Source organism: Vibrio albus, assembly GCF_003144035.1.
GTDB classification, from domain to species: domain Bacteria; phylum Pseudomonadota; class Gammaproteobacteria; order Enterobacterales; family Vibrionaceae; genus Vibrio; species Vibrio albus.
Genome location: NZ_QFWT01000002.1, coordinates 461,371 through 560,383, shown reverse-complemented (window position 1 = coordinate 560,383; position 99,013 = coordinate 461,371). Strand labels below are relative to the sequence as shown.

General features: G+C 46.8%; 88 protein-coding genes, 5 tRNA genes, 2 rRNA genes, 2 other RNA genes and 1 pseudogene (1 of these 98 cut by a window edge). 76 read left to right on the top strand and 22 right to left on the bottom strand.

Annotated features, from left to right (window positions below; translation table 11 throughout):
• The 9 genes from DI392_RS06190 to sspB form a co-directional block, all read left to right on the top strand.
• A 23S ribosomal RNA gene (locus tag DI392_RS06190) occupies positions 1 to 99 on the top strand; the annotation flags it as partial.
• Between the two features lie 112 nt (positions 100 to 211).
• Positions 212 to 327 (top strand): 5S ribosomal RNA (gene rrf, locus DI392_RS06185).
• 491 nt (positions 328 to 818) lie between these two features.
• A tRNA-Phe gene (locus DI392_RS06180) sits at positions 819 to 894 on the top strand.
• Positions 895 to 948: 54 nt separating this feature from the next.
• Positions 949 to 1,024 (top strand) — tRNA-Thr (locus DI392_RS06175).
• 20 nt (positions 1,025 to 1,044) lie between these two features.
• Positions 1,045 to 1,120: transfer RNA gene (locus DI392_RS06170), tRNA-Asn, on the top strand.
• A 41-nt stretch (positions 1,121 to 1,161) separates the two neighbouring features.
• Positions 1,162 to 1,237, top strand: a tRNA-Thr gene (locus DI392_RS06165).
• Between the two features lie 32 nt (positions 1,238 to 1,269).
• Positions 1,270 to 1,345, top strand: a tRNA-Asn gene (locus DI392_RS06160).
• A gap of 214 nt (positions 1,346 to 1,559) precedes the next feature.
• Positions 1,560 to 2,195, top strand: a complete 636-nt coding sequence (sspA, locus tag DI392_RS06155) for a stringent starvation protein SspA (protein WP_109319014.1) — start codon at positions 1,560 to 1,562, stop codon at positions 2,193 to 2,195.
• Positions 2,195 to 2,683, top strand: a complete 489-nt coding sequence (gene sspB, locus DI392_RS06150) for a ClpXP protease specificity-enhancing factor (protein ID WP_109319013.1) — start codon at positions 2,195 to 2,197, stop codon at positions 2,681 to 2,683. The genes sspA and sspB overlap by 1 nt, the downstream gene beginning before the upstream one ends.
• An 86-nt stretch (positions 2,684 to 2,769) precedes the next feature.
• Here sspB and DI392_RS06145 read toward each other — a convergent pair whose 3' ends face one another.
• Genes DI392_RS06145 through DI392_RS06130 form a run of 4 tightly spaced genes read right to left on the bottom strand, consistent with a single transcriptional unit; the run spans position 2,770 to position 6,339 of the window.
• Positions 2,770 to 3,522 (bottom strand): BON domain-containing protein, encoded by a 753-nt coding sequence (locus tag DI392_RS06145; protein WP_109319012.1) that lies wholly within the window; start codon positions 3,520 to 3,522, stop codon positions 2,770 to 2,772.
• A gap of 6 nt (positions 3,523 to 3,528) precedes the next feature.
• Complete coding sequence (locus DI392_RS06140; protein WP_109319011.1) at positions 3,529 to 4,119, bottom strand: phosphoheptose isomerase; 591 nt, start codon at positions 4,117 to 4,119, stop codon at positions 3,529 to 3,531.
• Positions 4,120 to 4,121: 2 nt separating this feature from the next.
• The gene (locus DI392_RS06135) at positions 4,122 to 4,487 is read right to left on the bottom strand and encodes a YraN family protein (protein WP_109319010.1); all 366 of its coding nucleotides are present in this window, start codon (positions 4,485 to 4,487) and stop codon (positions 4,122 to 4,124) included.
• On the bottom strand, positions 4,471 to 6,339 hold the full coding sequence (locus tag DI392_RS06130) for a penicillin-binding protein activator (RefSeq protein ID WP_109319009.1): 1,869 nt from the start codon (positions 6,337 to 6,339) through the stop codon (positions 4,471 to 4,473). Before DI392_RS06130 ends, DI392_RS06135 begins: the two co-directional genes overlap by 17 nt.
• Positions 6,340 to 6,402: 63 nt before the next feature.
• On the opposite strand from DI392_RS06130, the gene rsmI reads away from it, so the two are divergent.
• The 25 genes and pseudogenes from rsmI (at position 6,403) to lpxC (ending at position 34,074) form a co-directional block, all read left to right on the top strand.
• Positions 6,403 to 7,266: a 16S rRNA (cytidine(1402)-2'-O)-methyltransferase gene (gene rsmI, locus DI392_RS06125; protein WP_109319008.1), complete on the top strand. Its 864-nt coding sequence runs from the start codon at positions 6,403 to 6,405 to the stop codon at positions 7,264 to 7,266.
• 48 nt (positions 7,267 to 7,314) lie between these two features.
• Positions 7,315 to 7,721: RNase P RNA component class A (rnpB, locus tag DI392_RS06120), an RNA gene on the top strand.
• A gap of 67 nt (positions 7,722 to 7,788) precedes the next feature.
• Positions 7,789 to 7,920, top strand: a pseudogene (locus DI392_RS20000) (DUF6538 domain-containing protein); the annotation flags it as partial.
• A gap of 42 nt (positions 7,921 to 7,962) precedes the next feature.
• On the top strand, positions 7,963 to 9,186 hold the full coding sequence (locus DI392_RS06115) for a tyrosine-type recombinase/integrase (RefSeq protein ID WP_219930880.1): 1,224 nt from the start codon (positions 7,963 to 7,965) through the stop codon (positions 9,184 to 9,186).
• Between the two features lie 103 nt (positions 9,187 to 9,289).
• Positions 9,290 to 10,156 (top strand): HNH endonuclease, encoded by an 867-nt coding sequence (locus tag DI392_RS06110; RefSeq protein WP_109319006.1) that lies wholly within the window; start codon positions 9,290 to 9,292, stop codon positions 10,154 to 10,156.
• 368 nt (positions 10,157 to 10,524) lie between these two features.
• The gene (locus DI392_RS06105; protein WP_109319005.1) at positions 10,525 to 11,361 is read left to right on the top strand and encodes a recombinase family protein; all 837 of its coding nucleotides are present in this window, start codon (positions 10,525 to 10,527) and stop codon (positions 11,359 to 11,361) included.
• A gap of 462 nt (positions 11,362 to 11,823) precedes the next feature.
• A complete protein-coding gene (locus tag DI392_RS06100) occupies positions 11,824 to 12,810 on the top strand; it encodes a recombinase family protein (RefSeq protein WP_245883956.1) in 987 nt (328 codons plus the stop codon).
• A 595-nt stretch (positions 12,811 to 13,405) separates the two neighbouring features.
• Complete coding sequence (locus DI392_RS06095) at positions 13,406 to 14,185, top strand: helix-turn-helix domain-containing protein (protein WP_109319004.1); 780 nt, start codon at positions 13,406 to 13,408, stop codon at positions 14,183 to 14,185.
• A gap of 441 nt (positions 14,186 to 14,626) precedes the next feature.
• Positions 14,627 to 15,004: an RNase H family protein gene (locus DI392_RS06085; RefSeq protein ID WP_245883954.1), complete on the top strand. Its 378-nt coding sequence runs from the start codon at positions 14,627 to 14,629 to the stop codon at positions 15,002 to 15,004.
• Complete coding sequence (locus tag DI392_RS19730) at positions 14,965 to 15,084, top strand: RNase H family protein (RefSeq protein WP_425445682.1); 120 nt, start codon at positions 14,965 to 14,967, stop codon at positions 15,082 to 15,084. Before DI392_RS06085 ends, DI392_RS19730 begins: the two co-directional genes overlap by 40 nt.
• A gap of 722 nt (positions 15,085 to 15,806) precedes the next feature.
• The gene (gene sbmA, locus DI392_RS06080) at positions 15,807 to 17,084 is read left to right on the top strand and encodes a peptide antibiotic transporter SbmA (RefSeq protein ID WP_109319002.1); all 1,278 of its coding nucleotides are present in this window, start codon (positions 15,807 to 15,809) and stop codon (positions 17,082 to 17,084) included.
• Between the two features lie 297 nt (positions 17,085 to 17,381).
• Positions 17,382 to 18,329: a 16S rRNA (cytosine(1402)-N(4))-methyltransferase RsmH gene (rsmH, locus tag DI392_RS06075; protein WP_109319001.1), complete on the top strand. Its 948-nt coding sequence runs from the start codon at positions 17,382 to 17,384 to the stop codon at positions 18,327 to 18,329.
• 53 nt (positions 18,330 to 18,382) lie between these two features.
• On the top strand, positions 18,383 to 18,700 hold the full coding sequence (gene ftsL, locus DI392_RS06070) for a cell division protein FtsL (RefSeq protein WP_109319000.1): 318 nt from the start codon (positions 18,383 to 18,385) through the stop codon (positions 18,698 to 18,700).
• On the top strand, positions 18,697 to 20,436 hold the full coding sequence (locus DI392_RS06065) for a penicillin-binding transpeptidase domain-containing protein (protein WP_109318999.1): 1,740 nt from the start codon (positions 18,697 to 18,699) through the stop codon (positions 20,434 to 20,436). Before ftsL ends, DI392_RS06065 begins: the two co-directional genes overlap by 4 nt.
• 20 nt (positions 20,437 to 20,456) lie before the next feature.
• On the top strand, positions 20,457 to 21,941 hold the full coding sequence (gene murE / locus DI392_RS06060; protein WP_109318998.1) for a UDP-N-acetylmuramoyl-L-alanyl-D-glutamate--2,6-diaminopimelate ligase: 1,485 nt from the start codon (positions 20,457 to 20,459) through the stop codon (positions 21,939 to 21,941).
• Positions 21,938 to 23,299 carry a UDP-N-acetylmuramoyl-tripeptide--D-alanyl-D-alanine ligase gene (gene murF, locus DI392_RS06055; protein ID WP_109318997.1) on the top strand — a complete coding sequence of 454 codons (1,362 nt, stop codon included), beginning with the start codon at positions 21,938 to 21,940 and terminating at the stop codon, positions 23,297 to 23,299. The genes murE and murF overlap by 4 nt, the downstream gene beginning before the upstream one ends.
• The gene (gene mraY, locus DI392_RS06050) at positions 23,296 to 24,378 is read left to right on the top strand and encodes a phospho-N-acetylmuramoyl-pentapeptide-transferase (protein ID WP_109318996.1); all 1,083 of its coding nucleotides are present in this window, start codon (positions 23,296 to 23,298) and stop codon (positions 24,376 to 24,378) included. The genes murF and mraY overlap by 4 nt, the downstream gene beginning before the upstream one ends.
• A gap of 1 nt (position 24,379) precedes the next feature.
• Positions 24,380 to 25,696 (top strand): UDP-N-acetylmuramoyl-L-alanine--D-glutamate ligase, encoded by a 1,317-nt coding sequence (gene murD, locus DI392_RS06045; protein WP_109318995.1) that lies wholly within the window; start codon positions 24,380 to 24,382, stop codon positions 25,694 to 25,696.
• 51 nt (positions 25,697 to 25,747) lie between these two features.
• Positions 25,748 to 26,944: a cell division protein FtsW gene (ftsW, locus tag DI392_RS06040; protein WP_109319043.1), complete on the top strand. Its 1,197-nt coding sequence runs from the start codon at positions 25,748 to 25,750 to the stop codon at positions 26,942 to 26,944.
• The gene (gene murG / locus DI392_RS06035; RefSeq protein WP_109319042.1) at positions 26,931 to 27,992 is read left to right on the top strand and encodes an undecaprenyldiphospho-muramoylpentapeptide beta-N-acetylglucosaminyltransferase; all 1,062 of its coding nucleotides are present in this window, start codon (positions 26,931 to 26,933) and stop codon (positions 27,990 to 27,992) included. The genes ftsW and murG overlap by 14 nt, the downstream gene beginning before the upstream one ends.
• Positions 27,993 to 28,042: 50 nt before the next feature.
• Entirely contained in the window at positions 28,043 to 29,521 is a 1,479-nt protein-coding gene (gene murC / locus DI392_RS06030; protein ID WP_109318994.1) for a UDP-N-acetylmuramate--L-alanine ligase, read from the top strand.
• A gap of 290 nt (positions 29,522 to 29,811) precedes the next feature.
• Complete coding sequence (locus tag DI392_RS06025; RefSeq protein ID WP_109319041.1) at positions 29,812 to 30,555, top strand: cell division protein FtsQ/DivIB; 744 nt, start codon at positions 29,812 to 29,814, stop codon at positions 30,553 to 30,555.
• Positions 30,548 to 31,816 (top strand): cell division protein FtsA, encoded by a 1,269-nt coding sequence (gene ftsA / locus DI392_RS06020; RefSeq protein WP_109318993.1) that lies wholly within the window; start codon positions 30,548 to 30,550, stop codon positions 31,814 to 31,816. The genes DI392_RS06025 and ftsA overlap by 8 nt, the downstream gene beginning before the upstream one ends.
• Positions 31,817 to 31,847: 31 nt before the next feature.
• On the top strand, positions 31,848 to 33,059 hold the full coding sequence (gene ftsZ / locus DI392_RS06015; RefSeq protein WP_109318992.1) for a cell division protein FtsZ: 1,212 nt from the start codon (positions 31,848 to 31,850) through the stop codon (positions 33,057 to 33,059).
• 97 nt (positions 33,060 to 33,156) lie between these two features.
• Positions 33,157 to 34,074 (top strand): UDP-3-O-acyl-N-acetylglucosamine deacetylase, encoded by a 918-nt coding sequence (gene lpxC / locus DI392_RS06010; RefSeq protein WP_109318991.1) that lies wholly within the window; start codon positions 33,157 to 33,159, stop codon positions 34,072 to 34,074.
• 373 nt (positions 34,075 to 34,447) lie between these two features.
• Here lpxC and metK read toward each other — a convergent pair whose 3' ends face one another.
• A complete protein-coding gene (gene metK / locus DI392_RS06005) occupies positions 34,448 to 35,599 on the bottom strand; it encodes a methionine adenosyltransferase (protein ID WP_109318990.1) in 1,152 nt (383 codons plus the stop codon).
• 367 nt (positions 35,600 to 35,966) lie between these two features.
• Here metK and tkt point away from each other — a divergent pair, with 367 nt between their 5' ends.
• From tkt to DI392_RS05985, 4 genes are all read left to right on the top strand, one after another.
• The gene (tkt, locus tag DI392_RS06000; protein ID WP_109318989.1) at positions 35,967 to 37,961 is read left to right on the top strand and encodes a transketolase; all 1,995 of its coding nucleotides are present in this window, start codon (positions 35,967 to 35,969) and stop codon (positions 37,959 to 37,961) included.
• A 327-nt stretch (positions 37,962 to 38,288) separates the two neighbouring features.
• Entirely contained in the window at positions 38,289 to 39,728 is a 1,440-nt protein-coding gene (locus DI392_RS05995; protein WP_181388366.1) for an LTA synthase family protein, read from the top strand.
• Positions 39,729 to 39,731: 3 nt separating this feature from the next.
• Complete coding sequence (locus DI392_RS05990; protein ID WP_109318987.1) at positions 39,732 to 41,450, top strand: glycosyltransferase family protein; 1,719 nt, start codon at positions 39,732 to 39,734, stop codon at positions 41,448 to 41,450.
• A 31-nt stretch (positions 41,451 to 41,481) separates the two neighbouring features.
• Positions 41,482 to 42,561: a glycosyltransferase family 2 protein gene (locus DI392_RS05985; protein WP_109318986.1), complete on the top strand. Its 1,080-nt coding sequence runs from the start codon at positions 41,482 to 41,484 to the stop codon at positions 42,559 to 42,561.
• 146 nt (positions 42,562 to 42,707) lie between these two features.
• On the opposite strand, the gene DI392_RS05980 is transcribed toward DI392_RS05985, so the two are convergent.
• The 5 genes from DI392_RS05980 to DI392_RS05960 all read right to left on the bottom strand — a co-directional run bounded on the left by DI392_RS05980 (position 42,708) and on the right by DI392_RS05960 (position 48,678).
• Complete coding sequence (locus DI392_RS05980) at positions 42,708 to 43,778, bottom strand: polysaccharide pyruvyl transferase family protein (protein WP_109318985.1); 1,071 nt, start codon at positions 43,776 to 43,778, stop codon at positions 42,708 to 42,710.
• Positions 43,775 to 44,425, bottom strand: coding sequence for a lysylphosphatidylglycerol synthase domain-containing protein (locus DI392_RS05975; protein WP_181388365.1), 651 nt, complete (start codon positions 44,423 to 44,425; stop codon positions 43,775 to 43,777). The genes DI392_RS05980 and DI392_RS05975 overlap by 4 nt, the downstream gene beginning before the upstream one ends.
• Before the next feature lie 324 nt (positions 44,426 to 44,749).
• Complete coding sequence (locus tag DI392_RS05970) at positions 44,750 to 45,847, bottom strand: UDP-N-acetylglucosamine 2-epimerase (protein WP_109318983.1); 1,098 nt, start codon at positions 45,845 to 45,847, stop codon at positions 44,750 to 44,752.
• A gap of 87 nt (positions 45,848 to 45,934) precedes the next feature.
• Positions 45,935 to 46,888 carry a glycosyltransferase family 2 protein gene (locus tag DI392_RS05965; RefSeq protein WP_109319040.1) on the bottom strand — a complete coding sequence of 318 codons (954 nt, stop codon included), beginning with the start codon at positions 46,886 to 46,888 and terminating at the stop codon, positions 45,935 to 45,937.
• On the bottom strand, positions 46,888 to 48,678 hold the full coding sequence (locus tag DI392_RS05960) for a hypothetical protein (protein WP_109318982.1): 1,791 nt from the start codon (positions 48,676 to 48,678) through the stop codon (positions 46,888 to 46,890). The genes DI392_RS05965 and DI392_RS05960 overlap by 1 nt, the downstream gene beginning before the upstream one ends.
• A gap of 163 nt (positions 48,679 to 48,841) precedes the next feature.
• On the opposite strand from DI392_RS05960, the gene epd reads away from it, so the two are divergent.
• The 4 genes from epd to mscS all read left to right on the top strand — a co-directional run bounded on the left by epd (position 48,842) and on the right by mscS (position 53,426).
• Positions 48,842 to 49,873, top strand: coding sequence for an erythrose-4-phosphate dehydrogenase (gene epd / locus DI392_RS05955; protein WP_109318981.1), 1,032 nt, complete (start codon positions 48,842 to 48,844; stop codon positions 49,871 to 49,873).
• Between the two features lie 156 nt (positions 49,874 to 50,029).
• Entirely contained in the window at positions 50,030 to 51,193 is a 1,164-nt protein-coding gene (locus DI392_RS05950) for a phosphoglycerate kinase (protein WP_109318980.1), read from the top strand.
• A gap of 141 nt (positions 51,194 to 51,334) precedes the next feature.
• Positions 51,335 to 52,411, top strand: a complete 1,077-nt coding sequence (gene fbaA, locus DI392_RS05945; protein ID WP_109318979.1) for a class II fructose-bisphosphate aldolase — start codon at positions 51,335 to 51,337, stop codon at positions 52,409 to 52,411.
• Between the two features lie 148 nt (positions 52,412 to 52,559).
• Positions 52,560 to 53,426: a small-conductance mechanosensitive channel MscS gene (mscS, locus tag DI392_RS05940; protein WP_109318978.1), complete on the top strand. Its 867-nt coding sequence runs from the start codon at positions 52,560 to 52,562 to the stop codon at positions 53,424 to 53,426.
• 58 nt (positions 53,427 to 53,484) lie between these two features.
• Here mscS and DI392_RS05935 read toward each other — a convergent pair whose 3' ends face one another.
• Positions 53,485 to 54,102, bottom strand: a complete 618-nt coding sequence (locus tag DI392_RS05935) for a LysE/ArgO family amino acid transporter (RefSeq protein WP_109318977.1) — start codon at positions 54,100 to 54,102, stop codon at positions 53,485 to 53,487.
• A gap of 113 nt (positions 54,103 to 54,215) precedes the next feature.
• Here DI392_RS05935 and DI392_RS05930 point away from each other — a divergent pair, with 113 nt between their 5' ends.
• Both DI392_RS05930 and DI392_RS05925 read left to right on the top strand, forming a co-directional pair.
• Positions 54,216 to 55,112 carry a LysR family transcriptional regulator ArgP gene (locus DI392_RS05930; RefSeq protein WP_109318976.1) on the top strand — a complete coding sequence of 299 codons (897 nt, stop codon included), beginning with the start codon at positions 54,216 to 54,218 and terminating at the stop codon, positions 55,110 to 55,112.
• Between the two features lie 95 nt (positions 55,113 to 55,207).
• Positions 55,208 to 55,903, top strand: a complete 696-nt coding sequence (locus DI392_RS05925; protein ID WP_109318975.1) for an oxidative stress defense protein — start codon at positions 55,208 to 55,210, stop codon at positions 55,901 to 55,903.
• Between the two features lie 73 nt (positions 55,904 to 55,976).
• Here DI392_RS05925 and serA read toward each other — a convergent pair whose 3' ends face one another.
• The 5 genes from serA to zapA all read right to left on the bottom strand — a co-directional run bounded on the left by serA (position 55,977) and on the right by zapA (position 59,551).
• Positions 55,977 to 57,218, bottom strand: coding sequence for a phosphoglycerate dehydrogenase (gene serA, locus DI392_RS05920; protein ID WP_109318974.1), 1,242 nt, complete (start codon positions 57,216 to 57,218; stop codon positions 55,977 to 55,979).
• 390 nt (positions 57,219 to 57,608) lie between these two features.
• A complete protein-coding gene (gene rpiA, locus DI392_RS05915; RefSeq protein ID WP_109318973.1) occupies positions 57,609 to 58,265 on the bottom strand; it encodes a ribose-5-phosphate isomerase RpiA in 657 nt (218 codons plus the stop codon).
• Between the two features lie 140 nt (positions 58,266 to 58,405).
• Positions 58,406 to 59,020 carry a 5-formyltetrahydrofolate cyclo-ligase gene (locus tag DI392_RS05910; RefSeq protein ID WP_109318972.1) on the bottom strand — a complete coding sequence of 205 codons (615 nt, stop codon included), beginning with the start codon at positions 59,018 to 59,020 and terminating at the stop codon, positions 58,406 to 58,408.
• Between the two features lie 3 nt (positions 59,021 to 59,023).
• A non-coding RNA gene (gene ssrS, locus DI392_RS05905) (6S RNA) lies at positions 59,024 to 59,207 on the bottom strand.
• 41 nt (positions 59,208 to 59,248) lie between these two features.
• Complete coding sequence (zapA, locus tag DI392_RS05900) at positions 59,249 to 59,551, bottom strand: cell division protein ZapA (protein WP_109318971.1); 303 nt, start codon at positions 59,549 to 59,551, stop codon at positions 59,249 to 59,251.
• A 211-nt stretch (positions 59,552 to 59,762) separates the two neighbouring features.
• Here zapA and DI392_RS05895 point away from each other — a divergent pair, with 211 nt between their 5' ends.
• Genes DI392_RS05895 through DI392_RS05885 form a run of 3 tightly spaced genes read left to right on the top strand, consistent with a single transcriptional unit; the run spans position 59,763 to position 62,823 of the window.
• Positions 59,763 to 60,335: a YecA/YgfB family protein gene (locus DI392_RS05895; RefSeq protein ID WP_109318970.1), complete on the top strand. Its 573-nt coding sequence runs from the start codon at positions 59,763 to 59,765 to the stop codon at positions 60,333 to 60,335.
• A gap of 56 nt (positions 60,336 to 60,391) precedes the next feature.
• Positions 60,392 to 61,603 (top strand): 2-octaprenyl-6-methoxyphenyl hydroxylase, encoded by a 1,212-nt coding sequence (gene ubiH, locus DI392_RS05890; protein WP_109318969.1) that lies wholly within the window; start codon positions 60,392 to 60,394, stop codon positions 61,601 to 61,603.
• A complete protein-coding gene (locus tag DI392_RS05885; RefSeq protein ID WP_109318968.1) occupies positions 61,600 to 62,823 on the top strand; it encodes an FAD-dependent 2-octaprenylphenol hydroxylase in 1,224 nt (407 codons plus the stop codon). The genes ubiH and DI392_RS05885 overlap by 4 nt, the downstream gene beginning before the upstream one ends.
• Positions 62,824 to 62,898: 75 nt before the next feature.
• Here DI392_RS05885 and DI392_RS05880 read toward each other — a convergent pair whose 3' ends face one another.
• The 3 genes from DI392_RS05880 to ygfZ form a co-directional block, all read right to left on the bottom strand.
• Positions 62,899 to 63,105, bottom strand: coding sequence for a DUF1107 domain-containing protein (locus DI392_RS05880; protein WP_109318967.1), 207 nt, complete (start codon positions 63,103 to 63,105; stop codon positions 62,899 to 62,901).
• Positions 63,106 to 63,654: 549 nt separating this feature from the next.
• Positions 63,655 to 64,119 carry an aminoacyl-tRNA deacylase gene (locus DI392_RS05875; protein WP_425445680.1) on the bottom strand — a complete coding sequence of 155 codons (465 nt, stop codon included), beginning with the start codon at positions 64,117 to 64,119 and terminating at the stop codon, positions 63,655 to 63,657.
• The gene (gene ygfZ / locus DI392_RS05870) at positions 64,100 to 65,083 is read right to left on the bottom strand and encodes a tRNA-modifying protein YgfZ (RefSeq protein WP_109318965.1); all 984 of its coding nucleotides are present in this window, start codon (positions 65,081 to 65,083) and stop codon (positions 64,100 to 64,102) included. Before ygfZ ends, DI392_RS05875 begins: the two co-directional genes overlap by 20 nt.
• 179 nt (positions 65,084 to 65,262) lie before the next feature.
• Between ygfZ and DI392_RS05865 the strand changes: the two genes are divergently transcribed.
• Both DI392_RS05865 and DI392_RS05860 read left to right on the top strand, forming a co-directional pair.
• Positions 65,263 to 65,523, top strand: a complete 261-nt coding sequence (locus tag DI392_RS05865; protein WP_109319039.1) for an FAD assembly factor SdhE — start codon at positions 65,263 to 65,265, stop codon at positions 65,521 to 65,523.
• Complete coding sequence (locus tag DI392_RS05860; RefSeq protein ID WP_342749702.1) at positions 65,492 to 65,905, top strand: protein YgfX; 414 nt, start codon at positions 65,492 to 65,494, stop codon at positions 65,903 to 65,905. Before DI392_RS05865 ends, DI392_RS05860 begins: the two co-directional genes overlap by 32 nt.
• A gap of 73 nt (positions 65,906 to 65,978) precedes the next feature.
• Here DI392_RS05860 and nadB read toward each other — a convergent pair whose 3' ends face one another.
• On the bottom strand, positions 65,979 to 67,595 hold the full coding sequence (gene nadB, locus DI392_RS05855; protein ID WP_109318963.1) for an L-aspartate oxidase: 1,617 nt from the start codon (positions 67,593 to 67,595) through the stop codon (positions 65,979 to 65,981).
• Positions 67,596 to 67,969: 374 nt separating this feature from the next.
• On the opposite strand from nadB, the gene rpoE reads away from it, so the two are divergent.
• The 11 genes from rpoE to acpS all read left to right on the top strand — a co-directional run bounded on the left by rpoE (position 67,970) and on the right by acpS (position 77,635).
• A complete protein-coding gene (rpoE, locus tag DI392_RS05850; protein ID WP_109318962.1) occupies positions 67,970 to 68,548 on the top strand; it encodes an RNA polymerase sigma factor RpoE in 579 nt (192 codons plus the stop codon).
• A gap of 59 nt (positions 68,549 to 68,607) precedes the next feature.
• Entirely contained in the window at positions 68,608 to 69,222 is a 615-nt protein-coding gene (locus tag DI392_RS05845) for an RseA family anti-sigma factor (RefSeq protein ID WP_109318961.1), read from the top strand.
• Positions 69,219 to 70,235, top strand: coding sequence for a sigma-E factor regulatory protein RseB (gene rseB, locus DI392_RS05840; protein ID WP_109318960.1), 1,017 nt, complete (start codon positions 69,219 to 69,221; stop codon positions 70,233 to 70,235). Before DI392_RS05845 ends, rseB begins: the two co-directional genes overlap by 4 nt.
• Positions 70,232 to 70,702 carry a SoxR reducing system RseC family protein gene (locus DI392_RS05835; protein ID WP_109318959.1) on the top strand — a complete coding sequence of 157 codons (471 nt, stop codon included), beginning with the start codon at positions 70,232 to 70,234 and terminating at the stop codon, positions 70,700 to 70,702. The genes rseB and DI392_RS05835 overlap by 4 nt, the downstream gene beginning before the upstream one ends.
• A gap of 78 nt (positions 70,703 to 70,780) precedes the next feature.
• Positions 70,781 to 72,574, top strand: coding sequence for a translation elongation factor 4 (gene lepA, locus DI392_RS05830; RefSeq protein ID WP_109318958.1), 1,794 nt, complete (start codon positions 70,781 to 70,783; stop codon positions 72,572 to 72,574).
• Between the two features lie 314 nt (positions 72,575 to 72,888).
• Positions 72,889 to 73,788, top strand: coding sequence for a signal peptidase I (gene lepB / locus DI392_RS05820; RefSeq protein WP_109318956.1), 900 nt, complete (start codon positions 72,889 to 72,891; stop codon positions 73,786 to 73,788).
• Positions 73,789 to 73,798: 10 nt separating this feature from the next.
• On the top strand, positions 73,799 to 74,476 hold the full coding sequence (gene rnc / locus DI392_RS05815) for a ribonuclease III (protein ID WP_109318955.1): 678 nt from the start codon (positions 73,799 to 73,801) through the stop codon (positions 74,474 to 74,476).
• Positions 74,469 to 75,443 carry a GTPase Era gene (era, locus tag DI392_RS05810; protein ID WP_109318954.1) on the top strand — a complete coding sequence of 325 codons (975 nt, stop codon included), beginning with the start codon at positions 74,469 to 74,471 and terminating at the stop codon, positions 75,441 to 75,443. Before rnc ends, era begins: the two co-directional genes overlap by 8 nt.
• Before the next feature lie 345 nt (positions 75,444 to 75,788).
• Positions 75,789 to 76,520, top strand: a complete 732-nt coding sequence (gene recO / locus DI392_RS05805; protein WP_109318953.1) for a DNA repair protein RecO — start codon at positions 75,789 to 75,791, stop codon at positions 76,518 to 76,520.
• Positions 76,517 to 77,248: a pyridoxine 5'-phosphate synthase gene (gene pdxJ, locus DI392_RS05800; RefSeq protein WP_109318952.1), complete on the top strand. Its 732-nt coding sequence runs from the start codon at positions 76,517 to 76,519 to the stop codon at positions 77,246 to 77,248. The genes recO and pdxJ overlap by 4 nt, the downstream gene beginning before the upstream one ends.
• A 6-nt stretch (positions 77,249 to 77,254) precedes the next feature.
• A complete protein-coding gene (acpS, locus tag DI392_RS05795; RefSeq protein ID WP_109318951.1) occupies positions 77,255 to 77,635 on the top strand; it encodes a holo-ACP synthase in 381 nt (126 codons plus the stop codon).
• Positions 77,636 to 77,778: 143 nt separating this feature from the next.
• Here the strand turns inward: acpS and barA are convergent, their stop codons facing one another.
• Entirely contained in the window at positions 77,779 to 80,553 is a 2,775-nt protein-coding gene (barA, locus tag DI392_RS05790; protein WP_109318950.1) for a two-component sensor histidine kinase BarA, read from the bottom strand.
• A gap of 142 nt (positions 80,554 to 80,695) precedes the next feature.
• Between barA and rlmD the strand changes: the two genes are divergently transcribed.
• The 13 genes from rlmD to rpoS all read left to right on the top strand — a co-directional run bounded on the left by rlmD (position 80,696) and on the right by rpoS (position 94,818).
• Positions 80,696 to 82,012 (top strand): 23S rRNA (uracil(1939)-C(5))-methyltransferase RlmD, encoded by a 1,317-nt coding sequence (gene rlmD / locus DI392_RS05785; protein WP_109318949.1) that lies wholly within the window; start codon positions 80,696 to 80,698, stop codon positions 82,010 to 82,012.
• Positions 82,013 to 82,113: 101 nt separating this feature from the next.
• The gene (relA, locus tag DI392_RS05780) at positions 82,114 to 84,336 is read left to right on the top strand and encodes a GTP diphosphokinase (protein ID WP_109318948.1); all 2,223 of its coding nucleotides are present in this window, start codon (positions 82,114 to 82,116) and stop codon (positions 84,334 to 84,336) included.
• A gap of 3 nt (positions 84,337 to 84,339) precedes the next feature.
• On the top strand, positions 84,340 to 85,161 hold the full coding sequence (gene mazG, locus DI392_RS05775) for a nucleoside triphosphate pyrophosphohydrolase (protein WP_109318947.1): 822 nt from the start codon (positions 84,340 to 84,342) through the stop codon (positions 85,159 to 85,161).
• 176 nt (positions 85,162 to 85,337) lie between these two features.
• Positions 85,338 to 86,978, top strand: a complete 1,641-nt coding sequence (locus DI392_RS05770; protein WP_109318946.1) for a CTP synthase — start codon at positions 85,338 to 85,340, stop codon at positions 86,976 to 86,978.
• Between the two features lie 92 nt (positions 86,979 to 87,070).
• The gene (gene eno, locus DI392_RS05765) at positions 87,071 to 88,372 is read left to right on the top strand and encodes a phosphopyruvate hydratase (RefSeq protein WP_109318945.1); all 1,302 of its coding nucleotides are present in this window, start codon (positions 87,071 to 87,073) and stop codon (positions 88,370 to 88,372) included.
• A 458-nt stretch (positions 88,373 to 88,830) separates the two neighbouring features.
• On the top strand, positions 88,831 to 89,112 hold the full coding sequence (gene ftsB / locus DI392_RS05760; protein WP_109318944.1) for a cell division protein FtsB: 282 nt from the start codon (positions 88,831 to 88,833) through the stop codon (positions 89,110 to 89,112).
• A 13-nt stretch (positions 89,113 to 89,125) separates the two neighbouring features.
• A complete protein-coding gene (gene ispD / locus DI392_RS05755; RefSeq protein ID WP_109319038.1) occupies positions 89,126 to 89,848 on the top strand; it encodes a 2-C-methyl-D-erythritol 4-phosphate cytidylyltransferase in 723 nt (240 codons plus the stop codon).
• Positions 89,848 to 90,324 (top strand): 2-C-methyl-D-erythritol 2,4-cyclodiphosphate synthase, encoded by a 477-nt coding sequence (ispF, locus tag DI392_RS05750; protein ID WP_109318943.1) that lies wholly within the window; start codon positions 89,848 to 89,850, stop codon positions 90,322 to 90,324. Before ispD ends, ispF begins: the two co-directional genes overlap by 1 nt.
• Positions 90,325 to 90,329: 5 nt before the next feature.
• Positions 90,330 to 91,382: a tRNA pseudouridine(13) synthase TruD gene (gene truD / locus DI392_RS05745; protein WP_109318942.1), complete on the top strand. Its 1,053-nt coding sequence runs from the start codon at positions 90,330 to 90,332 to the stop codon at positions 91,380 to 91,382.
• A 28-nt stretch (positions 91,383 to 91,410) separates the two neighbouring features.
• Complete coding sequence (gene surE, locus DI392_RS05740; protein WP_109318941.1) at positions 91,411 to 92,154, top strand: 5'/3'-nucleotidase SurE; 744 nt, start codon at positions 91,411 to 91,413, stop codon at positions 92,152 to 92,154.
• 2 nt (positions 92,155 to 92,156) lie between these two features.
• Positions 92,157 to 92,783, top strand: a complete 627-nt coding sequence (locus DI392_RS05735) for a protein-L-isoaspartate(D-aspartate) O-methyltransferase (protein WP_109318940.1) — start codon at positions 92,157 to 92,159, stop codon at positions 92,781 to 92,783.
• A gap of 29 nt (positions 92,784 to 92,812) precedes the next feature.
• The gene (locus DI392_RS05730) at positions 92,813 to 93,763 is read left to right on the top strand and encodes a peptidoglycan DD-metalloendopeptidase family protein (RefSeq protein ID WP_425445679.1); all 951 of its coding nucleotides are present in this window, start codon (positions 92,813 to 92,815) and stop codon (positions 93,761 to 93,763) included.
• A gap of 74 nt (positions 93,764 to 93,837) precedes the next feature.
• Entirely contained in the window at positions 93,838 to 94,818 is a 981-nt protein-coding gene (rpoS, locus tag DI392_RS05725) for an RNA polymerase sigma factor RpoS (RefSeq protein WP_109318939.1), read from the top strand.
• Here the strand turns inward: rpoS and ampD are convergent, their stop codons facing one another.
• Positions 94,819 to 95,367, bottom strand: coding sequence for a 1,6-anhydro-N-acetylmuramyl-L-alanine amidase AmpD (gene ampD, locus DI392_RS05720; RefSeq protein WP_109318938.1), 549 nt, complete (start codon positions 95,365 to 95,367; stop codon positions 94,819 to 94,821). It abuts the gene before it with no gap.
• Between the two features lie 227 nt (positions 95,368 to 95,594).
• Here ampD and nadC point away from each other — a divergent pair, with 227 nt between their 5' ends.
• The 3 genes from nadC to aceE form a co-directional block, all read left to right on the top strand.
• Positions 95,595 to 96,482 carry a carboxylating nicotinate-nucleotide diphosphorylase gene (gene nadC, locus DI392_RS05715; RefSeq protein ID WP_109318937.1) on the top strand — a complete coding sequence of 296 codons (888 nt, stop codon included), beginning with the start codon at positions 95,595 to 95,597 and terminating at the stop codon, positions 96,480 to 96,482.
• A gap of 392 nt (positions 96,483 to 96,874) precedes the next feature.
• The gene (gene pdhR / locus DI392_RS05710; RefSeq protein WP_109318936.1) at positions 96,875 to 97,645 is read left to right on the top strand and encodes a pyruvate dehydrogenase complex transcriptional repressor PdhR; all 771 of its coding nucleotides are present in this window, start codon (positions 96,875 to 96,877) and stop codon (positions 97,643 to 97,645) included.
• 72 nt (positions 97,646 to 97,717) lie between these two features.
• On the top strand, positions 97,718 to 99,013 hold the beginning of the coding sequence (gene aceE / locus DI392_RS05705; protein ID WP_109318935.1) for a pyruvate dehydrogenase (acetyl-transferring), homodimeric type. The gene runs 1,377 nt beyond the window's last position; only the first 1,296 of its 2,673 coding nucleotides appear in the window; the start codon lies at positions 97,718 to 97,720; its stop codon lies beyond the right edge, outside the window.

The following is a 99,013-nucleotide window of genomic DNA, read 5'->3' as shown; positions in this document are numbered from 1 at the left end:
CTAAAGGGTTGTCGTAGACTACGACGTTGATAGGCAGGGTGTGTAAGCGTTGTGAGGCGTTGAGCTAACCTGTACTAATTGCCCGTGAGGCTTAACCATACAACACCCAAGGGGTTTTGATGGACTCAAAGCAAGAACAGAATTGAATGTGTGAATGAGACTTAAAAACAGCTTTCCAGATTATTCTCTAGAAATAGAGATAAAGAATTTGCTTGGCGACCATAGCGTTGTGGACCCACCTGATTCCATGCCGAACTCAGAAGTGAAACGCAATAGCGCCGATGGTAGTGTGGGGTTTCCCCATGTGAGAGTAGGACATCGCCAGGCTTTAAATTTAGATCAAGCCCCAGCAGAAATGCTGGGGCTTTTTCGTTTTTAGCGTTCATAGTATTAAATGATATCAAACAAAAAAGCTCTCTGTTCTGAATAAATGTGCTTCCACAAGCCTCCCAAGACGTCCCCTGTTCGTATTCATTCTTTAAGTACACTCGTTCTCTCTATTATTTAAATCACCTGGTATGGATCACCTGGAGTCGTGATTTTTCCTGCTTGGTGCTATCGTTCATTAGGCAGGTTATTAGGGGGGGGGCTGTGCTTTGGTGGCTTAAAACGTGTTTATAGAGGCCGTAGAGGCTGATTGATCGTATTATAAGGGGATTTACGGCCTTATTGTTGGGGTGCTTATATACGCTATAGCTTGTGTTTATTTGGGCTAATAGGATAAAAAGCCCATTTGAGTATAGAAAAGCAACAAACGCACGATTTTTTGCAATTTTCTATTGACCCAAAAGCAGAAAAAACGTTTAATACACCTCGTTGCCCGGATAGCTCAGTCGGTAGAGCAGAGGATTGAAAATCCTCGTGTCGGTGGTTCGATTCCGCCTCCGGGCACCATATTTAAACTTATTGAAATACGAATGTTTAATAAGTTAAATGAAAATATAGTGCGCCGACTTAGCTCAGTAGGTAGAGCAACTGACTTGTAATCAGTAGGTCACCAGTTCGATTCCGGTAGTCGGCACCATTTTTCATTAAAGAGTTTATTCCCCCTTAGTTCAGTTGGTAGAACGGCGGACTGTTAATCCGTATGTCGCAGGTTCGAGTCCCGCAGGGGGAGCCACTTTCCCATCGAATGTTTGTTAGCATTTAATTGGAAACGGAGCCGACTTAGCTCAGTAGGTAGAGCAACTGACTTGTAATCAGTAGGTCACCAGTTCGATTCCGGTAGTCGGCACCATTTACTAAATTTATTTAGTAAACACATTCTATTCCCCCTTAGTTCAGTTGGTAGAACGGCGGACTGTTAATCCGTATGTCGCAGGTTCGAGTCCCGCAGGGGGAGCCACTTTCCGAAAGCCCGGTGATTAATCACCGGGCTTTTTCCTTTCTAAAGATCTTCATAATGCACTGAATGTTCTTATTTTGTGATGTTTTTGGCAACACGCAGATGTAAAGATTATTAGCGCGATAGACACGAAATATGCTATTATTCAACGCTAATCTGTCTATGGTGATAATTTTCACTGGTTTTTTAATTGGTAAGTGTACTGGAGGACTCAATGGCTGTAGCTGCCAATAAACGTTCTGTGATGACTTTATTCTCAAGCGCATCCGATATGTATAGTCATCAGGTTCGTATTGTTCTGGCCGAAAAAGGGGTAAGTGTTGAAGTCGAGTTAGTGGATGAAGCTAATTTGCCAACCGAGCTGATCGAGCTTAACCCATATAAATCAGTACCGACTCTGATTGACCGTGAACTTGCACTGTATGATTCTAAGATCATCATGGAGTATCTTGATGAGCGTTTCCCTCATCCGCCGCTGATGCCTGTGTACCCTGTTGCTCGTGGTAGCAGCCGTTTGATGATGTATCGCATCGAAACCAACTGGTATTCACTGGCCAGAAAGATCATGGCTGGTAATGGAGAAGAAGCTGAGTCTGCCCGTCAGAAGCTACGCAATGACCTCCTGACCCTTGCGCCAATCTTTGCAGAATATGAGTACTTCATGAGTGAAGAATTCAGCCTGATTGATTGCTACCTGGCCCCGCTTCTTTGGCGTTTGCCTGAAATGGGTATTGAGCTGACAGGACCTGGATCAAAAGAAATCAAAGTTTATATGAATCGAGTGTTTGAAAGGGATTCATTCCTGGCTTCTCTGACCGAAGTTGAACGTGAGATGCGTCTGGCTCGCTAATGGATATTGAGAAGATGACTCCTCGCCGCCCTTATATGCTGCGGGCATTTTATGAGTGGCTGGTTGATAATGAATTGACTCCTCATCTTGTCGTTGATGCCACAATGCAAGGTGTTCGTGTCCCGACGGAATTTGTTCAGGATGGACAGATCATTTTGAATCTGGCTCCCAGAGCGGTCGGTAATCTGGAAATGGGCAATGAAGCGGTTACCTTTAATGCCCGTTTTGGTGGTAGACCACATTCGGTTATTGTGCCTCTGTACGCTGTTCAGGCTATCTATGCGCGAGAAAATGGCGCTGGTACTATGTTCGAGCCTGAAGATGCTTATATGGACGAGTATAACGACGAGGCTGAAATTTCAGAGTTTGATGATGAATCTGGTGATTTTCTGAATGAACCGGATGAACACCTTCAACAGAGTGTTTCTTCAGAAGATGAAGCACCAAGACCGAAGAAAGGTAAGCCGACGCTTCGAGTCGTAAAGTAGTTAATTCTATGCAGTCTCAATAATAAAAAAGCAGCGATGATTCGCTGCTTTTTTCATTTTACCTATTTAGCTGTAGCAATAGATAACTAGCTTTCATCCTTTTCCTGATAACTACCGACCTCTACCGGCTCAATATAAGGGATAACCTCAGTTTCCTGAGCTGAATCCGAGGCGGTTGGTTTAGTCGGGTTCTGAACCTTGAGATCTGATATTGGCGCGGGTTCCTCATTCACCGGAGTGTCGCTAACAGCGTCTTCCTGTGTGGTCGTGGTGGTATAGCGGAACCCTTTAATGACCTGTTTCACCCCGGAAATATTCCGGGCGATGTTAATGGCAACATCAGCCTGTTCCCGGGTGACTAGCCCCAGCAGATAGACCTGTCCGAGTTCCGTATAGACCTTGATTTTAACCCCTTGCAGTTCCTTCTTGGTTAACAGGTTGGATTTTACTTTAGTGGTAATCCACACATCATGACTGATATCGCTCATAGTCGGCAGGTCACGAACTTGAAGTTGATTGTTGACTGACTTGACCCCGTCTATTTTAAATACCTGCTGGGTTAAAGTGCTTTTTATCGGCTGGTTCACTGCTTGTCCGATCAGAAGGACGTCTCCGCCATACGAACTGGCAGTGACTCTTGCCTGAGTATTGAAAGGGGCTTTGTTACCTAGCCCGGTGACCTCCAGCTCGATCATATTATCGTCAAGAATCTCTTTACTGCTACGACTGTCTGTAACGACATTCGCGGTCGCGGCGGCCCCGGCAATAAATGCTCCGGCACAGCCAGTCAGGTATACAGAAAAAACAGGGATAAGCAGAACGCGTATAAGCGGTTTCATGAATAACTACTCCTCGTGCGATGGGAACAGTACCTGATCAATCAGATCGCACAGACAGTGAAGGGTGACCATGTGGATCTCATGGATCCGGGCCGTTCTTTGTGATGGGATCCGGATTTCAACATCGTTTTCGCCCAGTAGCCCGGCCATCTCACCACCATCTTTGCCGGTAAGCGCAATGATAGTCATATCCCGGGTTACAGCTGCTTCCATGGCTTTGATGATATTTTTGCTGTTACCACTTGTGGACAGGGCCAGCAGTATATCGCCAGTTTGTCCCAATGCCCTTACCTGCTTGGAAAAGATTTGATCATAATCGTAGTCGTTAGCGACAGCGGTCAGCGTGGTATTATCCGCGGTAAGCGCCATAGCCGGAAGGCTGGGACGCTCTGTTTCAAAGTGATTCAGAAGACAAGAGACAAACTGCTGTGCATTGGCCGCAGAACCACCGTTACCGCAGCAGAGAATTTTATTGCCATTAAGCAAGCTACTGACCATTGCCTGGGCCGCATGGGTGATAACATCTGGCAACGAATCGGCGGCGACTATCAGTGTTTGAATACTTTCACTAAAATTTTCTTTAATGCTGTCTTGCATGGTTATTCCTGAGTTATTGCATTTTTTATCCAGTTAATATCTTCGCCTTGCTGATGGATAGCGACGACATCAAACCGAAAGTCGGTTGTATAGGGGGAGAGTCCCTTTTGACTTAGCCACAGGTAAGCGGTTTTAATCAATCGCTGTGACTTTCTGTAAGTAACAAATTCTGCGGCATGTCCGAAACTTGTTTGCTTACGATATTTGACTTCAACAAATACGATGCATTGTTTGTCTTGCATTATAAGATCAATTTCACCGCATTTGGCGGTGAAATTTTTCCCAATAAACGTTAGTCCCTGGCGCTTCAGATAACGTTTCGCCAGAGACTCATATTGGTTGCCTATCGCTCTACGGCTGAAGAGCATTAAACTCAGCCCATTTTATTTCCCGCTGAACAACACACTGATCATCAATGCTCAGAGTACCGGTTTCCCCTTTGACCCGATAATCAGGGTCCACTTTCATCTGAGGGAGTTCATTGATCAGCCGATAAGCGTCCATTCCCAGAGCCATAAGACGTTTTTCATCATTACTTTGGTTTGGCCACAAGTGGGTTAGCTGGTTGTTAAAATGAGCATTGCTTTCCGTGAGTAGTGGGATATCACTAAAGGTGACACCAGAAAGATCCTCAAACTGTCGATCACCGCCGGTGTTACTGTGCGAATTTGCAAACAGCTTAGGAGGTCTGGCATCAGGGTTAACGGCTACCTCGATGAACGGTTTGATCAACGTCAGATCAGCGCTGCTGGCATTAATATAGACCGCATCAATATCTCTGCGGCTGCGAGGCTGGCTTTCGATATTGGAGCCCAGCAGGTTTTCCATCTGAACAATGCGGGACTGACTCTCTTTCAGGCCGAATACACTATTGATATTCTGCTGCAGTTGACGGCGGTTTCCATAGTAACTGACCGCGGCCTGATTACGGCTATATTTTTTCCATTCATCCTGGAAAGCGATCGCAATTCTTTCACCGTAGCTTCCTTTTGGAGTGAGAATTAATGGATACCGGAAGCCTTGAGAAAACAGATGCCGGGCCCCCTGAGCAACTTCCTGTTCCGGGGACAAAGTCAGATAGCAGGTTTCTGAGTCAACATTGATATCATCAGGGAAGTTCAGAGCCAACATCGGGATACGGTACTCTTTTTCATTCTGAATAGCCTGTAGCTGCTCAATATTATCTTTGATCAGAGGACCGATAACAAAGTCGATATTCTTTTCATCCAGCTCCTTTCTCACGTCTGCTATTGCGTTAGCATTCGTATCTATCACGTTCAGTATGGCATCATCTTCCCGTGTCGTATCATCCATCATGGCCAGCAGGAATCCATTCCGTACCAACTCGGCTTGTTTAGCATATTTACCGGTCAGAGGCAGAAGCAGGGCTGTGTTCTTCGGCTGAACAATTTCAAGATCGAGAATGTCCTGGATATCTGCCGGAATATAAAGAGCGGCAGGATGCTGAGGGTTCTCCTGCATCCAGCTTTCCAGAGCGGTTTTGAGCTGCAGAACGTTATCACTCATTGTCTGCATATACATGGCAAGCCTTAACCAACCCGCCAGTTCGGTCTCGTCCGGCGTGGCAGAAAAGTTCGCAATTTCATACTGTGAGAGCTGAGAGAGGTTTGTCCACACCTGAGTAGCCACATTCTTCTGTTCTGACTCTGGCAGGTAAGAAGACAACTGCAGCCACTCTCGGCTGACACTGAAATAGCGTTCCAGCCTGGTTAGCATCTGAATGCGTAAATAATGGTAGTCTGTCCACTGATCATCAGGTAGTTTCCACCAGGGTTGGAAAGTCAGCTGTGCAAGCGCATCTTCCGTTTGTCCTTCGGTAAAGAGCAGCTCCGCACGGGCTAATTGCCATTCCGCTTGTTGTATCTCTGTCAGATTCTGTTTTGCCAGTCTTTTTATCAGCAGAACGGCCTGACGAGTATTGCCTTCCTTTAGATCCGCTTTAAGAGCCATGATCAGCCAGTCATTCTGCAGGCTGCTCTGAGTCGTATCGGCTTTCATTAGGTAAACTTGTGCGGATAGGGTTGGCTCAGAAGTGATATCAACCGTTTCCGGCTCTGGTGGCTTGGAAGAACAGGCTGCCAGAGTGATTGCCAGTGCGATAGGAGTCAGCAGACGTGATACACTGCTTGCTTTGCTGGCAATTCGGTTTATTTGACCAAATTGCTGATGATGTGTTCGCTTATGCTTGATTCTAGCCATGAGTTCTTAATCAACTATGTGTAAAATTGTCTCTATATTAATCGTTGAAGTGATGGTAAACAAATGACAGATAACAAAACCTTCCCGTCAGAGATCCCAACTCTCTATATTGTACCTACCCCAATCGGTAATTTAGGGGATATCACTCAACGTGCTTTGGATGTTTTATCTTCTGTTGATGTGATTGCTGCAGAAGATACCCGTCATACCGGAAAGCTGCTGTCTCACTTTAATATTCAGACAAAAACGTTCGCGCTGCATGACCATAATGAGCAACAGAAAGCTCAGATGTTAGTCGACCGCCTACTGCAGGGTCAAACCATCGCTCTGGTGTCTGACGCAGGCACTCCTCTTATCAGTGATCCAGGATACCATCTGGTCAGTCAATGTCGTCAGGCGGGTGTTAAAGTTGTTCCACTTCCGGGCGCTTGTGCGTTTGTGACTGCGTTAAGTGCATCTGGTCTGCCTTCGGATCGTTTTAGCTTTGAAGGCTTTCTGCCTGCGAAAAGCAAAGGTCGTCGAGATAAATTTACTGAAATAGAAAAAGCGGAACGTACCTGCATTTTTTATGAGTCTCCTCACCGGATCATGGACTCTCTGCAGGATATGCTGGCGGTATTGGGACCAGAGAGAGACGTTGTACTGGCCCGGGAGTTAACCAAAACCTTTGAAACCATTCAGGGGATGCCTTTGGGCGAGCTGATTGACTGGATTAACGAAGATGATAACCGTAAGAAAGGAGAAATGGTTCTGTTGATCCATGGTTATCGTGAGAGTGAAAGTGAAGCGTTTTCACCGGAAGCCATTCGTTTGTTAACGTTATTAGTGAAAGAACTGCCACTGAAAAAAGCGGCAGCTATTGTGGCTGAAATGCACAACCTGAAAAAAAATGCGCTGTATAAGTGGGGACTGGATAACCTGGAATAAAGGAATCTTTGTTGCCCCGAGGCTGATGTTCCTATACAATCCGCCACCGGAACTGACCGGGTAGTCGCTGCTTCGTTGATGTCCCTTCTTTCTTATGATTGGGGGAGACTGTCGAAGGGGAGGAAAGTCCGGGCTCCATAGAGCAGGGTGCCAGGTAACGCCTGGGGAACGAGAGTTCACGACAAGTGCAGCAGAGAGAAGACCGCCGATGGCCCGATTTCTTCGGAACGGGCACAGGTAAGGCTGAAAGGGTGCGGTAAGAGCGCACCGTGCGGCTGGTAACAGTCCGTAGCAGGGTAAACTCCACCCGGAGCAAGACCAAATAGGCCCCCACACAGCGTGGCTCGCGTTAGGGGGCGGGTAGGTTGCTTGAGCCAGTGAGCGATTGCTGGCCTAGACGAATGGCTACCACCGCGTCAGCGGTACAGAACCCGGCTTACAGGTCAGTTCCCCTTATTCTAAGTTGTTGTTTTCTAAGGTGAATGTGCTCCTTGCTTACTCCTAGACGGAGTTTGCTACACGATGCAGTACATTCAGCTTAGGAACAATACCTTTCATTTTCGATTGAAAGTCCCTCAACATCTTCATTCCCTTACATGTCGTAAAGAGCTCACATGCTCTCTCAAAACCAACTCTTATTCTGTCGCTTGTTCAATGGTGGCACCCAAACTGTCTTTGATTACCAGCCTAGGTCATATGGCTGTGTCCGACGAGGCCGAACTTGAAAGCCTCTTTGATGAGATAACTAACTTCACCGGCATAAGAGCCTGTAGAACTCTCAGAGCGCGCCGGATGCGTTCTCAGGTGCAGAACGATAACCAGAATTCACAAGCCGACACAGAGCTTTACAGCGCACTAGAAGCACTACTCTCAACGCGACTGGATGCCGATTCGGCTAACGGTATCAGGATTAACTTGTCTAACCTGTTGAGCGCAGCCAAACCGACAGAAAGCCAGCAAACGGAACCAGAACCAGCACAAGAGCCGACACTAGTTTTGACTGAAGCATGGCGGCGATATGTCAACTTTAAGGACTGGACGGATAAGGACGCCAAGAACAACCATAACTACTATCTCTTCCTGCTGGCTCACTGGGGCAATGTCGATGTTTCCACTATTAAGAAGAAGGATCTCCGTGAGGCGCTATCTCGCTTCTCTCGCATGCCGAAAGGTAACAGAAAGCCTTACAACAAGATGACTGTTGGTGAGCGCTATGTGGCTTCTGAGGCTGATTTGCCTGATAGCGAACAAGTGAGTCCGACGACGATTAAACACCTTCTCAAGCTGTTACAAAGCTTTTTCAGCTCCTTCCTGACCAATGAGCTGGATGTCTTCGATAAGTCTCCTACTGACGGCATACGCGTTGAGGCATCAGGCAACCGCTACGGTGTCTATACCGATGATGAAGTGGCTGTCATCAAAGAGTTTGCACTGAAGCAGACGGATTGCTGGAAGAAGTGGACTCTGCTGCTGGGTATCTATACCGGGGCTAGAGCTGGTGAGGTGACCAAGTTCCTCAGAGATGGCGTGAAGTTTGATAAAGAAACCGGACGACATTACTTTGAACTGAAAGAAGGTAAGACGGTGAATGCCATCCGGAAAGTACCAGTCCATAAGGAACTTGAGCGGCTTGGTGTCGGCGAGATCTCCGGGATAATCGTCAAGAACAAGGCGACTAGTCACTGGATGACCAAAACCTTAGAGGCTCTCGGTTTACCGACCGTAGACATTGAAGGAAACAAGCGGCTGTATCACAGCTTCCGGCACACATTCATTACCAAGGCGGTTTCGAAAGGCTGTCAAATGGAACAGGTACAGGAAGTTGTTGGTCACAGTAAGCGGGCTGGGATAACGAGCCGGTACATTCACAAGCTGAGGTTAGAGGACTTGCTGCCTGTTATAGATTGTATCGAGTATTAGCTGTTGGTGAATTGAATTGGGCAAAGTTCGAGAGGTGCGGCACTGTAGTTTACCTGTGTTATTGATTATAATGTGTTCAATTAATCTCATATGAGGTCAGGAGATGACTGGACGTAAGGCAATACCCCCGAAGGTAAAACAACTGTTAAGACAAGAGGTTGGTTTCGGCTGTCCTGTAAGGGGATGCGGAAATCCATACCTGGAGTATCATCACTTTGACCCACCAGTGAACATTCGGCCACACAATGACCCTGAAGGAATGATAGCGCTATGTGCTCAGCACCATAAAAAAGCAGATGGAGGAGCTTATACGGTAGAACAGTTACATGCTCTGAAAAAGGATAAAGCTAACGCAGCACATGTCAAAGGAAACTTAGACTGGCTCCGACGCGATTTACTGGCGGTAGTTGGAGGTAACTTTTATTATGAAACACCAAGAATCATAGAGGTTGATGGTATTGAAGTCGTCTCTCTTCATCGGGATGAGGATGGATACCTTCGGCTTAGCGTTAATATGCTGAGTTTGTTACCTCAAGAGCGAATCATTATTGAAAGTAATTCTTGGGAGAGGATAGGGAATCCTTTGGACTTGAGATCTCCTCCTCAAGGAAAGGAACTAGAAGTTATGTATTCGAATGGTGATTGTCTGCATCTTCGGTTCATTGAATTGGATAGTCTGGAATCAGCGATTAAACGATACTCAACAGATATCTTTAAATCTCTAAGTTTTCCAATTACTGCGGTAGAGGTTAATTTTAGCGTCGCAGGTACAAACATTAATCTGACACCAACGTCGACAACACTTGGCGGTCTTCAAATGACAGGTAGTATGATGTCTAGGTGTGGAACAGGAGTATGTTTGCGGACAGGTACCAAGTGGCTACAAAATTCCAAAGTACAGACAAAATCAGCCGATCGAGTTGTTGATGTTTCTGACAATGTTCTTCGAGTGGACTTCCGACGCTCGTAGCTTATTGTGGCTATCCCAAATTACTGAAAAAAATCTAAAAGCCCATATATCTATAAGGATTTCCAATATTACCCCCATGCCCGTACCCAAGGGGTGGGAGCATCTTCCTGCCCTGACACACGGAACAACTTAAAGCACCGACGTTAAGCCGTGCAGAAGACGGGTAGCAGCGGCCTTACTTCCGTTCTAATACAATCCCTTAGCTCAGTTCTACCGCCTCACCAGCAGGCTCAGGCTACATAACTCATAAACCACCGTTTGTCGGCTTATGAAGTGAGCTATGCGTCGCGCGACCTACAGCTAGGAGTTGAGCCTTATCGGCTGGGTCAATTAGTCTGAGGGTACTTATCGACCTTCAGGACAGACTCATGAGCCACAGAACCTACTTTTACTGCCGGGTATCGACTACAGAACAAACGACAGCTAACCAAGTTCAGGCCTTTAAAGACAAAGGTTATGACGTGAACGAGCAGTTTGTAGTTGAGGACAATGTATCTGTCTTGGTTCCGGCTTTGGCTCGAAAGGAGTTCAACTGCATGGTTGAGCACAAACTAGCTTCTGGTGATACGCTGGTGGTGTTGAAGCTTGACCGACTTGGCAGAGATAATATCGACGTTCAGAAGACAATAGATATGCTTATCGAAAAGGGTATCAACGTGCATTGTCTCGATTTACCAGTCAAGGACTTATCGACGGCTGAAGGAAAGCTGATGCTTCAGACGTCCCGTGCTTTTGCTGAGTTCGAGCATAACCGGATACGTGAATGGACAGCTGAAGGGCAGGCTAGAGTCAGAGCTAAGGGGCGGACAATCGGCAGACCAAAGAGAGTGACACCGGAGAAGGTCTGGGAGCTGTGGAAACAGAAGCATTCCATTGTCTCCGTTGCCAAGGCGCTGGACATATCCATATCTTCAGTGGAACGTCTAAAAGCGCAAGCTGAGAATCAAATAGCAAGGAAGCTTTGGGAAATGAGGAGGCTTCCATTATCAAGGGCAGAACAAGCTCACAAGCTTGGCATACCTGTCTCAGTGTATCAGCGCTTTCTTACCTTGGCTAAAAGACTATGTGCATACGAGATTATAGAACTGAAACGGGAGCAACAGCTAACAGATAAGGAGGTAGCAGAAAAGCTGAGGATGAATCCTGAATCAGTTCAGCGCCTGCAAGCACTAATGACTTTGCCAGAGCAAGCACCAGCAGGGTAATATGCCCTTTATACTGTTATTAGGGAGGCTTTCGGTTTCCCTTTCCTTCCTGTCTCCTTTTCTTAGTTACACTCTTCCGGTCAGTCTCATTCCGTAGCTACTCCAGAACGATCTGTAAGCCATTCTCAGAGCTTCTAAACCATCAGCAGCCATTCCATCGGGGTTTATCTCAGGAGATCTCTGGAGATCACTCAGGAGGTTTCCTGTAGGCGTTACCTATTCACTCTATCCGCATAATCAATCAGACGACCTATAGGGGGAAGCCCGAAAGTTATCGCTTTCACCGCTTCTCTTTCTTGCGCCTTCTCTGGCTATCTCATTGGATTTCGTGTTGTCTCGTAAAGTATACCTTTGTGAGATGTCTCGAGTTTCGTTTAATGGTGTCTCATAAAGTTTGACTTTTGATTGTTGAGATATAAGGATGGAAACCTCTAAAGATTTAATGAGACGGTGATGATTAGGATGACTACGCACGACAATACTGACAATGTAACTACCGAGTTAGCTCCATTAGCAAGGCGAGTTAAGGCTATCGCTTTATCAGATTGCTCTATAGAAGAAGGAAGGCGATTAGTTAAAGAGCTTATGCCGCCAATGGAAAGTCCTGACCATTACATGTACGGTGATGATGTTCTTGAAGCATGGAATGTTGTTGTTGGTATTGGTGTTAATAAGAAGAGTTATCAAGAAAAAAGTCGCGAAGACTTTAAAGAAGACTGTCTTAATCTATCTAAGCTCTTCCATGAGGCTGAATCAGCAATAGGTTATCGAGTGGAGGATGACAATGATGGTGATAGTTTACTTTCTGAGACATATGAGACTGTTAATACTGTGTCAGAGCCACTTAATGAGACGTTTGAGACACCATGTGCGCATACAGGTCAGCACATTGGCTACATCCGTGTATCTACTGTAGACCAGAAGACAGACCGTCAACTTGCAGGCGTTGAACTGGATAAGCGTTATGAAGAGAAGGTGTCAGCTAGCACAATCAAACGTCCTCAACTCGAAGCTGCTAAAGACTTCTGTCGTGAAGGCGATACGCTGCATATCCACAGCTTAGACCGCGTATGTCGTTCAGGTGCGGGAGATGCCGTGTCATTGGTCGAAGAGATGAATGCCAAAGGTGTCACGATAGTCTTCCATAAAGAGGGGATGACCTTCTCAAACCATTACGGGGCAATGAATGCTGCTCAAAAGGGCGTTCTGTCTATCCTTGCCAGCGTAGCAGAGATGGAACGTGGTCTTATCCGTGAGCGTCAGCTTGAAGGCATAGCTGTGGCAAAAGCAAAAGGAAAGCATATGGGACGCCCGAAAGGCTCTAAGGTCTCGAAGGCTGATGTTGTTGCCGCACTTGAGGCAGGGAAGCAGGAAGAACTGACAAAGGCGCAGGTCGCAAAGAAGCTGGGTATAGGAAGGGCGACGCTATATCGGATACTAAATCAGTAGCTCTTACGCTCTCATCATCAGGGAGGCTTTCGGTCTCCCTTTCCTTCCAGTATCCCTTTCTTAGTTACACTCTTCCGGTCAATCTCATTCCGTAGCTACTCCAGAACGATCTGTAAGCCATTCTCAAGGCTTTTAAACCACCAGCAAGCTTATCTCAGTAGGTAAGCCCGAAACCTCAAGACACCTACCGACCAGATCGGAAGCATTGTTAGGTCATTGTTAATAGAACGACCTATAAGAACAACGTAAGTTTGTTAATGAAATGGTCATTCCACACCTACTAAGAAGAAACAAGCTTAAAGCATCCAACTGTGAACGCTGGTGCTAGGTACTTTAAGCAGCTTTCAGCTCTTTCTCTTCTGCTGATTCATCTTCAAAAGCAATCACGTCTTAAAGCAAAACGACAAATTACTCAAGGTAGAGCTCAGAACAGTGTTTCCTTGAGTAGCATGCCAGCCAAACAACATCGTTTCACTCGTCGTATTACACAGAGCCGTCTTTATATAGGTGTGCAAATGGCGACATTTAATTGAATAAAAAGTAACCACGCCCGAAGGAGGTCACTATTATCAACAAGCAAAACTACTTTGATGCATTGCATGAAGCTGTCTCTCAAGATGGGGCGCTTAAAGCGAATCATGTTCTACTGCTAACCACCATCTTATCCAAGACGAACAAAGACCTTGAAGCAGTGGCGTCTTACGAGCAACTGGCAAAGTGGACAATGATTGGAGAGCGGACGTTAAAGAGTCTTGTAAAAGGACTGGTGGATGAAGGTTGGCTGACGTACCAGAAAGGTAATACAGGGTATGCCAATGTCTACCAGATCGCTCTAGCTAAGTTACGCCCTCATGCCAAGTACTATCTTCCTGAGGCTCAGAGTAAGGTCTGTAAGTACAAGTTCGGCAAGAGGGAACTAAAAGCCTTATCACTTGAGTTCAACACCAAGAATCGTCCACGATTCCTACGTGAAGACGAGGACATCTCGATACTGGAAGCTGGAACTTACTTTGTGAAACCGAACGACAGCAAAGTGTATCTGGTACGAGACGATGAAAAGCGCCGTTATGCGGTTAGCATGGATGAACTCAGTGACTTTGAACGAGCTTACGCTTCACGTATAGATAATGACTTTGAGATGCCAGTCGTTCTGACAGATGTAGAGCTAAAGGCATTAGACGAAGCGAACAACATGCGAAAACCATTCCGTCAGTGGGAGGACTTCTCTGATGAAGAGCGTGACGCATGGATGTCCAGCCCGTATCGAAACATAAAACGTAAGATAGCTCGTCAATCTCATTGTCATTACGTCTACATTAACTATCGCATATCACGCATTACCAACATCTACCGTATCACACCGATGCCCACTTAAACCGTAGTACCGAAGCTACACATCACTAACCCGTCTCTTTCCGATAGTTCTCTCGGTTACTCCGCTCACAGCAATGCTTTAAGGTTGCGTGACGGGTGGCTGTGGGTGGACTTCGGGTAGCTGAGAGACTTATCAGAAGGAAACAAACCTTATTAAACTACAACTAACTAAAAGCCTGTTCTTAGGAGCAGATCCATATCAATACACCATCTACAGGCAGAAAGGTAAACGTCTCATGCCTGAACGCTTCTTTCCCAAACTAGAGCAAGTTGCTCAGTGGCTCGTTAACAATGCCTTAAGGGGAGAACTCGGTGCAGGAGGTGATGCAGCAACAGAGGCATGTAATGACATTACTTATCTGGCAGAACAGCTCACGCACCACGTTTACACACTAGAACGGACGCTTAAAGCTTCTGCTTCGAGCATATCGAAGGAGGTGGCATGACAGAACACCACATCTACACCGACGGAGCTGCACCGAACAACGGTAACTGCATTCAAGGTGGCGTAGGCGTCGCAATCTACGACAAAGAGCATCATCTAATTGGCACTTGTAAGGATACGGTACGACTCTTCGGAGGAACCACGACTAATGTCCGTTGTGAGATGCTGGCTCTTATCGCTGGTCTCGAACGCAGTAGCGGCAACGACATCATCTACACTGACAACGACATGCTGGTTAAAGGCTACAATCAGTGGCTTGATGGCTTGATGGCTGGAAAGCTAGGGGCTGGCGGAAAAGCAAGGGAGCTGTTAAGAACGTTGACCTATGGAAGCGCATTGATGAACTCCGTGAACAGCGACCGTCAGCAAGTGTGAAGTGGGTAAAGGGGCACAGCGGCAATGTTGGCAATGAGCTGGCTGATAAGCTGGCGTCTGAAGCTGCACGAGGGCTGTAGCTAAACGCAAACGCTCTCACATACAAGGAAAGGCTGAAAGCTGGCTACGTGCTGGCTCTCGGTCTACCTTCTGCTTGTATATTAGCGATATCTAATGCTAGGTGGCTGTTACCCTGCCTTTAATCTATGGCTCATTTATAGCCGATATCATTAGCATTCGCGCCATCTGGCTGGCGTCTTCTTGTCTGTGAAGTGCGCCGTCTTTTTGCTACACCGTTTGCTACACGATTTGCTACACGCAGGTCGGGTTCGGTATGTTTAAGACACAGTGATTACCCGGAGTTAAAAGCCCGGAGCAAGACCAAATAGGCCCCCACACAGCGTGGCTCGCGTTAGGGGGCGGGTAGGTTGCTTGAGCCAGTGAGCGATTGCTGGCCTAGACGAATGGCTACCACCGCGTTAGCGGTACAGAACCCGGCTTACAGGTCAGTTCCCCTTACTCAATAAGGTGTTGATTGCTAAGTTAAATATGATTTTTGTGCTTGTTGTTACACCAACTTTGCTACACAAAACGGTACATTTGGCTTTAGGAATCAACACCTTTTCTTTTGGGGCTTAGCTTACTGTTTCTGTTTATTCCATATCTTCCGCCATATTGACTTCTGCTGTGTCGAATTTTTCGCCAGACCATCCCTTGTTATTGAACCCTTCTGAAAATATGCTGTCACTATTGCTGATACAGTATGTTGTGTTGTTATGGCTGTTTTTCAGGAGCATAAGTCGTGTTTGAGTCGTTTTTTCCAAAGCCTAAGTTATTCTTTTTCAGTTTCGCTTTCTGGTCATTGTTATGTGTCATCGGCTGGTATGCCGCTATTCAGGGGATGGGGGGAGATTTAAGTCTGGCTTCCTGGGTTGGAATAGAATACCCCGCCCAACTAGCCGCCGATGCCCCTACGGCAGCCCGAGTTCAGTTTCAGTTATCAACAGAGACAGCGGTAAATGCCTGGCTGTACCAGTATATGGCAATCTGTTATGTGTTGTTTATCGGCTGTTGGATAAAACTGGGTAAGCAGAAGTGGGCTAAATGGTCGGTGGTTGGTTCAGCTCTGATCGTCTTTATTACCTGGTTTCAGGTGGAAGTGAGTGTCATGCTGAATGAGTGGTACGGGGATTTTTATAACCTGATCCAGAAAGCGTTATCCTCCCCCAACAGTATCACGCTGGATGAGTTCTATTCCGAATTGTCTACCGTGATGGTGATCCTGATGGTTGCCATTATGGTCGCGGTCTGTAACTCCTTTTTTGTCAGTCATTACGTATTTCGCTGGCGTACCGCAATGACAGACTACTATACCTCCAAATGGGCTCAGGTCCGGCATATCGAAGGGGCTTCACAGCGTATTCAGGAAGATACTATGCGCTTTGCCTCTATTATAGAAAGCCTTGGCGTGAGTTTTCTGAACTCTATTATGACACTGATAGCGTTTCTGCCTATTTTATGGGGATTGTCCGGGCATGTGAAATCATTGCCTCTTATCGGCGAAGTGCCGCAGGCCCTGGTGTTTGTCGCTATTTTGTGGTCTATTTTTGGTACATTACTTCTGGCTATGGCCGGGGTGAAGCTTCCGGGGCTTGAGTTTAAGAATCAGAAAGTCGAAGCGGCTTACCGTAAAGAGCTCGTTTATGGTGAGGACAATGAGCATCGGGCTCAGCCGGTGACATTGTCTGAACTGTTCAGCAATGTCCGACATAATTATTTCAAACTTTACCTTCACTATGTGTATTTCAATGTCGTGCGGTATGGTTATCTTCAGTTTGGTGCTTTTGTGCCTATGATAGCGCTGGCACCGTCTATTGTGGCTGGGGCATTTACGCTTGGAGTGATGCAGCGCATTCTGAATGCCTTTAATCAGGTTGAAAGCTCTTTTCAGTATCTGGTGAACTCCTGGACGACGATTGTTGAGCTTCTGTCCATTTACAAGCGCCTGAAAGCCTTTGAAGAGGCCGCCTCCGCTGACTCTGATAACGTCGCAGTACAGGAAGCGTATCAGGAGGGATAGCATTTTGAGCCACAGGAGGTTTAGGAATTGCTGGTACTCGACCAGAAGCTTGTTGTGGTATACTTATGAGTTATTATTTTGCCCACTGCCATACTTTTGTTCACTGTAATACAACACTGTTGTTTGCGGTGACATAGCAGCAGTGGTTTTTTGTTTATTAAGCGGCAAGAGTGTGAGAACACTGCCAGTATTGACAGAGAATTTACCCGCAGGGTGAGCTGCATTCTGGTCTCTTACCGACAAATACAATAATCTAACTGATTAACTAGGCCCTTCTGGGGAAAATGAGTGCACACCATGACTGAATCTTTCCAACATATCTCTGTTCTTTTGCATGAATCAATAGAGGGGCTGGCAATCAAATCCGATGGTATTTATATCGACGGGACATTCGGCAGAGGTGGTCACAGTCGTCAGATCCTTTCTCAACTGGGAGAAGGTGGCCGCTTGTACAGTATCGACCGGGATCCGACTGCAATTGATGAGGCAGGAAAAATCGACGATCCGCGTTTCACGATTATTCATGGTCCTTTTTCCGGGATTGCTGAATACGCAGAAGAGTATGGTATCGCGGGTAAAGTCGACGGTGTGCTGCTGGATCTTGGCGTTTCTTCACCTCAGTTGGATGATGCGGAGCGAGGGTTCAGTTTTATGAAGGACGGACCTCTGGATATGCGTATGGACCCAACCTCTGGCGTGTCTGCGGCTGAGTGGCTGCAGGAGGCCGATGCAGAGGACATTAGCTGGGTGCTGAAAGAGTTTGGGGAAGAGCGTTTTGCCTGGCGTATTGCCCGTGCAATTGTTGAGCACCGTGAGGATGAAGAGAAAGAACCGCTGACGCGGACCAGTCAGCTGGCTAAGCTAATCTCGGATGTTTCTCCGTTCCGGGAGAAGAAAAAGCACCCGGCGACACGCAGTTTCCAGGCCATTCGTATTTACATTAACAGTGAGCTGGAAGAGATAGATACGGCACTGAAAGGGGCTCTGAAAATACTGGCTCGGGGTGGCCGTCTGTCGGTGATCAGCTTCCACTCTCTGGAAGACCGGATGGTCAAACGCTTTATGCGTAAAGAGAGCAAAGGACCTGAAGTGCCTCATGGTATTCCTTTAACTGAAGATCAGATAAAAGAGCTGGGTAGCGCGGCCCTGAAAACGGTAGGCAAAGCCATTAAGCCGTCAAAGCAGGAAATCGAGCTTAACAGCCGTTCCAGAAGCTCGGTTCTGCGTATTGCAGAAAAGCTGTAACCATAATCAGGTACGATGAAGCTCAACAGGTGAGTTCGGATAGTAAAAAGATCATGGCAACCCAAAAGCCCAATTTAGCTAAAATTATTCTGCTGGATTTGTTATCGGTAGGGCGCTTGCCGTTGCTGATGCTGGTTTTGATCTTTTTTACCGCGATGGCGGTCGTGTTTGTGACGCACCATACCCGGCAGGTGATTACGGTTAAGGATACGACTCTGTTGGAGCGTGAGCGTCTGGATGAAGAGTGGCGGAACTTGCTGTTAGAGGAGAATGCGTTGTCAGAGCATACCCGGGTACAGAAAATGGCCATTGCAGAGCTGGAGATGAAGCGGCCGGATCCGGATAAAGAAGTTGTGATTTCACTGAAATGATGCGTAATAAAAAAGCCGGAAAGAAAACGGCACCCCAAAAAAGCACCAATCAACGAGTGGTTGCAGAAGAAAGCAATACACTGATTCGTTGGCGTTTTTACGTCATTCTCTCCTTTGTGTTTCTTGCCTTTGCCACTCTTGTCGGACGGGTTGCCTATATTCAGGTGATTCAGCCAGATCAACTTATTCGCCAGGGCGATATGCGTTCTGTCCGGGTTAAATCACTTCCCTCTGCCCGGGGAATTATCTCTGATCGTCATGATGAGCCTCTGGCCGTAAGTGTACCGGTCCAGGCGGTATGGGCGGATCCTGTGGCCATTTTCAAACATGGTGGACTGGAAGAGAAGCAGCGTTGGTACGCATTGGCGGATGTTCTTGGCCTTGACCGCCAGGATTTGCTTAAACGCATTGAGACTAACCGTAGTCGTCGGTTTATTTATCTCCAGCGTCAGGTCAGTCCGGCTATGGCTAACTATATCAAGGCGCTGGATCTGGCTGGTATAGGCCTGAACAACGAATCTCGTCGCTATTACCCATCCGGGGAAGTCAGTGCTCATGTGATCGGTGTGACCGGAATTGACGGGCATGGGCTGGAAGGGGTGGAAAACCGCTATGACGGCTGGTTGTCAGGAGAAGCCGGAAAACGAACCATTCGGAAAGACCGCTTTGGCCGGGTTGTTGAAAACATTTCTCTGGAAGAACGTGAGCAGGGTAAACCGCTTAAACTGACGATAGACCAGCGTTTACAGGCGATTTCGTACCGTGCCATTAAGCAGGCCGTTGCTGACTACAGAGCAACGTCCGGCTCTATCGTGACGATTGATATTGATACCGGTGAAGTTCTGGCGATGGTGAATGCACCGTCTTACAACCCGAATAACCGCTCTGACCTGCAAAGCTTCCGGATGCGTAACCGAACCATTACTGATGCGATGGAGCCCGGCTCGACGATGAAGCCTTTTGTTGTGCTGGCGGCGTTGGAGAACGGGACGGCAGATGAAAATACGATCATTGATACCGGCAATGGCATTATGCAGATTGGCGGTAGCCGAGTACGGGACTCGTCACGGATAGGGAAAGCCGATCTGACCACCATTATCAAAAAATCGAGTAATATCGGGGTGGCGAAACTGGCTTTAGGCATGCCTTTGCAGGCGTTGCTGGGGATGTATAGCTCGGTTGGGTTTGGATCAACCAGCGGCATTAATCTACTGGGTGAGACTATTGGCTTGTTTCCCGACCGTCGACGCTGGTCTCCTTTTGAAATTGCCACACTGGCGTTTGGCTATGGCATTTCAGTGACGCCAGTTCAACTTGCTCATGCTTATGCTACGCTGGGAAGTTATGGGCTATTCCGCCCTCTGCGTATCATCAAAGATGATGAGAAAATGACACCGGTACAGGTTGTCGGTCAGCAAAATACGAAACGAGTGCTGGATATGATGGAGACGGTAACGCAAAAAGGCGGAACTGCGACCCGTGCAGCTGTGCCAGGTTATCGTGTTGCCGCCAAAACCGGTACATCCCGTAAAGCAACGGCTGGTGGTTATAGTGATGAATATGTCGCGCTCGTGGCCGGCGTTGCTCCGGTGAGCAACCCTAAAGTTGCGATGGTCGTTGTGGTAAACGAGCCTCAGGGGGATGACTATTATGGTGGTAAAGTTGCCGGTCCCGTATTTTCCGAGGTCATGAAGGCGACACTGCAGTTGCTGAACGTGGCACCGGATGCAAAATAAGTATAAAAATGAGGAACAAGATGGTGAACACAATTAGCCTGATGTCACTGTTGTCTCCCTGGGTTGCCCTGGAAGATGAAAGACTGAAGTCAGTTCAGGTCTGCGAGTTGGAGCTGGATAGCCGGAAAGTCAAAAAAGGGACAACGTTTGTGGCTGTTATCGGCCATGCGGTGGATGGGCGTTCATTTATAGCGAAAGCGATAGAAAATGGTGCTAATGCCGTCATTGCAGAAGCATGCACTCAACATCCTCACGCCTCATTTGAATTTCACAAAGAGGTTCCGGTGATCTATATCCGGGAACTCAACCAGAGCCTTTCTGAACTGGCCGGTAGATTATATCAGTGCAACTCTCAGTTCATCGCAGTCACCGGCACTAACGGTAAAACAACGATCACTCAGCTGATTGCTCAATGGATTAATCTGCTAGGTCAATCTGCTGCGGTTATGGGTACTACGGGGAACGGTTTTTTATCCGATCTACAGCCGGCGGCAAATACCACAGGCAGTGCCGTAGATATTCAGAAAACACTGAGTACGTTATCTCAACAGGGGGCAGAGTACACCGCGTTGGAAGTTTCTTCTCACGGGCTGGTTCAGGGGCGGGTCAAAGCGCTTGATTTTTCGGCTGGCGTATTCACTAACCTGAGTCGGGATCACCTCGACTATCATGGCACCATGGAAGAATATGCTCAGGCAAAACTCTCATTGTTTGAACAGCACCAGTGCCGACATGCCATCATTAATGCCGACGATGAGATCGGTGCTCAATGGCTACAGGGAACCACTGAAGCGGTCGCCGTTTCGTTAAGAACCCCACAAACTCATGATAAAGCCTTATGGGCGGAACAAGTGGTGTATTCGGACAGTGGGATTGCGGTTTCTCTGGATGGTTACTGGGGCAAAGGTGAGCTGAATGTACCCTTGATTGGTGCCTTTAACGCTTCTAACGTGATGCTGGCGCTGGCGACCTTACTGGCGCTTGGATTTGACAAAGAGGCATTGCTTTTCTGTGCGGATAAATTGCAGCCAGTGATTGGTCGTATGGAATTATTTCAGACACCGGGAAAAGCGAAATTAGTCGTCGATTATGCCCATACGCCGGATGCGCTGGAAAAAGCATTGTCGGCATTGCGGGTACACTGTGACGGAAAACTGTGGGTAATTTGCGGTTGTGGTGGCGACAGAGACACAGGTAAGCGTCCGATGATGGCGGCGATTGCTGAGCAATTGGCTGACCGGGTGATTATCTCGGATGATAACCCGCGTAGTGAAGATCCCACGCTGATTGTTAAAGATATGCTGAAGGGCATGCAAAAGCCGGAGTCTGCTATTGTTGAACATGACCGGTTTAATGCCGTTAGGCTGGCTGTTGAGAGTGCCGGTGAACGGGATATCATTTTGCTGGCCGGAAAGGGCCATGAGGATTATCAGGTGCTCAGAGATAAAACGGTTCACTACTCCGATCGTGAATCGTCCATGATAGTTTTAGGAATAACAGAATGATAAACACTTCACTGAGTCAGATCAGTGCTTTTCTTGATGCCAGGCTGATTGGTGCGGATAAACCGATTGACAGTGTTTCAACCGATACCAGAGTCATTGAGCCAGGGGCTTTGTTTGTTGCCCTAAAAGGTGAACGCTTTGATGCCCATAATTTTTGCCAGCAGGCAAAGGAAGAAGGGGCTGGTGCGTTACTGGTCGAAAAAGAATTAGATGTGGATTTACCCCAACTGGTGGTGACTGACAGCAGAATTGCTCTCGGGCAACTGGCGTCTTTTGTTCATCAGTCCTGTGATATCAAAACGTTGGCAATTACCGGCAGTTGCGGTAAGACCACGGTAAAAGAGATGCTGGCCACCATTCTTAGCCAGAAAGGGAAGGTTTTGTATACAGCGGGGAACTTCAATAATGATATCGGTGTGCCGCTGACATTATTGCGTTGCCAGCCAGAGCACGACTATGCAGTGATTGAGCTGGGAGCCAATCATTTAGGGGAAATTGCTTATACTGCCAATTTGGTCAAGCCTTCGGTTGCTCTGGTGAATAATGTGGCGGCGGCTCATCTGGAAGGGTTCGGCTCTCTTGACGGGGTGAAACAGGCCAAAGGTGAGATTTATCAGGGATTACCTGAAGAGGGCGTTGCCATTGTGAACCTGGATAGTCAGGGAGACGCATTGTGGCAGGATGTCTTGGATGGAAAAAAAGTGGTTACCTTCTCTATGGAGAGTCCGGAGGCTGATTACTTTGCCAGCGATATTGTATTGAACGCTTCCGGACAGGCTGATTTTTGTCTGCATACCCCGCAGGGAAGTCAGTGCATTCAACTGACCGTTATCGGTAAGCATAATGTATCGAACGCGGTTGCAGCAGCTGCGTTGGCCGCTAGTATTGGCACCTCGTTACCTGAAATAGTGTCAGGCCTGAAGAGTACCTCTGGCATTAAGGGGCGGGGAGAGGTGATTTCTCTGTCTGATTCGGTACGTCTGATTGATGACAGCTACAATGCCAGTGTTCCCGCCATGAAAGCCGCAGTTGATCTGTTGGCTTCCTATTCAGGCGTTAAATGGCTAATTTTGGGTTATATGGCCGAGTTAGGGGATGAAAGCCTTGAACTTCACCGGCAACTCGGGGAATATGCTGCCCCATTCGAATTTGATTATGTGCTCACCTATGGTGATGACACAAAAGTGATAAGTGATATCTGCCACGGACACCATTTTACTGACCATAATGCGCTGCTCGCGTTTATCGGGCAGCAACTGGCGCAGCGGGCAGGTCAAGAGCACACTTTGTTGGTAAAAGGGGCAAACAGTGCCCGTATGAGCAACATTGCCACTGCTTTGAAGGAGAAACATCAATGATTATTTGGCTCGCTGAGCTGTTACAGCCATCTTTCTCATTTTTCCGGTTGTTTGAATACCTGTCTTTTCGGGCAATCATCAGCATCCTGACCGCGTTGAGTTTATCTTTATGGATGGGACCTCGTCTGATTGAGCGTCTGCAAATGCTGCAAATCGGACAGGTTGTCCGTCATGACGGTCCTGAATCCCATTTCAGTAAACGCGGTACCCCGACCATGGGGGGCGTGATGATCCTTGGGGCAATCTTTATTACCACGCTGCTCTGGGCGGATCTGAGTAACCCGTATGTCTGGACGGTACTGGCCGTTCTGGGGGGGTATGGTGCGGTTGGCTTTGTGGATGACTACCGTAAGGTTGTGCGGAAAGATCCGGCGGGTTTGATAGCGCGCTGGAAATATTTCTGGCAGTCGGTTATCGCCCTTCTGGTGGCTTTCGGCCTGTATGCTTATGGTAAGGATACGGCGGTGACTCAGCTGGTGGTGCCTTTCTTCAAGGATGTGATGCCACAACTGGGGCTGTTTTATATCATTCTGACTTACTTTGTGATTGTGGGCACCAGTAACGCGGTTAACCTGACTGATGGCCTGGATGGCCTGGCGATTATGCCGACAGTATTGGTATCGGCGGCCTTTGCGGTTATTGCCTGGGCCACCGGCAACGTGAACTATGCAGAATACCTGAGTATTCCTTATATCCCGCTCACCAGCGAATTGGTGATTGTCTGTACGGCCATGGTCGGTGCAGGACTGGGTTTCCTTTGGTTTAACACCTATCCGGCACAGGTGTTTATGGGTGATGTGGGTTCTCTGGCACTGGGTGGTGCGCTGGGTATCATCGCTGTACTGGTGCGTCAGGAGTTTATTCTGGTGATCATGGGCGGTGTGTTTGTGATGGAAACCGTGTCGGTGATCCTGCAGGTCGGCTCTTACAAGCTGCGTGGCCAGCGCGTATTTCGCATGGCACCTATTCATCACCACTATGAGCTGAAAGGCTGGCCGGAACCACGGGTTATCGTCCGTTTCTGGATCATTTCTATTGTTCTGGTTCTGATTGGACTGGCAACCTTGAAGGTGCGTTAATATGCGGCACTGGGAAAATATACATAATGTTGTGGTGGCAGGGCTCGGTATTACCGGGCTTTCTGTCATTCATTACCTGCAAAAAACTGGCCTTCCTCTTACTCTGCGGGCGATCGATACCCGGGACAATCCGCCGGGAAAAGATAAGCTAAGTTCTGACATTGAACTGCATACCGGAAGCTGGAATACCCAGTGGCTAAGTGAAGCCGATTTGATCGTTGCTAATCCGGGGATTGCGTTGTCGACTCCTGAGATTCAGCAGGCGATAGAGAAAGGGATTCCGGTTGTCGGTGATATTGAGCTATTTGCCTGGGCGACCGAGACACCTGTGATCGCCATTACCGGCTCCAATGGTAAAAGTACCGTGACGGATCTTACCGGAGTGCTGGCCAATGCGGCGGGAGTGAAAACGGCGATTGGCGGTAATATCGGGGTTCCGGCGCTGGAACTACTGAACGATCTGGCTGATCTCTATGTGTTGGAGCTGTCCAGTTTTCAGTTGGAAACTACCTCCAGTCTGGCTCCTGTTGCCGGTGCTTTTCTGAATCTGTCGGAAGACCATATGGATCGCTACACGGGGATGGATGATTACCGTGATGCAAAGCTGCGGGTTTTCCACAACGCCAAACATGTGGTGGTAAACCGGGACGATATGGCGACTTACCCTGAACAGTCCGGCGCAAATGTCGTGAGTTTTGGTTTTGACGATCAGCAATTTGGGTTAATAGAACATCAGGGGCGCAGCTGGCTAGCGGATAATGGTAAGCCTATCATCGCGGCAGATGAATTGGCTCTGGTAGGGAAGCACAATATTGCTAATGTGCTGACGGTACTGGCGCTGCTGAAATGTGCCGGGGTGGATTACCATGCAGCCCTGGATACGCTGAAAGGCTATACCGGGCTGAGCCATCGCTGCCAGTTAGTGGCAGAAAAACATGGCGTTAAATGGGTGAATGACTCAAAAGCGACCAACGTAGCCAGCACTCTGGCTGCGCTGTCCGGGTTGGACTGTCCGGGAACACTGCATCTTTTGGTGGGTGGGGTCGGTAAAGGTGCTGATTTCTCTGAACTGGCTCCTGCTCTGGCATCACTCAACGTGAAATTATACTGTTATGGCCGGGACGGTGAGCAGTTTGTCTCTTTACACCCATCCGCAACTCTGTGGGAAGGTGTGCCGGAGATTCTTGAATCTATCGCTCCGGAATTACAACGTGGAGATATGGTGATGCTTTCTCCGGCTTGTGCCAGTTTTGATCAGTATCAGAATTTTATGGCTCGTGGTGATGCCTTTGCCGAGCTGGCGAAGCAGTACGCCTGATTCGTCAGAGCTTCATACCGTCAGCAAATGAACAGGAATGGTTAGGTGTCGATAGTTAGCCAAATCACAAACAGGTTCGCAGGCCTGAAAGGACAGGAAGCTCCCCGGGCTTTATTTGATCGCCAATTGGTCTGGATTGCATTAGGGCTGATGCTGACCGGGCTGGTAATGGTGGCCTCTGCTTCGTTTCCCGTTAGTTTGCGTCTTACCGGGCAGCCATTTTATTTTATGTTCAAACATGCGGCATTGTTAGGGTTGGCCTTGTTTGTCTCCGCATTTGTAGTACAGGTACCGCTGCACAAATGGTTGCACTACAGTACTCATCTGTTGGTACTGTCTATTGTGTTACTGTTGGTTGTTTTGCTGGCTGGTAAGTCGGTAAACGGGGCGTCACGCTGGATTCCGCTGGGCGTATTCAACCTGCAACCGGCGGAAATAGCGAAGTTTTCTCTGTTTATCTTTATGGCCGGTTATCTGGTGAGAAAACAGGAAGAAGTCCGACAGACCTTTTTTGGCGGCTTTATGAAGCCTATTATCGTTTTTGGTTGTCTTGCGACTCTGCTATTGGGACAGCCCGATTTAGGTACGGTTATCGTGATGTTGGTCACCGTGTTTGGCCTGCTGTTTGTCGCGGGAGCCAAACTCTGGCAGTTTCTGGCTCTGGTCATGGTTGGTGTGGCTGGTGTCGTTTTGCTGATCATTATAGAACCGTATCGTATGCGGCGGATGACGTCTTTTTGGGACCCATGGGAAGATCCATTCGGCAGCGGTTACCAGTTAACACAGTCTCTGATGGCATTTGGCCGGGGTGAGTGGTTTGGCCAGGGGCTGGGCAATTCAATCCAGAAACTGGAATATTTGCCGGAAGCTCATACCGATTTTGTTTTCGCCGTTGTTGCTGAAGAGCTTGGATTTGTTGGCGTCACTTTGATTTTGATGCTGATTTTTGCTTTGGTGGTTAAAGCGATTTTCATTGGAAAACGCGCATTTGAATCGGGTGAGCAGTTTGGCGGGTATCTTGGGTTTGGTATCGGTATCTGGTTTGCTTTTCAGTCCATGGTCAATGTGGGGGCGGCAGCCGGTATTGTACCTACGAAAGGTTTAACCCTTCCGCTCATCAGTTATGGTGGCTCGAGTCTGATTGTAATGACAGCAGCGGTTTCCGTGCTGTTAAGAATTGATCATGAATGCCGTCTGAAAGGTAACGGCATTCAGGTAAAAGAACAGAATGATGATGAAGAAGAATAAGCGCCTGTTAGTAATGGCCGGTGGTACCGGCGGGCATGTGTTTCCGGGGCTGGCGGTAGCAAAGCAGTTACAGGCCCAGGGCTGGGAAGTGCGTTGGCTGGGAACGGCTGACCGTATGGAAGCCGAACTGGTTCCAAAGCATGGTATCGACATCGATTTTATTAAAGTCAAAGGGCTGCGTGGACAGGGCGTGGCGAAGCTGATTAAAGCCCCCTTCCAGATTGTTCAGGCAATCCGTCAGGCTCGTCAGTATATTAAACGCTGGCAGCCAGATGTGGTGCTGGGAATGGGCGGTTATGTCAGTGGTCCCGGAGGTATCGCTGCATGGCTGTGTGGTATTCCGGTTGTGCTTCATGAGCAGAACGCCGTAGCCGGCCTGACCAATCAGTGGCTGTCTAAGATCGCCAAAAAGGTATTTCAGGCCTTCCCGGGTGCCTTTACTGATGCTGCTGTGGTAGGGAATCCGGTTCGCAAAGATGTGGTGGCGTTACCCGCACCGGAAGAGCGCCTGGCTGAACGTCAGGGCGATATTCGTATTCTGGTGATGGGCGGCAGTCAGGGAGCGCGGATTCTGAATACGACTTTACCCCAGGTCATGGCAAAGTTAGGGGAAGGCTATACTATTCGGCATCAGGCAGGAAAGAACAATAAAGCCGGTGTGGAAGCGGATTACCGTTCAGCCGGAGTCACTTCTTTTGACGTAACAGAGTTTATTGATGATGTTGCTGAGGCTTATGCCTGGGCCGATCTGTTGGTATGCCGCTCTGGGGCATTAACCGTATCTGAAGTTTCGTCCGCAGGTCTTGGTGCCGTTTTTATTCCGTTTATGCATAAGGATCGTCAGCAGGCACTGAACGCTGATCATCTGGTGGAATGCGGTGCGGCGGAAATGATTGAACAGCCGGATCTGACCGTGGAGCGACTGGCTGAAAAAATAGCCTCTATGGATCGAAATGAATTATTAACAATGGCAATGAAAGCCCGTCAGGCGGCCATGCCAGATGCAGACCAAGTCGTCGCTCAGGCTATCGCTGATCTTGTACGTTGATATATGCTTTATAACCCATTGTTTACCCAGCAAATAACGAGAAAGAATTAATGACAGTAAAACACACTCAGGATTTATCCCAAATCAGAGCCATGATACCGGAAATGCGCCGCGTAAAGTCGATTCACTTTGTTGGTATTGGTGGCGCAGGAATGAGTGGTATTGCAGAAGTCCTTCTGAATGAAGGTTATGAGATTACCGGTTCCGACCTCGCCTCTAACCCGGTGACAGAGCGCTTGAGCAGTAAAGGGGCAAAAATTTACTTCGGTCATCAGGCCAGCAATGTGGAACGCGCGAGTGTGATTGTGGTTTCGACGGCAATTAAAGCGGATAACCCGGAGCTGGCGGCGGCAAAAGAAAAACGTATCCCTGTGGTTCGCCGTGCTGAAATGTTAGCTGAACTGATGCGTTTTCGGCATGGTATTGCGGTTGCAGGAACGCACGGTAAGACGACCACCACTGCTCTGGTCACGCAAATTTATTCGGAAGCGGGACTGGATCCGACGTTTGTTAATGGGGGCTTGGTTAAAAGTGCCGGAACGAATGCCCGTCTGGGGTCCAGCCGTATTTTGATTGCGGAAGCGGATGAAAGTGATGCATCCTTCCTGCATCTTCAGCCAATGGTCAGCATTGTGACCAATATCGAAGCGGATCATATGGACACTTATGGTGGTGACTTTGAAACGCTGAAGCAGACATTTATCGATTTTCTGCATAATCTTCCATTTTATGGGCAGGCTATTGTGTGTATTGATGATCCTGTGGTACGTGAATTAATTCCGCGGATTAGCCGTCAGGTGATTACTTATGGCTTTTCAGAAGATGCCGATGTCCGGATTGAAAATTATAGTCAGGAAGGGCAGCAGGGTACATTTACCGTGGTGCGGAAAGGGCGTCAAAACCTGAATATCACACTGAATATCCCTGGCAGACATAATGCCTTGAATGCTTCTGCTGCGATTGCGGTTGCTACCGAAGATGATATTGATGATAAGGCGATTTTGAGTGCAATGCTGGGTACTCAGGGAACCGGACGTCGTTTTGAACATCTGGGAACCTTTGATACCGGTAATGGCTCAGCTATGCTGGTGGACGATTACGGTCATCATCCGAGCGAGGTGGATGTCACCATCCAGGCTGCACGCTCTGGCTGGAAGGACAAGCGATTAGTCATGATATTCCAACCGCATCGCTACAGTCGCACCCGGGATTTATACGATGATTTTGCAAACGTACTGGAAAAAGTGGATGTTCTGGTGATGTTAGATGTCTATTCCGCCGGAGAAAAGCCGATTTCTGGGGCGGATGGCCGTTCATTGTGCCGTACGATTCGCAGCCGGGGTAAAATTGATCCGATTTTTGTTCCGGATAAAGAGACGCTTCCTTCGGTGCTGGCGAACATTCTGCAAGATGGTGACCTGGTACTGACACAAGGTGCAGGTGATGTCGGTAAGGTCGCCAGACAGTTAGAATCCATGGCACTTAATATAAAAATAATGGCATCCGGTGTTGATAAAAATGACAGTTAATGGTTAAAAGTTGAGTGATACTGAGCGGTTTTCGGTTTTAGATAGAAAAATAAGCTAAATATCTATTTTTGATCCCATAGAGATCAATTATATTTGTCTAAAACTGGATCGTTTTCAGATGCTCAGTATAATTCTCAGGTTATACCTTGAATTCTACTTGTTTAATATCGCCGGAATATAAGACGATTTTTTATCACCGGATTCCTTGTTTATTGGTGGACAAGTAACCGAATAGTTAGATATATAGAGTGCAGTTGGTTATAGATAACAGTGCCGCAAACCTGAACGATATGGGACAGATAGCAAGAAAGCACATACTAGGTGTCAGCTTTTTATTGCTGGTGTTTCTAACGGTTGGTAGTGCACTTTATTCCACAATAAGCTGGATGTTTGATGAGCAGAGAATGCCCTTATCTAAGATCGTACTTCAGGGCAAACTTGAGTATGTTCAGGCGCAGGATGTGCAGCAGGCTTTAAGCCATATGGAACACATCGGTACCTTTATGTCTCAGGACATCGACGAGCTGCAGAACGTTATCACGGCTCTTCCCTGGGTTGCTCAGGCTTCGATTCGGAAACAGTGGCCAGATACGATAAAAATATATTTGACTGAACACAAAGCGGCAGCGATGTGGAACGGGTATGCGCTGCTAAATGAGAGCGGGGATATTTTTGAGCCGGATTTGGCTGCGCTGAAAGATGAAAAAGTGAAGCTATATGGACCACAAGACAGCAGTCACAAGGTACTGAATACCTGGAAAGAGATCGCTCCTCTTTTCCGTCCTCTGGGCTTAACGATTACATCGCTGGTATTGAATGAGCGTCAGGCGTGGCAAATTATTCTGGATAACGGGATTCGGTTAGAATTGGGTAAAGAGTCATTAAAAGAACGGGTAAACCGGTTTATTACACTTTATCATCAACTGGGAACAAAAACCGAACAGGTGAGTTATATAGACCTCCGGTATGATACGGGAGCCGCCGTAGGCTGGTTTCCTGAACAGGATTTAGCACAAGAGAATACAGATGACTAAGACCGCAGATGACAACATAATTGTTGGTCTTGATATAGGTACTGCAAGTGTATCAGCACTGGTCGGGGAAGTATTACCTGATGGCCAGATCAATATCATTGGCGCAGGAACAAGCCCGTCTCGCGGAATGGATAAGGGAGGCGTTAACGATCTGGAGTCAGTCGTAAAATCAGTCCAGCGTGCAGTGGATCAAGCTGAACTGATGGCTGAATGTAAGATCAGTAACGTTTATCTTTCGATCTCCGGTCGACACATTGCCAGTCGTATTGAAAAAGGAATGGGAACTATATCGGATGAGGAAGTATCTCAGGATGATATGGATCGTGCCATTCATACCGCTAAATCTATCAAGATCGGCGAAGAGCAACGAATTTTGCATGTTATCCCCCAAGAGTTTACGATTGACTATCAGGAAGGGATAAAAAATCCGCTTGGTCTGTCAGGAGTTCGCATGGAAGTCAGCGTTCACCTGATTTCCTGCCATAATGATATGGCAAGAAATATCATTAAAGCGGTTGAACGGTGCGGGCTGAAAGTTGAGCAACTGGTCTTTTCCGGTTTAGCGGCGAGTAATGCCGTAATAACCGAAGACGAAAGAGAGCTCGGGGTCTGTGTTGTTGACATTGGTGCTGGTACAATGGATGTGTCTATCTGGACCGGTGGTGCCTTAAGACATACCGAAGTATTTTCATATGCCGGTAATGCGGTAACCAGTGACATTGCTTTCGCGTTCGGAACCCCGGTGGGGGATGCAGAAGAGATTAAAGTAAAATATGGCTGTGCTCTCAGTGAGCTGGTGAGTAAAGACGATACAGTGAACGTCCCTAGTGTCGGAGGCCGTCCGTCAAGAACTCTGAAGCGTCAGGAGCTTTCCGGAGTGATTGAAGCTCGCTATGCTGAACTGATGGGATTTATCAATCAGTCCATAAATACCGTTTTAGTAAAATTGCGTGAAGATGGAATTAAACATCATCACCTTGCTGCAGGAGTAGTCCTTACTGGAGGTGCTGCTCAGATTGAAGGATTGGTTGAATGCGCTGAACGAGTGTTTGGTGTTAACCGAGTTAGAATTGGTAAGCCACTGGAAGTTAGTGGGTTAACTGATTATGTAAAAGAGCCGTATCATTCTACGGCCGTTGGCTTACTTCATTACGCAAAAGACAGTCACATTGATGACGACAGTGAATTCAAAGAGCAGAAGCCTTCTTCATTCACTGGAATTTTAAGTAAAATGCGTAACTGGATACAAAAAGAGTTTTAACCTGAGAAGCAGGAAAAAGCGGAGATAACACATGTTTGAACCGATGGTGGAAGATATGCTTGACGATGCAGTAATCAAAGTCGTTGGCGTTGGTGGCGGCGGCGGTAACGCTGTAGAACATATGGTGCGAGAATCCATCGAAGGTGTGGAATTCATCAGTGTCAATACAGATGCACAGGCTTTACGTAAGTCGAATGTGAATACCGTTATTCAGATTGGCGGTGACATTACTAAAGGCCTTGGTGCGGGTGCCAACCCACAAGTTGGACGTGATGCCGCTCTCGAAGATAAAGAAAAGATTAAAGAAGTGCTCGATGGTGCCGATATGGTATTTATCGCAGCTGGCATGGGCGGTGGTACCGGTACAGGCGCAGCCCCTGTAATTGCTGAAGTGGCTAAAGAGCTGGATATTCTGACCGTTGCCGTTGTAACAAAGCCGTTTGGTTTTGAAGGTAAAAAACGTCTGGCCTTTGCAGAACAAGGTATCGAACAGTTGTCTAATCATGTGGATTCACTGATTACGATCCCTAACGAAAAATTGCTTAAAGTGCTTGGCCGTGGTGTAACACTGCTGGAAGCATTTGCCAGTGCAAACGATGTACTGAAAAATGCGGTTCAGGGTATTGCCGAGCTAATCACTCGTCCGGGTATGATCAACGTCGACTTTGCTGACGTACGTACCGTGATGTCAGAGATGGGCCATGCCATGATGGGCAGCGGTGTTGCCAAAGGTGAAGACCGGGCAGAAGAAGCGGCAGAAACGGCAATTTCCAGCCCATTACTGGAAGATATCGATCTGGCTGGTGCTCGTGGTGTTCTTGTCAACATTACCGCTGGTCTTGATATGCGTCTGGATGAGTTTGAAACTGTCGGTAACACTGTGAAGGCATTTGCATCAGATAACGCTACGGTGGTGATTGGTACCTCCCTGGACCCTGATATGTCTGACGAAATCAGAGTAACTGTGGTCGCGACTGGCATTGGTACTGAGAAAAAACCAGAAATTACCTTAGTTTCAGGAGCAGCGGCAAAACCTAAGGCACCGGCTCAGCCTGCTGTGGCGTCAAAGGTTGAAGAAAAACCGGCGCAAACTTTGCATAAAAAACCAGAGCAGCCACAACCGTCAGCAGCGTCAAATAATGCTCAGGCATCAGGCAATGCGGGCCAGAATGTGGCAACGAAGGCTGAAAAGGAAAGCGGCTACTTGGATATACCGGCATTTTTACGTCGCCAGGCTGACTAAATTTGCTGATAACTTTGATAGTAGTCAAAGTTATGATAATATTCGCGCCCGGCCGTACAGCCGGGTGTGATTGGTAGCACAAATTTGAGGCAAGCAGATGATCAGACAACGTACTCTGAAAGAAATCGTAAAGACGACTGGGATTGGTTTACATTCCGGGCGTAAGGTTACGCTGACTCTGCGGCCGGCAGCCGCTAATACTGGTGTTATTTACCGTCGCACTGATCTAGACCCTGCTGTCGATTTCCCGGCAGATGCAAATTCCGTTCGTGACACCATGCTGTGTACCGCACTGGTTAATGATGAAGGTATCCGTATCTCTACGGTTGAGCATTTAAATGCTGCGTTGGCGGGAATGGGTATTGATAACGTTATTGTTGAAGTCGATGCACCGGAAATTCCGATTATGGACGGCAGTGCCAGTCCGTTCGTTTACCTTCTTCAGTCTGCGGGCATTCAGACATTGAATGCACCTAAGCGTTTCATTCGTATTAAAAAACCGATTCGAGTGGAAGATGGCGATAAGTGGGCTGAGCTGGTTCCGTATAACGGATTCCGTATGGACTTTGAAATTGAGTTCAATCATCCGGCGATTGATGCTGACGAACAGCATATGCTATTTGATTTCTCATCCAGCGCTTTCGTGAAGAATATTTCCCGTGCCCGTACGTTCGGCTTTATGCGTGATATTGAGTATCTTCAGTCACAGAATCTGTGTCTGGGTGGTAGCTTTGACTGTGCTATCGTTCTGGATGAATATCGCATTCTGAACGAAGAAGGTCTGCGTTTTGACAATGAATTTGTAACACACAAGGTGCTGGATGCCATTGGCGACCTGTATATGTGTGGCCACTCTATCGTGGGTGAACTTCGGGCATACAAAACAGGGCACGCATTGAATAACCAGTTATTGCGTGCAGTGCTTGCTGATCAGGAAGCGTGGGAGTGGGCGACCTTTGAAGAAGCTGCTGGTTCACCGGTTGCTTTTGCAGAGCCGAATACCGTTCTTGCCTAACTGACTGATAACAATAAGTATTTAGAGAGCCGGATCTTCGAATCCGGTTTTTTATGCCCAAGTTCCCGCGTGGGAATGCATACTTCAGCTAAGACATGCCATACAAGTCCATAGTACTCTGATTTTATCCTCTCTACTCCCTGGGCTATCGTTATTCCCTAAACCAATCGTCATTCCTGCGCAGGCAGGAATCTTGTAGATGAGACGGAATTGGTTAAGTAGATCCCTGCCTTCGCAGGGATAATGAATGATATGAATGCGAATAATGTGGCGGTGAATAATATTGGGGGCAACAAACAGGAAACTCAGCACAAACAAAAACCCTCGCAGAGCGAGGGTTTCTTATATTATCAGGAATAAACCGGCTTGTTTATTACAGTCCTGCGAAATCGCGCAGCAGCTCTGCTTTGTCCGTTTTTTCCCAAGGGAACTCTTCACGACCAAAGTGGCCGTATGCCGCCGTTTTCTTGTAGATAGGCTGAAGCAGATCCAACATTTCCTGCAGGCCGTATGGGCGCAGGTCAAAGAATTGACGCACTGCTTTAATAATAATGTCGTGAGGTACTTTTTCCGTGCCGAACGTTTCCACCATGATGGAGGTTGGCTCTGCAACACCGATCGCATAAGAAAGCTGAATTTCACAGCGATCAGCAAGCTTAGCAGCTACGATATTTTTCGCCACATAGCGAGCAGCATAAGCAGCAGAACGGTCAACCTTAGATGGATCTTTACCAGAGAATGCACCACCACCGTGACGAGCTGCACCACCGTAGGTGTCGACGATGATTTTACGTCCGGTCAGACCACAGTCGCCCATTGGACCACCAATAACAAAACGGCCGGTTGGGTTAATGAAGTATTTGGTCTCTTTCGTTAACCACTCGCCAGGCAGAACAGGCTTGATGATCTCTTCCATTACCGCTTCACGCAGAGCCGGAGTAGAGATGGAGTCACAGTGCTGAGTAGACAGAACGACGGCGTCAATGCCAACGATTTTACCCTGGTCATACTGGAAGGTAACCTGAGACTTTGCGTCGGGACGAAGCCACGGCAGAGTGCCATTTTTACGTACCTGAGATTGTCTTTGCATCAGACGGTGCGCATAAGTGATTGGTGCAGGCATCAGTACTTCGGTTTCATTGGTAGCATAACCGAACATAATGCCCTGGTCGCCGGCACCCTGTTCTTTAGGATCTGCTTTATCAACGCCCTGGTTGATGTCAGGTGATTGTTTACCAATGGTGTTCAGAACAGCACAAGAGTCAGCATCAAAGCCCATGTCTGAGTGAACATAACCAATTTCACGCACTGTTTCACGGGTAAGCTCTTCAATGTCTACCCATGCACTGGTGGTAATTTCACCACCAACCATAACCATTCCGGTTTTTACATAGGTTTCGCAGGCAACGCGCGCTTTGGTGTCTTGCTCCAGAATCGCATCAAGAACGGCATCAGAGATCTGGTCAGCAATTTTATCCGGATGTCCTTCTGATACAGATTCAGAAGTAAATAGGTGTTTAGCCATGGTAAGCAGCTCCACTATTTCAAAGTAACAAAAACGCCGGACTCACTGTAATCACCTGTGCCGGAATATCCATTGAGCACGGCTGTCGTTTTAAGGCGTCTTTATAAAGGTTCGTATAGTTTGTAGGTGTATCTACATCTAGACGGCTATTTTAGTTTGTGGCCTGTGAATTACAAGTATTTTTTATGTCTCTAACCCAGGCAAACGTTTACCTGGGTCACGGGGTAACCAGATAAAATCCTATAAATCTATTAGTAAACGTTTGCAGTCTAAATGGGCGTCTGAGAGAATACGGATTCTTTTAGAGTGTAGATTAGGGCGTGCCCTATACATCAGTAAACTTAACCTTTAAAACCGGTAACCACATATGGAACGCAAACAATTAGCCAATGCAATTCGTGCTCTTAGCATGGATGGTGTTCAACAAGCCAATTCAGGCCACCCAGGAGCACCAATGGGAATGGCAGATATCGCTGAAGTGCTTTGGCGCAGCCACATGAACCACAACCCGCAGAATCCTGAATGGGCCGACCGCGACCGCTTTATTCTGTCTAATGGCCACGGCTCTATGCTGCTTTATTCTTTGTTGCACCTGACAGGTTATGAACTGTCTATTGATGATCTGAAGAACTTCCGTCAACTGCATTCAAAAACACCGGGTCACCCTGAATACGGTTATGCACCTGGCATTGAAACCACAACTGGTCCACTGGGTCAGGGCATCACTAACGGTGTTGGTATGGCAATGGCTGAACGTGCTCTGGCCGCTCAGTTTAATAAAGAAGGCCACGATATCGTTGACCACTTTACCTATGTATTTATGGGTGATGGCTGTCTGATGGAAGGTATCTCCCACGAAGCTTGTTCTCTGGCGGGTACTCTTGGCCTGGGTAAACTGGTTGCATTCTGGGACGATAACGGTATCTCTATCGATGGTGAAGTTGAAGGTTGGTTTGCGGATGACACGCCTAAGCGCTTTGAAGCGTATGGCTGGCATGTTATTCCGGCTGTTGATGGCCACGATCCTGAAGCGATCAACGCGGCTATCGAAGCGGCAAAAGCCGAGACAGGCAAACCAACGCTGATCTGTACAAAAACGATTATCGGTTTTGGCTCTCCGAATAAAGCAGGTTCTCACGATTGTCACGGTGCCCCTCTGGGCCATGATGAAATCGCAGCTGCGCGTGAATTCCTGGGTTGGGAACACGGTCCGTTTGAAGTCCCTGCTGATATCTATTCAGAGTGGGATGCTAAAGAAGCGGGCTCTGCAAAAGAAAAAGCGTGGGACGAGAAATTTGCTGCTTATGCTGCAGAGTACCCAGAACTGGCGGCTGAATTTAAGCGCCGTGTAAACGGTGACCTGCCTGCTGAGTGGGAAGAGAAAGCGAATGCATTTATTGCCGATCTACAAGCTAACCCAGCCAGCATTGCATCACGTAAAGCGTCACAAAATACGCTGGAAGCGTTCGGTAAGCTGTTGCCTGAATTTATGGGTGGCTCTGCTGACCTGGCACCTTCTAACCTGACTATGTGGTCTGGATCTAAGTCTCTGACTCGTGAAGATTTCTCCGGTAACTACATCCACTACGGTGTTCGTGAATTCGGTATGACGGCCATCATGAACGGTATCGCTCTGCACGGTGGTTTTGTCCCTTACGGCGCGACCTTCCTGATGTTTATGGAATACGCCCGTAATGCGATGCGTATGGCTGCTCTGATGAAGGTGCAGAACATTCAGGTTTACACTCACGACTCTATCGGTCTGGGTGAAGATGGCCCGACTCACCAGCCGGTTGAGCAAATGGCATCTCTGCGTGTGACTCCAAACATGAGCACATGGCGTCCGTGTGACCAGGTTGAATCTGCCGTAGCATGGAAATACGCTATCGAGCGTAAAGATGGACCAACTTCTTTGATCTTCTCTCGTCAGAATCTGGCGCAGCAGGAACGTGATGCTGAGCAGGTAGCGAATATCGCTAAAGGTGCTTACGTGCTGAAAGATTGCGCAGGCAAGCCAGAACTTATCTTTATTGCCACTGGTTCCGAAGTGGAACTGGCAGTAGAAGCAGCAGCTAAGCTGACTGAAGAAGGCAAACAAGTACGTGTGGTATCTATGCCATCTACGGATCTGTTTGATGCTCAGGATGCGGCTTACCGTGAATCGGTACTGCCGTCTGATGTGACAGCTCGCGTTGCTATCGAAGCGGGTATCGCAGATTACTGGTACAAGTACGTTGGCTTCGGTGGTCGTATTATCGGTATGAACTCATTTGGTGAGTCTGCACCTGCAGGCGAGCTGTTTAAGTTGTTCGGCTTTACGGTTGAAAACGTGCTTGAAAAAGCAAAAGAAGTACTGGTTTAATACTCGCTCATTCTGCTTGTGATAAAACGGCCTTTCCTTGATTGGAAAGGCCGTTTTTATTTACCATTTTGATGAACTTAAGCTATATTTAAATTTAAGTTTATCAACGGAGTCGAAAGTATGATACTCGTGCTTCTATTATTAGTATACCTTGTTAAGGTCTATTTATTAGGAGCATCGTTATATATTGATGACAGTAATAGCTATTTGAACATTTTCGTTAGTGATAGTATTGTTCTATTATTTAGTTTTTTATTGTTTTTTATCTCGTGTTCATTAAATAAATTTTGGTCCCGTATAGTAAGAGTCCTTATAGTAGCTGTTTTTATGCTTTATATATTGGATTTGATCATTATATTTACGTTCAACTCACGATTATACCTTGAGGATATAGGTAAATTTATAGGAGATGTTGATCTTAAAATATTAGACTGGAAAATATACTTACTTTTCTCTATATTTATCATTTCTAGCTTTATTTTTGTTGTCAAATCGAATTTACCCTCACCCAACATAAAAATAAAAATAATAGCTATAATGAGTTTGTTGATACTGGCTTGTAGCTACAATGTGGATTCCTCTGTAAGAAGCCCTTTTTTTAAAAACTATATATTTGTCAATTTTCAATCCACATATAAGAAAGAGTACTCTCCGGAGTTTATTTCCTCTTTTGAATCAGAAGATAATGAACAATGTGTAACGGTAAAATCAATAAAACCTAAAAATATCGTTATATTCATGTTTGAATCCTGGTCTTACTATCATAGTTATTGGTTTGGTGATGATAGTAATTGGACTCCTGAGCTCGATAAATTAGCTAAGAACAATGTAGCATTTAAACAGTTTTATGCAAATGGGTTTACAACGGAGGCTGGACTGTACGCATTATTCACTGGAAGGCCTGTAATTCCATATAAGGTAAAATATGGTACAGATGGTGCATTAGGGTTAAATAAAATTTATTTTGACACTTCTTTTCCAGAGGAATTATCCAAGTTAGGTTATTATACTACATTTATTACTTCTGGTGATCTTGGTTTTTTACAGAAGAGAAAATGGTTAGAGTCATTAAAATTTAATAATATCATAGGGAATGGTGCTTTCTCACCGAAAGATAGAAAATTTTTATTTTACTCTGTTTCTGATGAAAAATTATATTCAAAAGTGTATGACATTGTTTCTAACTCAGAAAATAACTTTGTAGTTGTTGAAAATGTAAATACTCACCAACCTTATTATTACCCGGATGGTAAGGATATAAAACAGTCTGAAGAGTTTGCTTTTCGCTATGCAGATAAACAGCTTTCTGAAGTGATAAAGAAACTTATAGATGAAGATACTATGATTGTTGTGATGAGTGATCATCGAGCAATGACATCCATGACGAGGAAAGAACAATCTACTTCAGGAAGAATGTCGGTAAGTCGTGTACCTATGTTTATGATCTGGAATAACAAACAACGAATAGTAGACAGCGTATTTCAGCAGACCGATATACTTCCTGGTATTGTGAATACGGTTAAAGGTTACCAATGTCACTCTGGTTCCCGAGGCGCTATTTTGCCCTTAGACAATATGGTTGGTACAAAGTGTGTCTATCACGCGCGAGGAGATGAAAGATCAAAGGTTTCAGTTATGTGTGATGGTCAGCAGTTTGATGTGCTGTTAGATGGGGATGATACAGGAATATTAGATGAATATAAGCATATTGATGAATCCGTTAACTATATCAATTCGGTGAGGATCAACAGCGATAAAAGGAACTAGTGTATGGTAGAAATGCAGAATAATAATATTAATTATATGGTCTGTTTTTTTAAAAGACACTATTGGTTATGTTTTTTATTATTGTTTTCTATTTTTTGTAAAATATTTACTGCTGTTAGGTATGAAATAAATTGGGATGAGTTTTATTATTTGTCTTTTATATATAAATTTATAGTTGGTGATTCAATAAATAGCTTTCAAACATTCCATGTTCATTTTTTCTCTTGGTTAAGATTAGTGTCTAAAAATGAAGTAGAACAAATTGTTTTTGCTAGAATTCTTATGGTCTTACTCCAGGTTGTAACAGGTTATTTTATTTTTAAAATATGTCGATATCAATTTAGTATTTCTGCATCAGTGTTTGCGGTGTTGGCTTACTTTTCATTTTCTTATGTTATAAGGACTGGTGCAAGCTTTAGAGCTGATCCAATTGCTACATGTTGTTTGGTTATTACTTTATATTATATTTTATCAGTAAGGATGACAATTATACACTCCATCCTTTCTGGTATTATAACAGCATTTTCTTTTGCTTTTACATTAAAGTCAGCCATTTATTTACCAACATTTATTTTAATAATGGCAATTAATTTGGTTTATTCTCAAGAACGACGCATTGATTTATATCGTTACTTTTTCTATTTTTTGTCTACATCACTAGCATTTTTGTTATTTTACCTATACCACTTTACAAGTATTGGAACTACGGATTTTTTTAAAGATACAGGTTCTATGGTAAATGGTGCAGATAAGACATTCAATCATAATTTACTATTTCCAAGGAAAAGTTATTTATTGTTTTCTTTTGTTATGGATATCGGATATTGGCTTGTCTTACTATATGGAATAAAGTATTTAGTTTTATCTTTAATGAAAGAAAGAACGAATAATAAAGAATATTCATTGAAGTTTATAGCATTACTAATTCTATTGTTATCACTGGTTTTTTATAGAAACTCATACCCTTACTTTTATTCATTTATGCTTGCTCCTGTAAGTGTATTATTTGCTATGTCATGGGATGTTTTTCATTCTCAGGGAACTAATATTGAACGGAAAATATTTTCTACCGTAGTTATGCTATTCTTCTTATTAAGTGCTGCTTATAATGGGGTAATTACTCCATTTAAGCGGAGTTTAGATTATCAACATAGATTAATAGAGGTTGTTCATACCGTATTTCCATCGCCAGTTTCCTATTTGGATCGTTGCTCAATGATTTCATCTTATCCTCAGAAGGGTTTCTTTATGAGTACCTGGGGAATGGAAAATTATTTAAAAAGAAATAAAGCTGTGATTAAACATGCTGTAGAGAATAAAGAACCTGTATTTATGGTTTTGAATTCACCTTATTTAAATGTTATGAGTTCTGATGGCGGTGAAGCTAACTGGATGTTAAGGGAAGATGTTCAGGCTTTAAAAAATAACTATATTCAGCATTGGAATGAACTATATGTTGCCGGTAAGCAGATTATTTTGACAGAAAAAGATCCTAAGATGGTTTTTAAGATTAATATATCTGGAAAATATACTTTGGAGTCTGACTCTGGTGTCTTTGTTGATGGTGAGCTTATCTATCCATTAGAAACTATAAACTTATCGAAAGGCACGCACAGTATGGCGCTTTCAAATCAATCAGGTGAATTTATATTGCGATGGGGAGAATCTTTGTACAGACCTGTAGAAATAAACAGAGAAGAACCAGTGTTTACTGGGTTTTAAATTTCCAATTTAAAAATATAAGGTTGCAATTGTGAAACTTATTGTCCAAATACCTTGCTATAACGAAGAGAATAACTTAAAGGATGTCATTGATGATATACCAAAAGCTATTCCTGGCATAGATATAATAGAAATACTTGTGATTGATGATGGCTCAACAGATGAAACAGCATTATTAGCTAAACAGCTTGGAGTTAAATATATTGTAACCAATACAACTAACAAAGGATTAGCTAATGCTTTCCACTTAGGTATAGAGGAGTGCTTAAAACAGCAGGCTGATATCATTGTAAATACGGATGGCGATAACCAATATGATGGACGGGATATCGCTAAACTGGTAGAGCCGATTATAAAGGGTAGAGCAGACATCACTATCGGTGATAGAGGAGGATATAATAATAAGCATTTTTCATTTTCTAAACGGACTCTCCAAGTCTTCGGCAGTTTTACTATAGCGAAGGCCACAGGTCTTGAGGTAAAAGACGCTGTGAGTGGATTTAGAGCCATGTCCAGGAGTGCCGCTCAGCAGATAAATATAGTGTCTGAGTTCAGCTATACTATTGAAATGCTTATACAGGCAAGTGCAAAACGATTAAGTGTAGTGTCTGTTCCTGTGCGTACCAATGAGAAAACAAGGGAATCTCGTCTATTCAGAAGTATTCCTCACTTCCTTAAAATGTCGATTTCTACACTATTACGTATCTATACTATGTATCGACCTCTGAAAGTTTTCCTCACTTTGGGGTCTTTGGTTATGATTACAGGAATATGGCCTATTATACGTTTCCTCTATTTCTTTCTTAATGGCGCTGGTGAGGGGCATATTCAGTCGTTGTTACTTGGGAGTACTTTACTTATTCTTGGCTTTCTTACTGTAATTGTTGGTTTTGTAGCAGATTTGGTCAGTTTTAATCGTAAACTTATGGAAAAAATGTTGTATAGAATAGAAAAGCTGGAGGATAAAATAATGCAAAATGATCAGCGCTATTCAATGGAAGTAATCAAGGTTTTGGATAAGCATGTGGAGAATGACCTCAGACAAGACAGGCCTTTGGTAAATAGCGGTGAACAGTTGAAGCAGCGACGGACAAACATAAAAGTCGATTGAATTCTTTGACCAGCGACTCCGTACTCTAACGACTCTGTTGGTTTTGGTTGCTCCAATTTTGGGGATATCAGAACAGTTACGACTATCGTATTATCAGTAAGAAGACTCTTGCATCTGTCGTGATATCTTTTTGACTCTGTTTGACATTACCTAGACAGAAAATCACGCAACGAAACGATGTTTTCCAACGCTTTCGCATGCAATCGTTCTCTGGCAATAGCAACGTTCTGCCCTTGATTCAACACTTCTTCCAAGAGCGTCGGCAATGTTTTAAAGGCTTTAAGATCATTAGCTATGACCTTGCAACCCTGTGTCGCCTCCTTGGCCAGGGACTGTACCTTGGGTGAGTAGCCAATCAGAATGCTGGGAACTCCGCAAAGGAAAGCCAAGATTGCGGCGTGGTAACGCATGCCAATGACTACATTGGCCGAGCCAATCACCTCGGTGACATGATCCACTGTCGGTGACACAAAGCTCACGTCGGAGGACATGTGCGCAGCGATCAACTGATGGTAAGTTAAGTCTTTATCTAGGTCGAATGATACGAACCGAACCGGCAGGTCTGTCCGTCGAGCGGCCTGATCCAGCAGGGCCGCAATCTGTATAGGGTCCTTGGGATCAGACTGCCGCCGCATATGTACTGGCAACCAACCACGTTTTTGAGAAAAGGGCCGCAAAGCGACAGCTATGTAACCCTTGGGTTCATGCTGCACAATAGGCTGACTCAGTACTAGATCTGCAGTTTGGCTGGCATGCTGTATACCGATCCCGCGCAGGACCTGGAGCGATTCCTCATCGCGTACTGCGATGGGCGTACTTGGCCCGAAGGTCATGCGCACTAGCCAGCCGCTTAGACGCGAACCAATAATACCAGCCCCCAAACCGAGAGCGACAACCGGTTTGCGCAGTAGTCGGGCCAGCCATACGCGTGACAGGTGGTAGGGTAGGTTCCAAATGCTGGTCTCGTCTTGCAGCAGTCCTCCACCACCGAATATCAACACATCCGCCTGGCGAATGGCCTGCATCTGGCCCAGGAAATCGAAATGTCCCACAGCTCGTGTACCGAACGTTTCGCGGGTACCCTTCACATTGAGTGTAATAGCAGTGACATCATCCCTAGAGATACCCAGCTCATCTAACAGCCTCAACAATGCCATGAAGATTAATTCGTCACCAAGGTTGTTGGAGCCTATCCAGGCTGACACGACGGCTTTCATGAATGGTCACCTTTTTTTTCTTTGTCCAGCCAGACCAGCAAACCAGCCACTGGTAGCAGGGCAGCAAGGCCGGTAACCCGGTTCAGGGTCGCTGACAGAAAGCCCGCAGACGCGGCAATCCCCACTATGGGAGCCAATCCCGCAGACACTAACTCCCTGACCCCCAGACCCGCCGGGACGATGGAAACAGCGGAGCCCAGGACACTGGACACCACGAATGCCGAGGCTTGGAAAAACCGCACATCCAGCTCTAGTGCCTGAAAACAGAAATATATCCGTACCGCATCAACTAGTACCATTGCTAATTTGAGCGCAACAAGGCGTAGGTAATCAGTGATCCGCGCGCCGTTGTAGCGGGTCATCCAAGCACTGGCTAGCAACACGCCGGCTCCGGTTCCCCCTAATCCCCAGGCCATCATCCCGGTATCGAATTGCTGTAGCATCACGCCAGCATAAAAGAACGACATACCGCTCCAGATCAGAGCTAGTAACAGGGTGATGCCCGTGCCTTTTCGGAAGCTCACTCCCGAAGTCTTGAGTGCGAGGATACGCACCATGGTCGCCCCTGGCAGCGGCAGCATATTTGCCGCTGAACCGATGACAGTGACCTTCATCGCGCGAAAAACCGGAAAGTATACTCCGACCATGCGTGCACTGACGATAAATTCCAGGGCATTGATGAGCGCGGTCACCGGAACGCAGATAAGCATCACAACGGCGATGGCCCGCCAGTCGATCTGGGTCTGGATATTTGGGTTATCGTTCAGAGACAAATAAACCCCGACGACAAGCACTAGCATGGAAACGATAAGAATCTTTTTCTCTGATCTGGGGGAGAGTTTGTACTCCCGTATAGCCTGCAACCTGACCATAATTGACTCAGCGGGTTTCATGATCATGATGCTTCACTCCCGAGGTTATTCGCGTGAAGCAATGTCGGGGATGAATCAAGGCCTGTCCGTTACCTTGCTTCATACAAACGACATCACGTCATCGATGATGACATCTATGGGGCGGCGCTCCTGTTCATGCATGGGACGGCGGTATTTGTCAGGATTAGCGATAAACGCATCGATGGTTCGGGTATCAAAATGCGATAGTACTACGTTTTCGCCTAGTCCGTCCTGGCGTTCGGTTTCATCACGAAACAGTAGACAGGGAATACCGAGAAAAGCGGTTTCTTCCTGGTTGCTCCCTCCATCAGTTACCAGAAAGGCAGCTTTCGAGATGAGTGCATTAAAATCGATAAACCGCATGCGTGGCAGCAAGTCCAATTTTTCATTCTGTTCGAGCTGGTGGTAATGACCGGACTTCTGGAGTGCCGCACGCGTGGGCGGGTGCAGAATAAACTTGACCCGAAACTCTCGTGTGATTCGGTTCACTAGTTCCACTATACGGTTCAGCCCTTCCCTATTGGAAATGGTCTCGAAGCGGTGCAATGTCACCACAGCAAAAGGCTCTGCGTCATTTAGTTCCCTTGATGGCATTTGCTGATTCAAATGTTTTGCAAGGCGGATGGCATCGATGATGGTGTTCCCTTGTGTATGTATACAGCGCCCTTTCCCGTAAGCCTGAGCATTTCGCAACGAGGTATCGTCCTGGCAGTAGAAGACATTGATCAATCCCAACCTTGCAGTGAATACGCGCGTCAGCTCTTCCGGGAAGGGGTTCATCATGTTAAATGAGCGTAGCCCGGCTTCGACAGAGCCCACTTTGAGACCCTGTAGTTTGGCTAGTACAGCACCCAGGAACAATGGTGGCGCATCACCATGGATCAACACGATACCGTTTTTATCCCCCCGGAAGATATTCTTTTTACTCCAAAAACCGCGCCACAATACTTTCAGAGACCAGAGCACCATCTTTCCTGTGCTGACAATATCGCTACCCTCATCACACAGGACAAAATCTGGTGCTTTCAGGTCGAAATCCTGTAGCATTTCGTAAATAGTAATACGGTGCTGCGCCATGAAAATGAAGTTGTAATCGATGCCTCTGTCTTGCATCTCTCGCATGAGGGGAATCATTTTTATGAGTTGCGCACGAGTGCCAATAAAAACGTGAATCATACCATTACCAAAGCCTGGATATCCTATATTATTAAAGAGTTAACTTGATTTTAATGCTTGTCACCCTCACTGAAAAACGGGCCGCTATCAGTTTGATCTTTTCAGAGCATTACTTTCTGTTTCTAATAAAGAATAAGATTTATAATTAATTACCTTCACCTCCATTCTCCCCCGACTCACATTATCCAGTATTAATCCGGTAAACAGGCATATAATTGCAATAATTCCGATACTGCTGGCCAGAATTGCGGTGGGGAAACGCTCTACCAGTCCGGTTTCCATAAACTCAAAAATCACCGGTATGCCCAGAAGTAAAGAGAGAATCGCGAAGCTGAGTGCCGCAGAGGAAAAAAATAACAGAGGTTTAATGTCGCGGATCAGGAAAAAAATAAAACTGAGTATCTTAAACCCGTCAGAGAAGGTGTGCAGTTTACTTGCCGTTCCTTCAGGTCTTGCATGGTAATCTGTTGGTATTTCTGCTAGCGGAAGTTTATGGTGCAGGGCGTGGACGGTAAGCTCAGTTTCAATCTGAAACCCGTCACTCAGTACCGGAATGGTTTTTACAAACCGTCGGCTCATAATTCGGTATCCGGAAAAAACGTCCGTGAGCGATGCATTAAAAAATTGATTAATGAGCGTTGAAAAGGCTTTATTCCCCAGAATATGTCCGGTCGGGTAAGCCTCCTGAGCAATAGATCGAGTACCTACGACCATATCCAGCTGCTCATCTATTAATGTCTGAATGAGCATTGGGGCGGCAGTCGGATCATAAGTGGCATCTCCATCCGCCATAACATAGATATCGGCGTCAACATCCGCAAACATTCTGCGTACCACTTCCCCTTTTCCTTGTCGTTGTTCTTTTCTGACAATGGCTCCGGCCTCTTTGGCTTCATTCACAGTGTTATCGGTCGAGTTGTTGTCATAGACATAGACATCGCACTCGGGAAGCGCTTGTATAAACCCATGAATGGTATTGGCTATTGCACCTTCTTCATTGTAGCAAGGTAGCAGCACGGCTACTTTTGGGGAGTTAACCATCATTGCGTCTTCACCTTAAATAAAAGGAATCCCTGTTCATTTTTTTCCACGAGCCTCAACCAACTGGGGTATTGTCCGGCATACAGCTGATTTATAAAGGAACTCTTATCAGAATAGACGCTAAATATCTTACTGGTTGAATGAGGGCCAAACATTACGTAATCAATGTGACGTGTTTTTAATTTTTGCCGGACCAGATCCAGGTTGGTGGTAGTAAAAAGTTCAACCGTCAGTTGGTTTCCCTGGATGTTTCGATGATAAGGTGCGGAGATAACCTGATTGTCGGTTTCTGCCAGAATCGCGGCTCCATAATCGAAAGGGGCGAGTATTCTACTGGCGGTAACCTGGTGCCGGAGCAGTACTGAGATTATGTCAGCTTTATCCAGTCCGGATGCCTTAGCTAATTCGTCTCCGGAGCCTGCCGTAGTCGCACTATGGAGTAAGCTTGCCAGTAACATCAGGCAAGCCGGTATGCAAAAGATGATCGTAGCCGCTTTAAGTAAGGTTACTTTCATCTGCTCAGCCAGTCTGACGGCGAATAACGCCTGTAAGGGCATACCAACAACAAACGCGATATACACGGTCCTGATTTGCCAGAAGATAAAAGGCAAAGCTAACAGGATAAAGAGTGCATATAGGTAACGTGATACCTTGTCTGTACGAATATAGATGACGGAGAAAAAAGCGGGCAGTAGCGGGAGGATAAGGTTTCTTGACGCAAAGAAGCCATCAGACAGGATATAACTTATTGAGGAACGGGCTTCAATAACCTGAGACAACCAATATTTATCCAGTAGCGGCGGGTAGTGATAATACACTCCGAGCAAAATCTCCGGGGTTAATATAGCCACAGGCATGAGTGAAAGCACGCCCAGCACTAAGTAAGTCAGGTAACGGTTTGTTGGTAGCGTCTTACGGGCAAACAATGACAACTGACAAAACAGATAACCACAGCTGAGAGCGAAAACATAAGGGAGAGAAAGGGCGTCTACCCTGCCAGTAAAGAACTCACTCAGGGGCCGGTTAACCGGCAGCAAAATGACACAGGTTATGACGGCGCTGATACACACAAGGCGGGCGTAGTAGAGAAAGCGGACAGACTGTATGTAGCCGAGCAGAGTGATCAGCACCATAACGGCCGCAAAGAAGATAATATTTTCTAGACCGACCCAGAAAGAAAGGCCCAGTAACACTCCCTGAAGAACAGCGGCTGTGTGCTTCTTGCATTCGTAGTGCCTGAAAGGGGTGAGTGTTAAAAACCATGCGGCTAAAACCAGCTGAATATTATGATGATCAATGGAGCCGGGCATGAATTTGGCAATGACCGAAGAGGCAGCGATAAACACCACACTGATTATTGTGTATTTTCGTCCAAGAGTCCGGTAGGTAAAGGCTCCGGTCGCCAGGAGCAATAGCAGAAAGTAGAGGCAGGGGACGACAGACATGGCTACGGTTTCTGCTATTTGATCTGTCATAGCCCAACTACTGATAACAGTAACAAGGGCCAGAAGGATATCCGGCAGTCGTGACCAGTGTATTATAACCCCATCCTGAGGATTGAAGCGGGGAAGGGGCTCGAGATACCAGTTGCCCTGTTTCAGCCACTCGGTAAACTGAACGTAGCGCATAAAGTTGTCATTATCTCCCAGCTTCAGCATGTAAACCTCGGGAGCAAATTTATAGATAAGCCCCACCGAAAGCAGCAGCCATAGAAAAACAGTGATACGAACTGGTTCCTTATAGGATGCCAAAGAGACTCGGGTGACTATCTGAAAAATACCTAACGCCATGAATAACAAACACTCCTGATAGCTAAGCATGCTGAATATGCACAACCTGAGTATAGTCGATGGATTGATAAGTTAAGGTGTCAGGTCATTCTTCAGGTGAGATTGTCACGTAATTAGGATACTATTCGGCCCCGAAGATACAGTAATAAACGAGAATAAACGGATGTTAAGAGTCGCCATTAATGGATTTGGTCGTATCGGGCGGAATATACTGCGTGCCGTGTATGAAAGCGGCAAGTATGAGCATATACAGGTTGTTGCATTAAACGAACTGGCTCAGCCGGAAGCGATGGCTCACCTTCTACAATATGACACCAGTCATGGCCGGTTCGGGAAAAAAATCACCCACGATCAGGAACATCTGTTTATCCATCATGATAATGGTGAGTGTGATCCTGTCCGGGTTTTGCATTTACCGGAAATCGAATTACTTCCCTGGAAAGATCTGAATGTCGACATCGTGCTGGACTGTACCGGAGTGTATGGGTCGCAGGACGATGGGCAGAAACACATTCAGGCTGGGGCGAAAAAGGTGCTGTTTTCTCATCCTGGAGCGAATGATCTGGATAACACTATTATCTACGGTGTTAATCATGAAACGCTTGAACCAACGCATCATGTTGTTTCCAATGGTTCCTGCACAACAAACTGTATTGTCCCTGTTATTAAAATTCTGGATGAAGCGTTTGGTATCGATTCCGGCACCATTACCAGTATCCATTCCTCTATGAATGATCAGCAGGTGATTGATGCTTATCACCCGGATTTACGCCGGACCCGTTCAGCCAGCCAGTCTATTATCCCGGTCGATACAAAATTGCATAAAGGGATAGTACGAATTTTTCCGAAATTTTCTGACAGATTTGAGGCTATTTCTGTGAGAGTGCCGACAGTTAACGTCACGGCTATGGATTTAAGTGTCACAATTAACTCAAATGTGAAAGTTAATGACGTAAATCAAACCATCATAGAGGCTTCTCAGTGTACATTACGTGGCATTGTTGACTATACTGAAGCGCCTCTGGTTTCCAGTGACTTTAATCATGACCCGCATAGTGCGATTGTGGACGGGACACAAACCAGGGTGAGTAACGGTCGTCTGGTAAAAATGCTGGTCTGGTGTGACAACGAATGGGGTTTCGCCAACCGGATGCTGGATACCGCTATCGCTATGTCTGTTTGTACATCAGCATAGTGAAAAGAAAATAGAAGGGAATGCGGTTATATTCCTTGAAATAAGGGGAGAGAATCCCCATCTTCGGTGCAGTAGTACCTAAGTAGTAAAGAATTCCATGGTTTGGCATGAAGCTGAACCGTTAAAACTTTAATTATTTAATCGAGAGGACAAACCATGTCTGTAATCAAGATGACTGACCTGGATCTTGCAGGTAAACGCGTATTTATCCGTGCTGACCTAAACGTGCCAGTAAAAGATGGCAAAGTAACTTCTGATGCTCGTATCCTTGCATCTCTACCTACTATCAAGCACTGCCTGGAAGCTGGTGCAAAAGTAATGGTTACTTCTCACCTGGGTCGTCCTACTGAAGGCGAATATGCAGAAGAGTTCTCTCTACAGCCTGTCGTTAACTACCTGAACGACGCACTGGATTGCGAAGTTAAACTGGCAAAAGACTACCTTGAGGGTCTTGAGCTGAACACTGGTGAACTGGTTGTTCTTGAAAACGTTCGCTTCAACAAAGGCGAGAAGAAAAACGAAGAAGAACTGTCTAAGAAGTACGCTGCACTGTGTGACATCTTCGTAATGGATGCATTCGGTACTGCTCACCGTGCTCAGGCTTCAACTCACGGTGTTGGCATGAACGCTCCTGTTGCTTGTGCTGGTCCTCTTCTGGCTAACGAACTTGACGCTCTTGGCAAAGCAATGGACAAGCCAGCTCGTCCAATGGTTGCTATCGTTGGTGGTTCTAAAGTATCGACTAAACTGACTGTTCTTGAGTCTCTGTCTAAAATCGCTGACCAACTGGTTGTTGGTGGTGGTATCGCAAATACATTCATCGCAGCTGCTGGCCACAACGTTGGTAAATCTCTGTACGAAGCAGACCTGGTTGACACTGCTAAGAAACTAATGGATGAGTGTGCAATTCCAGTAGCGACTGATGTTGCATGTGCGAAAGCGTTTGATGAAAACGCAGAAGCTGAAATCAAAGACGTTTCTGAAGTACAAGACGACGACATGATCTTCGACCTTGGTCCAGATTCAACTGCAGCACTGGCTGAGATTCTTAAAAACGCGAAAACTATCCTTTGGAACGGCCCTGTAGGTGTATTCGAATTCAAGAACTTCGAAGCTGGTACTAAAGGTATTTCTGAAGCTATTGCTGCTTCTGAAGGTTTCTCTGTTGCAGGTGGTGGTGACACTCTGGCTGCTATCGACAAGTTCGGTATCAAAGCAGACGTTTCTTACATCTCAACTGGCGGCGGTGCTTTCCTTGAGTTTGTTGAAGGTAAAGTACTTCCAGCTGTTGCAATGCTTGAAGAGCGTGCTAAAGCGTAATTACATGATTTATAAGGCGGGATGATTTTCCCGCCTTTTTACGTTTGCTGTGGGCCGATAAATGTTGCTACAATGCCGCCCGCTGTTAGCAAACGATTGCAGATTTTTTAATTTAATACGACAGAAAATAGGACTCATTCCATGTCTAAGATCTTCGATTTCGTAAAACCAGGCGTAATCTCTGGCGACGACGTACAAAAAGTATTTGAAGTAGCTAAAGAAAATAACTTTGCTCTTCCAGCAGTTAACTGTGTTAACACTGACTCAGTAAACGGCGTTCTAGAAGCAGCAGCTAAAGTTAAAGCTCCTGTTATCATTCAGTTCTCTAACGGCGGCGCAGCGTTCTTTGCTGGTAAAGGCGTTAAACTAGAAGGTCAAGGTGCACAAATCCTTGGCGCAGTTGCTGGTGCAAAATACGTACACGCAGTTGCTGAAACTTACGGTGTACCAGTAATCCTGCACACTGACCACGCAGCTAAGAAACTTCTTCCATGGATCGACGGCCTGCTGGACGCTGGTGAAGAATTCTTCGCACAAACTGGTAAGCCTCTGTTCTCTTCTCACATGCTTGACCTTTCTGAAGAGTCTCTGGAAGAAAACGTTGAAACATGTGCTAAGTACCTAGAGCGCATGGCTAAAATGAACATGACAATCGAGATCGAACTTGGTTGTACTGGTGGTGAAGAAGACGGCGTTGACAACTCTGATATGGATCAGTCTGAGCTGTACACTTCTCCAGAAGACGTTGCATACGCTTACGAAAAACTAAACGCAGTTAGCCACCGTTTCACTATCGCGGCTTCTTTCGGTAACGTACACGGTGTTTACCAGGCTGGTAACGTTGTTCTTACTCCAACTATCCTGCGTGACTCTCAAGCTTACGTTTCTGAGAAATTCGGTATCCCAGCTAACTCTCTGAACTTCGTATTCCACGGTGGTTCAGGTTCTTCTGAAGAAGAAATCAAAGAGTCTATCGGCTACGGCGTTATCAAAATGAACATCGATACTGATACTCAGTGGGCGACTTGGGACGGCATCCGTCAGTTCGAAGCTGACAACCACGATTACCTGCAAGGTCAAATCGGTAACCCAACTGGTGAAGCAGCGCCTAACAAGAAATACTACGATCCACGCGTATGGCTACGTGCTGGTCAAGCTTCAATGGTTGCTCGCCTTGAGAAAGCATTTGCTGACCTTAACGCAGTTGACGTACTGTAATTATTACTGTCTAGACAGTTAATAATTTAAGTTGCTGAAAAGCCGCCTCAGAAATGAGGCGGCTTTTTTAATGCGATTTTTTATGGATTTACAGAACGACTATCGCTAATCTGTATACGTTTAATAATAACAATTTCGAGAGGGTAAAATGGCTAATGAAGGAACCACTCCGGTTAATCTGGATGTGAGCGGAAGTATTTCAAATGTGAGTCAGTGGCTGACTGATAATTCCGATTTACTGATTCAGTATGGCGTCAATCTGATTTCAGCAGTTCTGATCCTGTTCATTGGTAATATGGTTGTGAAAGCAATAGCCGGAAGTGTTTCCAGGCTGTTGCAGAAGCGCGAGATGGACAAAGCAGTAGTGGACTTTATTTCTGCTCTGGTTCGCTATCTGTTGTTTATCATTGTCCTGATCGCGGCTCTGGGAAGAATTGGTGTACAAACCGCTTCTGTAGTCGCTGTTATCGGTGCCGCCGGCTTGGCAGTTGGCTTGGCGCTGCAAGGTTCGCTATCCAACTTTGCAGCGGGGGTATTGATTGTTGCATTTCGTCCATTTAAATCGGGCGACTATGTAGAAATCGGTGGTGTTGCCGGTTCGGTCGATTCTATTCAGATTTTCCAGACCGTACTGACTACTCCGGATAATAAGATGGTTGTGGTACCAAACTCTGCGGTAATTGGCGGGCCTATCACCAACTATTCACGTCATACTACACGTCGTATTGATCTGGTGATTGGGGTCTCCTATAACGCAGACTTACAAAAAACCAAAGAGGTGCTTTCTTCAGTATTAATGGCTGATGAACGTATTCTTAAAGAGCCTAAGCCAACGATCGGTGTGCATACACTGGCGGACTCTTCGGTTAACTTCGTGGTTCGTCCATGGGTTAAAACGTCGGATTACTGGGGTGTCTACTTTGATATTATGCAGGGCATTAAAGAAGCTCTGGACCGGGAAGGTATCGAAATTCCATTTCCGCAAATGGATGTTCATTTGAACAAGGTCGATTAACCAATAGCTTTGAGTATAGGGCAGAGTCGAGGGTGACTCTGCCTTTTTATTTTCTGTGTCAGACCAATAATCCCTTAGCCAGAGACGTTGCAATCACAAACATCACCAGACCGACAACGATATCAATACCTTTTTTCACTTTTGGCTGTGAGAGCACAGGTGCCAGTTTGGCCGCACCAATAGACAGCGAATAAAACCAGACAAATGAGGCCATAATGGTGCCTATCACAAAGGAGATTCTGTCGCTGCCTTCAAACTGACCACCAATAGAGCCCAAAATCACAATTGTATCCAGGTAGAGGTGCGGGTTGAGCACTGTTACGGCTAACGTACCCAGAATGACGGCTCGTCTTCCCCGGGCAAGTGTTGTGGCTTGTGTTTCATTGTCCGCAGAGCGGAAGGCACTTTTTATTGACGAAAAACCGTAAAAGGAAAGAAACAGGATCCCACCCAGGGTCACGCTGGTCAGAAGCCAATCGCTCTGTGCTAATACAGCTCCCCCTCCAAACACCCCCAGAGAGATAAAAAAGATATCCAGGAAACTACAGATGGTTGCTGTGGTCAGGTGGTGGTTACGCTGAATCCCCTGATTCAGTACATAGGCATTCTGCGCACCAATAGGAATGATCATTGTGGCACCAAAACCAAAGCCCTGAAGTAATATCCATATGTTCATAGTTATACCTTAAAAGTGAATAAATAATTATCTGAGGAACAAAATAAGCCATAGAAAAAAATAAATAAAACTAATAATATTAATCAGTCATTAGTTATTCTTATGGTGAGATTATGCGTGGACTGGACTACCGCTGGCTTGAAGCTCTGGATGAAATTGTTGCTCAACGCAGCTTTGAAAAAGCGGCAGAAGTATTGTGTGTTTCTCAATCGGCTGTGTCACAGAGGATTAAACAACTGGAAAAATGGTTAGCACAGCCGGTACTGGTTCGTGAGCAGCCGCCCAGAGTGACACCCGCAGGGCAAAAGCTGCTGGGGCTATACCGGCAGGTATGTGTACTGGAGCAGGATCTCCTGCCCGAACTGAGTAACGACGGTGAGGAAAAGCCCGTATCGGTGTCCATCGCTACCAATGCTGACAGCCTGGCTACCTGGTTATTTCCGGCTATCACGCCTCTAATGAAACAGAGAAAACTGGAGATCCACCTGGTGGTTGACGATGAGCGCAGAACCATTGATAAGCTGAAAAATGGTGAAGTGGTCGGGGCTATCAGCCAGTCAGCTAAGCCTTTGCCCGGCTGTAATGCCGTATTGCTGGGAGACATGCCTTACCTGTGTGTGTCAACGCCAGAGTTTTATCAGACGTATTTTTCTGGTGGCGTGGACATTAACTCTCTTGAGAAAGCCCCGGCGATCGCGTTTGATCACCACGATTTTGTCAATGAACGCTTTGTATTTAAGAACTTCGGGCATGAAATGATCAGCGAAGTAAAACATGGTGTTGCGAGCTCGGAAGCCTGTGTCAAAGCCGCTCTGGCGGGGTTTGGTTACTGCATGATACCTGAAATTCAGATCCGTGAGGAACTGGATAATGGACAACTGATCGATATTACTCCGGGGTTATGTGTCGATCAGCAGCTGTACTGGCATCACTGGCAATTAGAAAGTGGCGTTTTGAAAGACCTGTCTTCCTCCGTCATTCATTATGCTCATGAGCATTTGCGTGCGTAAAAATTGGGTTAAAATATCAGAAAAGGACAGTCACTCCTAAATAAGCCGGGTTATTATGATAAAAGTGGATTAACACACTGACACGGGAAATAATAATGAAAACTCTACTGCGTTGTTTGGTTATCCTTCCGGCCTTGCTGGCTAGCTCTGTTTATGCCAATGATCTGGATTTTGCTCATATAGAAACGACAGGTTATGGTGAAGTCACGGCGAAGCCGGATATGGCTGAATTTAGCGTTCAGGTTGAAAAGCTTACGAAGACATCAGAACAGGCCAAACAGAGCGTCGATAAGGTGGTGTCCGCTTTTATTGAGCACCTCACAGCTGAGGGGGTGAGCAGGGAAGATATTGTCAGTGGTAACCTGAGCCTTTCTCCCCGTTATAACTACCCGAAAGACGGTGAACAAGAGCTGGTTGGCTTTCGTGCCTCCAGAAGGGTTACGGTCAGTGTGTATGAACTTGATAAACTGAATGGTATTCTGGATAGCGCACTGGGTGATGGTATCAACCGGGTCGATAATATACGGCTAAAGATTCGGGATCAGGCGAGCTACGCAGAACAGGCTCGTATGGCAGCGATTAAGGATGCCAGAGCGAAAGCCAGATCGCTGGCAAAGGGATTTGGCATGGCGCTGAATGGTATCTGGAGCATTCGATATAACAGTGTTTCCCCTCAGCCTGTTCTGATGAGAAATATGGCCGCTGAAGCGAAAATACAGGGGGCTGGCGGGTATCAGGATGCCGCTATCACCATTCGGGACCAAGTGAATGTGGTGTATCGTATCAAGTAAGCCTTAAGGATATAAAAGCCCCTGCCATTTTGGTGACAGGGGCTTTGTATTCAGTATGGCTTATATCCGCGTATTAGCCTTCTGAAGAGTGCAGAACGCGGGCACGAATGGTGCCTTCAATACTTTTTAGCTTCTCTAGTGCTTCGTTAGAGCGAGCAGATTCCACATCAATAACCACATAACCAAACTCTGCCGTTGTTTGCAGATACTGACCGGCAATGTTAATGCCATCTTCAGCAAAAATGGTGTTGATTTTGTTCAGAATACCCGGGCGGTTTTCGTGAATATGCAACAGACGAGAGGCACCTTTGTGTCCTGGCAGAGAAACTTCCGGGAAGTTCACGCTAGACAGAGTTGAGCCATTATCTGAATATTTCGCCAGTTTACCGGCCACTTCAACACCAATATTTTCCTGTGCTTCCTGAGTAGAACCACCAACGTGTGGAGTCAGGATCACGTTATCATACTTAGTCAGTGGTGATTCAAACGGGTCGGCATTGGTTTTTGGTTCGACAGGGAATACATCGACAGCCGCACCATGAATATGACCGGTTTCCAGTGCTTCACACAGAGCCGGGATATCGACCACTGTACCGCGTGCAGCGTTAATGAAGATAGAACCTGGTTTCATCATAGCAAACTGCTCGCTGCCCATCATATTCTTCGTATCAGGCGTTTCGGGTACATGCAGAGTGATTACATCACATTTGCCTAACAGCTCTTCCATAGTATGTACTTGAGTTGCATTACCAAGGGAAAGCTTGTTTTCAATATCGTAGTAGTAGACGCGCATGCCCAGGTTTTCAGCGATAATGCTCAGTTGAGTACCGATATGGCCATAACCAATAATACCCAGGCGCTTGCCACGAGCTTCGTAAGAGGCGTCAGCCGATTTTTTCCAGATACCACGGTGAGCGGCGGCACTCTTTTCTGGAACACCACGTAGTAGCAGAAGAATCTCGCCCAGAACCAGCTCTGCCACACTACGAGTGTTAGAGAACGGAGCGTTAAACACTGGAATACCGCGTTTAGCTGCTGCATTAAGATCAACCTGGTTGGTTCCGATACAGAAACAACCCACAGCAACCAGCTTATTCGCTGCTGCAAAGACTTCTTCTGTCAGGTTACTGCGGGAACGAATACCAATAAAGTGTACGTCTTTTACTGCTTCCAGCAGCTCTTCTTCAGAAAGGGAACCTTTGTGGTATTCAATGTTGGTGTAACCTGCAGCTTCCAGTACTTCAACAGAAGAAGGGTGAAGACCTTCAAGCAGTAAAAATTTAATTTTGTCTTTTTCCAGTGATACTTTGGCCATTTATTCTCGTCCTTAAAATGGGATGCAAACTGGCGCACATGGAGTATAGGAGAACTTCAGTGGTTATCTGTATTTAATGCAACAAATGCATACAGCCTGGCAAAACCTAAAAGAAGTTTTTTATGCTTTCCTGCTGAAACTAAAGCTAAAAGTGAAGAAAAGCAGGTTCCTTGTGCGTCTTCCGGAGGCCGTTTACTTTCATCAGTAGAAAGTAATGAGCGGAGCCTGCCCAATAAACTATCAAAAAAAAAGAGGTTTGGGTAAGAAAATTACAGCCATAAACGAAAAAAACGGTGCATTTAAGCACCGTCTGTAATGAAATAACAGAATAAGGTATATAAGTTATTTATATCATTTTAAAACCAGGAAGTAACAGCCTGGAAATGAGAATTATTCTTCGATGATTGCGCCTTCCGGAGTACCGGTAATCACAATGTCAGCGCCGCGGTGAGCAAACAGACCTACTGTTACTACACCAGCGATGGCATTGATTTTATCTTCCAGATCTTTTGGATTCGTGATGGACAGGCCACGTACATCCAAAATGATATTTCCGTTATCAGTGACGACATTTTCGCGGTATTCAGGATACCCGCCAAGTTTAACCAGTTCACGTGCAACATAAGAACGTGCCATAGGGATCACTTCTACCGGCAGAGGGAATTCACCCAGTATATCTACTTTTTTTGACCCATCGACAATACAAACAAACTTGTCTGAAATGGCCGCAACGATTTTCTCACGAGTCAGAGCCGCACCGCCGCCTTTAATCATATCGTGGGCTGGGTTAATTTCATCAGCACCGTCGACGTAGACATCCAGTTTATCGACATCGTTACAGTCGAATACTTCAATCCCCAGCGCTTTCAGTTTTTCTGTAGAATCAACCGAGCTTGAAACCGCACCTTTGATGTCATTCTTCTTGGTGCCCAGTGCGTCGATGAAGTGTTTTACCGTTGAGCCGGTACCGACGCCCACAATGCTGTCTGGTTTTACGTATTTCAGTGCTGCCCAACCAGCTTCTTTTTTCATCTCATCTTGAGTCATGCCCATCTCCTGAATAGCGAATAGTCGTGTATATAGTGGCCGTTCCTGAGGTGTTGGTATCAGTTCAAACGCTCAGGCACGCGAATTATATACTTAAGCCGACGGAAGTAAAATTGTAGATTGGCTGGGAGTGGCGGCAGCTATGTCCAGTGCCAGATTTTACCCGGGGTCACGACCATTGGCAGAGGCACATCCCAGTGCTCAACCGGTAGGTGCTGAACAAACTGGCAGTCGTGAGCCAGACCGACAGGAAGTGGTCCGGTTCCCGTTTGAAACCAGTTTTCCAGTGTCCGGTCGTAATAACCTCCACCCATCCCAAGACGGTGTCCTTCGCTGTCAAAGGCAACCAGTGGTGTGAAAACCATATCCAGTTCCGAAACGGGAATCACGTTGGTGACATCCAGCTTGGGTTCCTGAATATTAAAACGGTTTTCTGTCATGGCCGTCTCAGGAGTGTACCGGATAAAGAGCAGGTGACCTTTGGAAAAGGGGTGGATGACCGGAAGGTAGACATGTTTACCTTGTTGCCAGAAGTACTCAATGATGGGGTGGGTATCCAGCTCACCATCTGCTGACAGGTAGAGGGCTATATTGTGCGCAGAGTGTACGGCAGGTAATTGCTGAATATTAAACAGGGCATCTTCACAGGCAAGGGTTTGTTCCAGTGCCGTCAGAGCCTGACGCTGATTGCGGATCTGTTTACGCAGCTCAGTGCGAGCCTCTTGGTGTGTAGGAATAAATTGTGAATCTTTCATAGGGGATACCCCAGAGTGCCGTTGAGGATATTGACCCTTGAACCAGCTGGTTCAAGGCGGATCAGCAATGATAACCGTAGGCTTCTCGGTACGGGCCGAGCTTGCTCAATAGCTACCAAATACTAACCCTTAGGTATTGCTTATCGGCTCAGGGACGTAATCCTGCTGACAAACACTCCAGGGTAAATTTTTTCTTGCTGTCCTTGCTTTTCAGACTGCCTGCTTTTTCTACTCTTTAGCCAGCTTATTCAGCGCGTCTTCCAAAGAGGCGCTTAATAATTCCATGCGCTCAGACAACTGATTTTTCTGCTTCTCTATTTCAATTTTAGACTCTTGAAGCTCATAACACACGTTTAGAGCGGCAAAAGTGAGCAGCTTTTCCGGGCTAGAGACTTTAGTCCGCTCAGACAGTTCTTTCAAACGGCGATCCAGCTCTGTTGCAGCGCCTCGCAGGGCGTCTTCTTGTCCGGGCGGGCAGTTAACCTGCATTAACTTGCCTAAAATTTCAATCTCGACTGCTTGATTACTCATTGTTCAGTAAACTCTTGTCATGCAACAGGGGGCTTCTTGTACCGCCGAGAGAAAACTATAGGGAATGCGTTAAGAAGATTCAAGCGTTTCACGTGATGAATTGTTCAATCAGCTGATTATTCATCAGAGTGGGCAAGTTTTACTCTGGCATTTCCGCACGGAAGCGGAAGTGTTAGGATTAACGCCTATTCGAATTACATGAGCATCTTCCATGAGCGAAAAAACTCTTCCTGACTATGTATCAGCCGCTTCTGAATTGCAGTCATCCGGTTTGGCGGTGACCCCGGCGGAATTACAGGGCCTGCTGGCCGGCATGCTAAGCGGTGGTTTGTCTATTACCGATAAGAGCTGGCAGCCACTGATTTATGATTACACGAATGATGGTATGGGATGGCCGGTACGGGCTATTAGTGTGGCGGAGAATGTTCTCTCAGTGACGACTCAGGAGCTGGTTGGATCAGAAATGACCTTATCCTTACTGCTGCCAGCGGAAGATAGTGATATCTTTGAGCGTGCAGACGCCGTGTCTGAGTGGGTTAATCACTTTATTTCCGGGTTAGGGCTGGTGAATGTTTCTCTTCAGAAAGCCTCTGAAGATGTGAAAGAAGCGCTGGCCGATCTGGAAGAAATGGGTAAGTTAGGGATTGACGAAGATGATGATCTGGCCGAACAGGCTGATTTGCTTGAACAGGTGATTGAACATATTAAAGTGTGTGTACTCACTATCCATGCTGAGTATGGCATGAGAGCGGATAAAGAATCCCAAAAACCAACGATTCATTAACTTACCTGAGTACTGACTCAAGGGTACAAGTATTTAATTATCACCTGAGGCCGAAGATGAAGCATTATGATGTCGTGATTGCCGGAGGCGCAATGGTGGGGGCTACCCTGGCTCTGGCTTTGGACAAGCTGGGGGGGGATGATTTATCGGTTGCGGTGATAGAACCGTATCCGGTAGAAAAAAGTCACCCAGGTTTTGATGCCCGGGCAATTGCACTTTCTTACGGCAGTGTTCAGATTCTGGATTCTTTTTCTTTATGGCAAGAACTGCAGCCTTTTGTCACGCCGATCAAAAACATTCATGTATCGGATCGGGGACATGTCGGGATGGCGGAGTTCTCTGCTGCTCATCAGGGGGTAGATGCGCTTGGATATGTGGTAGAGCTGGCCGATGTCGGGCAGCTTTATCACGCCAGACTGGCTGCCTCTGGCGTTGATTTCAAGTGTCCTGACTCGGTCGTGAATATTGAGCGTACTCAGGATACCAACCTGATTACGCTTGCTTCCGGTGAAGAAATTTCATGTCGGTTGTTTGTGGTGGCAGACGGTACTCAGTCTCGCTGCTGTGAAAAACTAGGGCTCACAGCCCGAGAGTATGACTTCGGACAGGTGGCGGTGATAGCGAATATCGTGACCGAATCAGGCCATAATAACCAGGCATATGAACGTTTTACGGAATTTGGTCCTCTGGCATTGTTGCCGATGAGTGAGCAGAGGATGTCATTGGTTTGGTGCATGTCTCCCGAGCAGGCTGAAGAGCTCAGCCTGTTACCTGAAGAGGCTTTCCTTTCCCGGCTTCAGGACGGATTTGGCTGGAGGCTGGGGCGTATTCTCCAGGTGGGAGAGAGGATCACTTACCCGCTAAAACTGACTATGCGGGATAAGATAATTTCACATCGGGTATCGGTTGTGGGTAATGCCGCCCAGACTCTGCATCCCGTTGCCGGACAAGGATTTAATCTTGGAATCCGGGATGTAGCTGCTTTGGCAGAGTTATTGACTGAAGATAAACAGAGTGAAACAGGTTGTGGTGTTTCTCATGCTAAAGATGTAGGTAACTACTCATTTCTTAACCAATATCAAAAATCAAGGGTGCATGATCGCTCTGCAACAGTGGACTTAACCTATACTTTAGTCAGAGTATTTTCTAATAACCAATGTCCTTTTGTGGTAACCAGAAATCTTGGGTTAATGGCGGTAGACACCAGTACATCTCTCGCCTCACCTTTTCTATTGCGCACGATGGGATTAGTAGAAAGATCATTATGATAAAAAGTTTCGACGTTATCATCATAGGCGGCGGGATGGTTGGATTGACCCTCGCTGCAGCTTTAAAAGACTCCGATCTCAGGGTTGCTGTTATTGAAGAATCAGAGCCAGCACCTACCGTAAATGCACTGCCGGACGTCAGAGTGTCAGCGCTTAACCGGGCTAGTCAGTCTGTATTAGATAATCTTGGTGCATGGAACGGAATTCGGCAGCGGAGAGCGTCTGCTTATACCGGTATCCGTGTCTGGGAGCAGGATAGTTTTGCCAGTATAGAGTTCTCTGCGGATAACATTGGTCAGCCTGACCTCGGTTATATTGTAGAAAACAGAGTTGTGCAGCTGGCTCTGTTGGATACGCTGTCTGGCTGTGACAATGTTTCTTTGTTTATGCCTGATAGCTGTCAGTGTCTGATTGTGGGAGAAAATGAAGCCTGGATCACACTGGATAGCGGCCAGTCTCTGACATCGAAACTTGTGGTCGGTGCGGATGGCGCGAACTCATGGGTACGCCAGCAATTAGATATTCCTATGACGCACTGGGATTATGGCCACACAGCTATCGTCGCCAATATAAAAACTCAGGAACCGCATCGCCGAATTGCCAGACAGGTGTTTACTCCCTATGGGCCTCTGGCTTTTTTACCTCATACAGACCAGACCATGAATTCTATCGTTTGGTCAACAGAGACCAATAGAGCGAATAAGCTGTTGTCGATCTCTGAGCTGGAGTTTAATAAGGTTCTCAGTGCTGAGTTTGATATGAACCTGGGGTTGTGTGAAGTCATTGGAAGACGAGTCGGTTACCCGCTTAAAATGCGCTATGCCCGTGATTTTGTTCAGGAGCGGGTGGCTCTGATAGGTGATGCTGCTCATACTATTCACCCTCTGGCAGGACAAGGCGTTAATTTAGGTTTGATGGATGCCGCCAGCCTGGCTCAGGAGGTTTTGCGTTTGTGGCAAAACGGTGAAGATATAGGCTCCAGAGTGAACCTGCGTCCTTATGAACGCTGGCGAAAAGCAGAAGCCGCCAAAATGATTGCTGCAATGCAAGGCTTTAAGGATTTGTTTGAGGGGGATAACCCGGTTAAAAAACTGATGCGGGGGTTTGGAATGACGCTGGCGGATCAACTGCCGGGTGCTAAAAACGAAATGATGAAGCGAGCTTTGGGGCTGAAAGGCGACTTTCCTGATCTTGCGAAAACGTGTAGTTATAGCGACTGAGTCCCCCTATCTGTCGAAAACCAAAAAGAGCTGGTGTAAACCAGCTCTTTTAGAATAATTATTCTATCTGTATCATCAGGCATACGCGCAGCGCAGCTTCATTATTTCCTGATTGACTTCTTTTACCGTTTTGTAGTGCCGCTTTTCTGCACTGTCTGGCAATATCAACTTGCCATTATCAAACTCAAACTTTCCAATACCATAGATATAAATTCTGCCCTTAAACAACCGACTAACATGTTTCGCTATCATACCTGGCGTATAGCGCTTAAACAGTCTCATATTTTTTCCTTTTTATTTATTTTGCCCGGTGATTATAGGCTGTTTAATGTTACACAAGTGTGATCAATTTAGAATAAAACTAATTGTTGGCTTTGTTGTATTAGTTATTTGTGCTGGATGTAGCAAAAATTAAGAACAATATCTATTTTGACTCTTATTATGCTTGCCTATCAGAATAAATTTAGTTTTGTCTCTTAAGCCTTTTTGATGTTGCTGGCTATTGCTCTGATAACAAAAAAAGCCCGCAAAAATTGCGGGCGAAATAGTCACAGATGCATTACACAAAAAGTGGATATGACTATCAGAGTCTCCTTACAGACTCATCAATAGCCAGTGGATTCACTTTTGGCCCACCTAACCTATATATCTGCTAATAGAGCAGAGGGACACAATAGGGTGGGCAAAAAGGAGATTACATGATTTGAGTAGATATGAATATTTATTTATAGCGGATCAATAAGTATTCATGATTCTACATTTTATTTTGTGATATTGATCACATTTGGTGTTAATGAAGAGAGGTGGCTCGCAGTTTGTGTGGCGTTATTTCTAATTTCGTATGATGTCGGCAAAGGATGGTTGGCAGAGTTTCACAAGGTCATGTAGCTGAAGTGCGATACCTGCCATGTTACTGCCGCTGCTGATGGTTACCTCCTGCATATCCTTAAAAGTGACATCAAAAAAGATCGGCATATTGTCGGGGAGCAGTAATGGGGTCACTGTTCCTGGTTCATAACCGGTAATAGAGGGGACATCTTGTTGGGATACACAGGTCATACGACGGCACCGGAGCTGGGCCCTGACTTTTTTCGGGTCGGCCTGATAGTGGCCTGGCACACAGGCAAGAGCGTAGTTATTATCCATATCCCGCAGCAGAATGGATTTAACCATCTGCTCCGGTAAGATACCGCGCTGTCGGGCGGCATCCTCAATACTGGTCGCTGGTGTCTGGTGAGGCAACAGACGGAAAGAAACCTGTTGCCTGTTCAGGTATTCAGTTATTGGTGTCTTCATCATCAGTATGCAGATATGGCTGAGTATCTATCTTCCAGTGGTTGTCTGGCGTATCTTTCAGTCTTAATTCTGTGTTCGGTTCAAGATCCAGAGGCAGAACAATGAGCCCGATACCGTCACCATTACTGTACTGGTACTGGGTGATGAGTGGGCCAGCCGACCGCCAGTTATCACCAACACGTCTTTCCAGCAGGGGCTCTTTGCTAAGCAGAGCATCACAATGTCCGCTGACTTTAAACATACCACGTTTGTTTGCCCCACGATATTTGGCCCGGGCAACCGTTTCCTGACCGGTATAGCACCCTTTGGTAAAGCAAACCCCGTCCAGAAGGTGCAGGTTCAGCGCCTGAGGGATATGTTCATTCTGGTTAGCTATGGTAATACGGGGTACGGCTTCCTGGATATCACAGCAGTCCCAGATAGTTTCATCGGCAAAGTCGGCTTCTGTTGTCTTACTGACCAGTTCTGCGGCCTTGTCTTCACTCAGCAGCAATAACCAGCGGTTGTGACTGACTTTCACTGCTGTACCCCCAGAGATACCTCTCACGTCACCCTGTTGCTCAGACAGAGAGTTAATGAAAGCATCGGCCTGTTCACCAATCACACCGAGCGCGACATCGGTGGTATTGGCGATGCTGACCTGAGAAAAAACGGCGTATTTTTTCAGCTCAGCTAATGCGGTATCCAGCGCATCCGCGTGCTGAAACAGCGCCAGCCCTTCACCGTGATGGAACAGACGGAAGATGCTCCACATTTTGCCCTTAGGATCGCAGTGAGCTCCCAGCGTCGATTTATCGTCTGCGACGCTGACAACATCGCAGGTCAGTTGTCCCTGAAGGTAGCTTTTCGTATCGGTTCCTGTCACGGTAATCGCGGACCAGGAAGTTAAATGGGTGATGATCAGCTTAGGAAGCGGATCGGATGAAGTGATTGCCAGCGGAGAAAAAAGCGAGTTCCAAGTCATGTTGAGCTACCTGTTATTGTTTGTTCTGGTTATGGTAGTCCTCTTGTCATCATTTGTCAGCCATCACTTTTTTCATGCTTTGTGATTGGGGTATCTGCATGTTAACTAATAAAATCTCGCTGAATGCGGGTTGTTGGGGTAACTTGAACAGACTGGAATGAATGACTCAGGTTGGGAATATGTATACAGAGAAAGAAAGAGCGAGGATTAAGTGGTCATGCCGGCGGGGGATGCTGGAGCTGGATGTGGTGATTATGCCGTTCTATGAAGAGTGTTTTGATTCTCTGTCTGCAGAGGAGCAGACAGATTTTGTAGCGCTTCTGGAGTGTGATGATCCGGATTTATTTCGCTGGGTGATGCATCAGGGGGTCAGTGATGACCCCAAACTGGCTGCCATGGTAGATAAAATTGTCGCTCATAACGCCAGTAAACTCAGTTAGCCTTTATCTTCAAGCGTCCAAACTGGCCCGGGTCATGCAGTTGACGGTGGTCTGTTTGATTACTTGGTCTGTGCTGGTTTCACCTGTTCCATTGGTATGTGCTCTCTATTTGTTTGGGAGCTTTGCCTCTGCCTCGGATAATCTGATTGGCCAGGAATATACGGGGTTACTGCGTATAAGGCCGGGAAATAAGATGGTGATCGCTGACTCTCAGAATGAGAAAAAAGAACTCGATATCCGACGCGTTATCACGGTGTTCTGCCCGTTAATGATTCGTATAGAAACCAGCGATAGACGCTTGTTCCGTATCTGGAGAGACAGCTGCAATGAAGAGGATTATCGTCATTTACTGGTGGTGTTAAAGTCTCAGGACTGCGGTTAATGCAGGACGGTCGGGAACCCTAAAAATAACAGCAGCCCAATATCCGGGCTGCTGAAAACAGGGTATCAGAAGGTTATGCTCTGAAGTCATCTGGCTCCAGAATCGTCGGGCCACTGTTTTCCAGTTGATCCGGGTAATCCAGCGTATAGTGCAACCCGCGGCTTTCTTTACGTTGCATGGCACAGCGAACCATTAACTCCGCAACCTGAAGCAGGTTACGCATTTCCAGTAGATTATTGGATACCCGGAAGTTGCTGTAGTACTCATGGGTCTCCTGCTGCAGAAGCTGAATTCGTCGCATCGCACGTTCAAGACGTTTATCGGTGCGGACGATACCCATATAATCCCACATAAACAGGCGAAGCTCATGCCAGTTATGCTGGATGATTACTTCTTCGTCAGAGTTAGATACCAGGCTTTCATCCCACTGAGGGAGTGTGCCCGGCATTTCTGCCTCCGGTAGCTTTTCCAGGATATCATTGGCAGCCGACCAGCCGTATACGACACACTCAAGCAGGGAGTTTGAAGCCATACGGTTTGCACCGTGCAACCCGGTATAGGTGACTTCACCGATGGCATAAAGCTGTTTAAGATCCGTTTGCCCTTGCTGATCAATCATCACGCCACCACAAGTATAGTGGGCAGCAGGTACAATCGGGATCGGCTCTTGCGTCATATCGATGCCCAGATCCATCAGACGGGAGTAGATGGTCGGGAAATGTTTTTCGATAAAGTCCGCCGGCTTATGGCTGATATCCAGATACATACAGTCTGCACCAAGGCGCTTCATTTCAAAATCGATAGCACGGGCGACGACATCACGAGGGGCCAGTTCTCCGCGTTCATCAAAGTCCTTCATAAAGCGGGAGCCATCCGGACGTTTCAGGTAAGCGCCTTCGCCCCTTAAGGCTTCGGTCAGAAGGAAATTACGCGCTTCCGGGTGGTAAAGACAGGTTGGGTGGAACTGGTTGAACTCCAGGTTTGCAACACGACATCCTGCACGCCAGGCCATGGCGATACCGTCACCGGAAGAGACATCCGGGTTAGAAGTATACTGATAAACCTTTGATGCGCCGCCAGTAGCGAGTACCACAAATTTACTGCGGATAGTTTCTACATGTTCATTATTGCGGTTCCAGACGTAAGCACCCACGACTTTTTTTCTATTGCCGCCAATTTTGTCTTCAGTAATTAAATCAAGTGCGTTATGTCGTTCAAGGATGGTGATGTTCGGGTGGTGCTTAACATTGTCCTGCAGCGATGTCTGCATGGCCATCCCGGTAGCATCTGCGGCGTGAAGGATCCGGCGGTGGCTGTGTCCGCCTTCACGGGTCAGGTGGTAGCGAGGGCTGTCATCTGAATCATCGTCTTCCCGATCAAAAGGTACGCCGCCATCGATAAGCCACTGCACGCATTTTTTAGCGTTTTTGGTAATAAACTCAACCGTATCTTCTTCACAGATACCGGCTCCGGCAATCAACGTATCCTGGATATGAGAGTCGACACTGTCAGTTTCATCAAATACGGCTGCAATGCCGCCTTGGGCATAGAAAGTCGAGCCTTCGCTCCAGGGACCTTTACTGAGTACGATGACTTTCCCTTTATTTGCGACACGCAGAGCCAGAGACAGACCGGCAGCGCCGCTTCCTATTACTAATACATCACACTGATGTTCTCGGTTTGTGTTCATAAAACTTTTATATTCCCGAACTATATTAGAACAATCACAGATTTGCTCTTCAGAAAGAGGTTAAGTCATGAGAGATACGAGTCATTATGCGGCTAAACACTCATGCCTTCAAATTACTTTATTCACTTATTTCTTAAATCGCCCCTAATTTTCTCTTTTAATAGTGTTATTCCACGGCCATTTTTAATAGGCTGACAGCTTGTGGCATCACGCCTTGAGAAAAATAATTAAAATACGCTGGAACAGTGGAACTTTTCTGCTATCAATGAGTCACAATACTGCTCATGTAAGCGGTGGTGTCAATACTACATTTTGCATAATTAGTGCTCATATCTGAGAAGGTAAGGGCGAAAACAATAGGAGTACGTGCTCGAATGAACGAGCAATTGACCGATCAGGTATTGATTGAGCGGGTTCAGAAAGGAGATAAACAGGCATTCAATCTTTTGGTGATTAAGTATCAAAATAAAGTATGCAATCTTATTTCCCGGTACATAAATAATCCCGGTGATGTTCCTGATGTGGCGCAGGAAGCTTTTATCAAGGCTTACCGTGCCATCCCTAATTTCCGGGGAGAAAGTGCATTTTACACCTGGTTGTACCGAATCGCTGTGAATACAGCGAAGAACCACATCGTTGCGCAAGGGCGCAGGCCTCCGGCAAGTGATGTTGACGCTGAAGATGCTGAATTTTATGAAACAGGCAGTGCATTAAAAGAAATATCGAATCCGGAGAACCTGACGTTATCCAGTGAGCTGAAACGAACAGTGTTTGCCGCGATAGAGGCTCTGCCTGATGATTTGAAAACAGCAATGACTCTGCGAGAACTGGATGGTTTGAGCTATGAGGAAATTGCTTCTGTGATGGATTGTCCTGTAGGCACGGTACGTTCACGTATTTTCCGTGCCCGTGAAGCGGTGGAGAAAAAAATTCAACCGCTTATGGAACGCTAAACAAGGTTTATTGTCCAAACAAAATAGACACGGAACCACAAATAGGTATGGTGAAATAGATGGCTGATAAAGAATTGCTTTCAGCGCTGATGGATGGAGAAACTGTTGATAAGGCTTTGATATCAAAGCTGGAACAGGAGCCTGAAAGCCAGAAGACCTGGCAAAACTATCACCTTATTGGTGATGTTATGCGGGGTGAGGCACCGGAAACCGTCAGCTGGAATATCGCTGACAGTGTCGCTGCCGCATTGGAAAACGAGCCAAATTATACACAAGTGACAACACCTCTGGTGGAATCGCAGCCGACGCCTGCTCAGGCCCGACGTAAGCTTCCTGCCTGGCTAACCCAACTTGGGCAAGTGGCCGTGGCGGCGAGTGTGTCTTTGGCTGTGATTGTCGGTGTACAGCAATATGGCGGGGATTCCGGTCAGTCGCAGTCTGAACAGCTACCTGTTTTACAGACGATTCCTCTATCCGGTAATGTAGAGCCGGTGAGCCTGACTCGTGAAACAGTAAGCCCTAAAGCTTATCAGCAGACTCATCGCGATGAAGCTAAAGTACTGGAACAGCGCCGAAGAATTAATGCGCTGTTGCAAGATTATGAGTTGCAGTTACGTCTGACAACTGATACTAAAGCTCAGAAAACAGAACACTTACAACCGGTAGTTGAATGAAAATAATTCTGATCAGTGTGCTGACACTGTTCAGTTTGATCCAATCTCAAGCCTCGGCAGAGGAACACTCTGCGGAGGCTTTATTGCTTCAAATGAATCAAGCCAGTCAGCAGTTAAACTATGAACTTTCTTATATCCTGATAAAGAAAAACAGCATTGAGCCGCTGGTTTTTCGTCATGCCTCTGTCAGCGGTCATCGACTGGCTCATCTGGTTTATCTGAGTGGCCCGGTTCGGGAAGTGATACGCCGTGGTGAGGTCGTCAGTTATATCGAACCCGGCATGGAGCCTTTTTCTATACAGTCCGGCCAGATGATTGCACCACTTATCCCTTTGTTAAACAGCGATATCAAAACGCTGAGTCAGTACTATGACTTTGTTCTTATGGGGCGTTCCAGAGAAGCCGGTTCAGCTTCTCAGGTTGTTCGTGTGGTGCCTAAGGATGGCACACGCTATTCCTACATGTTGTGGGTCGATGAAAAGTCGAGCCTGCCACTTCGGGCGGATCTGGTTGACAGAGACGGTGAGGTGCTGGAGCAGTATCGGACGGTGTCTTATTCTGTTAATGAGAAAATCGCCGAGTATATGAGCCGCCTCAATGATGTGGAGTTACCCGGCGTTATCACGTTACCTGAGAGTAAAACTACGGTGTCCTCCTGGCAGGTTGGCTGGATTCCCGATGGGTTCAAACCTCATAATCTACACCGTTATAAGATGCTGAAAATTGAGAAGTTGGTAGAAAGTCAGATGTACAGTGATGGTCTGTTTAACTTCTCAGTCTATGTATCAGAGAGAGACAGTACATCTTTACAAGGGCATCTTGTTCGGCAGGGACGGCGTACATTACAAAGCTATGTAAAAGGCAATAAAGAGATCACGGTGGTAGGAGATATTCCTCCGGAAACGGCCAAGCATATCGCCCAGTCAGTGGTATTTAACTCTGGTACTGTGAAGCAAAAAGCGTTAAGTTCAAAAGGTGAGCAACCAGTAACGGATGAAGGGACTCAACCATGATGACAGCATTGGCAACTGTCACAGCAGTGACAGAAAGCAAACAGGGAAATGTGGTGGAACTCAGTTGCCAGCAACAAAGCAGTTGTAGCCACTGTTCGTCAAAAAGCAGTTGTGGAACAGGAATAGTGTCTAAAGCTGTAGGTAATAAGAGCCATAAATGGGCCCTAATTACCCAGAAAAAAGTCAAGCCCGGACAGATGATAGAGATTGGCTTGCCGGAGAAAAAACTGCTTCAGTTTGCCTCTGTGGTTTATCTTATTCCCATTGTAATGTTAATGCTGGGCGGGTTTCTTGGGGAGTCTCTGTTCGCTTCCGGTGATGGCGAAGGCTGGGTGATCTTATCGGCCTTCCTGTGCATGGCCGCCGGCATATGGCTGGCCCGCAAGTTATCTGAAAAGATGCAGCAGGCATCTGAACAGGCGATTACTCTGATAAGAGTGCTTGGAGATCCCGTTGATATTGGGTAGAATCTCGCAACTTTGTCGTAGTACCAGCTAATGCTGGTATTTTCTCCATCCATTTTTAAGAGTTAGTCACACCAACCTATGAAGCACATTCGTAATTTTTCGATTATCGCCCATATCGACCATGGTAAGTCGACCCTTTCTGACCGTTTGATTCACCAGTGTGGAGGGTTGAGCGACCGCGAAATGGATCAGCAAGTTCTGGATTCTATGGATCTGGAGCGTGAGCGTGGTATTACCATTAAAGCGCAGAGTGTGACTCTTAACTATACGGCTAAGGATGGGGAAACCTATCAGCTTAACTTTATCGATACTCCGGGACACGTAGACTTTTCTTATGAAGTATCCCGTTCGCTGGCAGCCTGTGAAGGCGCATTGCTGGTGGTGGACGCTGGTCAGGGGGTTGAAGCTCAGACGCTGGCAAACTGCTATACCGCGATTGAAATGGATCTGGAAGTGGTGCCAATCCTGAACAAGATTGACCTGCCTGCTGCGGACCCTGAGCGTGTAGCTGAGGAAATCGAAGAGATCGTTGGTATCGATGCGATGGAAGCCACTCGCTGCTCCGCTAAAACGGGGCTGGGTGTTGATGATGTGCTGGAAAATATTGTTTCTGCCATCCCGGCACCGGAAGGCGATCCGGATGCCCCGCTACAGGCACTGATTATTGATTCCTGGTTTGACAACTACCTTGGCGTTGTCTCACTGGTGCGTATTAAAAACGGCGTACTGAAGAAAAACGACAAGATTAAAGTAATGAGTACCGGTCAGGTATGGGGCGTTGACCGCCTTGGGATCTTTACCCCTAAGCAGCTTGATACCACAGAGCTGAATACTGGCGAAGTAGGCTGGGTTGTGTGTGGTATCAAAGATATCCTTGGTGCCCCGGTGGGTGATACCCTGACACTGGCTAAAAACGGCTGTGAAAAAGCGCTGCCAGGATTTCAGAAGGTCAAACCTCAGGTGTATGCGGGTTTGTTCCCTGTGTCGTCTGATGATTATGAAAACTTCCGTGATGCGCTGGGTAAGCTGAGCCTGAATGATGCTTCTCTTTTCTATGAGCCAGAAAACTCTGCGGCTCTGGGCTTTGGTTTCCGTTGTGGTTTCCTTGGCATGCTGCATATGGAGATCATTCAGGAACGTCTTGAGCGCGAATACGATCTGGACCTTATCACTACCGCACCGACAGTAGTGTATGAAGTTGAGAAAACCGATGGTACCGCTCTGTACGTGGACAGCCCGGCTAAACTGCCGGCGGTTAATGACATTGAGGAAATTCGAGAGCCGATTGCACGCTGTAATATTCTGGTTCCGTCTGACTACCTAGGTAACGTAATTACCCTCTGTGTCGAAAAACGCGGTGTTCAGGTCGATATGATTTACCACGGTAATCAGGTGGCGGTCACCTATGACATCCCGATGGCCGAAGTGGTTCTGGACTTCTTCGACCGCCTGAAATCGACCTCTCGCGGTTATGCTTCTCTGGATTACAACTTCCAGCGTTTTGAAGCGTCCGATATGGTGCGGGTAGACGTTCTGTTGAATGGTGACCGGGTCGATGCTCTGGCGATTATTACCCATAAAGATCAGGCTCAGAGCCGTGGCCGTCTGCTGGTCGAGAAGATGAAAGAGTTTATTCCACGTCAGATGTTTGATATTGCGATTCAGGCTGCTATTGGTAACCATATTATCGCGCGTTCTACGGTCAAGCAGCTGCGTAAAAACGTCATCGCCAAGTGTTATGGTGGTGACGTCAGCCGTAAGAAGAAACTGCTGAAGAAGCAGAAAGAAGGTAAGAAACGCATGAAGCAGATCGGTAACGTTGAACTGCCTCAGGAGGCGTTCCTGGCCATTCTGCATGTCGGCAAAGATTAAGTAGTCAAAAGCTAGCTGGTTATTATTCATTATGGTCATTCCCGCGAAGGCGGGAATCTTATTTTTTAAGGCATACTCTCGTTCCCACGCTCCCGCGTGGGAATGCATAAGAGTTATATTGATTGACGATATTCCAGTACTCGTGATTACAGCGGTGATTCAGGCGAATCGATATCAGCCGGTTATGTATGGTAGCGTTGAGCCCGGTACGCATTCCCACGCAGAGCATGGGAACGAGGAAATGAGATAGCGAATAATAACTTTGTTCGTATGAGGCTCTCTTAAAGAGAAAGAGCAAACTATAAGGAATACTGATGGCTAATACATTCTCGCTGATTCTGGTTATTGTGACGCTGGTCACTGGGGTCGTCTGGGCGCTTGAAAAACTGGTATGGGCGAAACAGCGGGCACAGAAACTGGAAGAAGTAGAAGCGCAGACCATGAACGGTCTGGAAGAAGAGGTCGCCTCCAAAGTGGCTCCCCAGCCATGGTGGGTAGAAAACAGCGTATCTATTTTTCCGGTTATCGCCTTTGTGTTGGTGCTGCGCTCTTTCGTGTTTGAGCCATTTCAGATTCCATCCGGTTCCATGATGCCGACTCTGCTGGTCGGAGACTTCATTCTGGTCGAAAAATACGCCTACGGTATTAAAGATCCGGTATTTCGTTCCAAGCTGGTAGAAACCGGTAAACCAGAACGTGGTGATATTGCGGTATTTAAATATCCTCCTCAGCCTAGTATTGATTACATTAAACGAGTGGTAGGCCTGCCAGGTGATACGGTTCGTTACAGCGCGAACAAACAGATTTGTGTTAAACCTAAGGGACAGTCTACTTGCGAGCCTGTGAAACTGTCCAATGTAGTGGAAAGCCAGTTTATACAGAATAATATTCCTTTGATGCGTCTGGATGAAAAATTGGGTGAGGTTCAGCATCAGATCCTGATGAATCCGATTCGTCAGGATAACATTGCGGCTTATCAGCCGAGATCTGGTATCAACGAATGGGTGGTACCTGAAGGTCAGTACTTTATGATGGGTGATAACCGTGATAATAGTGCTGACAGCCGCTACTGGGGTTTTGTCCCGGAAGCAAACCTTGTAGGTAAAGCTATCGGTATCTGGATTAGCTTTGAGTTTGAGCGTAGTGCGGACAGCGTGCTGCCTTCATGGATCCCTACCGGTGTACGTTTTAGTCGCATCGGTGGCATTAAATAACAGAGAGAGTATGACTACTCCTATTAATCGATTAGAGAGAAGGGTCGGCTATCAGTTTAATGATAGTGGCCTGATTAATCTGGCGCTGACACATCGCAGTGCCAACAGTCAACATAATGAACGTCTTGAGTTTCTGGGCGATTCAATTTTAAGTTTTGTCATCGCTGACGATCTCTATCATCGCTTTCCTAAAGTGAATGAAGGGGATATGAGCCGTATGCGTGCGACACTGGTTCGTGGCCATACACTGGCGGAACTGGCACGTGAGTTTGTGCTGGGAGATTACTTAAAATTAGGTCCAGGTGAGCTGAAAAGCGGTGGTTTCCGCCGGGATTCTATTCTGGCAGATGCTGTCGAGGCGATTATCGGTGCAATTTATTTGGACAGTGATATTGAGACTGTTCGCCAGGTTGTACTTTCCTGGTATCAGGAGCGTCTGGATAAAATTCAGCCTGGTGTGTCTCAGAAAGACCCTAAGACTCGTTTGCAGGAGTTTTTACAGGGGCGCAAAAAACCGTTACCTGTTTATTCTGTGACGAATATTAAAGGCGAAGCGCATAATCAGGAATTTACGGTTTCGTGTGAAGTTTCAGGTGTGGATAAACCTGTTATCGGTAAAGGCACCAGTCGCCGCAAGGCAGAGCAGGCGGCTGCTGAATTAGCTTTGGGAACACTGACTAATGTCTGATGAGAACAACGAATTTGATCTGGATGCGTACTTTGCTTCGCACGGAGAAGCAAGCACGAGTCCGGACAACCAGCACTGTGGTTTTATTGCCATTGTCGGGCGTCCGAATGTGGGTAAATCAACGCTGCTGAACCATATTCTGGGGCAGAAAATATCTATTACTTCCCGTAAACCGCAGACGACTCGTCACCGTATTATGGGGGTGGACACTGATGGTGACTATCAGGCTATCTATGTGGATACTCCCGGGTTGCACATCGAGGAGAAGCGGGCGATCAACCGTCTGATGAACCGTGCGGCTAATAGCTCCCTGAGTGACGTTAATCTGGTGCTGTTCCTGGTAGAAGGCACGCACTGGACTGACGATGATGAGATGGTGCTGACTAAGCTGAAGAAGGCGAACTTCCCTGTCGTACTTTGTGTGAACAAAGTGGACAACGTGAAAGATCGCAATGAAGTGATGCTGCACATGCACGAACTGTCTAAAAAGATGGACTTTGTTGACGTGATCCCGATTTCTGCCAAACATGGCAAAAATACCGATGCGATTCGTAAACATGTGCGCGAACACCTGCCAAAAGCGGTTCATCACTTCCCGGAAGAGTATGTCACGGATCGCTCTCAGCGCTTTATGGCCTCTGAAATTCTGCGTGAGAAGTTGATGCGTTTTACCGGCGACGAGTTACCTTACTCCGTCACGGTTGAGATAGAACGTTTTGACTATAATCCTGAAACGGATGGTTTTCATATCAATGCGCTGATTCTGGTTGAACGCAGCGGTCAGAAGAAAATGGTGATAGGAAAAGGTGGCGAGAAGATCAAAACCATCGGCCGTGAAGCCCGTCTGGATATGGAAGAGCTGTTCGGGCGCAAAGTGTATCTGGAAACCTGGGTTAAAGTGAAATCCGGTTGGGCAGATGACGAACGTGCTTTGCGATCACTGGGTTATATCGACGACCTGGATTAGGGTTGTTCAGAATACAGATTACAGAGCGGTCGCAGGCTCCCTTATAGATTACAGAGGCTAGACCGCTGCGCTGCTATCTCGTTCCCATGCTCCCGCGTGGGAATGCATACGGAACTATAGCAATCGTCGGTATTCTTGTGCTTGTGATTCTTATATGGTCATAGCGAACTAATATTGTCTCGTTCCCATGCTCCCGCGTGGGAATGCATATGGAACTATAGCAATCGTCGGTATTCTTGTGCCTGTGATTATTATATGGTCATAGCTAACTAATATCATGTGTAAGAATATCAAGCCAGGTCTGCGTTCCCACGCAGAGCATGGGAACGAGGGGGCATGGTTAACATGAGTGAAGGTTCCAGCCTCCAGCGCTGCTTTGTTCTCCATCGTCGCCCTTACAGCGAATCCAGCCTGATCCTGGACGTATTCAGTGAGGAATATGGCCGGTTAACCCTGATGTCTAAAGGCGCTCGCAGCAAGCGTTCCAGCCTCAAAGGGGCACTTCAGCCTTTTACTCCTTTATTGATGAAGTGGTCTGGCAAAGGGGGAATGAAAACCCTGCGTCAGGCTGAACCTATTAGCCTTGGTCTGCCTCTTAACGGCATTAACCTCTACTCGGCTATGTATGTGAATGAGTTGCTGGCCCGGGTGGTGGAGCCGGAAACCCCTTACCCTGCGTTGTTTCATGATTACCTGCACGTTTTATCTGAACTGGCGCAGGTCGATAATCCTGAGCCGCCTTTGCGACGATTTGAATTAGCACTATTGTCCGCTTTGGGATATGGAGTCGATTTCCTGCATTGTGCCGGAACCGATGAGCCAGTCGATCCTGAGATGACCTACCGTTATCGTGAACAGAAAGGCTTTATTGCCAGTGTCCGCCGAGACAACCTGACTTTTCGTGGTGATGAGCTGATCGCTATTGCTGAAAGGCGCTTTTTAACCAAAGAGCAGCTAAAAGCGGCAAAACGCTTTACACGTATAGCGCTTAAGCCTTATCTTGGCGGAAAACCATTAAAAAGCAGGGAGCTATTTACATTAAGGACAGCTCCCATAGTACGGAGTACTGAAAAATGAGTTCAATCCTTTTAGGTGTCAACATCGACCATATTGCCACTCTGCGTAATGCCCGAGGTACCAAGTACCCCGATCCGGTTCATGCGGCAGAAATTGCAGAGCGGGCGGGTGCTGATGGTATCACTATCCATTTGCGTGAGGACCGTCGACATATAAAAGACCGGGACGTACGTATTCTACGTGAAACCATTCAGACTCGCATGAATCTGGAAATGGCGGTGACCGATGAGATGGTGGATATTGCCGTTAATACGAAACCTGAATATGTGTGTCTGGTACCGGAAAAGCGTGAAGAGCTGACCACAGAAGGTGGACTGGATGTCGCAGGCCAACTGGACAAAATAAAGTCCGCGACAGCAAAACTGACGGAAGCCGGAATTAAAGTATCGCTGTTTATTGATGCCAGCAGAGAGCAGATTGATGCGGCAAAAGCATGTGGTGCCCCGTTTATTGAGTTGCATACCGGTCATTATGCTGATGCAGAAACCGATCAGGATCAGCAAAGTGAACTGAAAAAGATCGCGGCTGCGGCCAGCTATGCGGATGATTTAGGTATTACGGTTAACGCAGGGCATGGCCTGACTTACCATAATGTTGCTGCAATCGCCGCTTTGCCTGAGATCTACGAACTGAATATCGGTCACTCTATTATCGGTCGTGCTGTCTTTGATGGTCTGGATAAAGCTGTTGCGGATATGAAGACGACGATGCTTGAGGCGCGCCGGTAATTCGCTATGGCAATTATTGGTTTAGGCACAGATATCGCTGAAATCGGGCGTATTGAAAAGGCGCTGGAACGTTCCGGTGATGCGTTTGCTGAACGTATTCTGGCTGAGTCCGAAATGACGGTTTTTACCGGGCTGAAACAGAAAGGGCGTTATCTGGCCAAACGTTTTGCGGCGAAAGAAGCGGCGTCTAAAGCGTTGGGAACCGGTATTGCCCATGGCGTGACGCTTCACGATTTTGTGGTGCGTAATGATGAGCATGGTAAGCCCGTGCTTGAGCTCAGTAATAAAGCCAAAGAAATCGCACAGGGTATGGGCGTGAACCATACCCATATTTCGATTTCAGATGAGCGGCACTATGCGGTGGTCACGGTGGTGTTTGAGTCATAAACGAAGATAACAGAGCGGTCACAGGCTCCCTTAAGATTACAGAAGAAAATACAATCTAGATTTTCTTCTGTATTCTCCAAGCGAAGCGCTCTGTATTCTCTCTAGCCTCTAGCCTCTAGCCTCTAGCCTCTAGCCTCTAGCCTCTAGCCTTCTAGGTATTCTTTAGCTGCTGTCACGACTTTCTCCATCTCATCCTGCAGTTCAAACAGTTCTGGCTCGGTATCCTCAATTGTCATCCCTGAACGCAGGTTCTTCTCGATGGTTGCACAGACGGCCTTTAATCTTGGTACACCACAATACGAGCAACTGCCATGCAGTTTATGGACATGATGCAGCAGGGTGCTTACCGGGTAGGTATCATCAGATAGTGCCTGTTCCACAACGCTATTAACTTCCCCAATATAACTGACTAGCATATCCAGCATTTCACGGGCCAGGGATGCCTTATTCGCAGACTGCTTTAGCGCAATGTTCCAATCGATAACCCGCCTGGCCGGTTGTGGCTGTGCTTCTGCCGGGGTGTCGCTCAGAACCACTTTTTCTACCTGACTGGTATCGGTCTCAGGGTTCCAGTGGACTAGAACCTGCTGCAGTATGTGTTCTTCAATGGGTTTAGTCAGGTAGTCATCCATACCGGCTTTCAGCAGTCGGTCTCGTTCACCGGTCATGGCATGCGCTGTGACTGCGATGACAGGCGTTTGCTTATTCAGAGGTGTCGCTTTTATATGCTGACAGGCCTGTACGCCGTCCATATGAGGCATCTGAATGTCCATCAGGATCATATCGAACCTCTGTTGCCTGGCTTCTTCAACCGCCTGATGACCGCCGGTACAGGTGACAACATGTTCCACCCTTTCCGCTAATAGCGCAGAAATCAGTTTCAGGTTTGCCGGGTTATCGTCGACCGCCATTACCTTCAGTGGCAGTTTTTCCTCATCGGTCACCGGTTCAGCAAGAGACACCACCGGTGTTACTGGCTGGTGTTGAGTCAATGTGAGCAGTAACTTACGTCGCGAAATCGGTTTGGTCAGGCACTGCACCGGTAATGTTTGTACCAGTTTTTCAGCCAGAGCCAGCTCGGTACTGGGCAAGCCAATGATAATTTGTCTTGTGTACTGCTGGATAGTTTCGACCCATTCCTGAATATCATTCTCATCGCAGGGGTATTTGGGTGACAGGTTAATTAATACGCAGTCCTGTGGCTGGCACTGATCCGGCACACTGGCCTGGTAAGTGACCTGCAGCCCTTCGTGTGTCAGCATGGTCTGGATTACCGAGGCTGCCTGCATATTTGGCTCTATCAGCAGAATCTGTTTATCTTTCAGAATCTGTTTATCAATCGGTTGCCCAAGAGGGAGATCGGTCGTTGCCAGGTGCAGAGTAAACCAGAACGTTGACCCCTGGTGCAGGCGGCTGGTCAGGCTGATCTCCCCCCCCATTTGTCCAACCAGTTTACGGGAGATAACCAGTCCGAGTCCGGTACCGCCATAGCGTCGGGATATACTGGCATCAGCCTGACTGAAGGCTTGAAAGAGCTGGGCCTGTTGACGTTCCGAAATACCAATACCGGTATCACGGATCATAAACTGTAGCTCCGCAGAGTCTTTATGTTCTGCCTTGAGCTCAACGGTAATATCAATATTGCCCCGTTCTGTAAATTTGATGGAGTTACCGACCAGGTTAGTCAGCACTTGCTGTATGCGTAGAGGATCACCGACCAGTCCTTTGGGTACCTTTGGATCGACCTTAAGGGTGAGTTCCAGCCCTTTTTCATGAGCGGAAGGGGCCAGCAGGCTGACCACTTCTTCCAGATTCTCCTGAAATTCAAACGGGATGTTTTCCAGCAGGAGTTTTCCTGCTTCCAGCTTGGAGAAGTCCAGAATGTCATTGATGATATTCAGCAGGTTATTGGCTGAACGTTCGATGGTTTGCAGGTAGTCGGTCTGGCTGGAGGTCAGGTTGGTTTTCAGCATCTGACGGGCAAACCCAATCACGCCGTTCAGTGGGGTTCTCAGCTCGTGCGACATGTTGGCCAGGAACTCGGATTTAACCCGGGCGGCTTCCTGAGCCCGTTTTTTAGCCAGATCTAACTCAACGTTCTGAATTTCCAACTGTTCCAGTGTTTCCCGTAGATCCGAGGTAGCCTGATCGATGCTGTTTTGCATCTCCATATGGTACTCTGACAGAGACATCGCCATGGCGTTGATACCATTTTTCAGCGTATCTAGTTCACCGTGCATCTTTCCTTCTATGCGTGAATCCAGATGCCCGCGGCGTATTTTGTCGACCGTACGCTTCATATTCGTGATCGGCTGGGTGACTTCCTGCATCAGTTTGTAAGCAAACAGGCCTGCCATCGAAAGCCCAAGCACCAGAACAATCAAGGCCGCGAAGACTTCCTGATACTGCTGCAGTCTTAATGGTGAGGTGTCCAGTTCCATCGCAATATAACCCAGCACTTTGGTCATATCGGTTCTTAACCCGTTCTCGATATCAAACTGGCCTTCAGCCAGAATAGGGGCGTGCAAAATAACGCGGGAATCAATGACTTCAATGCTGGTCAGTAGTGGTATTGGTTTATCTTTTGCCAGCTTGAGAGATTCGAAGTTCGGATGGAAATTAGAGGTGACAAACAGCTGATGTTTTGCATCGAATACCGCAATACTGCGGATGATATCGGAGTTTTTCCGGTGTGCGTAGCCGATCAAACGCCGGACGGCATCATGGCTTTGTTGCAGCATGCCGTATTCGCTGGCAATCGCCAATGGTTCGAGGATACTGGTTCCGGAGTCGATGAGCTGGTTTTCCAGATCATTATAACGATTCAGGGTGAAGAACGTACTTAATAGCAACCCGATAACCAGGGTAGGAGCAAGGGTTAATGTAATAACGCGGGCGCGCAAACCATATTTGGTCATGTTTACCTGATTACAAGGATGTCTGGATATGGGAAAATATGCAGTAGCTTAAATCAAAGCCAACCATTTCGACAATTCTTCCCGGTAAAAATAGTGGGAGGAAGCTTGTTTTTTATAAAAATAGCGATATCAGAGCAATAGCATGGCACGTTTTTATCAACCAAAGAAGAAAAACCCGTTAGTCACCAAACATCAGCCGATAATGATCGAAAAGTTGGATCATCATGGCGCTGGTATCGGCTATTTAAACCGGAAGCCTGTGTTTGTCGAAGGGGGACTGCCGGGAGAAGAGGTACTGATCCAGCTTACGGAAAGTAAGAGTAAGTACGCCAGAGCCAACCTGATCAAAATCCTGTCGGCCAGCCCGCAAAGAACCGAACCCTTTTGCCCTCACTATAATCAGTGCGGCGGCTGTAATATGCAGCACCTGAATGATGACAATCAGCAGGAGTACAAACAGCAGTCGTTACGCCAGTTGGTGAAGAAGTTTGCCGGAGAAGAGGCTGAACTGGAGCCGGTTATCTCCGGGCCGGAAAAAGCTTACCGACGCAGAGCCCGTTTTAGCCTGATGAAAAACCGCAAGACTGGCGAGTTCAGCTTTGGCTTTCGTAAAAAGCAGAGTAAGCAAATCGTCGATATTGACCGTTGTCCGGTACTGGCGACAGAGTTGAACGAGTTGTTGCCAGAGCTGCGGGAGCTGTTGAGCGGTTTCAGGCAACAGGACCAATTGGGGCACGTAGAGCTGGTGGCGGGGGATAATACCCGTGTCGTTCTGCTGCGGGCTCTGAAGCCGCTTGCTGAGCCGGATGAACAGGCCATACTTGAGTTTGCCCGCAAGAACAACGTAACCCTTTATCTTCAGGTGGCAGACAAAGCGCCGCTGCAAGTCTGCGGCGAGGAGGCATACTATAGCGAAATCGGTATGACAATCCCGTTTTTGCCCACAAACTTCATTCAGGTTAACCGCAGCGTTAACCAGCAGATGGTGGTGCAGGCTCTGGAGTGGCTGGAGGTCGAAGCTGATGAACGGGTACTGGACCTGTTCTGTGGGTTGGGTAACTTTAGCCTGCCTCTGGCGAAGCTGGCTGAGCGTGTTGTCGGCGTTGAGGGCGTGGATGATATGGTTATCCGGGCGAAGGCTAATGCTGAGCTGAACAAACTGGATAATACCGAGTTTGTTCAGGCCAATCTGGAGCAGGCGCTGACGGATAAAAAGTGGGCCAGTGCACAGTTTGATAAAGTCCTGCTGGATCCGGCAAGAGCAGGAGCGGCGGGCGTTATAGAGCAACTGTCTGCCTTGGGGGCGAAAAGAGTGGTGTATGTTTCATGTAACCCTGCTACCCTTGCCAGAGATTCGCAGAGTTTACTGCAACAAGGGTATACACTGGAAAAACTGGGCATGCTGGATATGTTTCCGCATACCAGCCACCTGGAGTCAATGGCCCTGTTTGTTAGATAAGTTTGTCAGATAAATCTGTACAATACGTTGAAGAGAAGAAGAAACCACACTGGCATGACACAGGAAAGCGCCAGTGTTCATAAGTAGCTAGGATAAGATCAATGGTCGCAGTACGTGGCGCACATTTAAAGAAAAACGAACAGTTCGAACTGGAAGCCTGGGTAACCAGTCTGAAGCAGGAAAAGGCCACCTCTAAGAAACTGCTGGAGGTTTACCGGCACTGCGAAGAGTTGGTAAAGGACAAGGATAACAGCACGCTGCTGTTGTGGCGTGGACGGGAGATGATCGAAATACTCATCACTTTGTCGATGGACAAACCGACACTGGTGGCTGCTCAATTATTCCCCGTTGTTTCTGCCGGATACTTTGAGCGGGAAGCGTTACAGGAAACTTACGGAAAAGAAATCGTTAAACTGATTGATGGTGTGGAAGAGATGGCGGCCATCGGTCAGTTGAATGTCACTCTGGAAGGATCCGAGGCTTCTGGTCAGGTAGATAATGTGCGCCGGATGTTACTGGCGATGGTGGATGATTTCCGTTGTGTGATCATTAAGCTGGCAGAACGTATCTGTAACCTTCGTGAAGTGAAAAAAGAACCGGATGAAGTGCGTCAGGCGGCAGCCCGGGAATGTTCCAACATTTATGCACCATTGGCGAACCGTTTGGGGATCGGTCAGCTGAAATGGGAGATCGAAGATTACGCTTTTCGTTATCAGCACGCCAATACCTACAAACAGATAGCCAAGCAGCTGTCTGAACGTCGGATTGACCGTGAGCACAATATTACCGACTTTGTGACAGACCTGGAAAACGAAATGAAGGCCTCTGGCATTAATGCTGAAGTGAGTGGCCGCCCCAAGCATATCTACAGTATCTGGCGCAAAATGCAGAAAAAGAGCCTTGCCTTTGATGAGCTCTTCGATGTGCGGGCAGTACGTATTATCGCTGATCAGCTACAGGATTGTTATGCCGCTCTGGGTGTTGTTCATACCAAATATAAGCATCTGCCAAGCGAATTTGACGATTACGTTGCCAACCCAAAACCTAACGGTTATCAGTCTATCCATACCGTGATCCTGGGGCCGGAAGGTAAGACAATCGAAATCCAGATCCGTACCAAGCAAATGCACGAAGAGTCGGAGCTTGGTGTTGCCGCGCACTGGAAATACAAAGAGGGCGGCAGTGGCGGGCGCAGCGGTTATGACGAAAAGATAACCTGGCTGCGTAAACTGCTCGACTGGCAGGAAGAAATGTCAGACTCCGGCGAAATGCTGGATGAGTTGCGCTCTCAGGTGTTTGATGATCGGGTATACGCCTTTACCCCGCGTGGTGATGTGGTCGACCTGCCGATGGGGGCCACTCCACTCGACTTTGCCTATCATATTCACTCTGAAGTCGGCCACCGTTGTATCGGGGCTAAGGTTGGCGGACGCATTGTTCCTTTCACCCATAAACTGGCGATGGGGGATCAGGTTGAGATCATTACGGCTAAAGAGCCGAACCCTTCCCGGGACTGGCTGAATCCATCGCTGGGATTTGTACATTCCGGGCGCGCCCGGGCCAAGATCAATGCCTGGTTCCGTAAGCAGAGCCGGGAGAAAAACCTGGAAGCCGGTCGGGAAATACTGGAACACGAGTTACACAAGATTGGTGCCACATTAAAGGATGCCAGCGAATATGCTCTCAAGCGTTTCAATGTCAAGTCACCGGATGAGCTGTATGTCGGCATCGGCAGTGGTGATCTGCGGATTAATCAGGTTATCAACCATATCAACGCGCTGGTGAATAAACCGACAGCCGAGGAAGAAGATAAACAGGCACTGGAAAAGCTTCAGGGTTCAGAAGCGAAAACACAGCACCAGAGCCGTCCGCATAAAGACGCTGTGGTTGTAGAAGGGGTTGATAATCTGATGACCCATCTGGCCCGTTGCTGTCAGCCTATCCCGGGTGATCCTATCTGCGGCTATATCACTCAGGGCAGAGGAATATCGGTACACCGAGCGGATTGTGAACAACTGGCTGAATTGCGTATCCATGCTCCTGAGCGAATCATTGATACCGTCTGGGGACGGGGTATGGGCGGCTCCTATATTCTGACATTAAGGGTGGAAGCTTTAGAGAGAGGTGGTCTGCTGAAAGACATCACGACACTACTGGCGAATGAAAAACTGAAAGTGACCGGCATGAAGAGCCGGACCGACTATAAACGGCAAATGTCGATTATGGACTTTGATATTGAAGTACAAAGTATTGAAGATCTGGGTCGTATCACAGCCAGAGTCGAGCAGGTAAAAGATGTCATTACAGTCAAACGGTTAGGATAAAACATGTCACAGGAAACGGATAAACTGCTGTCGCTGATGGCAACGCTCAGGGACCCCGAGCAGGGCTGCCCATGGGATCTGAAGCAGGACTTTGAAAGCCTGGTGCCGCACAGCATTGAAGAGATGTTCGAGGTTGTGGATGCCATTCATAACCGTGATTGGGAAAACCTGCAGGAAGAGCTGGGTGATCTGTTGTTTCAGGTCATTTTCTACAGTCAGATTGCCAGGGAAGCCGGACATTTTAATTTTGAACAAGTGGTGGCCGGTCTGAATCAGAAACTGATTCGCCGCCATCCACATGTCTTTTCAGATGCAGAATTTGGTTCGGAAGAAGAAATCAACGCCAACTGGGAGCGGGAAAAAGCCAAAGAAAAGGCAGAGAAAGCGGAACGAACAGGAAAGCAGAATAAATCAGGCGAAGTGGCTGAAAGTATCCTAGACTCAGTACCAGCTTCCCTACCTGCATTATCCCGAGCGAAAAAAATCCAGAAGCAGTGTGCAAAGCACGGGTTTGACTGGGACACGCTGGGCCCTGTTGCTGATAAAGTCAGAGAAGAGATTGACGAAGTTATGGACGAAGCACTTCAGGTGACACCAGATGAGGAGCATCTGGAAGAGGAGCTGGGCGATCTGTTGTTCGCCTCCGTGAATCTGGTTCGACATCTGGGGAAAGATCCGGAAGTCGCATTGCGTAAGGCGAATAATAAATTTGAACGCCGATTCCGTCAGATTGAGCAGGGTGTGCTGGAACAGGGAAAACAAATGAAAGAATGTTCTCTGCAGGAGCTTGATGAACAGTGGGATCGGGTAAAGCGTTCTGAATGATTAGGTTGCCTGGTATCGATAAGCAATGCCTCTGCGCAATCTTTGAATTGATTTGAAGCAAAAAAGAAAAAAGCAGACTGTGATAAGTTTCACGTTGTGACGGAAAGGGGGTTCTGGTATATTTTCATCCCGTCCAGAAAACACCATTCCCACATTCAACCAATTTCAGGTTAAACATGACGACAAATTATATTTTTGTTACTGGCGGGGTTGTATCCTCACTAGGTAAAGGTATTGCAGCTGCATCACTGGCAGCGATTCTAGAAGCTCGTGGTCTTAAAGTGACCATTATGAAGCTTGACCCTTACATCAACGTTGATCCGGGTACAATGAGCCCAATCCAGCATGGTGAAGTGTTCGTCACGGAAGATGGCGCGGAAACCGATCTTGACCTTGGTCACTACGAACGTTTTATTCGTACCAAAATGACCAAACGCAATAACTTTACTGCAGGTCGTGTTTATGCTGACGTTCTGCGTAAAGAGCGTCGTGGCGATTACCTTGGTGCAACCATTCAGGTTATTCCACACATCACTAACTCGATCAAAGATCGGATTGTTGATGGTGCACAAGGTCAGGACGTTGCTATCGTTGAAATCGGTGGCACCGTTGGTGATATTGAATCACTACCATTTATGGAAGCGATTCGTCAGCTGGCAGTTGAACTGGGCCGTGAGCGTGCTATGTTTATGCACCTGACACTGGTTCCTTATCTGGCAGCGGCAGGTGAAGTAAAAACTAAGCCGACTCAGCACTCAGTAAAAGAGCTGTTGTCTATCGGTATTCAGCCGGATATTCTGGTGTGCCGTAGTGACCGTATGATTCCGGCTGCAGAGCGTAAGAAGATAGCGCTGTTCTGTAACGTACCGGAAAAAGCGGTTATCAGCATGAAGGATGTAGATTCTATCTACAAAATCCCTCAGCTGATTAAATCTCAGGGACTGGATGATCTGGTATGTGCTCGCTTCGGCATTAATGCACCCGAAGCTGATCTTTCCGAATGGGAACAGGTTATCTACGAAGATGCGAACCCGGTTGGTGAAGTCACTATCGGTATGGTGGGTAAATATATCCAGCTGCCGGATGCATACAAGTCGGTGAACGAAGCGCTTAAGCACGCGGGGTTAAAAAACCGCTTAAGTGTTAATATTACTTACGTTGACTCTGAAGATGTTGAAACCAGAGGCGAAGAAGTGCTGGAAGGCCTTGATGCTATTCTGGTACCAGGCGGCTTTGGTGACCGCGGTGTCGAAGGTAAGATTCGCGCTGCACAGTATGCCCGTGAAAATAACATCCCGTATTTGGGTATTTGTCTGGGTATGCAGGTTGCACTGATTGAATACGCGCGTAATGTTGCGGGTATGGAAGGTGCACATTCAACAGAATTTAATAAAGAAACCAAGTACCCTGTGGTAGGCTTGATTACTGAATGGGTTGATAAAGAAGGTAACGTTGAAGAACGTACTGAAAAATCAGACCTTGGTGGTACTATGCGTCTTGGTTCTCAGCTTTGTCACCTGGAAAAAGGTACCAAAGCTCGTGATCTGTATGGTAGCGCGACGATTCATGAACGTCACCGTCACCGTTATGAAGTAAACAACAATCTGCGTCCGCAAATTGAGAAAGCCGGTCTGAAAGTATCGGGTCTGTCTGCGGATAAGAAGCTTGTTGAGGTAATTGAGAATCCGGCTCACCCATGGTTTGTAGCGGCTCAATTCCACCCTGAATTTACCTCGACTCCTCGCGATGGTCATCCATTGTTTGCAGGATTCGTTAAAGCTGCTGGTGAATATCAGCGTGGTGAATTAGTTAAGTAAGTTTTAGTAAGTTTAAGTAAGGATACGGACAGCAGCTTTAGTGGTGCTGCTGTCTTTAATTTTGACATTGATATTGAACGAGAGGAAACATAATGTCTAAGATCGTTAAAGTTCTAGGTCGTGAAATCATCGACTCACGTGGTAACCCAACTGTAGAAGCTGAAGTACACCTAGAAGGCGGTTTCGTAGGTCTGGCGGCAGCTCCATCTGGCGCATCTACTGGTTCTCGCGAAGCTCTTGAGCTACGTGACGGTGACAAATCACGTTTCCTAGGTAAAGGTGTTCTTAAAGCAGTTGAAGCTGTTAACGGCCCAATCGCTGAAGCACTACTTGGTAAAGACGGTAAAGCTCAAGCTGACATCGACCAAATCATGATCGACCTGGACGGCACTGAGAACAAATCTAAGTTCGGTGCAAACGCAATCCTGGCTGTATCTCTGGCAAACGCAAAAGCAGCTGCTGCAGCAAAAGGCATGCCTCTGTACGCTCACATTGCTGAACTGAACGGCACTCCAGGCGTTTACTCTATGCCTCTTCCTATGATGAACATCATCAACGGTGGTGAGCACGCAGACAACAACGTTGACATCCAGGAATTCATGATTCAGCCAGTTGGCGCTTCTACTCTGAAAGAAGCTCTGCGTATCGGTGCTGAAGTATTCCACAACCTGGCTAAAGTTCTTAAAGGCAAAGGTCTTAACACTGCTGTTGGTGACGAAGGTGGTTTCGCTCCTAACCTAGAATCTAACGCTGCTGCTCTTGCTGCAATCAAAGAAGCTGTTGAAGCTGCTGGTTACGAGCTGGGTAAAGACGTTACTCTTGCTATGGACTGTGCTGCTTCTGAGTTCTACAACAAAGAAGAAAACATCTACGACCTTAAAGGCGAAGGCAAGACTTTCTCTTCTGAAGAGTTCTCTAAGTACCTTGAAGGTCTGGTTGCTCAATACCCAATCGTATCTATCGAAGATGGTCTTGACGAGTCTGACTGGGATGGCTTCAAGTTCCAAACTGAACTTCTGGGCGACAAAATCCAACTTGTTGGTGACGACCTGTTCGTAACTAACACTAAGATTCTTGCTGAAGGTATCGAGAAAGGCGTTGCTAACTCTATCCTTATCAAGTTCAACCAAATCGGTTCTCTGACTGAAACTCTGGCTGCTATCAAGATGGCTAAAGACGCTGGTTACACTGCAGTTATCTCTCACCGTTCTGGTGAAACTGAAGATGCAACTATCGCTGACCTTGCTGTTGGTACTGCTGCTGGCCAAATCAAAACTGGTTCTATGAGCCGTTCTGACCGTGTTGCTAAGTACAACCAACTGATCCGTATCGAAGAAGCACTAGGCGAGAAAGCTCCTTTCAACGGTCTTAAAGAAGTTAAAGGTCAAGCTTAATTCTTTATTGAATTAACGGACTCTTAAGTTCTCTGAAAGCGCCTCCCTTGGGAGGCGCTTTTGTTTTTAGAATACAGAGGCTAGATCGCTGCGCTACTGCTTAAAAGTCATCATTCCTGCGAAGGCAGGAATCCTATAAAGATGGCGGTAATGATTTAGTAGATCCCTGCCTTAGCAGGGATGACGGGAGTATTCAGGGATGGGATGTGTTGCTCGTTCCCACGGTCCTCCGTGGGAATGCATTCGGAGCCTATCGGATCAACTCATTCCTGTTAATTGATTTTACGCATGTCAGTTAGTCGTGAGATTTATGCTCTCTCTGAGTCAGGTCTGCATTCCCACGCGGAGCATGGGAACGAGGGTATTCTCTTCTGGTCCAGAGTCTCCATATTCTTCTTCTCTCCCAGATATGTTATAACTACCCTTTAATTTTACCCCTCAACACGAGAGCCATCCGCGTGCGTTTATTTACTCTGGGCCTGTTTGTTTTACTGAGCCTGCTGCTTTATACCCTTGTCTGGGGCAAAAATGGCTGGATGGATTACAGCGAAGTGCAAAGTGATATTGACATTCAGCAGTCTGTGAATCAGAACCTGAGAAAGCGCAACAGTGACATGTTTGCTGAAATCGATGATCTGAAACAAGGCCTGGATGCAATTGAAGAGCGCGCACGTCACGAACTCGGAATGGTGAAAGAGGGGGAAACTTTTTACCGGATTACTGGTGAAGATTCTCAGTGATATCAATAAGCCAATGACAGAACCCCAAACTCAACCTATTTATGCCATTATACCTGCTGCAGGTGTCGGCAGCCGTATGCAGGCGGACAAGCCTAAGCAATATCTTCAGTTGCACGGTAAAACGATTCTTGAACATACGGTAGAAAAATTACTGGCTCACCCGGCAGTAAGCAGAGTGATTGTTGCCATTAGCGAACATGATCCTTATTTCCCGACTTTGTCTCTGTCATCGAATCCAGATGTCATCCGGGTCAAGGGAGGAAAAGAACGGGCGGACTCCGTTCTTTCCGCACTGAGTTTTTTATCTTCTGAAGCGGAAGAAAATAGCTGGGTTATGGTGCATGATGCCGCCCGTCCTTGTGTTATGGGGGCAGACATTGATAAGTTGATTGCGGAACTGAAAGGGCACCCGGTAGGCGGTATTCTGGCCGCTCCGGTTCGTGACACGATGAAACGTGGTGATTCCAGCCATCATATAACAGAAACGGTAGACAGAGCGTGTCTATGGCATGCCTTAACACCACAAATGTTTCCGGTGACTCTGCTCTATAATGCGCTCTCACAGGCTCTGGCCGCAGGAGCCAGTATTACCGATGAAGCGTCGGCGGTGGAGTGGTTAGGGTTAACGCCTAAGCTGGTAGCCGGGCGCTCAGATAATCTGAAAGTGACCCAGCCGGAAGACCTGGCACTGGCTGAATTTTACCTCAGCAGAGAATTAAATAATAAGGAACAATGATGATTCGTATTGGTCATGGTTTTGATGTGCATAAATTTGGTGGCGAAGGCCCGGTTATTATCGGCGGAGTTGCCATTCCTTATGAACAGGGGCTGGTGGCTCACTCTGATGGTGACGTGGCACTGCATGCGCTGACGGATGCGCTACTCGGCGCAATTGCCGAAGGCGATATCGGTCGTCACTTTCCCGATACTGATGAGAAGTGGAAAGGCGCTGATAGCCGTGAATTGCTGAAAGCCGTATACGAACTGGTGCAGGAAAAAGGCTATCAATTAGGCAATCTGGATGTCACTATTATCGCTCAGGCTCCGAAAATGCTTCCTTATATTCCGTCGATGCGCGAAGCCATAGCCGCTGATTTAATCACATCTATCGACAATGTAAATGTCAAAGCCACCACAACTGAAAAACTGGGTTTTACCGGCAGAAAAGAAGGTATTGCCTGTGAAGCCGTTGTTCTCCTAACAAAGAAGTAACAGACATGACTGATATACTTGCTGATCTGGCCTACCTGCATGGAAAGCCTGTGGCAAAAGCGAAATTGAAAGTGAAACCAGAGCATTTTATTGTAAAAGAAGAGCTGGGGTACGAATTTTCCGGAAGTGGTGAACACCTGATGGTCAGGATCCGGAAGACGGGTGAAAACACGACATTTGTAGCTAATGAATTAGCGAAAGTCTGTGGAGTGAAATCCAAAGACGTGAGTTGGGCCGGGCTGAAAGACCGTCATGCGGTGACCGAGCAGTGGCTGAGTGTACACCTGCCAAAGGGTGAGACTCCGGATTTTACGGCGTTCGAAAAGCAATATCCGAGCATACAGATTCTGGAAACCACCAGACACAATAAAAAACTGCGTCCGGGAGAGCTGGCTGGAAACCGCTTTGAGCTGACTTTGTCCGAGGTTACTGACACTGAAGAAGTGATGTCAAAACTGGCGGTAGTGTCAGAGCATGGAGTCCCTAACTATTTTGGTGCTCAGCGATTCGGTCGTGATGGTAATAACCTGACTGAAGCCCGGCGCTGGGGACGGGAAAATGTCAGAACACGCAACCAGAACAAACGTAGTATGTATCTGTCTACCGCCCGCGCATGGATCTTTAACCAGATTGTTTCCTCGCGCATCAAAAACGATCAGTTTAACGTGTTGTTAAATGGTGATTTGGTCTTATCCGGTGGTGAGCTACTGTCTGTGACTCAGGAAAACAAGGCGGAACTGGAACAGAAGCTGGTTTCCGATTCGGTTCAGATAACCGCAGCGTTGGCGGGAGACAATGCGTTGCCGACCACAGAAGCAGCATTGCAACTGGAACAACCGCTTCTGGATGCAGAGCCAGATCTGATGGCGCTTATCCGTGGGAACAGAATGCGTCATGACCGGCGTGAAATGTTACTGAAGCCACAACAGATGCAGTATGATAGTAACGGTGATGAGGTAACACTGAATTTTTCTTTACCATCAGGCTGTTTTGCAACATCAGTTATCCGAGAGCTGATTGAGGAAATACCGGTAGAGCGTCATTATCCTCAGGACTGAACGGGTCGAGGAACAAAAGGAAACTGCAATGAAAATTCTACTGAGTAATGATGATGGGATACATGCCGAAGGGCTGAAGGTGCTGGCGGCTGCTTTATCGGATTTGGCTGAGCTTGTCATTGTGGCCCCAGACCGGAATCGTTCAGGAGCGTCTAACTCACTGACACTGGAAACGCCGTTGCGGGTCAGCAATATCAGCGATCATCGGTACGCGGTTCAGGGAACACCGACAGACTGCGTTCACTTTGCTCTGAACGAACTATTGAAAGATGATATGCCGGATCTGGTTTTGTCCGGTATTAATCACGGAGCAAACCTTGGGGATGATGTACTCTACTCAGGTACCGTTGCTGCGGCAATGGAAGGTCATTTTCTTGGCGTTCAGTCTATCGCCTTCTCTCTGGTTGGCCGGGAACATTTTGCTACAGCGGCCAGGGTTGTTCGTTCTATCGTCGAGCAGCACCTGAAAACGCCAATCCCAACGAACCGGCTGCTGAACGTCAATATCCCGGATGTAACCTATGCTGAGCTGAAGGGGCAGCAGGTAACCCGGCTTGGGGCAAGGCACCATGCTGAAAGCATGCTGAAGCAGAAGGATCCGAGAGGGCATGATATATACTGGTTAGGCCCTCCGGGGAAAGAACAGGACTCGGGACCGGGAACCGATTTTCATGCTATTGAACATAAGATGGTCTCTGTTACCCCAATGCAAGTAGACCTGACGGCACACGAATCATTAGAAAGTGTTAATCACTGGCTGAAAGAGAAATAACTATGAGCAACCCCCAGGCCAAAAGGCTGGTTGAATATTTATCGGTGAATGGAATCCAAAGCTCAGAGGTACTGAGTGCAATGGAGAGGGTTCCCCGGGAGTATTTTGTCTCTGAGGCGATGATGCATCAGGCGTATGATAATAATGCTCTGCCCATTGCGCACGGGCAGACAATCTCCCAGCCTTATATGGTGGCGAAAATGACAGAACTGCTGGAGCTAAGGAAGGACAGTAGAGTTCTGGAAATCGGGACCGGATCCGGTTACCAGACGGCTATCCTGGCTCAGCTGGTCGATAAAGTGTATTCCATTGAGCGGATTAAATCTCTGCAATGGGAGGCCAAAAGACGTCTGAAGCAACTCGATATTTACAATGTCGCGACCAAACATGGCGATGGCTGGGAAGGGTGGCCGGCAAACGCACCTTTTGACGCTATTATTGTCACGGCGGCGGCAAGTGAGATCCCGCACGCATTACTGGATCAACTGGCAGATAAAGGTCGTCTGGTGATTCCAGTGGGAGAAGCGCATCAGGAACTGCTTAAAGTGGTTCGGGACGGTAACTCATTCACATCCAGTGTTATAGAGGCGGTACGTTTCGTTCCTCTTGTGGCTGGAGAATTGGCATAAAGAGTCATTCATTCATTCATAGAAAAAACATGAAGATGCAACTGAAGACAGTATTGGCTTATATCGGGCTGAGCATACTCTTAGTGGGTTGTTCAGCTCATGGGCCTGCACCTGTCTCCAGTTTGAATAAAGATTATACTCAGATTGAAAGAGGCAGTTACCGCGGAAGTTATTATGAAGTGCGTAAAGGTGATACCTTATATTATATAGCCTATGTCACAGATAAAGATGTAAACGAGTTGATTCGTTACAATCATCTTTCCCCACCTTATATTATTCAGCCAGGACAAAAATTACGCCTTTGGCAACCAGTATATAAGGCCCCGGCTTATGGTGGAACAGGTGCCGGAGCAGCAAGCTCTGCTGTGGTTGCTTCTATTGCCTCGAAAGCTGTCCCTACCGTTTCCCCTGCAAAATCAACAAGTAAAAAAGCAAAGCGTTCAACATCTCAAAAATCAACTTCGAACAATACCCCCGTTGTTAATAAGGTTGATAAAAAAGGCTCGAAAGAGTATCGTGCTAGTAAACAAAATGTTAAAAATAATGTAAACCATCCAAAAACGAATACGGCTAAGGTATCCAAAGGAAGTAGCGTATCAGCCAGTAAGAGTAAAGTTGATCGATGGTTATGGCCAACAAAAGGGAGGGTCATAAGGAGGTTCTCCTCTGGAGATCAGGGAAACAAGGGGATTGATATCGCCGGAAGGCGTGGTCAGTCGGTTGTTTCAACAGCCAGAGGGGTTGTAGTTTATTCAGGCAGCGCACTTCGCGGATACGGTAACCTGGTTATCGTCAAGCATAACGATAATTATTTAAGTGCCTATGCCCATAATGACAGTTTGCTAGTCAGAGAAGGACAAAGTGTTAATGCTGGACAGAAAATTGCCACGATGGGCAGTTCAGGATCCAGCCGGGTTAAACTGCACTTTGAAATTCGTTATCAGGGGAAATCAGTCAACCCACAACGCTATTTGCCCTGATACCACCTTTTAACTATAGCAGGTTAGGACATATTCGGTAGTAATGTCTTGCTAACTCGCCAAGGGGAAGCGCTATGAGTATCAGCAATACAGCACCAAAAACAAACCGTTTTGATCTTGAACAAGATAATATTGATGCACTAGACGTTGAACTAGAACAAGAAAAAGCATTCGCTAAGCAAGTTCAGGAAGAATTTGAAGTTAGCAACAAGAGTCTGGATGCCACTCAGCTTTACTTGGGTGAGATCGGTTTTTCTCCATTATTAACTGCTGAAGAAGAAGTTTTGTATGCACGCCGCGCACTGAAAGGTGACGAGGCCGCTCGGAAACGGATGATAGAAAGTAACCTTCGTCTGGTAGTTAAAATTTCCCGCCGTTACAGTAATCGTGGTCTTGCTCTGCTCGACCTTATCGAAGAAGGTAACCTCGGGCTTATCCGTGCCGTTGAAAAATTTGATCCGGAAAGAGGTTTCCGTTTTTCAACCTACGCAACCTGGTGGATTCGTCAGACCATTGAACGTGCGTTAATGAATCAGACCCGAACCATCCGTTTGCCTATCCATGTAGTAAAAGAACTGAATATTTATCTGCGTACAGCTCGTGAGTTGTCACAAAAACTGGATCATGAACCTACCGCAGAAGAAATCGCAATAAAACTGGATAAGCCGGTTGGTGATGTCAGTAAGATGCTGCGTTTAAATGAACGTGTCGGCTCTGTTGATACCCCTATTGGTGGTGACGGAGAAAAAGCACTTTTAGATATTATCCCGGATATCAACAACTCCGATCCAGAAGTGTCCACTCAGGACGATGATATGAAAATATCGCTTATCGACTGGCTGGATGAGCTGAACCCTAAACAAAAAGAGGTGCTGGCAAGACGTTTTGGTCTGTTGGGGTATGAACCGTCTACGTTGGAAGAAGTAGGACGCGAAATCAACCTGACCCGAGAACGTGTACGCCAGATACAGGTTGAGGGCTTACGACGTCTGCGTGAGATCCTGATGAAACAGGGACTGAATATGGAATCTCTGTTTGATGTAGATGATATGTAATTACAGATACGAGCGGAACTTCCGCCAGTCAAACACCAGCCCCGGATCGGTTTTTCTGAGCGGGGCGATATACTGATGCCCGGTTATTCTCTGTGGAGTAATGGCCGGGTATTTTGTTTGCAGGGCTTTGGTGATACCAGCTAATGCTCTGTATTGCGCTTCGGTGTACGCATCGTAATCTGTCCCTTCCAGCTCGATACCTATCGAATAGTCATTACACTTCTCAACGCCGGCAAAGCTGGATTTACCGGCATGCCATGCCCGGTCAACAAAAGAAACAAACTGAACGACCTCTCCATCCCGGCGGATCAGGCAATGAGCGGAAACCCGCATGTCCTTGATCACCTTAAAAAACGGATGCTTATCTGTATCAAGCTGTCCGGTAAAAAATAGCTCTATGTCATTACTGCCATACTGACCCGGGGGCAGGCTGATATTATGAATGACCAGCAGAGAGATCTGAGTATTTTCAGGGCGCTGATCGCAAAAAGGAGACGGGCTGTGTTTAACCTTTTCTAACCAGCCGTTATTTATCGTGTAATTGTGCATCTTTACTTCATAGGTTATTTTGAGTGTTAAGGTCGCGCTGCTTCGAGGATGAAGGGGGAAGACGATAACTGCTGAGGGATAGCTCGCCCTCTTATTTCTTCACCCTTTTCCCTTCTTCCTTAATCCTTGTTTTTATCAGAATACCGAAATCTGTGATTGATAGCTGAATTATTTTATTATCGAGGGTATTATCCTTCCAATTTGTAAAAACTTGGTACCGATTCGAAATGAAAAACAGTCACGATAGCCAGGCTCGTCTTGAATACCTGAAAACACAGCTCCCACTGGAAATTACCCGATCTGTAGCCGACACGCTAAGAGAAGATCTGGGAGGCACCATTGACGCTTCTCTGGATATCTCTGCCAGTTTGATCCCGGCAGACACTCAGAGTGTTGCCAACCTGATCACTCGAGAGCACGGTGTTTTTTGCGGTAAAGAATGGGCAGAGGAAGTGTTCAGACAACTCGGGGGCGAGGTTTCCATTGAGTGGTTTGTAGAAGATGGTGATGTGGTAGAGCCTAATCAGGTACTTTGTTCCTTGAAGGGTCCGGCGCGTATTATGCTGACGGGCGAAAGAAATGCGATGAACTTTATCCAGACCTTGTCTGGCTGTGCGACAGCGGTAGCGCGGTATGTAAAAGAGCTGGAAGGTACGGAGTGCAAGCTGCTTGATACCCGTAAAACCATTCCGGGTCTGCGTAGTGCATTAAAATATGCAGTAGCCTGTGGTGGCGGGCATAATCACCGTATCGGAGTGTTTGATGCCTACCTGATTAAAGAAAATCACATTATTGCCTGTGGTGGCATTGCTCAGACCGTAGCAACGGCGAAAGAGCTGAATCCGGGAAAACCCATTGAAGTTGAAACGGAAAATCTGGATGAATTGAAAGAGGCCATTGAGGCCGGTGCCGACATCATTATGCTGGATAATTTCAGTACAGATATGATGCGAGAAGCGGTGAAAATGAATGCTGGCCGAGCGGCATTGGAGAACTCGGGTAACGTTACGCTGGAAACCATTCGTGAATATGCTGAGACAGGGGTCGATTATATCTCTGTTGGCGCATTAACGAAGCACCTTACCGCAATGGATCTTTCTATGCGATTTCAATAACAAATTTCATACATTGTTCGGTTAAATTAACCCGCTACTTGCTCATCAAGTAGCGGGTTTTTTATTTATTGTTTTCTATAGGTTTTTCTGGGGGGATTTGTTTTATTTGTTTTAGATCAATACTTTATTGTTTCAGTTGTTGTGGGTGTTTCTATCTGTTTTTTGTTCCCGTTATTTATTTTTTACTTAAAAATAAATGTATAAAAGACATGTTGATAATGGGTTTTTATTGTTAATAAAGTGTTTCTTTTGGCGTGGTAAATAGTGTTTTTATGATTTAAATCAATTTGCGCTGGACAAAAACAATTTGCACATGTTAACTTTTATAGCAATGAATCAATTGGTAATACCAATTGACACCCTGAACAGAGAGACAATAGGCATACATCAGAATGGTGACACAGCGCATACGACAACCTAAGCTCTCTGATGTCATTGAAGCAGAGCTGGAAAGGCTTATATTAGAAGGTGCTTATTCTTCGGGGCAACAGCTCCCTCCGGAGCGGGAACTGGCCAAACAGTTTGATGTCTCCCGACCTTCTCTGCGTGAAGCCATTCAAAAGCTGGAAGCTAAGCATCTGCTTGTCCGCCGTCAGGGTGGTGGTACTTTTGTCAGTAATGAATTATGGAGTGGGTTATCGGATCCGCTTCTGGAATTAATTTCCTCTCATTCTGAAGCCCAGTTTGACCTTCTTGAAACGCGTCATGCTCTGGAAGGGATAGCGGCTTATTTTGCTGCTCTCCGTGGTACCGAAGAAGATTTTTCAGTGATCCGTCAATGTCAGCAACGGATCGAATCAGCTCAGGAAGAAAAAAATATTATCTGCGAAGTCGCGGCAGTGATGGAATATCAGGTTGCTATCACTGAAGCCTCTCATAACTTAGTTCTGCTACATATCGTTCGCAGCATGCTTCCTCTGCTAGAGAAAAACGTATTACAAAATTTAAAACTATTATACCGCCGTAGTGATGCGGTGGAGAAAGTAAGTAAACACCGGGCCGATATTATGAATGCGGTGATCTCCCGAGAGCCTGAAAAGGCAAGGGAGTTAGCGCATGTTCATCTGGCCTACATTGAAGAAACCATGCTGGATCTCAACCGTGAAGATAGCCGTAGGAAGCGTTCTTTGCGTCGGATTCAGCAGAGTGACGGAGAGCAGTGAAGCAGTTGTTATGACTGTTAACTGTCTCATCCGTCCCTTCACTGGATCCAACTAACAAAAGGATAGATCGCCATGTCTGAAGTCATGAGTAATGACGTAGATGCACTAGAAACGCAGGAGTGGTTGGAAGCTCTTGAATCTGTTGTGCGTGAAGAAGGTATAGAGCGTGCTCAATTCTTACTTGAACAAGTTTTAGATAAAGCACGTCTTGATGGTGTGGATATGCCAAGTGGCACCACAACCAATTACATCAATACAATTCCAGTCGATAAAGAGCCGCCATACCCTGGCGATAAAAAGCTTGAGCAGCGTATCCGCTCTATTATTCGCTGGAATGCGGTAATGATTGTACTTCGTGCATCTAAAAAAGACCTGGAGCTGGGTGGCCATATGGCTTCTTTCCAGTCTTCTGCCGCATTCTATGAAACCTGCTTCAACCACTTTTTCCGTGCGCCTAACGAAAAAGATGGTGGCGATCTAGTCTACTATCAGGGGCATATCTCTCCGGGTATTTATTCCCGTGCTTTCGTTGAAGGCCGTCTGACAGAAGAGCAGCTGGATAACTTCCGTCAGGAAGTTGATGGTAAGGGCATTCCTTCTTACCCTCACCCGAAACTGATGCCTGAATTCTGGCAGTTCCCGACCGTATCAATGGGTCTGGCTCCAATGTCTTCTATTTACCAGGCTCGTTTCCTGAAATACCTGGACAACCGTGGTCTGAAAGACACCTCTGAGCAACGTGTTTATGCCTTCCTGGGTGATGGTGAAATGGATGAGCCGGAATCACGCGGTGCGATTTCCTTCGCTGCACGTGAGAAGCTGGATAACCTGTGTTACGTCATCAACTGTAACCTGCAGCGTCTTGACGGCCCGGTTATGGGTAACTCAAGCATTATTCAGGAACTGGAAGGTCTGTTTACCGGTGCTGGCTGGAACGTCGTTAAAGTTGTCTGGGGCAGCGGATGGGACAAACTGCTGGCGAAAGATACGTCAGGTAAGCTTATCCAACTGATGAACGAAACGGTTGATGGTGACTATCAGACATTCAAGTCTAAAGATGGTGCTTACGTTCGTGAACATTTCTTCGGCAAGTATCCGGAAACGGCGGCACTGGTTGCAGACATGACCGACGAAGAGATCTTTGCGCTGAAGCGTGGTGGTCACGATACGTCTAAGCTGTATGCAGCATTTAAGAATGCTCAGGAGACCAAAGGTCGTCCAACTGTAATCCTAGCGAAAACCATCAAAGGTTACGGCATGGGTGAAGCGGCGGAAGGTAAAAACATTGCTCACCAGGTGAAGAAAATGGACATGACTCATGTTCTGCATCTGCGTGACCGCCTGAACCTGAAAGACCTGGTTTCTGAT

What these genes read in the sequence shown, in the direction of transcription:
- sspA (WP_109319014.1), top strand. Translation starts at nt 1,560, where the DNA reads ATGGCTGTAGCTGCCAATAAACGTTCTGTGATGACTTTATTCTCAAGC.
- sspB (WP_109319013.1), top strand. Translation starts at nt 2,195, where the DNA reads ATGGATATTGAGAAGATGACTCCTCGCCGCCCTTATATGCTGCGGGCA.
- DI392_RS06145 (WP_109319012.1), bottom strand. Translation starts at nt 3,522, where the DNA reads ATGAAACCGCTTATACGCGTTCTGCTTATCCCTGTTTTTTCTGTATAC.
- DI392_RS06140 (WP_109319011.1), bottom strand. Translation starts at nt 4,119, where the DNA reads ATGCAAGACAGCATTAAAGAAAATTTTAGTGAAAGTATTCAAACACTG.
- DI392_RS06135 (WP_109319010.1), bottom strand. Translation starts at nt 4,487, where the DNA reads ATGCTCTTCAGCCGTAGAGCGATAGGCAACCAATATGAGTCTCTGGCG.
- DI392_RS06130 (WP_109319009.1), bottom strand. Translation starts at nt 6,339, where the DNA reads ATGGCTAGAATCAAGCATAAGCGAACACATCATCAGCAATTTGGTCAA.
- rsmI (WP_109319008.1), top strand. Translation starts at nt 6,403, where the DNA reads ATGACAGATAACAAAACCTTCCCGTCAGAGATCCCAACTCTCTATATT.
- DI392_RS06115 (WP_219930880.1), top strand. Translation starts at nt 7,963, where the DNA reads ATGGCTGTGTCCGACGAGGCCGAACTTGAAAGCCTCTTTGATGAGATA.
- DI392_RS06110 (WP_109319006.1), top strand. Translation starts at nt 9,290, where the DNA reads ATGACTGGACGTAAGGCAATACCCCCGAAGGTAAAACAACTGTTAAGA.
- DI392_RS06105 (WP_109319005.1), top strand. Translation starts at nt 10,525, where the DNA reads ATGAGCCACAGAACCTACTTTTACTGCCGGGTATCGACTACAGAACAA.
- DI392_RS06100 (WP_245883956.1), top strand. Translation starts at nt 11,824, where the DNA reads ATGACTACGCACGACAATACTGACAATGTAACTACCGAGTTAGCTCCA.
- DI392_RS06085 (WP_245883954.1), top strand. Translation starts at nt 14,627, where the DNA reads ATGACAGAACACCACATCTACACCGACGGAGCTGCACCGAACAACGGT.
- rsmH (WP_109319001.1), top strand. Translation starts at nt 17,382, where the DNA reads ATGACTGAATCTTTCCAACATATCTCTGTTCTTTTGCATGAATCAATA.
- ftsL (WP_109319000.1), top strand. Translation starts at nt 18,383, where the DNA reads ATGGCAACCCAAAAGCCCAATTTAGCTAAAATTATTCTGCTGGATTTG.
- DI392_RS06065 (WP_109318999.1), top strand. Translation starts at nt 18,697, where the DNA reads ATGATGCGTAATAAAAAAGCCGGAAAGAAAACGGCACCCCAAAAAAGC.
- murE (WP_109318998.1), top strand. Translation starts at nt 20,457, where the DNA reads ATGGTGAACACAATTAGCCTGATGTCACTGTTGTCTCCCTGGGTTGCC.
- murF (WP_109318997.1), top strand. Translation starts at nt 21,938, where the DNA reads ATGATAAACACTTCACTGAGTCAGATCAGTGCTTTTCTTGATGCCAGG.
- mraY (WP_109318996.1), top strand. Translation starts at nt 23,296, where the DNA reads ATGATTATTTGGCTCGCTGAGCTGTTACAGCCATCTTTCTCATTTTTC.
- murD (WP_109318995.1), top strand. Translation starts at nt 24,380, where the DNA reads ATGCGGCACTGGGAAAATATACATAATGTTGTGGTGGCAGGGCTCGGT.
- murG (WP_109319042.1), top strand. Translation starts at nt 26,931, where the DNA reads ATGAAGAAGAATAAGCGCCTGTTAGTAATGGCCGGTGGTACCGGCGGG.
- murC (WP_109318994.1), top strand. Translation starts at nt 28,043, where the DNA reads ATGACAGTAAAACACACTCAGGATTTATCCCAAATCAGAGCCATGATA.
- DI392_RS06025 (WP_109319041.1), top strand. Translation starts at nt 29,812, where the DNA reads ATGGGACAGATAGCAAGAAAGCACATACTAGGTGTCAGCTTTTTATTG.
- ftsA (WP_109318993.1), top strand. Translation starts at nt 30,548, where the DNA reads ATGACTAAGACCGCAGATGACAACATAATTGTTGGTCTTGATATAGGT.
- ftsZ (WP_109318992.1), top strand. Translation starts at nt 31,848, where the DNA reads ATGTTTGAACCGATGGTGGAAGATATGCTTGACGATGCAGTAATCAAA.
- lpxC (WP_109318991.1), top strand. Translation starts at nt 33,157, where the DNA reads ATGATCAGACAACGTACTCTGAAAGAAATCGTAAAGACGACTGGGATT.
- metK (WP_109318990.1), bottom strand. Translation starts at nt 35,599, where the DNA reads ATGGCTAAACACCTATTTACTTCTGAATCTGTATCAGAAGGACATCCG.
- tkt (WP_109318989.1), top strand. Translation starts at nt 35,967, where the DNA reads ATGGAACGCAAACAATTAGCCAATGCAATTCGTGCTCTTAGCATGGAT.
- DI392_RS05995 (WP_181388366.1), top strand. Translation starts at nt 38,289, where the DNA reads ATGCTTTATATATTGGATTTGATCATTATATTTACGTTCAACTCACGA.
- DI392_RS05990 (WP_109318987.1), top strand. Translation starts at nt 39,732, where the DNA reads ATGGTAGAAATGCAGAATAATAATATTAATTATATGGTCTGTTTTTTT.
- DI392_RS05980 (WP_109318985.1), bottom strand. Translation starts at nt 43,778, where the DNA reads ATGAAAGCCGTCGTGTCAGCCTGGATAGGCTCCAACAACCTTGGTGAC.
- DI392_RS05975 (WP_181388365.1), bottom strand. Translation starts at nt 44,425, where the DNA reads ATGGTCGGAGTATACTTTCCGGTTTTTCGCGCGATGAAGGTCACTGTC.
- DI392_RS05970 (WP_109318983.1), bottom strand. Translation starts at nt 45,847, where the DNA reads ATGATTCACGTTTTTATTGGCACTCGTGCGCAACTCATAAAAATGATT.
- DI392_RS05965 (WP_109319040.1), bottom strand. Translation starts at nt 46,888, where the DNA reads ATGGTTAACTCCCCAAAAGTAGCCGTGCTGCTACCTTGCTACAATGAA.
- DI392_RS05960 (WP_109318982.1), bottom strand. Translation starts at nt 48,678, where the DNA reads ATGGCGTTAGGTATTTTTCAGATAGTCACCCGAGTCTCTTTGGCATCC.
- epd (WP_109318981.1), top strand. Translation starts at nt 48,842, where the DNA reads ATGTTAAGAGTCGCCATTAATGGATTTGGTCGTATCGGGCGGAATATA.
- DI392_RS05950 (WP_109318980.1), top strand. Translation starts at nt 50,030, where the DNA reads ATGTCTGTAATCAAGATGACTGACCTGGATCTTGCAGGTAAACGCGTA.
- fbaA (WP_109318979.1), top strand. Translation starts at nt 51,335, where the DNA reads ATGTCTAAGATCTTCGATTTCGTAAAACCAGGCGTAATCTCTGGCGAC.
- mscS (WP_109318978.1), top strand. Translation starts at nt 52,560, where the DNA reads ATGGCTAATGAAGGAACCACTCCGGTTAATCTGGATGTGAGCGGAAGT.
- DI392_RS05935 (WP_109318977.1), bottom strand. Translation starts at nt 54,102, where the DNA reads ATGAACATATGGATATTACTTCAGGGCTTTGGTTTTGGTGCCACAATG.
- DI392_RS05930 (WP_109318976.1), top strand. Translation starts at nt 54,216, where the DNA reads ATGCGTGGACTGGACTACCGCTGGCTTGAAGCTCTGGATGAAATTGTT.
- DI392_RS05925 (WP_109318975.1), top strand. Translation starts at nt 55,208, where the DNA reads ATGAAAACTCTACTGCGTTGTTTGGTTATCCTTCCGGCCTTGCTGGCT.
- serA (WP_109318974.1), bottom strand. Translation starts at nt 57,218, where the DNA reads ATGGCCAAAGTATCACTGGAAAAAGACAAAATTAAATTTTTACTGCTT.
- rpiA (WP_109318973.1), bottom strand. Translation starts at nt 58,265, where the DNA reads ATGACTCAAGATGAGATGAAAAAAGAAGCTGGTTGGGCAGCACTGAAA.
- DI392_RS05910 (WP_109318972.1), bottom strand. Translation starts at nt 59,020, where the DNA reads ATGAAAGATTCACAATTTATTCCTACACACCAAGAGGCTCGCACTGAG.
- zapA (WP_109318971.1), bottom strand. Translation starts at nt 59,551, where the DNA reads ATGAGTAATCAAGCAGTCGAGATTGAAATTTTAGGCAAGTTAATGCAG.
- DI392_RS05895 (WP_109318970.1), top strand. Translation starts at nt 59,763, where the DNA reads ATGAGCGAAAAAACTCTTCCTGACTATGTATCAGCCGCTTCTGAATTG.
- ubiH (WP_109318969.1), top strand. Translation starts at nt 60,392, where the DNA reads ATGAAGCATTATGATGTCGTGATTGCCGGAGGCGCAATGGTGGGGGCT.
- DI392_RS05885 (WP_109318968.1), top strand. Translation starts at nt 61,600, where the DNA reads ATGATAAAAAGTTTCGACGTTATCATCATAGGCGGCGGGATGGTTGGA.
- DI392_RS05880 (WP_109318967.1), bottom strand. Translation starts at nt 63,105, where the DNA reads ATGAGACTGTTTAAGCGCTATACGCCAGGTATGATAGCGAAACATGTT.
- DI392_RS05875 (WP_425445680.1), bottom strand. Translation starts at nt 64,119, where the DNA reads ATGAAGACACCAATAACTGAATACCTGAACAGGCAACAGGTTTCTTTC.
- ygfZ (WP_109318965.1), bottom strand. Translation starts at nt 65,083, where the DNA reads ATGACTTGGAACTCGCTTTTTTCTCCGCTGGCAATCACTTCATCCGAT.
- DI392_RS05865 (WP_109319039.1), top strand. Translation starts at nt 65,263, where the DNA reads ATGTATACAGAGAAAGAAAGAGCGAGGATTAAGTGGTCATGCCGGCGG.
- nadB (WP_109318963.1), bottom strand. Translation starts at nt 67,595, where the DNA reads ATGAACACAAACCGAGAACATCAGTGTGATGTATTAGTAATAGGAAGC.
- rpoE (WP_109318962.1), top strand. Translation starts at nt 67,970, where the DNA reads ATGAACGAGCAATTGACCGATCAGGTATTGATTGAGCGGGTTCAGAAA.
- DI392_RS05845 (WP_109318961.1), top strand. Translation starts at nt 68,608, where the DNA reads ATGGCTGATAAAGAATTGCTTTCAGCGCTGATGGATGGAGAAACTGTT.
- rseB (WP_109318960.1), top strand. Translation starts at nt 69,219, where the DNA reads ATGAAAATAATTCTGATCAGTGTGCTGACACTGTTCAGTTTGATCCAA.
- DI392_RS05835 (WP_109318959.1), top strand. Translation starts at nt 70,232, where the DNA reads ATGATGACAGCATTGGCAACTGTCACAGCAGTGACAGAAAGCAAACAG.
- lepA (WP_109318958.1), top strand. Translation starts at nt 70,781, where the DNA reads ATGAAGCACATTCGTAATTTTTCGATTATCGCCCATATCGACCATGGT.
- lepB (WP_109318956.1), top strand. Translation starts at nt 72,889, where the DNA reads ATGGCTAATACATTCTCGCTGATTCTGGTTATTGTGACGCTGGTCACT.
- rnc (WP_109318955.1), top strand. Translation starts at nt 73,799, where the DNA reads ATGACTACTCCTATTAATCGATTAGAGAGAAGGGTCGGCTATCAGTTT.
- era (WP_109318954.1), top strand. Translation starts at nt 74,469, where the DNA reads ATGTCTGATGAGAACAACGAATTTGATCTGGATGCGTACTTTGCTTCG.
- recO (WP_109318953.1), top strand. Translation starts at nt 75,789, where the DNA reads ATGAGTGAAGGTTCCAGCCTCCAGCGCTGCTTTGTTCTCCATCGTCGC.
- pdxJ (WP_109318952.1), top strand. Translation starts at nt 76,517, where the DNA reads ATGAGTTCAATCCTTTTAGGTGTCAACATCGACCATATTGCCACTCTG.
- acpS (WP_109318951.1), top strand. Translation starts at nt 77,255, where the DNA reads ATGGCAATTATTGGTTTAGGCACAGATATCGCTGAAATCGGGCGTATT.
- barA (WP_109318950.1), bottom strand. Translation starts at nt 80,553, where the DNA reads ATGACCAAATATGGTTTGCGCGCCCGCGTTATTACATTAACCCTTGCT.
- rlmD (WP_109318949.1), top strand. Translation starts at nt 80,696, where the DNA reads ATGGCACGTTTTTATCAACCAAAGAAGAAAAACCCGTTAGTCACCAAA.
- relA (WP_109318948.1), top strand. Translation starts at nt 82,114, where the DNA reads ATGGTCGCAGTACGTGGCGCACATTTAAAGAAAAACGAACAGTTCGAA.
- mazG (WP_109318947.1), top strand. Translation starts at nt 84,340, where the DNA reads ATGTCACAGGAAACGGATAAACTGCTGTCGCTGATGGCAACGCTCAGG.
- DI392_RS05770 (WP_109318946.1), top strand. Translation starts at nt 85,338, where the DNA reads ATGACGACAAATTATATTTTTGTTACTGGCGGGGTTGTATCCTCACTA.
- eno (WP_109318945.1), top strand. Translation starts at nt 87,071, where the DNA reads ATGTCTAAGATCGTTAAAGTTCTAGGTCGTGAAATCATCGACTCACGT.
- ispD (WP_109319038.1), top strand. Translation starts at nt 89,126, where the DNA reads ATGACAGAACCCCAAACTCAACCTATTTATGCCATTATACCTGCTGCA.
- ispF (WP_109318943.1), top strand. Translation starts at nt 89,848, where the DNA reads ATGATTCGTATTGGTCATGGTTTTGATGTGCATAAATTTGGTGGCGAA.
- truD (WP_109318942.1), top strand. Translation starts at nt 90,330, where the DNA reads ATGACTGATATACTTGCTGATCTGGCCTACCTGCATGGAAAGCCTGTG.
- surE (WP_109318941.1), top strand. Translation starts at nt 91,411, where the DNA reads ATGAAAATTCTACTGAGTAATGATGATGGGATACATGCCGAAGGGCTG.
- DI392_RS05735 (WP_109318940.1), top strand. Translation starts at nt 92,157, where the DNA reads ATGAGCAACCCCCAGGCCAAAAGGCTGGTTGAATATTTATCGGTGAAT.
- DI392_RS05730 (WP_425445679.1), top strand. Translation starts at nt 92,813, where the DNA reads ATGAAGATGCAACTGAAGACAGTATTGGCTTATATCGGGCTGAGCATA.
- rpoS (WP_109318939.1), top strand. Translation starts at nt 93,838, where the DNA reads ATGAGTATCAGCAATACAGCACCAAAAACAAACCGTTTTGATCTTGAA.
- ampD (WP_109318938.1), bottom strand. Translation starts at nt 95,367, where the DNA reads ATGCACAATTACACGATAAATAACGGCTGGTTAGAAAAGGTTAAACAC.
- nadC (WP_109318937.1), top strand. Translation starts at nt 95,595, where the DNA reads ATGAAAAACAGTCACGATAGCCAGGCTCGTCTTGAATACCTGAAAACA.
- pdhR (WP_109318936.1), top strand. Translation starts at nt 96,875, where the DNA reads ATGGTGACACAGCGCATACGACAACCTAAGCTCTCTGATGTCATTGAA.